We start from the raw sequence: 108,858 nt of genomic DNA on the forward strand, positions 1-108,858 counted from the left end.
TGCTCTTCGGCTGGTTTACTTTGTGGGTCGGTTTGCTATTGGAACCAGCACCCTGCTTGGCTTCGCTGCGCAACAGTGCGTCAGCTTCCGGATCTGCACGCAGAATGCGCTCAATCGCGGATTCGAACGGTAACGGTTTGCCTTCACCGTCAACCAGAACTGCACGTTCTTTCTGACCGGCTGGCTTATCAAAGCCCACAACACTACCGTCTTCACCCACTTCGAAATGAGAGCCGTAGATAACGCGAGCCTTAGCCGGAGTCATCAGAACTTTGTCACGCAGGAAGGCAGAGCCGCTGAAGGAAGCGCCAACCGTCATTTCGACCAGTTGAGCCTTCAGTGCGGCGTTCTCGCTCTCCAGAGCGGAGTAGCGTTCGTCGCGCTGTGCCAGTTCAGCTTGGTGCGCTTCGATCATCTGCTTTTTCACAGCATCGAACTCACCACGGCGTTCCAGTTCAGCCTGCTCCGCCTCCCGACGTGCGGTTTCTGCGGCTTGTTCAGCTTCGAGAAGCTGGCGAGCACGCGCCGGGTCAATATCACCGTACTGAGCCAGCTGATCGGCCAATGTGCGCTCTTTCTCCTTGCGCTTCATGTTCTCTTTCAGCAGGTCAGCACCGGCTTTCTTGGACTTACGCAGTTCTGCCAGCAACTCTTCCTGAGTCATACCGGCATACTCGTCGTCGTCACCCTTCGGTTGCTCTTTTTGCTCGCCCTGTTTGCCTGGGTCTTGATTGCCCTGCTCATTGTCTCCAGCAGGAGCACCGCCACCAGCGCCTCCGCGCTCATGCGCTTCAGCTACATCCATCAGGCCACGACGGGCCATAAGCATTTGCCACAGATTCATAGAAATTCCTTTTCGTTACTTATCACTCGGTCTCTTGAGTAGATGAGTCCCCATTCCCTCGGGGTTGATCTTGCCCGCTTTCTTGGGCTGCATCTTGATCATAAGTAAGTACTGACTTATTTTCAAGGGTGTTAAGATCATTTTTTGGAGGAAATTTCAAGAGATCTTTTTGAAATTCCTTTTGCATCGCCTCGGAAATGTTCGGGAAGACCTTCTCGATGAGCATTTCCATCTGATGACGACGAACAGAATCAGGCGCCTGAAGCAGCGACAGTTTCTCGGCAACGGCAAACTCGTCAGTCAGACCGCGAATGTCGAAACTTTCCGGGTACGCGATCAGAGAGTGGTCTTCATCCAGTTCGACACCCATCCACTTCGCTGCCAGCTGCATCATCTGGCGCTCTGCCCTTTCGAGACGTTCTGCTTTCGTCACCAGCAGACTGTTAACACGCTGGAAGTCGTACATCTTCGCTGCGCCCGAAGAGTTATCGATGCCCTGTGCGTTATCCTGCTTGGTTCGCTCACCTGCCACGCCAACGGAATGGTAGATCTCGTTAATCACCGTCTTAATCGTGGTGATAATCATCTGGGCCTGTTTCGGGTCCGGAGACAGGTAGAATGGCTGATTACCGCTCTCAGAGTCGAAGGTGAAGACGCGCTTTGTCCCCATTTCAAGCACTTTGGTGTGGTTTTCATCGCCCGGCAGCAATGACTGAACCGGGATCGCCAGCTGGCTGAATGTCTGATCCTGAATAATCGCGTCAAGGTTCGACAGGTAGTTGGCCACGGCGCGATCAAGATAGGCAATATCGTCAATCAACGACGGGCTGAAATACGGAGACTCGCTTTCACCAATGCAATCCACCGGGAACACCGGCACCACGCCCAAATTATGCTGGCCGCTATCCTCCAGAACGACTTTGGCCTGACGGCGACCGCTATTTCCGGAACCTTTCTTCACTTCTTCACGGAACAGATACCACTCGTTTTGCGTCCACAGACGGTAACGCTGGTATTCCTGCCCGGTTGACGTGAACGGATCTTCGTCGTCGCGCGCGATTTCAACAATCAGCGCCCACAACATATTGCCGTCTTCATCCCAGGCAACATCAAGCAGCTGCTGCGGCGAAATCCAGTAAGCGTAGGCACGCGCATCATTTTTCTTCTCGTCTGCAACAGACTCAACATCGACGTTCATCGTGCTATCCACGACAACCCAGATACGGCCATAAATGGATGATTGCAGATCGATAGCCGCCATAAACGCATCGATGGAGGCGTTCTGGCGCGTGGCTCGCTTCCAGAAATTGCGGATCTGCTCCGGTGCTTCATCAGTGTTGCGGTGAATGACCTCTTTGAAGAGGTATTTGTTGATGAGGTTTACCACTTCGCGCGTATGGTTGAAGCGATAAGCGCGTTCCAGGCGCTCTTTGAACTCCTGATCGCCCTCTTTGAAGTAACGGAAGATATTGTCGTTGAACCAGGCACGCCCGCCAGCGTAGGTGCTGGCGAGGAAGTCCCAATGTTCTTTTTTCTTCTCATATTCAGGGTGGCGTCGTGCCACAAGGTCTTTGATTTGCTTGTCAGTCAATTCCATTTGCTTTTCCTTTTCGTTTAGGTAAGTACTTACCTATCTAGATCCGCCAAGAATAACACGATTTTTCACCGGATACCTACGATGAACCGGATAACCCAACGCATCCGCACTGTGTTCGATGCCGCCAGTCTTATCCATATCGCGTGAGCCTGGCTTGTAGATCACCTTCTCCAGCGAGTCGATGAGGTGTTTGCACTTCGGATCGATGTACAACCGGGTTTCGCCCGAGGCACTCATCAACATGCGGTTCACTGCGTTAACACGGTCTGCGATCGGCGGGTGCTTCTTCGGATAATCGACTCGCAGGAAACCTTTTTCCTTGAAGATATCGACGTCCGATTCACCGCGTGCGTGCTGGCGATACGCACCTGCCGGGTCAGGGAAGATTGTGACCTGAGACTTCCAGCGCCAGAAACGACGCTCCAGCTCATCACACACTTCAGCCGTGTTGGAAGAGAACAGCACAACCTCGTCCACGGCCCACAGCTCACCATTTGGCTGCGGCTGCAGGATGACCGATGACATAGGGTCGATGTTGAAGTCCTGACCAACCCAGATCGGCAGTTTCGGATTGAACTGGAGTGGCTTCACATGCACATTGCGGTCGAACGGGTAGTAAACGCGTCCGGACATGTTTTCGAAGCTGGCCAGGTATTCCTGCGCGAACGATTTAGGGTCCATATCGTTCTTCGCCGCTTCGATTTCCGCGCTCGGTACGAACGGAGAATCGGCCGTAACGAACTGCCAGCTCTTCCACTGCCCTTTGCGTTGCAAATCTTTGTTCTGACCGATAGTCCACAGCTTGTGGAACTCGGAGAAGCCTTTTGGCGTACCGATGATCAGCGCACCGCCACGGGTGGAGGACAGTGTCGGACGCAGTACCTTGTACCAGGTGTCCGGCTTCATATCCTGAAATTCATCGAGCACCACGAAGTGCAGTGCCACACCACGAAGCGTATCGGGCTTATCCGCACCTTTCAGCGCGATTTCAGAGCCGTTCTTCAGCACGATGGTCATCGTGGTGTCGTTTTTCTTACGAACCCATTTACGAGGCAGAACTTCCTGCAGGTCATCCCACAAGATCTGGCGAGCCATCTGGTAAGTCGGTGCGACGTACCAGACACGTTGCTTTTTCTCTTTGGCTGCCGCGCGGATGATGGTGGAGATCGACAACCGGGATTTACCCCAGCGTCGACCCGCACACACCACTTTGAAACGATGTGGCGACTGGAAGACTTGCATCTGCCCAGAATGCAGCTGTACGAGACTCAGAGACGACGGGATGGCCATAGTTAGACGCTCCCATCACTTTCATCACCAGACGCGTCAGAATCGCCCTCTGCTTCGCTCAGTGCTTCCTCTTCGAGTGACTCAAGCAGATCGTCATCAATCAGATCCGGCTCATCATCTTCCTTACGCAGCTGCGCCACCTGGGAAGGCGTAAGTTCGCCAAATACCAGGTTCGGGATTTCGTCTTCTTCGTTCTCAGCGCGATCCATACCGAGCGCTTTCGAGGATATTTCGAAGCACTTAGCGAGTGTGCCGCTGGCACGCTGGATACTCTTCAGGTCATCTTCGATGGTTGCGAGTGGCTTGCCGTCCTTCTTGGCTGTGGCCACCTCATGCATCACCATCCGACCGAGTGCGAATGCCCAATCGTCGTAACGAGTCCGGCGCTCTTCGATTTTCTCTGCGCGCGCCTTCGCACGCAGCTCTGCGTCGGATTTGAGCGACTCGCGCACCATCTTCCCAACGGAGTCCGCGCCTTTCTCTAATCCACGCTTTTTGAAATGTCTGGAGAGCGTTTCACGACGAATGCCGTACTCTTCCTCCAGCTTGGAGAGTGTGTATTCGCCGGAAGTCCACTTTGCTTCGGCTTCTGCCCACTCAGCTGGCGTCAGGCGAGTTTTGCTCTCGTCTTTTTCTACAGTCATAGATCCCTCTAAAACACTCAGAGCGCATCCTTGCGCTCCTAAACAACTTGTTTAATTCTGTGCCTAACCAATTTGTTTTCTGGGTGTTTAAAACCGGGCTGGGGAGTATTCAGAACCTGCTTCCGTATATATTTAATAAGTCACTTAGTATTTATATATACGGAAGCAGGCTCTCAAACTGGCTCCCAGACCGACTTACATCACCAGTAATTTGGCTCTGGCACGACCTAAAGTGGTCAGTCCCAGCGTGCGACGGTGGTAGCCGGAATCACCGCGCTGGCGGCACATTCCTTTCTCCACCAGCCCCTTTTTCACCAGTGCGCGGATAGAGAACTGCATACTCTGTTTGGTCGTTTTGTACGGCAGCACTTCAAGCAGCTCGTCCAGATCGAGCAGATGCCCACGCTCATGGCCTAAATTGATGGTTTTGATGATGTCTTTTTGTTTGTCGGTCAACGTCATGGCAAATCCTTATGCCGGTAATGCAATTTCAAGAGGTTTATTCAAAGGCTGTTTGTCGAATGCCAGCAGTGGCAGCGTGTCCGGCAGCTGACGACCAAAGTCCGGGTTTCGGTACACGCCATACAGCGGAGACGTGAAGCTCAGGTTGTGAATGTCCTTGAGCAGCTTCACGATGCTGGCCTCGTCCACCAGACTGTCGGCAATGTCCTGAATCGTCGTGCCACGATTACGCCCGGCTTTGGCCAGGGAACTGTTCTTGTGGTAGTCAGCGACCAGATCACGCAGCGCACGACGACGGCGAGACTCACTCATGGCGAACAGCTCTTTGACGATCGCTTCGTTGTCGCCAGGGTCGGAACGGAAATGACGCTGGAAGACGCGCAACGCACTCTCATAGCTCTTCGGACGCTCCGGACGGATGAACTGGAACCCTGCTTTCATGGCGAACGGGTTGTATTTGCTCATCGACGACTGGATCTCGATGATTGGCCGGTCGTGCATCCTGCTAACCAGGTTAATCATTCGATAGGAGACACCGACGCCGCGGTACTGAGTGTCCACAACGGAACGGCTGATCACCGCAAAGTTGTTGTTCACGTACCGACCCCAATACTGGTTGGCCACGGTGGTATTGGTGGTTGGCTTCAGCTTAGGAAACATGCGATGGCGAGGCGCCAGCAGCAGTTTCGGGTAAGCCATAACCACGACGCCCACCAGCCGGTCGTCCAGTTCGCAGCGATAATACGTTGGCGCGAACGGCTTACCATCCGTCTTGTAGTGCAGCGACTTCAGCGCGTGCCAGTCTTCAACCGTGCCTTTGGTAACGGTCATACGCTCCAGAAAGTCCAGATGACGCGGGAACTCTTCCGGGCGGTAGCGTTTGATGATGATGTCTGTCATGTCGATCACCTGCGCTCGATATTGGCATTGATGAAGTCCAGGCGAAGCGATTCCATCGCCCCGACCATGACGTATGGACGCCCACCGTTATGCCAGCAATCCAGAACACTGCCGTCGTTGTTGATCATCAGCAGCGCCAGGCTCTGGCTTTTGCCTTCTCTGGCGTACTGGAGTGCTTCTTCCAGCAGGCGGATGACTTCAACGTTGTTGTTGTCAGCCTCTTTCGATGGCTTCAGCTCTACGATCTTCAAATCAGGCATATTCCACCTTCACGCGTTCTTTGTAGTGCTTGGTGATCTGCATATCCGGGCGCAGCGCGTTCTTCAGGTCTTCGTGGGTCGTCGCCACCATTACCGTCGCACCAACCTTACGGGCGGCACGCTGGAGATTCGACGCCACAACCTGGGCGGTTACACGGTCGAGAACAGCGCCAAATTCGTCGGCTGCCCAGACTTTGGCGCCTGACTCGATCAGCTTGGCGATCTTGAGACGGTATTTCTGGCCGTCAGACATCTCGGATGGCTTACGCACAAAGAGATAGGCGTCATTCAATCCGGCCATAGACAGCAGCCCCAGCGCTTCGCTGGTGGTTTTGCCCAACTGGTCGATGACGTTAACCTCATTGTCGAAGGCAAAGTCATCGATGGAGGCTACAGGAAGCCCTTCATCCTTCATCTGGCGTTGCAGCTCGCGCAGCACAACAGATTTGCCGGAACCGGATTGGCCGGTGATGTACACCACATCGCCCTGCTTCACTTCCAGCTCCAGATTGTCGTAAAGCGTCCACTCTTTTTCGTCCAGGCCAAGACCGAACGATTCGGCAATCTCCAGCGTGCGCGTGGTTTTGTTCACGCGGGTCTGAAACGATACGTTGATGGTGTATTTGCTCATGCAGCCAGCTCCCCAGAAGAAACTTTCTCCGCATACGCCACGAAAGCGTCTACCCCGCTCTCCCCCGTGATTTCTTCCATGTGGGCAAGCAAATCCCCAACCACAATGGCAGAGCCAGCAGGGAGCGTTTTAAAGCCCAATACGTCGATGACGCGGACTTCTTCAGAGGCCACTTCGCGACTGATCTCGGTGTGCTCTTCTTTCTGGCGTTCCGTCTCTTCGCCCAGATCGAGCACCAGAGAGCCGGTTTCCATCTCTTCGGTCATGCTGCCGACAAGCACGTTCAGCTCGCGCTCCTCAAAACCGAAGACCTCGACGTCACCCAACACCAGGGATTCCAGTTCCTGCTGCAATTTGATAGCGTCGTAGTCAATACTGGCCAGGCGGTTGTCTTCCAGACGCTTCGCCTTCACTTCTTCTTCGCTCAGATCGTCGCGAACGATGACCGGCACACGCTCCAGACCAGCCAGAAGTGCAGCCTCACGACGACCGTGGCCAGTAATGATGACGTCATGCTTGTCGACCGTGATCGGCTGGTCAAAACCGCGCTTTTTGATGGCGGCCGCCAGGTCGCGGATCTGCTGTTCGTCATGTTTTTTGGCGTTCATCTCATACGGGATGAGTTCTACCGGGTTTCGATAGACGATTTCAAAGTTTTTGGTCATTACATACGCTCCTTGTAGTAGTCGACCAGCCACACCAGGGCTTCCCCGGCGTTCTCCATTTCGTTACCGGTATTGATTCCCTGCTCTTTGATGATGGTTTTGATGGTGTCGGCGACGCGATCTGACGCATCAAACGTCACTTTGAAGCGCATCGTCTGGTGTTCAGCGCCGACTCGCTCGGTTTTCTCGCGTTTGTCCTCATCGACCGGCTCGTCATCGCCACGGGAGAGCGCTTCCAGCGCTTCAAGATCGATAACGGACGCTTTGGCGAGTGTTGCCGCCATTTCGTCGTCATACGGGGCGATATCGGACAACCGGTAGTCGATTTCAGACTGGATTTCTTCGATTAAGCGCTGCAAAGCGACCTGATCGTCTTCGCCGTAGCGCTCGTTATCGACCAGGGACATCTGTTTGGCCACCAGGTCGTTAATTTTGCCCACGGAGATGACGGGAACCGTTGAAATGCCCTGCTCCATCGCGGCACGCCAGCGGTGTTCGCCACCGAGGATCTCAAAAACGCCCCCGTCCAGCTCCCGCGCCAGAATTGGCTTAAAAAAGCCCAATTTTTCGATAGAGCCTTTCAGTTTTTCGAAGTTTTGCGCCCCAACGGAGTTGGTATTCCAGGGATTCGGACGCAGGTTCGCGACTTCCACCTGCAGAATCGTAATTTTCACATCCATAATTCTGATACAATCCATTGTATAAGTACTTACTTACTATAATAGCCAATTACCATACAAAAGGCACGAAGGAAAGAGGTTTATGACAGTTCGGATTGTATCGAATGCAGTCAATGCGCTGATTTCTGGCGCTGATGACAACGTGAAACGGCTCGTTCAGGAGATGTTGAGCTATGAAGTGGAGGCTGGTGACTGGAAAGGAACCAGCACGATGTTCAACTGGAGCAAAAACGCGTTCCCGGCTGGGTTTGCGAAGCCGGTAGCGACCAACCTTCTGAAAGCTGGCATCAAATGCGTGCATGTGCGCAAGGAAAAAGCCCCCGCGCTGGGCAAGCCGAACCCGGTAGTTAACCCATTCCCGTATAACCCGGACTATGCGTATCAGGATCAGACTGTGGAAACACTGGTGCGCGAAGGGATGATGATTGCCCAGATTGCGACGGGTGGCGGTAAATCGAACGTAGCGTGTAAGGCAGCTGCTCGCATTGGTCGTATGACGCTGTTTTTAACCACGCGCTCGGTTCTGATGTTCCAGATGGCAGAGAACTTCCAGAAATCCATCGATTACCGCGCGGAGAATGGCGAGCCGTGGCTGAAAGGTCAGAAAGTTGGGGTGATTGGATCTGGTGAGTTCCAGGTCTCGCGCCATATCAACGTTGCCACGGTGCAGACCCTGGCCAGTTTTCTCGAAGAGCCACCGCGCGACGCATCACCTGAGAAAAAACAGTACCACCTGAAGCGCCGGGAACTGGTTAAGCGCTTTCTGTCCAGCGTTTCTCTGCTGATTCTGGAAGAGGCACACGAATCATCTGGTTCAAACTTCTACGATATCCCCCGGTTGTGCATCAATGCCGATTACCGTCTGGCGCTGACAGCTACGCCGTTCATGAGGGACTCGACCGAGGCAAATATGCGTCTCATGGCCGTTGCCGGCCGCATTGAGATAAAGGTAACGGAGAAATATTTGATCGATCGAGGTATTTTAGCGAAACCATACTTTCTATATCATAAAATCGCGTACACTCCAGACGAGGTGCGGATTAGGGCCGAACTTGCTTCGAAACACCTGAACTTTCGGGTTGGAATGAGTACGGCTTACCAGAAAGCCTATCAGTTAGGCATCGTTTACAATCTGGGCCGCAACGAGGCTATTGTGCGCGAAGCGTTAATGTACAAAAGTCACGGTCTGAACTGTATGACGCTGGTTCGTTTGAAGCGTCATGGTCAGATTTTGATGGAAATGATGAAGGAAAGCGGCTTGAAGGTCGATTTCATCTACGGAGAATCAAACCAGACTACCCGACAAGCAAAGCTCAACAGTCTGGCGGCAGGCAAGATAGATGTTCTGATTGGTTCAACCATTCTGGATGTTGGTGTCGACGTTCCAAGCGTAGGGGCGGTGATTCTGGGTGGTGGCGGCAAAGCCGAAGTTGAGATGCGCCAACGTGTTGGTCGCGGTCTTCGAGCCAAAAAGAATCAGGCTAACGTGTGCTTTATTACCGACTTTATCGACGTGAGCAACAAATATCTCATGTCGCATTCATATGAGCGGAAGCACATTATCGACACGACGCCTGGGTTTGCCGAGGGCGTATTGCCGGTGGGTAGCACATTCGATTTCACTGTTTTGAATAGAGAGTAAGCATGAGCGAGAAACGCGCTATACACTGCCAGGTTCAGTTAACCGAAAAAGCAAACGACAAGCTGGAAACCTTTCAGAATCGACTGCGTGAACGCAATATTAAGCTGTCAAAGGCAGACATCATCAATCTGGTGCTGTCCAACATGACGATGGCTGATTTTGATAAGGCAGCTACGTCATTAGAGGCTTCTGCAAAGGCCCGTGAAAAGGTCATGAAGATTTACGAATCCTCTGGCATGACCAAAGAAGATCTGGCCGATATCCTTAAACGGCTGCCGTAAACTTCCACTTTTTCCCCTCCTTTTAAAATTCATCATGTGCTCGTCCAGACACAAAGGAGCACATGATGAATTATTTAACCGAACTACCATTCGTTGATATTTTTGATGCAAAAAACAACAACGCTTTTTTCTGGCGCGTGAACAACCCGCTGGATTACAAATGCGGAGAGAAAAATGCACAAGAGTTCGTGAGATTTGTTGAGAACTATCCCTTCATGAATAACAGCAATGTTCTGTATCGGATCGCATGTGATATGAGCGACTCAGGTCTTATTAAGTCAGAATCTGCAAGAGGCTTCTTTAATACGCTAGATACATTTTTGACACCGAAGAGCAGTGAAGTAACTAAAACGAGAAGCAGAGTACGCCGCACCGTCAGTAATGTAGCTTTAGACATAGGGGTAACAAGCTTGAAACTTCTGAACTTTCTTGCTCTCCTAGGTTGGGTAGACAATGCAACTGTACAACCAAACAATGAAGCAATCGAAGAAGGCGTGTTACGTAGAAACAGCAAATCGCCATTTGGTTTTATTTTCACCGACAAGGGAGAGCGATTGATTAAGAGTAAATACAAAGCACTGGACAAATAACAACCGATGTGCTGGGATTATAAATTCCAGCACATGATATTATTTATTCTTCTGGCGGGACTTCGAAGTCGTCAAGTTTATATTTTTCGTTTCGAAGCAACTTAATTTCTTCTTCTGTGATGCAGTTTTCAGAGTCCACTTGTTCAAATTGGCACTGTTTGACTGCTGCGGGATAACCGGTATATGAAAGCCCCTTAACAGGTTCAAGTTCGCCTTTATCGCTCTTCCTGAATTTGTAAAAATCGGGAGTATCATAATTAGTGACACTTACAAAGGCATGCTTATCGTCCTCTCTTGCGTACACTTCACGGACACGCTTCGGTTCCCCCAACTCTCTGCTTACATATGATGAATCACTTGCGGCATCAAACACCGCTTTTCCTAAAGGAGTTTTTTTCAAATCATCTCGTTTTTCGCTTGCTCTTCTGAATTCATCTTCTTTTTCTAAATAGCGTTTCACGCCATTGTCAATACATGCCAGACTTTGTCGTTCAAAAAGCAATCGCTCTTTTAATGAGCTAGTGGTATTATTAATTGCAACATTCGTTATCGGCTCACGTTCGCGAATATCAAAGATGTACGCATTAAATTCAGTCGCGCCTGTATAGGCGCTCAAGGCATTTTTTCCATTCACCTCGCCGCATACCATATATGAGTGACTATTGTCACCTAGCTGAAGCGCTCGCATATTGGTGAACCGGCCCGAATCTGGATCTAAAAGCGTAGAACGAACTTCCTTTTCAACAAGATTTATAGCTCGCTCCTCAGCAGAATCACAACCTGTTAACAATATAGATGCCGCCATTAGTCCCAATGCGTATTTTTTATTCACATCTCCCTCCATAAGCCTTATTTCATTATCAGCTTAACAATATCAACTCGGCAGAAAGTACAGTTGGTCTGTATACGTATCAGATAGATGTATATAATGACTAAAAAAGACATAAAAAGGTAGACTATGATTACATATGGAGTCCCTGCAGAGGTCTGGCCCAGAGACTATTCGAATGTGGAACATACCTTGATGTTCTGGAGAGCACGCTCTGTTCCTGTAAAGGTCACGATGGAAGATGGACAAGTGTTCAACATGTACATACAGGGAACACTACCATCACGCAACAAACTCGATCTTTCTCCCGCTCCAAGAAACAAAGAGCATCGAGTTCGTCTTCCTATTGAGAGAGTTAGCACCATTGAAACAATTATACCTCCAGAAGTAGAGGACGGCTTTACGGGCAGACTTACCATACATCCGGACTACGGGAACAACCAGCCATCTCGCCGCGACTTCTTCAGAATTTGTCGTCAGGCTCATGAAACGCAGAAGTCTATAAGGGTTTACATGGCGGATGGCCGTGAAATTGAGGGAGTGTCGTTAGGCGTTGACGCTTGTCAGGTGACGATGAGAATCGGAGAACGCGTAAGAATGATTGCTCTCTTCGATTGGGTCGAACGGATTTTACCGTTTTAAATCTATAAGGGTAATAACCGGCTAAGTCCGGTTATTATTTTATGTGTCACTTCCCATTATAATTATTTCCCCTAATCCCGATTCCGTTTTAAATATATAAGGGTAATTGACCGAATAGATAATTTATTTAGGCTACACCTTCGAGAAAATGCGTTTTATTTCTAAGACATTGATTTTTATTGAAGAAAAAATTTTTACGTTCCCTCGTAAAAAACTCTTGATTTTAATTTTTGAATATCGATAATTAGTCACATCGAAAGCGAACACGCCAACGATAGAAAGAAATATATTTTCTGATTTAATCTAAGGATTCATATCATGTCTAACATTGCCATCTCTAAAAAATCTATCATCGACGCTGCTGTTGTTATCGCTAATGAATTGCAAGTTGCAGCCAACAACGCTACTCAGACTTATAACAATCATTATCAGAATGGTACGCACACAAAAGCAGATAAAGCTAACATGCTTGCAGCGACTACCAAACTTGCATACTTCACCAACAACGTTTTAAACGCTGTTAATGATGAGAAATTAGCTGGTGTCTTTTACTACGCGATTAAAGCAAGCAAACAAGCGCCAGAAGTGTTTTTCCGCGAAGCTATGACCAATAGCTATTCACTCGAAAAATTGGTTTATCTGGTTAAATCTATCAAGTCTGGTAAATGCGTTTATTCAGTCGCTGATATGTCCGGATCTCGCGTATTCGCATTAATCGAAATGATTAATGATGAAATGGAGACATTCACAAATGGCGCTGTATTCGATTTAATGAATGAAGCTAAAAAAGCATGTGAGATTAAATTAGACGCTGGCTACACTCAAGCCAATCAGCTTATCAATTTGTGTGAACGTCTCGGACTGGTCGAGAAAATCAAAGGAATGGGCGCTGCTAAAAACGGATCGCAACAATATCGCTTTATCAAGAATGATTTTTATAACTATCTGGCTGATGCTTTCAAAGCGTAATTAGATGGATATAGCGCCCACTATGGGCGCTAGTTTTAAGGATAAAAATCATGATTAGTTATGACCAGATCCGCGCGGAATATCGCGCAAAATATCGCGCTTATAAACTTGAATTAATCGACGACTTAAAAGCGCAACGTGACAAATTAAATTTTACGTTTTCTGATTTGCTTAACAGTAAAAGAGACTGTAAGCGCAAGCGTGAATATTTGCGCTTGTCTGAAATGATCGGAAAACTGCAAAACAGCATTTAAACAAAAGCGCCCACTATGGGCGCTTTTTTCGTTTCAAGATCCGCACACCATAACGCGCCATTGTTGGCGCGTTTTTTATTGTCTGAAGTCAGCCAAAACAGACCCAAAATAAGCGCCATAAATGCGCCAATTTAACGCGTTTTTATGTGTGGTGGTATATGCCCATTAACCACAAAAAAAAACACGTTATAGCGCGTTTTACAGCGTTTTAGCGCGTGGATTATTTTGTCGTGTCGTGGGCGTGATCGTCTGGCGATAGCTGGCGACGTGATCCGCGCTATCCTTCGGGACGTGTCGGCAATGTTGGCGCTATCCGTGGGCGCTCGCGTATCATTGGCACGTTGGCGCGACGTGTACGCGCTTGCAGTGGTTTACCCACGGATTCACATAATCACATAGCGAAAGCTATCTGGATGGCTCAGGGGCTGAAACCCCACCAGCGCTACCCCAGCGCCCCTGCGACATTTTCTGGCAGGATTCTGGGCTTCTCCCGCTCTGTTTTCTACATAAAGGCAAACCCAGCCGTTTCCCGAAAATTCCCTGGCCGTTTCCCTTCGGTTCCCCGGAAAGCTCTCTGGCCGTTTCTAAAATTCCCTGCGGCAGCTGGTGGACGAAAAGAAAGGGGCGTTTCCAGCCCCTCCCCTCTTACTTGCCAGTCAGGATGTGAATACGGTTCTTTCCGTACACCTCTTTCACGTAGTCCCCGCACGAGACACTCCACGAGTCGATTCCTGCTTCGTAGGTGACGTTTTTGCACTTGATGGCATTGTTGGCGATACGCATCCCCTCCCCCACTGCTTCCTGTTCGCTGAAGTCGAACCCGGATTCTGTTTTAACCCATAGCGCGATCTGCGTGGCGAACTCGATGAGTTTTGACTGGCAGAAGCGACCGCTGCGTACCGGGAAGATGAATACGCCAAATCCCGAAGTGGAGACATACGCTTTTTCAAATACGCGTTTATGGCGACGGTTGCAGATAATGTCATTGGTGATCTGCTGTTTCTCTTTCCCGGACAGCTCGATGGTTACATTGTCACGCCAGGCGCCCAGCACGCTTTTCTCGTCATCAGAGAACGTCACAGAAATATGGCCATGCGCAGGGGTGTTAACAGTAGCGATAAAGTTCATGGTGATAATCCTTTAAACAACTTGTTTTCTTGTTGGTTTAATTATCGCTACGCGCATAAGGCGTCCAAGCGTTCTGTTCCGGCAGCTGGTGGCCGGCAGGGAGTCGGAGGGTTGTTCGGTAGCCTGGCGGTAAGAGGTGGGTGTTTTTAGCCTGCGGGGAACAGGATGGTCATTTAAGGCCACCAGCATGTGTGGCCTCGTTCTCTTAGTGGAGCAAACCGACGTCGATGGTATCGCCGGAGCCATCCACGCGGATCATCAGCATGGCGAAGGCATTTAATGGGTAGCCTGCGTGCCAGTCCGGGAAGCGGTCATCGCGCATGAAGTCGGCAATATCATAAACGCTGTCCTCAAAGCGGAAGAAGCGGGCATCATATTGTTCGTCATGTTCAACGTGATCCATTTCCTGCTGTTCTTCCGGCGACAGGTCGAGCCAGGATTCCAGCCATACGTTTTCAGCTTTAGGGGAGATAGTGAAATCGGTCATGTGCATATCCTCCATGCGTAAACATCTTGTTTTCTTGTTGGTGTAATTATCGCAATGTGGATAAGGCAAAAAACATTTTGTTATCGGGAATAAGAAAATGGCGCGGGGTACGCGCCATTGGAGGGATTAAGCGAATACGCTTTCCGGGATGTAGTTTTCAACCGGCTCGTTGGACACGATGCGCAGACCGTATTGTCCAAGCCAGGTGTTGATCGGGTTCAAGTGGGAGGTGTACAGCTCGTCTGCTTTCACCATCATCTTCTCAAACATCTCTTTGTTTACGCCGCGGAAATACGTTTCCAGTTTCAGCAGCATTGGTTCGGATGCGTTGCTGATGCTCTGGAAGCCTACGGTGTACACCCCATCCTCTTCTGTCCCGGTGCGGATCAGGGTGGTGGTGAGCACTTCAGTCCCGTTCGTGCTGTCACGCAGAATAGCGGTCAGTTTTGCAACTTTTCCGCCTGAGGTTGTTTCTGACGCATAGTACAAATCAAGAACCAGGTTTTCACGAATTACAGTCATTTTTGGTCTCCCTGTTGTTGACCTGATTATATTATTGTCATAGGTAAGCACTTACAATACAGGTAAGCAAAAAAGCCCCGAAGGATGGACGGGGCTGTCGTAGGGACGACTAATCGCTTTTGCACATGTCAGGCTGTCGCCAGGAGAGAGGCACGCTGGATTTCTTGCTGGGCTACTTTGTTCGCTTCCAGTAGCGCCTGTTCCAGCTCTCCTTCCGGCCAGATGATCTGTTTTGCCATCCACCCTCTTCCACTCTGGCGACGCACACTCATTACGTAACGCGTGCGGGAACCATTGTCGAACGAGACCAGCGTCTCTTTGAACAGGCGAATGGCAGTGCCGTTGGCGATGATATCGAGCAGGGTCAGCTGGCTCATTACGGTTGGTTTTTCTTTACGTGGCTGGCCCGCGCTCAGTTTGGTGATCATCGCGTTTTTCATAATTCACTCCGTAAACAACTTGTTTTCTTGTTGGTGTAAATAATACCAGCGAGAAAACGGCTACAAAGCATAGCGTTACGGTGCTGCGCTGCCCCGGAGGTTGCAAACAGCAAAAAGCCACCGTGCTGGTGGCCTCACGCTTAATCTTCGTCGTCCGGGAACTCGATGTGTACCGCGTCCACCAGCTCCCGCTTTTCATCTTCACTCAGCAGGTGCCAGATGTCCTTCCCTTTGGGTGATTCCCCTTCAGCCGGGACGAACGACCACAACTTGCGGTACAACTCCGGCCCCACAGCATCCAGGCACTCAGCCAGGGAATCCACGCTCCACACCTCAACCATCACAGGCATCTTAATCATCTCTTCACCCTCACTTCGTTTCTGACGTTGTGCAGTTCCACGCGACGGACATTGGGTTGTCCTCGATATGGAAATCAAACGTCCCTTCTCTGTATCCTTCAGAGATGAGCGTCGCCACGCGACCAGCAACATCCTGAGAGCGGATAACGTCATCGAGGGAGATCTCACACTCGGAGGACGCTTCCTCGCCACAGAGGGTGATGCTGATATTCAGATGCTTGTACATGTGTTTCTCCTTTGTCTAAACACGTTGTTTTCTTATTGGTGTTATTATCGCAATAAGACATAGGCGAAAAAGGATTTTATGTCGGGAAAGCCAGGCTGGGCAGTGAGCATCCGGGAACGACACGAGAGCCAGTATTTACGATATTCTGCTCTACGCGCGCCGCAGGGCTGGTGGGCAGAATTTTCTTCTTCCCGAAAACCTACTGAAATTGCTTGAGACCCGAGGATGGTCTGGCAGAATGGAGTTCAGCAGCTGCACAAGAGGGAACGACACTCCCCCGCGATTTTCAGGCGAGCGAAGAGTAAGGCGCACTCCCGAGGATTTCCCGCACCGCTCCCGCAGCCATCCCTCACTCTGTACCGGGATGTACCCGTTTCCCGACCGGCAGCCAGCCTTTTCCCGGTTCGTATAACGGCACTCCCACCGTTTCCCTGAAAACCTCCAGCCTTTTCCCTGCGGCGACGCTCCCGTTTCTGAAAAGGGACATGGCCTTTTCCCTGGATGGCCCGAAGGCTGACCGAATGGGTGGAGAGAGACATTACGGGGGATGAAAACTATGGCTTGAGTTTCTACGGAGAAAGTAGCGATACCCCTCTTCCCCTTCCCACTTATACCTCCAGTTAAATCTCTACGGATTTTCTCTCCTGTGGATATGCAAACCTTCCCCCCGATAACGCTCTATACGGCGAGTATTCCTTTGGGTGAAATGGGCGGTTTGTTCTCTCTGCCGGCGTATGTGGTTTTGTTCTTCTTGAGGTGGTTCTTCTTTGTGTTTTCGTCTGGGTTGTTCTCGTCGTATTGGTGAGTTTCCTTCTCCGTGTATTGAGTAATGGCAGGTGCGCTTTTCTCTCCGTTTACGTGAAATGGTGGAAGTGTGGGTAATGGCAGTAGGGCGCTTTAGTTGTTCTCCGCATATGAAGTAATGGCGTTCCTGCCATTCATGAATTTGCGTTCTCTTCCGGGGTAATGTGGGTAAGCGAGATGGCGACGGTTCCTGTTCTGGTCTGGGTTTGTCCGGGGTTTCGTTCTGGCTGTTCTTCTCCGTGTATTGGGTAATGGCGTGTAGGGGTTTGCGTGCGCGAGCTGCGCTCTCGGTAGCCTGGGAAGATTAGGTGGTTGGTCTGTAGCCTGGGGCAATGAGGTGGGTCTTTTCGGTAGCCTGACAGGAAGAGGTGGGTCTTTTCGGGATTGTGGGTAATGGCGTCGCTGGGTTTCCTGTGGATGTGGTTAACTTGTTTTCTTATGCTTGAAAACAACTTGTTTAGATACCCAATATAACGCAACTGGAGCGCTTCTGAGTGTGTCTGTTTTTGGGTGGTATCACGAGTCGTTTTTGATGTTTTGGTCGCAGGGAGATGGATTCTGGTGCGCAGGATTTAGGGTATAAGAGATGGCGTGCGAAAACGTCAACTTTTTAGACCAAATCAGGGGAAAGCGTTGACTTTTCGTTGATGTGTTATTTTTTTGTTTTCTTATGGGTGTAATTAGCTTAAATGCCTTGTCACGCCTAGGCTGGGGTAGGTTGGAAAGGTGGGGAAAGTGGCGATCAACGGACTCTTATAGAAATCTACATTGTTGATGTAGTAATTGCTCTGAATATCAATATAGTTGTCATACCCCCTCAACAACTGGAGTTGTTATGAGTACGAGCGTTTGGACGTGGAAAGGGAAGTACTTCGGCTACATCAGCAATAACAATCTATATACCTATAGAGGAAAGCATGTTGGCAAATTTTCCGGTGATAACGTCTTTGACAGATACGGAAAATATATTGGCGAGATAATGAGTAATAACAGACTAATCACCAGTCGCCACAAAAGAAATCTCAGAGGTTCGAGTTTTACACCTTCCAACGGAGGCTCACGGGGTAGATATGCAAATTATAGCGGTTACGCGATGTACGCAGGCTATGAGGACTTCCCCCTGCCAGAAGAGTTCGAATGACTAAAGATCGTGCGTCCACAATTTGGACGCACGATAATTACCAGTCCCAGGCAGGCAGCCCATCCACCAGCTCGGCGTCGCAATCGAAGTGAACCGCATCAAAGCCGGCATCCACTATGGTCTGTATGTTTGAGATCGTCTCTTCGGAAATACCATACTCACGCAACTCTTCTTTCCAGTCATTCCCTCGCACTCCAGCACGAACAATCCAGCCATACTGTGTACCGTGTACCCAATTTAACCCGCGATCAGTAAGTGGGTCGAAGCAGGCAATGGGTAGCCGTTCTGAATCCGCTGCCGTTACGTGGGCGGTGCTGATCACCGCCGTCTTATACGATTCGGTGATTTTCAGCATCATGCCTTCTCCTTTGGAAACAGAATGTCGGCCGTGTCAGAAATGACATCCCAATTCACGCCGACGCTGGCGTCATGGCACTCTTTGATTTTTCGCAAAACCTGAACGCACTGTTCGTCAGTCAGGTCTGGTCGCACTTCACCTACATCTTCCTTGTGCCACATCACCATCAGCAGCGGCTCGTCTTCTGGGTAGTTCTCCAGCTTTTCGATGATATCTTTTGCGGTTCCGAACATGATTAGCTCCTTAAACAACTTGTTTTCTTGTTGGTGTTATTATCTCAAATAACAAAAGGCAGAAAACAAGATGTTTAAGGGATGATTAGGTGAGTTTGAAGTCGTCTATGTCATCAACAAACTCCATATACCTGGCTTCGACACTAGACAGACTGATCAGATACGCAAGCCCGTAACTAAGTGAAGTGGGTTGCTCCAGCACAAATTCGAACCCATCATCATGCGTTTTGCCAAGCCAGAATCCCCCACCGTATTCTTTTTCACGTTGGAAGAAAACGAACTGTCCTGGTATCAGGTGTTTGAGTGCTTCGCCTCTATAGACGATCTCATATTTGGAATTCTTGCTACCCATTGTTCACCCTCAACACTGTATGTATAAACAGTAGTATTTTTTACGGTACTGGTCAACTTTACTGGTTAATTGAATAACAAGGTGGTGAAAACAATTTGTTTCGGAACTTGAGATTTTGCAAACCGCACATACATGAAAAGCGGCAATTTTTGAAACCTGATTTGACCCAAGTGAAAGGAGGAAACGATGAAGACCTATGATCGCAACCGTAACGCTATCACTACCGGCAGCCGAGTGATGGTGGCAACGAATGGTGCAACGGGAGTCATCAAGGAAATCTGCGGAGAAGGCAAATCAGAAGAACAATTACGCCGTTCTGACTGCGTGTCTATCGAAGGTGTGAAGGGTCTGTTCTGCCCAATGGATTTAGTTCGCCTGGGGTTCCATTAATTTCACCACCTATAAAACAAATTGTTTAAGGCCACAAATAGTGGCCTTATCTGGCTTACGGAATAGCGGTAATCAGATCGCAAATGCCTGTTTTAGTTAAATCACTATTCAGCTTCTGAAAATTGGCATTCAGCATCGCGGTGTGTATTCGAGTCTCAAGCTCAAAGAAAAGGTCGATCTTGCCCTCTTTTGCTGCGTACTTCTTCCAGACATTAACTTGGTCATCGGCAATGCGACTGGCGCAGGTGAATAAGAACGAACTCCCTCTGGGAAGGGATGTCGTGCTGTAGTATTCACCGTCAACTTCAATATACTTAGCTCGGAATGACTCCAGAGTTAGCTCATCACCGCTCTTAGCCTGCTTTGCGTCTGCCTTGCTTGTCTTTTCCTGAACTTCAGGCTGCTTCTGCACCGGCTTCGGTGTCTCATTGACCACCGCTGTGCTGGCCGAACCATCCAACCCCTTGAGTCCATTAATTTGGATAAGATAAGCCAGCTCAAGAGCCTTATCATCAGTGAGTCTTCCACGCATATTTATCCACTGACGTTGAACCGTCTTTAGGGTGTCTGCATTTTCTGGGTTAGCCTTGAGCGCGCTGGAATAGGTTGCGCTAAGTTGTTCGTCTAATTTTGACAGGCGTTCGTTGTCACAGATTTTGTGTTCGATTTCTGTCGAAGCCTTTTGGCAGTCAAAGCTGGCTGCAAAAGCAGCCGGCGATGCTACCAACAATGATGCCAGTAGGATATTTTTCATATTCACTCCATAAATATAAAAGCGCCTGACTATAACACTTAACCGACTGCTTCTCTCGCTTGATCGTCAAGCGCTTTCAGCCCATCACGTACCGCGTTCACGATACGTTCCAGGTATTGGTATCTGGGGTTTGGCACCGTTGGCCAACCGGCATACCACGGATCGTCACCAAACAGACTCAGCAGTTCGTTGCCGACACCGAAACAGCAGCAACTTTCTTTTACGTCATCAGCGTTTTCTGCCTCGTCCCACATATTGCGGGCCTGTTCTGCGTCGATTTCTTTCTCCCTGCGCAACTTTATGATTTCGGACTTTACGAAAAGCAGGTTTGCGTCGTTGTCATCGTCGACCGTACTCAGCAATTGAGGGTCGAGGCAACCAATCAAATAATCGTTGCTCACTCTCTTAATAAACGTCTGCACGTCATCACCGCCCATCGCGAACCAGGCAGCAGTCCATGCTTTCCCATAGCAGGTGATGGTGACTCTTCCCTTGCCCGGCTCGTAGTTTTCAATCATTACGCGTACCGGGTCGAGACGCTCCAGATCCGTCAGCACAAAGGAAAGAACATCTATTTTTTCGACCTTCATGCAGCCTCCCACGCGCCCCAGATCAGCGCTTTGTGTTTTTCATAACGTTTGGTGTGTACCGGTTGCAGACTGGCAATGCCTTTCGTCACCATCGCCCGGGCGTTTATCAGCAACGAATGCTCTATGCCTTTTTTCTCCAGGTACTCGACAACACCGGCATCGGCACCAATCTCCTTGCCGTCAAAGAGTACGGCCAGCATCAGCTCTTTCTCTGCGAGGTAGATGGCTGAGAACTCAGGGTCGCGACTCACGATAGAAGAGGTATTGTCCAGCAGGTCAGCCAGCTTGATCATGCGCGTCTGCATGTCGAGGCTTTGCTCCAGCTCCCGGACGTTGATGATGAAGCGCTGTATTCGATTGCCGTCTTCTGGTCTGGCAATGTTGGTCAGAGCCAGAACCATTTCGGCTACGTGCTCACCGAAGTGCCCACGAACCATCTCTATGGTGACATGGGTGTCTTCGACCACATCATGCAGCAGCGCCGCGATCTGCATCTCCACGGTTCCACCATGCCAGGCAACAATCTCGCGGACTGCAACCGGGTGGTTGATGTAGTCTTCACCGGTATATTTTCTTTTCTGGCCAACGCCGCCATGAGCGCCAGCGGCAAACATATGGGCTTTGGAAATACGGGACATTCTTAACTCCGTTGTTTTCTGGATGTAGTTATTTTCACAGATAAGAAAAGGTAGAAAACAAATTGTTAAAGGCCACAATAGTGGCCTTTATTTACTCAGCGATAAGCGATCCAATCATCGCCTGTAGCTCTCGTTCTTTTTCTTTGGCTACGCGTAGTAATTCGGCATTTACATGACGTTGCAGCTTATCCATTACACGGAACGACGGACGGCGCATGACGCTCTCGTCGATGGATTTGGTATTCAAGCTAATAAGATGCCCGAAGTGGTTGAAGCCAGCCCCGACGAACACTTCATATAGCTGGGCATCGCGCTCAAACAGAGCGATCCCATTTCGCACCTCAAGCAGCGTTCCTTCCTCAATAAGCGTATCCAGCGCCTTATCCCAGACCGGACAAAAGCGATAATTAAAACCTTCCAGTAATGCTGTAAAAAACAGCGAAACGGCATTACCCAACTTCATAGTTACTCTTCCTTGCTCCTTGCTCTGTTAGCCTGCACTTCCTTAGCCAGCTCGTAGGTAATTTTGCACGGCACAATCATCGCCCAGCCTTTTTCGTGGCTGTTAATCACCTGCTGAACATGGCCGTCTGTAATGGGCAGATCCGGCAACTGTTTAAAAACTTCCATCTGCTCACGGATATGCAGAAACCACCTTGCCAGCTCCATCTGCTCACCGCGGGTGAGGGGATTATCCAGCGGGGACTTAACAAAAGCGGAGACGCGCTCGACAGGCAGATCATTCATGCCGCGCACCTCTCTGCTTTATCCTGCAATTCGCGGACATACTCAACCAAAGAGCCGCCTGGTGGGATCTGGCATTCCTCAACTAACTGAAAGTAGATGTCTGCGGCCGCGCGTGTGTTCGAGCCTTTGTTTAGCTGCTCTTCGCGCAGCGCATCACGTTCGTTGATCAAACGAACACACTCGCCGTTACGCTGATCAACAACGGCCTCAAGTTCAGCGATACGTTCGCCTGGCGTCTTGCCCTCTTTGCGCTGGATGGTGACGGTAAACACGCCCATTTCAGGAACGTTGTACCCCAGCTCCAGGTAGTTTCTAGCGCCGCTGCGGACGAACTCACCTGCGAACATGGTGGCAAACATCGCAGAGGCCATTTCTCCTTTGAAAAGCGACTCCAGATCTAACGGAGTGCCGACAGACAGAGCCTCTTTTGCTGTGTCCATTGCGTCCATGAACCGGTCGAACTCATTGGCGCGTTTCTCAAGGTCTCTCCACTGCTGGCTCCAACGGCGTGCCAGATGTTCGATAAAAACCTGCGCCGATTCATCAAAGTTACCTTCGAACGTCACAAGCTCCTTGTCGATTTTGATGGTTCCGGCAGGCGTTCCTTCGTTCCCCTGTAGCACTAAATTAAATGGCAGCTTCGCCTGATTAACGCTGGCGAATGTAATTCTCGATTTTTCGCTCATGTGTTCACCTCTGATAAAGTGGCTCTATTCTTACATAAATTAGGTAAGTATTTACCTATCATTTTACGCGTTTGAAAACGTATACGCTTACAGTGATTCCGGTGTCTTCAAACTCGTCAGTAAACGACTTCCCTTTGGCATAAACGTAATTATCCAGCGCCATCCAGTTCAGAACTGGCGCATTACCAGGCAGTACTGCCACCAGTCGCCCGCCGACTTTCAGATGCTCCAGCGCGGCCAGCGTATGCTCTCTGTGACGGCCAAGAGAGTAGGGCGGGTTCATGACGATTTTGTCAAACTGATAGCCTGCGTTGTCCTCAGACCACTTCATGAAGTCGCAGCAGACCGTATTTGTGTACCCCTTGCCAAGCAGGATATCAGCGAAGAGAGGTGCGACTTCTATGCAGGTAACGTCTTCCGGATTAGCGTCGATGCAGGCCAGCAGATCTCCACGCCCGGCTTCAGGCTCCAGCAGCTTCTCACCTGGCTTCAGCTCGATGGCTCTGGCAACGTACTCAGCTATCAAACGTGGGGTAGGGTAGAACTGGTGTGATTTTGTATCCGGCATTAAGCCGGTGGCCACAATCGTATTGAGCGTATGGCCGATCTCATACGGGAACTGCCAGTGCTTTTTCTCCTGTACGCCGCCAATGAAGTTCAGTGTGCGCTCAAGCTCTTCCACTTGCGACTTCTGGAGGTTGGAATCAGAGAAGTACCAGACGCCTTTGTCTTTGTTGAATCGCCCGTCGCGCAGCGCGGTACGAACCGGCTCGGAGATCGTCTTCTGGATTAACCCGAACTCTTTTGGTGCCCGTGTTTTGGGTGCAGTACGGCATGGCGCCGGGATTGCTGCAGGCATACTGTAAGCCAGCACCTCATTCAGCTTCCAGGCCACGTCAGGATGTATTTCAAAGTGAACGTTGCCGTTCTTGAACATCTTCACGCGCATCAGGTTTCCGTCGACATTCATCCAGTCACCGGTCTGGCAGTCGTTTGCCCGGTACGCAGCAGATAGCATCTCAGTTGTGCGGTTGATGGTGATGAACTCTTTGTGCGCGAAGAAATGAAGCATGACGCGCAGGTCGTCGATGTAGTCCTCTTTTCGGTAGTTCACGCTGACGCTGTCCCGCCAGAACTCGGAAATGCAGTTGGCGATGATCAGACGCTCGCTAAAGCCGTTCGTCTTATTGGTCTTGTGGGCAGGACTCAGCGCCTTAAACAAGCCATACACGCGCTCAGAGAGATATTTGTGCCTGTCATTCAGCAGATTGAGCATCGTGGGGATGACCGTTTCTGCTTTGAACTCCGGCACACCAACGAACTCCTTAACCTTCATCTGGTAGCCGGTTCTGTCAGTCCTGATGGTCTCCTGCTTGCCCTCGATAAACTGCTCACGCCACTCGTCGCGGCGGGAAGCTGGCATGATCAGCAGAACGTTTGTCATATCCGTGACCTTCTTCCAGTACTCGGCCCAGATATTCTGTTTCACCCATTCAAGGTCGACCTTGTCCAGCCAGGCTCTGTTAAAGCGTGTGCGCTCGTCATCCGGCCGGTGGTTGAGTCGCAGCAGGCGGTTAATCATGTTGTGGCGTTCGTCGCCATAAACGAAGTCGTGAACCTGATGCATGAATGCGATCTCTTTCTCGCACTCGGCCACAATTTCGTGGATGACGTTCATTTCCTGCCGGTAGTCGATATCAGTGTTTGGGGTGATAGCGTCAATGATGGAAAGGGCTGTATTCATGATTGCACCATTAAACAAATTGTTTTCTTGTTGGTGTTATTTTCCCAAAGTTGAAAAGGCGTAAAAGCAGCATTCACAGGCGTTGCAGCTGATTTAAGGCGTAAAAAAGGGGGCTTTCGCCCCCTGTCGGCAGGTGAGATATTAGTGGTGTACGTGCTGCGTTTTGTGCGGCTGTTTGTTCAGGTCGTGGCGATGGGTCAGCTCGCGCATCATGTCTTCAAGACGGCTCTTGGTGTCGTCAAGCTGGTCGGCCATTGCCCCCAGCAGATGGCGAACGGCTATCGGATCGTCGCTGTTCAGCTCAGGCATTTTGAACCCAGCCTGGGAAGACATCAGTTTGAAGGCGGCCAGCAACATCGCCAGAGAAGACTTCAGCCCGGCGATTTCACGATCTTTGCTGGCGTTGGTTTCATCTGCCTTGACTGAATCCGGTGAGCACTTCGGCTTGATTACCATTTCCAGAGTTGCCTGAAGTTTGTCGGCGCGTTCTTTCTCTTCCAGATACGCTTCGCCGAAATGACGCGCCAGCATCACAATTTCAATCGGATCATCAATCATGCTTGAGAACTTGAGAACGCTGAAAAGGCGGTCGATAGGGGAGGCGTCGTCTTCGTGACCAACCACAAGACCCATGATCTCAACCAGTTCGGCCGCACCAACTTTTTTAATCACGTTTTCAACTTTGGCATTAGTTTTTTTGCATTTTTCGCACATGTGTTTTTTCCTTATGTTTTTAAACAAGTTGTTTTCTCGATGGCGTTATTGTGGCGTGACTGAAAAGGTGGGCAAACGCTACGTAAAGGCGGACGCCCACACTGACGGTTAATGAAGACGTTTGGATTCCTTCATTTCGCGTTCGACATGCTCACGACAAGGCTCATACTCAATGGCGCTGGCGGTAATTTTCCCGGCAGCAATTAGCTTCACGGCAGCAAAGCAAAGTCCTTTAAAGGTGAACTTGGCCTGGTTGCGTCCGTTTCCGATGACAACGTTTTTGCCATATCCGCGGTCAATGAAGATCTTGAGGAACTGGCGGTTAACAGTGGTGTATTTGCGCTTAACGTACACATCACCCAGCGAGTCCATCAGCGCACCCAGAACAGCCCCGGACGTTCCGAGAATGCGACCAGCTTCATTCAGCCCATAAAGCTCATCAGCAGTGCCGCAAATGGTGTCCATGAGAATGGCTTTTGGCCTTGCCACCGACAGCTTGCGCTCAAGATCAGCACGCTGTTCTTCAAGATCGGCTGCCAGTCGAAGTGCTTCTGAAAAGGTTTCCGGGATGCTGGGGTAGGCACCGTAAAGCGCCCCGCTTGAAACACTCATTTCCAGCTCATGCCAGCGCTCAATGACAGCAGCGCGGTACTTCAACGAGTAGCCGGTAATGAGAACATCGGTATGCTTTCGGTCGAGCATGTACTCGCCTTCCATTCCCCGGTAATCGATGTTGACAACAATGCCTTCAACAATTGTAAGTAACTGATTTTTCTCATAACGCAATTTTGCGTTATGGTAATCGTCGGCATACAGCTCATTCAGCACGCTACGGATGTCGCGAAGAATGTCGCTGTGTCGTTTACCGGTCAGCTTTGAGATTTCTTTTGAGGACATCAATGGTCTGTCCGGGAGCACACCGGGAATCGATAAAGTAGTCATCTCAAACATACATTCTCCATTCAGTGTAAAAAGGGCCGTCAGTGGCCCTTGTTGTTAACTCTCATTGGTTAATTGGCTAAACAATTTGTTTTAACAGTGCCGAAAATGGATTCGGCATCAAAAGAACCCGAGAATGCTGCCCACCGGAACAACGAAAATTCCCACGACACGCGCAAGTGTCATTCCGGCATCAAACTGAAGATCGCCACCGTTCACGAGTTTCACCAGATTCATGATCCAGCCACCAAGCAGAAAAATGGCGAGGCCAACAATCATCGCGGTGACTTTCTGGAAGCTCCATTTCATGCAATAGCCTCAGTCACAGTAGAAGGAAGATCCGGAGTTGCAGGTCGAGCTGGAATCGTGTCCAGCAGCATCCCATCCAGAGAGACAGGAGGTCGTTCTGGCAGGGGCGTCGTCTGCAAGGTTGTGGTGGAAGTAGTTGTGTCCGGTATCAACAGACTCTGACCGGCTGGCACGGCTACCGCTGCCAGGGTTGCTAAAATTACTCCGTAGGCCATTGGCTTCAGTCGATTTCGTTGAAAATTTTCCATGGGAACTGTCCTTGTGTGCCTGGGATTCACGCAACACACGAGAGGCGACGGAATCACGCACCTTCCCCATGCCTACTGTCGCACCCAGATTTGCTATGGCGGTAGCTTGCGCATCAATGCGCTTCTCCAGCTCAAACACTCGTTCTTCCAGTTCCGCAAGGCGTGCAGAAACACGACCGCTAAACAGCTCGGCCAGAACCAGGCGAATTGAACGGGGACGTTTATTGAAAGAAGTGAAAGGCGTTTGACGTGCCATTTGGATTCCATTCAGTGTCAGAAAGAGTTGCGGCTGGCCAAGCCAGCCGCCTTTTGGCGTTCCATCCTGGAACAGTACCTACCGGTACTTCGTCATCCTGACGAACGGTAAGATACCTGATTTAAAATGATAGGTAAATACTTACTTATCTTTTTGTGACAAAAATCCAATGTCACGCTTGTGAGGCATATCAGCTGCGGAGTAGGCGGCGATCTTCGCCAGGCGGTCACACATTTCGTTCTCGCGATGACCGGCATGACCTTTAACCCACTTCCAGCGGACATTGTGACGGCTGGCGGCCGAATCGAGACGTTTCCAGAGATCGACGTTTTTGACTGGCTTCTTCTCAGACGTGATCCATCCGTTACGCTTCCAGCCTTTCATCCAGAGCGTCATGCCGTTTTTTAAATACTGGCTGTCGGAATGCAGGATCACGTTGCAGGGGTACTTCAGACGCTCCAGCGCAATCAGGGCGCCCATCATCTCCATCCGATTGTTGGTCGTGCTGTGGAAGCCCTCAGAAAGCTCGCGCTCTTCGCCTCGATACTGGAGAACGATGCCGTAACCGCCCGGCCCGCCCGGATTTTTGAGGCAAGAGCCATCACTGAATACTTTTACGGTTTTGAGCTGGGGATTGAACTCGACTACGGGGGTTTTGAAGTTGGTACGGGATTGCTGGTGGGTTTGGTATCTGGCTTTGGACTTCGTGCGGCAGCCAGTATGTTGCCGGGCTGGGGTCTTGGTCGTCATTTTGGCTCCAGAATCGCGCGCCGCGACGATTTTTTTCCTCGCGCGTGTGCGCACGCGTGCGTGTGAATATTAAAAATTTTTAGAAAAGAAAAACTTACTTCCCAGAACAGGTTTTAATAAAACCTGAACTGAACGAACGAAGTGAGTGAAGTTCACCTCGAACGAAGTGAGAGGTTGTCTTTTCAGGTAATACTTTCCCAGGGAGGTGAGTACAAAATTTCCTCACCAACCTGGTCGTTACATAACCTGAAAAGTTATGACCTAAGTCTACTGCCAGCTTAGGCTTGGGAAGTTATGGATGACAGCACCCCAGAACCGAGATCTTCCCACACTTTATGAAGGGGAGTACTGGATTCAACCTCTCGAAACACTCCAGACTCGACAATCATAAAGTGACCCTTCTCTCTGCTCACTTTGGTTCCCCCTTCCCCAACCCCTAAACGGTGCCGGTTCTACGCTGGTAGTGAGCTTTTTTAAACCTGACGCCAGTGACGCTATCCCCCACCCATCAGGTCGAGCTGCCGGAATCAATCCGGAAAGCGGGTAGATTTTATCACTGGCGATCAGCGTTTTAAATGGTAAGTACTTACCGATTATTTTGATTGATTATTTTCTCGACCATGAAGCTGGACGTTCAGGGCAAACACCTCATTGATGAGTTCCCCTAACAGCTGCTCCACCAGCTCTTTGTGCTCGCCTGAATGAAGACATTTGAGCGACCATTCGTAGAGACTGAAAGCCTTATCGCGATCTTTCATCATGTCGCGCACTTTGGCCAGAAAATCGCTCTCAACGAGCGCTACGACGTTCGTCGGGTATACCATGATAGTTTTCCTTACTGTGGTTCATAAAATCGATTCTAAAGCGTCTGAAGAGGGGTTCCAGTGGGTTCTGGAGGTGTAAAACGGTCTGGGAGCTGTTTGGAAATCACGTCTTAAAAAGCCTGCGTCTGTATATATTAATAATTAGTACTTAGTTATTTATATATACGGAAGCAGGCTCTCAAACTAACTCCCAGACTGGTGTTTACGCTGCCTTTTTACGTGGTCTCTTCTTCCTGACAACATTGGCAGGATCATAACCACCCAGCTTTTTCATCACCGCCAGCGGTATCTTGCTGATGGTGTGCCCAGCTTCCTGACAGTAGCCACGGAAGATAAGCAACATGCTGCCACCAGGGTTGATGTTCACCTCCACCAGCCCAAGTTCAACATCTGGCTCAACGAACGCCACGCGGCCGCCAGACAAGATGACGGTTTCGTTGGCGCATTCAGCCGCACGCTCGTACCACTGCGTATCGAGGGATTGTGGTATCAACATGACCGTCGTCACTCCACGCGCCTGCTCGCGGATGGCTGCGTCTATCCAGGGGGTGATTTTGGAGTAGGGCGGGTTAAGGAACGCCACAGTGCCAGGTTCTCCCCAGCTGCACTTGAGCGCATCACGCTCAACACCGATAAAGTTCGGCAGGAGAGCGTTATCTTTGTTGCAGGCGACGTCCACATCGAACTTTACGCCTATGTAACGTTGGATGGCGACAAACAACCACTGCGGTGTGCGCCAAAGGTCGCGAAGAGAGGCATCACGCTCTCGCTTTTTGATTTTTTCGGCTGCGATCATTATTTTGCTCTGATAGGTAAATACTTACCTATTTTTTCATTTAATCCAACGGATAGCAAACAAAGAAGAACGCGCCAGATTCGCAAACGGGAAGCTCTCTGGCGCGTTTTATCGATGCTGGGTATGCAATTAGCTTACCCAGCGTCCTAAAGCTCTCAGGGGGCTTTAGATCGGGTAGGGGAACATCATCCAATGGAATACTCCGCTATGAATTTTTTGACGATCGGCGACTCTTTATTAAGGCTTAGATTTCCACCTTCCCTGGTGGCAATGCCAGTAGCTGGAAACACAGCCATCATCTGGCCAGCCTGAGTCGAAGCGGTGTTGAGCGGATATGGTTTCTCCGGGTTGCTCATTAGCGCCAGTTTAATGCTATTGCTGGTCGCCGTGTTCGCGTCAAGGATATGGCGCATTGCGATTACCGTGTAGACGCTGATTTCCGGCCCACCACTAAACCAGTTCAAAAGGTTTAAGATCTTGTCTTTCGCTTTGACTGGCGCCCCTTCGAATGCGGTAGTAAAGCTCTCACTTTCCAGACCGGCTGTCGCATAGAACGATTCGTCCTTACCTTCCAGCGTGAAGCGAGGTTTGGCAGGGGTACGCTCTGATTTTGCCTTCTGGCGTTTTGGCTGCTCTTCTTCAGGTTTAGGCTCTGACGCCACTGAAGGTAAAGGGGTTGGATCTGTACCGGTAGTCTCAGTACTTCGAGCGTCAAGTTCAGGCGCTGGCTCGTTCACCATCTCCGCAACAAGGTCACGCTCTGGTTCCTCGACCTTCACCGATTCGTGCTCAATCTCAAGCTCTTCCAGAACGCTACTCAGATCGCCGGTAGAGCTGGCATTCATGACTTCATCCGCCACCGCCTCGACTGGTTTTGCGATTGCATCATCCAGACCAGAGAGAAGATCGTCGATCTCGTCGACGCCGCTCATTTTCGCAGCTTTCTGCACTGGTTCGTCGAGAGATTGCAACATTGCAGTCAGTTCGTCCAGGTCATCGTTTTTAACAGTGTTTGTAACTGCGCTCATTTTTAACTCCTTATGTTTTCGTTGGTGCGTTTCCGCGTTTTGGTTGAGCGTATTCTGGCAAAACCTATCAGGCGGAAAAGTCATAATTACAGGCAGTTAGAAGAACTGAAGGCAAAGAAAAAGCGCCATCAGGCGCTTTCGAATGGGAGTTTGAAGAAGCCGTATTTCTCTCGGGCTTTGAAGAAACACTGCATCATCAGGTCAGTATCGTAGAGAGCGCTGTGGGCCTTCTCACGGTCGTAAGTGAACCCAAGTGAGAACGCCAGCTCTTCCAGGCGTGGGCGCTTCCCATCCTCGGTAGCCCACAAGCCATCCAGCATGGAGTCAACCAGAGGGATATCTGGCAATTTCACCCCATAGCTACCGAACTCGTGGCGAATGAACGGAAGGTCAAAAGCCTCTCCGTTATGGGCGACTAACGCGCTACATGCGCCCATGTACGCAGCAATCTTGCCTGCGTGGTCAGCCAGTAGCGGTTCCGTCGCCAGATCTTCCAGTGAAATGCCATGCACTGCCTGCGCCTTCGGATCGATACTGCGACGCGGGTTGAAGCGCATCTCAAGGCTGTCGATGTGCTTCTGGGTTTCCAGTTCATAACGGGTTATCGCGATTTCGATAATTTTGTGGCCGGATGTGAAGTCCAGCCCTGTGGACTCAATATCGACGCCACCGACAATCGTGGTCATTCGTACTCCTTACAGCTTCTTCGCGCCTTTCAGCAGTGCGCCACGCACAAACTGAGCAGCCTTTTTCAGTGCGTCCTCGCCACTTTCGCAGACGACCGGCTCGCGCCATTCGCCCGTTGATGTGTTGAGGATCTGGATTTGGTTGGTCTCCAGGCAAACGGACACGTACAGAACCGTACCGCCTGAGAGTTTGAGGTGCATAGGAAACAGAGGGAGCTTGGTGCCGCCATTGAACTGCGACATCGCCACATTGATGGCTTCGCCAACCTCTTCCCCAACAAGTCCTTGAACGGACTCAAACACTGCGCGGATAGCCAGACGTGCTTCACGTTCACTCATCAAAGAGCGGGATTGTTCGTCAGCAATGCGGATCAGTGCTTCAATCGCTTTACGATCTAATTCATCCGAGAGGGGAAGTTCGTCTATCATTCTGTTTTTCCTCGATTCATTTCGCGTGTCTTATTGTCACACTGCCCAACAGGGGAGCAACATTCAGTGGAAGGTCACTCGTCCTGTTATACGGCGCTCGATGTTTTCAGCGGCTCTGTCCAGCACTCGCAATACCGATCTGGCTCGCGCTTCAACCGTGCGGCACTTTTCAGAAATAACGAACACCTGCAGATCGCCGGTTTGGGGAAGCGTGTTGATTTTCGTCAGCTCACCGCACATAAGTGCATCGATGCGAGCAACATAGAGACGGTCAAGCGATCCTCGCTGGGGACGCGCGAGATCTTTGCTGGAAAGCTCAACGCCCGGGCGAAGACCCGCGATAGCATTGAAGTTGGAAATGGCCGCTTTGTGGCAAAACTGCTCAATGTCGAGAGCCAGCTCGATGCAGCGGTCTTCGTTGGTCTGGCCGACCAGGTCAAGCGTATAAGCCATGACATCGGCTGGCGTGCGGTCGATAACAAAACCTTCAACGCCGCGGGTGATCATCTCGATGTGTCTGGCAATCTCCATCTGAACCTGAAGACGTTCGTAAAGGGGCAAACGCTCGCCAACCTTCACCCCCAGACTGCTCATCAGCTTGCCAACGCCGGCATCCACATACGGAATGCCATAATGCGCATCGATGTACCTTGCCAGGGTTGTTTTTCCACTGCCCTGTGCGCCAGTGATTCCAATCCGGTAATCCATTACGACCTTCTGTATACGATCTGCAAAAAGCCAGGCTCATCCTCATTTGCACGTTGGGTATAAGCCGTTTCGACTGGTACGAACCCTAAAGAACGCATCATTGGCGCCGGGAAGAACGCATCCGCGCCCGGCACATCCACGCCAATATGCGACAGCCAGATCTCTTCTACGTGTGGCATAAAGAGCGAGTAAATCTGCCCGCCACCAATCACCCAGACCGGATCTGGCAGTCTCAAAACGTCATCGATGCCAGCGGGGTAGAACCCATTGGGGATATACCCACGAGAGCGCGTCAAAACGAGGTTATGGCGCTCTGGCAGCGGGCGCTTGAGACTTTCCATCGTCTTGCGTCCCATCACGACAGTGGCGTTTTTGGTGAGTTGTTTGAACAGTTTCAGATCGGTCGGGCAACGCCAGGGAAGTTCGTTGCCAATGCCGATTTCATAGTTGCGGCCGACAGCTGCAATCATCTTCATTGGCTTACCTCATAGATGGTTGGTCGCTGGTGAGAATCTGCCAGCGCAGAACGCAGACGCGGATCATGAACCAGTGCGGCGATAAGTAAGTCGCCTTTGTGCTCTGCCAGCGTGCGCTTGATATGGGTTTCAAAACTGACACCGCGCGGAACCAGATGGAGCCAGTCATAATCAATGCCGAAGTCCTTCAGCCAGCGTTTGGTTGGGCCTTCGAGCGCTTCCGGACGACTACTGATAAGCACCACTTCAGCACCGGAGCGAGCAAAACCACGCAACATGCGGCTGGTGGGAAAGATGAGTTCATCACCGGCAATGAGAGCGCCTGCATCCGCATCAGACACTGCTTTGCGATGGCTGGCTCTCGCCAGCACACCCTCAATTTCACACAACACATACATCCCTCTGGCCATATCACACCGCCACTGGAACCTTGATCCACGGAAGAGGGCTGTAGCCGCACACCTGCACACCTTCCCATTTGAAGTCGTCCAGTTCGGCCCATTCATGCGGAAAAATGACAACCGGGTCGGACTCTTTGGGCGGCTCGCGCTTCATCAGCTCCTCAACGCCTTCCATGTGGTTGTCGTAGAGATGAACGTCAAAGCCAAAATGCACGAATGCGCCAGCCATGTGGCCGGTGATCTTCGCGAGGAAGTGGGTGAGAATGCCGTAACCGGCGATGTTGAACGGCATACCAACAAAGGTATCGACGCTGCGCTGCACCAGGCATGAGTTCAGAATGCGTTTCGGGATGCCCAGCTCGTCCAGCATGTTCTCAGTAATGCCGCCATCTCTTTCCAGAAGACACAGCATCTGGGTGTAAATGGACTCGTGGCCGTGGCGGTTGTGCTGAATGCCAATGTCGGTGGCCATCGTCAGTCGGGTCTCAAAGTCCAGCTCGCGACTCCACAGTGAAAACACGAAATGGCATGGCGGCAACTTCATGTCTTCCAGTTCGCCAACATTCCAGGCATTCAGCAGGATGCGACGATCTGTCGGGTTGGTGCGAAGCGTGTGAACGATACGCTGTAGCTGGTCGATTTCACGGGACAACACAACGCGATCTTCACTTACGCCCAGATACCCCTCGACCTTGTACCCGCGCTCACGGAACGTGTCGATTTTACTCAAATACTCGCTATGGCTCACGATGCGGGTATCTTCCCACCGACGCCATTGTTTGCCATAGACCGGGCCTAAATCGCCATTTTCATCAGCCCAGGCATCCCAGATTTTGACGCCATTGTCTTTCAGGAACTGGATGTTGCCCGTTCCTTTGAGATACCACTCCAGCTCAACCAGTAACGGCTTCAGGTTGACGGCTTTTCCGGAGATAAGTGGAACAGAGCCGCCCGTTAGCATGTAGTAGGAAGGGACATATGAAACGCTTTTTGTGCCGGTTCCGGTGCGATCACCCGCGTGAACGCCAGTGTTGAGCACCGTTTCAACCACTTTGGCATACGAACCACTGGCAAACTGACCGTTCGTAAAGTCTCGATTCAGTAGGATAGACAAAATCAACCTCACACAAGATAAGTAAGTACATACATATTATTTTATACTAGTTTATCTGTCAGAAGTGTGTAAGGCTAGGAGGGGAGTAAAAAAAATGGTGGCTCTTAGGCCACCATTGCAATGAGCAATTAAGAACTTGGACAATAAAACACGCCCAGGCAATATATAATGATAAGTAGATACTTACAATTATTTTTTTACCATCTCGTAAAGAGATGAGGCTTTCGCCTTCTCAACAAAGCGAGTCAGATCCACATCGCTGTAGGTTGGGGATTTGAGGATCTTGCCATCAGAAACTCTGAAGCCAATCATCATGTCAGTCCCTTCAGCGTGGCGGAAGCCCAGATCTTCCTTGTCGTATTTGCAATTCTCTACCGCCACACGACGCTCTTCGGCGTCAGCCGGCCACAGCTTGGTCATGTTGGAACGATGGATTTCTGCCACCAGCTCAACAATATCGATACCGAGAAAATCAGCCAGGCGGTAGGTCATCATGCAGGCAACGTAGATTTTGTTCATCACGCGGCGCAGCTCCTGCACCAATTCGGAATCGCTAATCGGCTTCGCTTCGAGTTTGTCAGCCAGTGCATTCAGCATTAATGCAGCTTCTTTTGCTTCTTCAAACGGGATGGCCATGTCGTCAAAGACCGTGTTGCCTGGAACCATGATGGTGTGGATGAAGCGATCAACACTCTGCTCTTGGGTGTAGTAGCTCATGCCTGTAGAGATACCGCCTTTGATGGCCACCATTGTGCCGACGCCCACGTAAAGGAAGTCAGCCATCGCATCCAGCAGCGCCGTCATGTCCCCGTTTTTAGCTGCCGGGATGCCCTCGGTAACAGCTTCTTCGTGGATCAGCTTGGCACGCAGACGCAGTAGTGCCGGATCTGGAATGGCACGGCGTGGGTGCTGAAACAGTGTGTGGAACTGGTCAACCATCAGGTAGATGATTTCCGTTGCCTTGCCAAAACCGGGATTCAACTCGTAAGGCTCTGGCTTAAATCCCACGAGTTTGTCTGCGGCAAGTTTCAGATGATCGGTCAGTTTCGTAAATTTCATGTCTTCTTTCTTTCCTTTGGACTTCATTTGATACGTCAATTGTGACCCAGCAGCGCCAGGCCACAAAGTGGTTAAACTCGGCTTAAAGGTCTGCGAACTGGCTCAGGCCGGAGCGATCGACAGCGGAGTCAATCTGGCCAACGAGGTAGTTGCTTTGTTCAGCTTCCTGCGGAGCGATCTGCAGGGTGTCTGACAGCAGCCATTTGTTCATCCATACCAGTGGATCGTCTTTGATTTCCGGGAACAGCGGTCGCAGCCCAAGACGACGCATTGCCAGGTTGGTGCGGTATTTCACATAGCTTTTGAGGATGTCGGCATTCAAGCCAATCATTGAGCCGTCTTTAAACAGATAGTCAGCCCAGCGCATTTCCTGCCCGGCCACGTCCATCATGGTCTGATAGATGAAGCTCTCTTCTTCTGCGGCAATCATCTTCCACATCAGACCTTCACGACCGGTACGCATAAAGCGGATCATGCGTTCAGTACCTTCGCAATGCAGAGCCTCGTCGCGCGCGATGAAGCGCATGATCTTCGTGTTGCCCTCCAGCAGCTTCCGCTCACCAAAGGCGAACGTACACGCAAAGCTCACGTAGAAGCGAATCGCCTCCAGTGCATTCACCGACACCAGTGTTCGGAACAGCTGGCGCTGGAGAGGGTAGGGCTTGCCATCAAACTCGCTGACATAAAGCCGTTCAAATTCGTCTTCACCAAGATGCTGGCGAGCGCAGGTCATTTCGTACAGCCTGTCATATTCGCTTGAGATGCTTACAGCCCGGCTGATGATCTCTTCGTCCGTGACGATGCCGTCGAAAACGATGCTCGGGTCATCCACCATACCGCGGATAATGTGGGTATAGCTGCGGCTGTGAATCGTCTCAGAGAACGACCAGGTCTCAACCCATGTCTCCAGCTCAGGAATGGAGATCAGCGGCAGTAGTGTTGCGTTTGGACTGCGACCCTGAACGGAATCCAACAACGTCTGGTAACGCAGGTTGCTCAGGAAAATATGGCGTTCGTGCTCTTGCAGCTTGGTATTGAAGTCGATGCGGTCAGTGGTAATGTCGACTTCTTCAGGGCGCCAGAAGAACGAGAGTTGTTTCTCAATCAGCTTTTCGAAGTCACGGTACTTTTGCTGATCGTAGCGTGCTACGTTGACAGACTGGCCGAGGAACATAGGTTCCTTCGTTGCGTCGTTAGCGCCCAAACGGAAAGTAGAATAAGTCATGTGTTTCCCTCTGAATGTTATCGAGTGGCTTTAAACAAATTGTTATCTTATTGGTTTAAACAAGGTACTCAACTCAATGAAAAGGTGGGGATTTCTCCCCACGCTCATCAGATTTTGCACGCGCCATCGCACTCATCTTCTGGCTCAACAACCTCCGCAGCGGAAGGCTCTGACACCTGATCGTCGTCATCACGCTTACCAGCGCCATCACGCGTGTTGTGGTAATAAAGCGTCTTCACACCTTGCTGATACGCAAACAGCAGGTCTTCCAGCAGCTTCATCATTGGAACCTTATCGCCAGGGAAGCGAGTCGGGTCGTAGTTGGTGTTCGCAGAGATGGCCTGATCGAAGAACTTCTGAATAATGGCCACCTTAGTCAGATAGCCGCGGTTATCCGGCATATCCCACAGGTACTCGTACTGGTCTTTCAGTTGCGCGAAGTCCGGAACGACCATCTTCACGATGCCGTCTTTTGAAGACTTCACGGACACCGGGCCGCGGGGCGGCTCAATACCATTGGTGGAGTTGGTGATCTGGCTGGACGTCTCACACGGCATTTGCGCTGTAAGAGTGGAGTTACGCAGACCATGCTCACGGATACGGCCACGCAGCTCTTCCCACGGCATTTTCAGCTCGAAAGAGGTCTCCGGGTTGGTATCCAGCGTTTTGCGATAGTGGTCGACTGGCAGCTGGCCCTGTGCATATTTGGTGTGGGAGAACCAGTCACATGCACCTTTCGCTTCGGCCAGTCGGCAGCTCGCATCGAGCAGGTAGTACTGAATGGCTTCGAAGGTCTCATGCACCAGCTGGTTGCCCGCAGCGTCAGAGTAGTTAAAGCCGTTCTTCGCCAGATAGTAGGCAAAGTTGGTTACGCCAATGCCCAGGCTACGACGTGCTTTAGCCGGGATTTCTGCAGCAGCCATCGGGTAGTCCTGATAGTCGAGCAGAGAGTCCAGTGCCGCCACAGCGTAGAACGCCACGTCTTTCAGTGAGTCCAACGTGCGGATCGCGCCCAGGTTAAACGCAGACAGAGTGCAAAGCGCGATTTCCCCGTTCGGATCGTCAGTGAACGCCAGTGGCTTGGTCGGTAGCGTGATCTCCATGCAGAGATTGGACTGGTGTACCGGTGCAATTTCCGGAACGAATGCGCCGTGATCGTTCATGTGGTCGACGTTGGCAATGTAAACACGACCAGTAGAGGCACGCTCCTGCATCAGCGTAGAGAACAGGTCGACGGCCGGGATAGATTTCTTACGGATGCTCTCGTCGGCTTCGTACTTCAGGTACAGCTCTTCGAACTTGTCCTGATCAACAAAGAACGCGTCGTACAGGCCCGGCACATCGTGTGGGCTGAACAGCGTAATGTTTTCGTTGCGCACCAGGCGGCGATACATCAGACGGTTAATCATCACGCCATAGTCGAGATGACGAACGCGGTTCTCTTCAATGCCACGGTTGTTTTTCAGTACCAGCAGACTTTCAACTTCCAGATGCCAGATCGGATAGAACGCTGTAGCAGCGCCGCCGCGAACACCGCCCTGAGAGCAGGATTTCACCGCCGTCTGGAAGTGTTTCAGGAATGGAATAACGCCAGTGTGGGTGGCCTCGCCATTGCGGATCTCACTTCCCAGCGCACGCAGACGCCCAAAGCCAATACCAATGCCCGCGCGACGTGACACGTAGTCGATGATTGCGGAAGACGCAGCGCTAATCCCTTTCAGACTATCAGCAGATTCAATCAGCACGCAGCTGGAGAACTGGCGAGTAGGGGTGCGCACGCCGGCCATAATTGGCGTTGGCAGAGACAACTTGAATGTACTGGTCACATCGTAGAAGCCTTTAACCATCTCCAGACGCGTCTTACCGGCGCAGCCATCTTCCCAATTCTGGAACAGGCACATGCCGACCAGCATGTAGAGTTGCTGTGGCCCTTCGTAGATAGCGCCAGTTACACGGTTTTGAACGAGATACTTGCTCGCCAGCTGCACGGTTGCGGCATAGCCGAAGTATTCGTCGCGCTTAGGCTTGATGTACACGCCCAGCTCGGCAATTTCTTCCTGAGAGTAGTACTTGAGAAGGTCTTCATCGTAAACGCCACGGCTGACGTTGCTGACGATGTGATTGTAGAAATTCGGGTAGTCATACTGCCCGAAGGCGTCCTTGCGGATCTTGAACAGGCTCAGTCGCGCGGCAACCTGCGAGTAGTTCGGGGTTTCCGGAGAGATCAGATCGGCAGCGGACTTCACCAGCGCTTCATGCAGCTGGCAGGTGGTCATTCCGTCGAAAATGCTGGCAGCGGCGCCCATAGCGACAGCAGACGCGCTAACGTTGCGAATGTTTTCGACTCCCCACATCACAACGCGGTTGTATTTTTCCTCTGACAACGGCTCTGTGGAACCGTTACGTTTTACGATGCTTATCATGTATCACCCAATAAAAAAGGCCACTAAATATAGTGGCCTCATGTTAATAGATAAGCACTTACCTATCAATTACCGACTTATAAAATTCCTGCAAGAACATCGCGAACCTGACGGAATTGATCAGTTTGCATACCGGTGTAAATCGACGCGACAGCGTCCGCAAGGTGCTCGTTTTTATTCACCAGCACTTCCTTACCAGATTGCTTCCGGCGCAACCACGGGGCGTTTGGCTGCTTCTGCGTAGCCCACTGAATGATCTCTTCCTTCGACGTGGTCAGCTTATTCCCGACATAGTGCTTAATCTCGTTTGGCGTGACCTGTATCAGTGGCTTATCCACGCACGCCAGTACACCAATGCAGATGCCGTATGAGGTTTGTGCGCGACTGGACTGGCTACCAACCGGCAACTCGCAAAACACCATATGAGCCTGCTCGATTATGGGCTTGGCGGTACGCCAGATTTCGTTAGCGCGGCGCAGATCGTCGCTGTTTACGCGAACCGTCTTCTTGTTGCCACCTGCTTTGGTTTCCACCAATGTCAGGCCATGAATGTCCAGCTTATCCGTTTCCAGATCCAGCGTGCCAATCGCCAGGCCAAAGTTGCTCATTGAAGGGTCGACGCCGACCACACGAATGGTTTTACTCATTTTTGGTCTCCTTACCACGTAGCCCAGGTTGGGCATTCCATTAGTTTCTGTTCAAGTGTCTTCTCCGGCTCGCGAGTTGGCGGCTCCGGAATGTCGCTAACAACATGAATGCTATCGTTGGTTAGAACGCCTGCCGCAATGTCTGCATCAATCATACTCTGACCGATGAAATGTCGCATGATGTCGATCAGATGGCGCGCAGCCGTTTCATTCGCGCTGAATACATGGGGGAGAAGAACTTCAATAACCGCTACTTCACATCCCTCCTCGTAAAAGCAAAGTTTCGCCCGCTTTGAGATTGGCGCGTGCCGATCATAGTCAACAGAGAAGCTGGCGAAAGCAGCACCCGGCATTGCAACGTGATCCGCGCGTGCGTTAGCGTGTCGAATCAGATTAGTGAATGCGGTGCTGATGTGCGTCTCCATCGCATTGAAGAGCGCATTTTCTTGGATGTTCAGCGTTCCGGTTTCAGGAATCACAACGAACCCCGGCCCAGAATGTGGGAGATATCCACCTTCCGTAAATGGATTAATAAGGATCGGCGCAGTGCTTCCTGACGGCAGCATAGACAAACTCGGCATCAACGGAGTCGATGACAACAGACTGGTTAATACCGAGAACTGGTCGTCATTGATGTTTTCGTTTTTCCACAAAAGTGCAGGCGCAGCTGCTTTTGCCGTATGGTGGTTTATCAGCTTTATAGACTGCATCACGGCAAACATCTGCAAAAACTGCGTGCGGCTCAAGTTAAACGACATAGCTGCGACCCTCTTTGACTTCGACTGTGATGGTTTCCCGGAACCACGATTTCATCTCTTTGTGGGAGATGATCATCACTGTGCCGCGTTCACGCGCTTTGGCTTCCAGAATCCCCATGAGACGCTCCAGACCGGCAGTGTCGAGCGCGTCGTCAATTTCATCGCCGATAAACAGCTCGATATTCTTACTGGCGCGACTGGCAACCAGATCCTGCAAGGCAAGAGAGCACGCAATGCGTACCTTACGCTTCTCGCCACCAGACAACGTCTGGAAGGATTTGCTGGAGCCTGTTTTGGTTACGCTGATATTGAATTTGTCGCGATACTCGCCTTTCTTCGTTGTCTCCATTGTCGACCATTCGGCAACGATATTGCCGTCCGACAGCGTGTTGAGATACTCCGCAGTCCTGATGTTCAGGAAAGGCGTAACAGACGTCAGGATGTGTGAACGCACGCCTGCTGGGGAGTAAACCTGGCGAGCTTTCTCCAGCAACAGAGCCTGTTCCTGAATGCTTTTTAACTCTTTTTTAAGTACTGCATGATTAGATTTATTGGCAGCCAGGTTGTCTTCATGGCGCTTAATGACAGCCAGAAATGGGTTTACCTCTGCCATGATGCGATTCACGTCAGTACGCGCCCGCGCCACCATCGCTTCGACGGCCACAACTTCACGTTCTCGATGACGCAGCGCACTTAGCTCATTGGTCAGGCGTTCGATTCTGGCGATGATTTCTGAGACGTCGGGTGTGGCTGCGACCAGTGCAGACTCGATGCCGAGCGCTTTCTCAAGACGAGCTTTGTGTTGAGCCACTGCCGCTGCTGATGCCTGCGCCTGGCCGATCTCATTACGCGCTTGTTCAATGAAACTCTCCTTCACGGTGGACAAATCTTCTTCGCAGTAGGGCTTTCCGCACGTAACACAAGGTGCTCCGACCTTTGTGCTGACCTCTTCTGCTTTGGTTTTAAACGAGCGAGCACGGTTCATCGACTCGTTCTGTGCCGCTTCTGAAGTGCGGATGCTTGAGCGGATCTCCGTAATCGCACCGCGCACCTTCAGCAGTTTGGCGTCATGCTCTTCTTTGGAGGCCAGCTTGCTGCGTTCGCCAGCAATCGCGTTTTCCGTATCCCGGATCTGTTCCGGCAGCGAGCGAATTTCCATCACGACTTCAGACAGCGTTACCTCCGCGCCAGCCAAATCGACGCGGGCCTTGTCCAGACGTTCGCCGCGATCGCGTTCCCAACTATCAGAGGACGCTTTGGCCGCCTCAATCTCTGACTGCGCGGTCTCGATAAGCGTGAGACAGGCGTCCATTTTGGATTTGGTAACATCCATGCGTGCGGCAGCTGCATTAGCACGCTCGCGAGCAATGGCATAGGCTCGCGTTAACCGGTCGACGCCAGCGGCTTCTTCAACGATGGTTTTGAGGTTCTTGTCGGACATACCCGGCAGATCTGGCATTGCTTCCTGACTGGCGTAGATGGACGCCATGAACACCTCTTTCGATGCACCAATCAGGCGTTCAACGAACTCCTGCGTCAGTGTGTCTTTGCCTTTGGTCATATCACCGTCTTCGCCACGGACGATCAGCCGGTTCTTGAACTCTTTGTGTTTGCGGTGGCGAATGATGGCGTAACGCTTTCCTTCATCCTCAACAGTCACCATCACGCGACAGTTTTTCTCGTGGCCTGTAGAGAGCACGTCGTCACCTTTGACGCCATGCGCAGTTTCACCATACAGACACCACATCAGGCTGTTCATCAAAGTCGATTTGCCCGCGCCATTGCTGGCAGCGGAAGAGTCGCCACTGTTAACACCCTGAATGAGCACCAGACCGCGTTGGTCTAACTCAACTTCGGCGCTGGCTAACGCCATGAAGTTCTCAACCTGGAGCTTTAGAAATTTCATACAATGCCTCTAACTTTTTGATTCAAATGCTGGCCTTTTCGCAGTTGAAACTCCGTGTGGGCTGGGAAAGATCGGCGTTTCAGTACGCCTTGTTTGCTCAGTCTTCCCAGATAAAACGCCACAGGGTTTCCGTTGGGTGGGTAGGGCTTGTGGAACATCACCGTCTGGCCTCGTTCAAGTCTTTTCATCGTGGAGATGAAGTCCCGAAAGCTCCCAGAATGGCTCGTACTCACATTGCCTCCGCACTCTCCGCTTCGGTCAGGATCTCCTGACACAGCATGTCCAGCTTGCTCAGGTCGAAGCCGCCGTCAGTGTCGTGAACGATCTTGCAGTACGCCGCGACGGACTCGCCCAGGCTGTCTATTTTGCTGGTCTCCGCAGTACTGGCAGTGCCTTCCATCATCGATGCCTTGCGGATGAAGTTGCAGACGACACCCTTCGCGCCCATTGTTTTCAGGACGTTCTGGATTTTGATGCCTTCTTCATCGCTCTCCACAACGGCACGGAAGCGCACGTAGTTACCGCGAATTTGGTCGTCTTCCACATCGTCCTCAAGGTTGACGAACTTGGGTGCGGAGGTTTCGTGGTGGGTGAATGTGCCGTCAGGGTTGACGATCATGAAGCCAGCCAGCGAGCCAACATCGCCCCAATTCTGGTGCGTCAGCGCCCCGATGCTAACCACTCCAGGCAGCACTTCTTTGTGGTTGTGGTAGTGTCCGGACAGCAACAAACGGAAGCCGATATCTTTCAGTTCCTGTGCGTCGATGCCGACATCTGGCATGGTGGGGATCGCTTTGTTGATCGAGGTATGCACAACGACATCGTGATTGTCGCCATCCAGCCCGGAACGCAGTGTTTTGAGGTCGCTAATAAGCTCTGCGTGGTTGTTACGCCAGCTAATCAGGTGGACGGTTACGTCGCCCATTTTGATGGAGTGAGGACGTTTGCCGCAGACAATTTCCACACCGATTGAGCGCAGAGAGGCCGCTGCATTGGCGCTGTATACGGAATCGTTGGTTTCGAGGTCGTGGTTGCCGGCCAGCATAACCACTTCGATGCCCAACTCTTTGATGATCCACTCGTAAGTTTCAGTCACGAAATGCAGGACGGAAGGTGATATAGCACCACGAACATGGAAAGTATCACCAGCCACCAGCATGTACTTACAGCCCGCAGCTTTCATGGCTTTGGCTGCTTCTTTCGTGGCGTCCAGTTGGATCTCCAGTCGAGAGTTCAGCCCGTCAGCGTTTGTTGTCGCAAAAGCATCCCAACGATGATAATGGGGATCTGATATCACCCCGTATGGCAATGTCATGTGTCTTTTCCTTTGTGGTTATTTTGATACAGATGTTAAGCGTGTTTGAGAGGCGAACAACCCAGACAACACGGCACAGAAGAAAATCTACAGGCACACGATTATGACAAAATATATAAGTAAGTGAATACCTATTTTATGAAGCGGCATAGATTTCTAAATGTTACAAGCCACTCTATAATCGCAGTCACTCATTGATGACAACTAAACGAAAAAGGAGAACGGACGGTGAAACGCGTAATTATAGGGACGATGGCCATTGCTCTGATCGGATGCGTGCCAAAGCCGCCTCAAGATGAAAAGTCAGCTGGCGGGTACGTCAACATTTACTCAACTTCCAGTGTTGCTATTGCGCAAGATCGTGCTGATAAGCTTTGCGGTGGTAAAGCCTACCTGACAGACAACGAAAACTCACCAAATCGGTATTACTCGTACAAGCCAACATTTCCAAAAATTGAGTTTAATTGTGATATAGAAATGGCCGCTTATCTTGGAAACGAAGAGGCTAAAAAAATCAAAATGAAGCGCATAGAAGAAGCCTACAAGGAGATGTACAAGGCCCAATATGAGCTGAAAGAAGTGCGCCGTAAGAACGCTGATCCGAAGAAGCTGGAGTCCTACACAGAACGCGATCCTGACGGCACTATTCGCAGCTACAGCTTCTTGAACGGCAAGTCGTGCGAATCCATCGTATACCCAGACGGCACTGGCAAAACAACTTGCGATTAATTCTTCAGAAGCACCTCATATGGGGTGCTTTTTACTTTGGATCGCGAAACAGCATCTGCGTGCCTTTGGGTGACGTGTCGAAAAGGTGAAAACCTCTGCGTTTTAGCATGTCGGCCATTTGCGAGGATTTGACGTAGCACTTCGCCATCATCGGCTGGCTCGGGTTTGAATCGATCATGTCGGACACCAGCATTGACCCATAGCCTTTCCCGCGTAGCTCTTTGACGATACTGACGGCACGGAGTTCAAGTCGTGGCGCACCGGTTGGATCGAGTGCGGCACAGAACCAGATTAGCCCTGCTTTTTTGTCATCAGAACGGCGCAGCAGGATGTAGATATAATGCCCGGAGTATTGGCCCTGCTCGTTCGTCTGGATGGCCAGCCTGGTCTGCTTCTCAAAGGTTTTACCCCCCTTTGATGTGAGGATCTCTTCGTAGAAGTGACCCTTGCGTGCGCCGTCTTCGAACTCACCCATGATAAATGGCATGTCTGCCACAGTTGCTGCCCTTGAATAAAATTCACTCATGTATTAATCCCTAAAGCTCTAAGTGTCTTTCTAAGACACCATATTTTATGCCCCGGTAAAACCATGAGTTTACGTTTAAAACGTCTCAGGGGGCTTCTGACGCGCTACGCTGATGTCGATTACCCCAGCTTTTGGGCGAGGGTCGACAAGATTCAACTCTTCAGCGCTGTGATACTCCGTATCGAACTCCCGATCGACATGGCGAATGTAGATGGCCGTAAGAAGGCTGTCGTCGTTCAGGAAGTGTCCGTAGGATTTGCGGATCACTTCGCCAACCTTCTCGATCTTCTCTCCACCCATGCAGAGATGGTTAAACCGGCTGTGTTTCCGCAGCATCTCATCCACCGGGCCGGAGTAGACCTTATCGACTCTCCCGAACCGGATGATATTTCCAGTATCAGCCTCAACCAGACAAACGAGCTTGCCAGGTTCGACCCGGTCTCGCCATGTTACACCAGAGCGGAGTGTGTTGAAGTAGGGAGCGTCTAATCCGATGATCGGTTTACGAAATGCCAGCAGTGGCACGTAACGTATGCAGCTGTTCAGGTGGAAGTGCGCCCCGGCGTCGTGGAGTTTGAGCCGGGTTTCGTTAATCGGGCACTTCGACGCAATGCCGCACAGGTCGCAGAGCAACTTCTGTTTGTTCAGGCTAGTGTTCGATTCAATGGTGTAGGAGCCATCTTCAAGACGGCGAACCCAGCGCGTGCGTTTGAGATCCATAATTCTTATTCAAATAGTTTTGTCCGGGGCAACGATAACTGACAAGGCGCACCGATGTTTGCAAATGCCTGTTTTACTTATACCCATTATTCACAGGACCGATCCAATAATTAGATCCCCAGAGAGATCCTACAGAAGATCAAAAGAGATCCCCGATCGTCTCCAGCCGTTGCGGTTACTGGCCTGAGAGGGGTTTACTATCCACTATGGGGAGGAAAGTAACCTCTGTAGAGAGCATAATAACCGCTATGAAGAGCAAAACAACCTCTCTGGAGAGTGGTCGGTATCCACTGTAGTGAGTAGGATACATTGTCTTAACTGGATAACTCAGTGCCTGTTTTTCTACGTCAGGTGGCTGATATTCATAGAGATGTTGAAAGTTTTGCGTTCAGGCGTGTTTGTTTCGACCACACATTATCCCCAGAAGGGGAGTGATGGCTGGTTTTGCAATTACCTGATTTTTATACACAGGCCCGATCCAGTAATTCAGATCCCAAAGAGAACCAAAGAGACCCACAAAGACCCAAAAAGATCCCCGCACCCCGCAAACCGTTGTGCCACATGGCCTTAGAGGTGATCGATATCCACTATAGAGAGAAGATCAGCCACTATGAAGAGCAAGCCAACCACTGTAGAGAGTAGAAAAACCACTATAGGCGGTAGGATAACCGCTGTGATGAGTGCTACTATCCACTGTAATCAGCAAAGGCCACCAAAGCGGTCGAATAAAAAGAGACACTTGGAATGAGCGAAAACGGCAATAAAAACATAGCGATCGTTGAAGCATTCTCAGAAACAGACAAAAAGACCGGTGAAGTTGTTACGTTAGTTCCTAACACCAACAACACAGTTCAGCCTGTTGCTCTGATGCGTCTTGGTCTCTTCGTTCCGACGCTGAAATCGACCGCCAGGGGCAGAAAGGGGCAAATGGTCTCTATGGACGCCTCTGCTGAACTCAAACAGCTGTCTCTGGCCAAAGCCGAAGGGTACGAGGACATAAGGATCTCCGGCGTTCGTCTGGATATGGATAACGACTTCAAAACGTGGGTAGGCATCATCCACGCGTTCGCCAAGCACAAGGTTGTTGGCGACACCGTCACGTTACCGTTCGTCGAGTTCGTCAGGCTCTGTGGCATACCAACGGCCAGATCGTCCGCGAAGTTACGCAAGCGCCTGGACAGTTCTCTAACTCGTATTGCCACAAACACTATCTCATTCCGCAGTAAAGGCTCTGATGAGTATTACGTGACGCACCTTGTGCAGACAGCAAAGTACAGCACAAAGAACGACACGGTCTCGCTGCAGGCTGATCCTAAGATTTTCGAACTCTACCAGTTCGACAAAAAGGTTCTTTTGCAACTCCGGGCAATTAACGAACTCTCCAGAAAAGAATCCGCGCAGGCGCTCTACACCTTCATCGAAAGTTTGCCACCTGACCCGGCACCAATCTCGTTGGCTCGCTTACGCGCCAGACTTAACTTAACCAGCCGCACCATTACCCAGAACGCGACAGTCAGGAAGGCGATGGAGCAGCTGCGTGAGATCGGCTATCTCGATTACACCGAAGTGAAGCGCGGCAGCTCGGTCTACTTCATCATCCACTATAGGCGGCCGAAATTACGCCCAGCACTGCCACCAACTAAAGCTGCGCCTGAAGAACCAGAAGACATCTTGCCTGGTGATGATCAGGAGGACATTATCGATGTTGTTCCTGAAGAAAAAGAGGGTGAGATGGTCATGTTGAGCAAGGAAGAACTGGCGATTCTCGAAGAGCTACGCAAGGCAAAAGCTCGCAAATAACCCAACCACTGTAGAGAGTAGAAAGGCTCACTATCCACTGTAGTGAGCCTTTTGTTTATCTGAAATCCGCTATCCACTGTAGTGAGTAACAACAACCGAAGAGTAGCCACTGTAGGCAGTGGCGCTCAAATAGCGAAATAAATGTTAGTGGTTACAAACCTAGATGAAACAAGGGCTGCGAGGTTAGTGGTCACTGGGTATCTTGTTAGATCCACTCTCTATAGTGGTTATCGTTGTTCCCGTAGTTATTGGCTATCCACTGTGGAGAGCAGAATCGGTTGGCCGTATTTACTAACCACTGTAGTGAGTAGATATCCGCTGAAAACAGTGAAGGTTTACTCTCCATAGTGGATACCCGCTGGAGAACGCATTCCATCACTCTCTATAGTGGTTGTTTGCTGCGAATGAACGCCTGTTTACTCCCTACAGTGGATAGCGACGTCGACAATCTCCACTTTACTCACTACAGTGGATACCGGATGTCACGGCAGGCGTTTTACTCACTACAGTGGTTATGGGCCGGATACGCACGCGGTGAGCTGGCTACTAACCGCAGTGGTTAGGGTTATCAGTGGATTTTCTTCAGCAGACCCCAGAGTGTCCCGGCCTTCGTCGTGAGCTTACCTGTTTCCGGATCGTACATGCGCCATTCGCGACGCTGGTGGACAATGACACCGTCCTCACGTTCCAGTCGCTCCAGCACGCCGGGTTGCTTAAACCCTTTGGCACGCCAGTAGCCGCTTGTTTTTTCGATTTCCAGACCTGCCAGTGTAACCGCCATCAACCAACCTCCTTGCAGTCATCGAAAAGGTAGCTGGCGTTCTTCGCGTGAACGCCGTAGACATCACCTGATTTGTTGTAAACGAACTTATCTTCACCCACGCCAGACAGTTTGCCGTTACGTTTGGTGAGATAGGGGGAAGACAGGACGCGATCATCGCGAACAACATAAAACTGTTCGCCGCTGTCCACAACCATCGCGCCGTAGCTGGCTTTGACGACATTGCGGATCACGTCGTTTTTCACTTCGGCCACTGACATCTCACACTCATAGACGTGCGTGTCCGCGTAGATAGGGAGGGAGAGCAGCGCCAGAGCCAGGGCTAGTTTCTTCATGCCACGACTCCTTTGATAACGCCGAATGCTGAGTCGAATACCAGCACTACGGCCAGCGCATTAACCATCGCGCCATTAACAGGCGCCAGCGCTTTACGGATTGCTCCGGTGAAGATGCAATCGAGCACAAAAGCTATCGAGACAATAAGTAATAAAGTGTCTAATACAGTTTTCATGATAGGTAGATACTAACTTATATATTTTTTGCTGTAAATATCACTCAAAAGTGCTGATGCCTAAGATACGCTCAAGATGAGCCGCGTCTTCATCGCTTACCGGCATCGTGTCGTCGACGTACCAGCAACTACCGTTGTGCCAACAAACACCGTCATCATCGACATACACAGAATCCGCATCCATGCCAGTGTACTCAACGAGATTGCGCTCAATTGCCGCTTGAATTTCTTCATCGTTCAGCCCATCGCACTTGACCATGAATAGCGGGTAAACGTCATAGTCGATGCTGGCTGAAATTCGAACCAAAATCTTCAAGTGTCTTCTCCTTGTTGGTAAGTACTTATTTACATTAATGTGCGCCATGCGGCGCACAATCATTGTGTTCAGGCTGGTGGAAAGAACTTCTCCAGCGTGCGGTCGACAGCTTTATCGATGTGCATCAGATGCCAGACGACCATATCTTTACTTCCCATACCGCGGGTGTAGATCACGTCGAACTTACGCCAGGCGGCGTGAAACCAGTGCGGTGTATCATCAACCGGCAGATTCTCTCCAGCCTCCTTGAAGTACTTGAGAAGCATGGCCTGTTCAGCGGTGGGCGTCGGGCCAATCTCTTCCGCGTACATTCTGATGAAACGCTGCCAGTCGGCTTCATCTTCTGAAGGTTCCGGTGCGTTCATCTCTGCAATCGCCTCACGCAGCTGCGTCGCCCATTCTGGCTCCGGGAAGCCCTGGGCAATTTCGGTATCCACTACATCCAGCGCAGCGTTGGCCGCGTCATACAGTTTCTTCACGCTTTTCTCCTGCATTAAAAGGAACACGGTCATTGCCGCTCTGAAAGGGTTAGGGTTCTGGATCAGGTGTTGTGGCGTTGAGCTATCCACCTTTCTGTGGGCCGCTCTCCACTCGCCAGGCTGTCTGGCAGGGATTACGCCGATTCTGTGTCGATAAATAATGTCCCACGCATCTTCCGGATCGTTACACCAGTCGAAGGTTCCGGCTCCGTTCGGCCGATGGCAACCACCGCTGTGTAATCGCCTTCCTGTGAGCCTTTCCAGCCATATTGTGAGATAAGCGGTCGATGGCCGGTGGCTTCCGCGACCAGGCAGTTAATCTCAAAGTCCGTCATCTCGCTGTAATTTTTCATTCCCGATCTCCTTCTCATCCGTTGCCGAACAACTATGTGGCGTTGTCACTTTGTACTTCTACGGATGGTAATTCCGTATTAGTAACCAATTTGTTTTCTTGTTGGTGATAATACGGAAATAAAAAAGGCGTCCAAGTGGACGCCGTATCTTTGAAAAGGCTGTTACTTCAACGCGATAAACGGAGTATTGGCCCCTTCAGTCATGTACTGAGGCAACTGACCATTCCATTTGTTGATGGCTTCCAGCTCCATGACGTTCGGGTTCTGACGTAATGCTTCACCGCGCAACTTGATGGCATCAGCTTCTGCTTGAGCACGCTTGCGGATAGCGTCGGCTTCACCTTCGGCTTGTTCACGCAGCATGTTCGCTTCTGCCTTGCGCTGCTCAACTTCCTGCTGGCGCTGGAGCGTTTTCTGGTTCGCGGTCACTTTGGCATTGATAGATTCGATGACAGTGTCCGGGTAGTCTGGTTTGCCCACCCATGACAGGCTAATAACCTCAATACCTACCGGTGACATTTCTGCCTGAATGTCTTTCAGCGCATTGTCGAGCAAAGACGCCTTGCCACCGTCGATGAACGTGTCGGTAGTCATGCGGCTGGCCAGACGGTTCAGTGAGTCCGCAATCTTCTGGCGCAGATCAGTGTCGGTAATGTCATCAACACCTTTGCGATAGGTCTGGAATACGGTAGTTACTTTGTCGCGATTAACCAGATATGCCACACCAATTTTGTGGCCGATGGCTGTACCGTCGCTCATCTGGAATGTGAACGGCTCATCGTAGGTTTTCATCTGTTTGAAAGTGGGGAAGGTGTACAGCTCGGTATTCAGACCAGTCCACTGACGGCCAACGCCGACAACTTCACCGATACCTTTGTCTTCACCCAATTTGTTTACCTTAATGCCAACGTATCCCGGTTCCACGCGATCGCAGCCGGTCAGACCCATTGTGCAAATAGCAGCCAAAGCCACCGCCAGTAAACCTTTCTTCATTACTTACTTCTCCTTAATTTTATTGAGTGAGTTGATATACCTGCGGCCAGCTTTTAACAAGGCAACCGGGAAGACTACAGCGATGGCAAGTCCGATAAATAAGGCCAGATCGCTTTTAGCTGAGATAAGCGATGGAACCAGTAAACCGTAGATAAAGCAGACTGATATCACCGCTGAAACAGCCATGAGATAACCCTTGATCATGTGTTTCCTTTTGTCGTTTTGGTGTAGAAATGATAAGTAAGTACTTATATATTTTCAAGTATAAAAAAGGCGTCCAACGGACGCCCTGTGATTACGCTTCTTCTGTTTCGGCTGGGGTCGACTCTTTCGCTCGACGCTCGTCTATCGCCTGGAGTGCTGCGATGATTTCCGGAAGTGGCTTCTCGCGGTACATCTCGACGATCTGCGATTTGGTGTATTTCTTATCGCCAATTTCCACACGCCCGCTGGCGTTCTTGGGCAGGTATCCTTCCTCCAGCATGTACTCAACCAGCGATTCGATGACGTCCAGCCCGCGAGTCGGGTCGAAGTAGAATTTCCATGAGCATTTGCCAAACGGAGGCGCGACTTTGTTTTTAATGCACTCGGCGCCAACGTCCTGTCCGATCTTCTCTTTGCCATCCTTCATGACGGATGCGCCCAGACGGATACGCACCGACGCGTAGAACTTCGGAGAGTCACCACCCGGAGACGTAGTCGGATCGCCAAACATCACGCCAATTTTGGTACGCACCTGGTTCAAGAAGATGATGCACGCGTTGTACTTACGCGCCCAGAGCGCCAGAGTAGGGAAGTTCGCACTCGTCGCGCGCGCCAGCGCCGTGTTGTCGTTCATGTTCAGCTGATCTTTGTCCTTCGCAGTGCCTTCTGCCATCTTGTCGAACTTCTCAGCCTTCGAGTTCGGAACCATCGACGCCAGAGAGTCGGCAACGATGCAGATAGGGGCTGTTTCCGGGATAAGCTCTTCGTCGCGCACCAGCTTGAGGATTGTGCCGATCAGCTCGACGGAGTCTTCGAAGGTATCCGGCTGTTTGTAGACCCACTGACCGTCGTCTTCGTCGGCGTTCAAGCCATTCGCCACCGCAAGACCAACGTCGAAACTGTTTTCGTGGTCAAGGAACACGGCCAGACCATCCTGTTTTTGTGCTGACACCATTGCAGCCGTCGCCAAAAAGGTTTTACCAGCGCTTGGTGGCCCGAAGACTTCAACGATACGCCCACACGGAAAACCACCGTCATAACGACCTGAAATAGCTTTGTTCAGTGGCGGGAAACCGGAATCAATCCAGTGGGAGACCTTTTGGATCTCGTCATTACTGCCGATTTTCTTTTTCAGCGCCAGTGCCAATGCGGATTTGCCTTTTGCCATGATTAGGCTCCTTTTGATTCGTTGATTCGCTTCGAAGCAGCAGCTTCGTCAAACTTGATTGCGTCGTGATTCAGGTGTTTGGCGACGCGAGCGATGATCTTCACGACCTGCTCGCTGACCAGCGCGAACTCACGCTCAGTAGCAGAAATGCCAGCAGCGCCCAGAATGTTCGGCAGCGCCACCACAGCGTGCTCGCCGTGGCAGAAGACAATCTCTTTAGCCAGCATGGTTGGCGTAGTTGCCCCGCCATTAATGATGGATTTCAGCATCAGCAGTACCTCTCAAATGGCAGAACAAACACTTCCAGATCTTCCAGAAACGACCGGAAGTTCAGCTCGTAACACATCTGTTCGAAGGCATTCATGTCGCGTGCGCCTTTAATCGACTCGATTTCGCTGGGTGGGAATTTTGTGTCGATAAGGTTCATCAGCATCATGTTGCGCTTAAAGGCTTCGAGCATCCGGCAGCCCGTCTTCTCGTTGAAGGCATTCTTTGCCAGTTTGTTGAATGCCGTCTTATAGCGACCTTTGTTGATGACAATGGAGCCGTCGTTAATGCCGCGTACCATTGCGGCCACGCTTCCCCATTCATGAAGCAGCTCTTTCGCGCCACCATCACCAATGCCACCGACGCCTTTGATGTTGTCCGAGTTATCGCCCTGCAACGCTTTCGCTTCCAGAAACGCGCGTGGCGTCGGCAGACCAGTCAGCTCTGCGAACTGTTCGAAGTTCACCTGTTTGTGCTTGGCATCTTCACGCAGGCTTACCCAGCTCACGTTCTCGCGAACCAGCTGGAGCCAGTCGCCATCACCTGTCAGCAGGTAGATATGGTCAACGGTCGGCTGCGGTGCCAGGCGAGAGACCAGCATTCCAGCCAGGTCGTCCGCTTCTGCATCCTTTGCAATGAGTTGGTTAACGCCCAGCGCGGTCATCATTTTCAAGATGTACGGCTTCTGGAGAGCAAAGCCTTCTTTCATCTTCTTCATATCCGGGTCGTCATCGCGATTCGCTTTGTACTCCGGGTAGAAGTCGCGACGTTTGTCGCTGAATCCATCCCACAAGATCATTGGGCGGGCATGGAGAATTGAGGCGTAACGACGAACGTTCTTCACGAAGCCAAAAGCCGCCTGAACTTCCATCTCGCCGTTGTGTAATTTGTCGGATTGCTGGTGGTAATAGCCCAGGCTGTTACCGTCCACAAAGAGATAATTCACCGGTACACTCCTTCCAAAAAGTAAGGCGTCCGTAGACGCCTTACTGGTCACGTTATGGGATTACAGAGCGTCCAGTTCAGCCAGCAGGTCGTCGAGACCTTCGTCAGCTGGTGCAGATGCAGCGGCAGCAGATGCTGAAGCACTTGCAGCTGCGGCGGCTTCCGGAGCTTTAACTTCTTCCGGTTTAGTTTCCGGTTTGAACTCAGCTTCAGCGGCACGCAGGATCTCTTCATCAACCAGGCTGGTAGACTCTGGAGCCGGAGTGTGTGCTGTAGCGACAGCAGCTGCACCTTCCGTATGACCAGTGATAGAGCCAAAGCCTGGCAGTTCAGCAGCAGCTGATTTTGCAGCGGAAGAAATGGCCGGAGAGGACATTGTTGCTGCCGGAGCCGCGATACCAATCAGACGACCCATAGTGCGAGCCGTAGACAGCAGACGGGTTTCGTCAGCCTGGTTCGCGTATGCGATCAGATCGTGTTGGGTAGTCCAGAGCTTCTCAGGAATGTCGCCTTTGTAGACTTTACGTTTCGGGGATACGTCGTACTTGGTGTCACGACCGGAACCGGTACGCTTAATCAGGAACGCATAGCCTTCTTCTTTGCTCAGTGGATTGCCGATATCATCCGCAATATCTTCGGACATCACTTTGCAGATATCGTCGAAGACCGTAGACGGCAGCTCAATCAGCTGGCATTTCTCTGCGTCTGCAAAGTCTTCACGCGCAGACAGAACACCGTTGACCAGATAACGCGGTGTAGCACGCATACTGTTAATGCGCTCTTCCATCGCTTTGTTGCCCTTAAAGCGAGCACGACCTTCCATAACCATCTCACACAGCTGGCAAGCGTGGCCGTGGGTGTGCTGTTCGCAGATGTAGGCGGTGGTTACATCTTTGCCTTCCTCATTCTGATGCTTAACGTAGTGCATACCGAAAGTCTGGAAGAACACGCCATTCGGGTCGTCCTTGTTCGGAAAAATGCGCAGATAGTTATTGCCGTCTTTCAGACGGGTCAAATCAACGTTATTGCCACGTTTAGAAGCAATATCGCCACGGGTCTTGTTAAGCAGATCAAGTAATGACTTAGACATGTATTTCTCCTTGTTGTGATTGTGGCCATTGGCGCTATGCGCGTTGGGCGTTCGTTTATTCGTGGCTCTTTCGAGCGAGAAGAATAATAGATCAGTACTTACTTACGATCTAGCATAAATTAACGGGGGGAGTGGAAACGTTCGGCGCCCAAACGTTCAATCTCCACGATAGCCATTTTGGACGCCTGGACAATCATGTCGCGGCGGTGAGAGAAGGCGGCTACAGCGTGCTTGTACAGATCTGCAATGTGCCGGGCATCGTCGAGTTTCTGGCGCTTTGCGAGGTATTGCGGGTTGGTTCTTACCTTCGCCTCCAGTACGGATTCATTGAACTTAATGCCGTTCATACTCAGGTTCTTACGCTCATTGTCGTAGATTTTCGCCTCAATCGCATCGAGGGAGAGTTTTGCATCTGCGACTTCGCGTTCTGCCCGCGCCAGCTTAGAGCCGTACTCCATCAACAGGCGCGGTTGCTGACGCCAGACTTCCTCAAGATTGTCGCGGTCGAACTCCAGATCGGACATGATTTTTTCGTAGATATCTGCACTCATTTTGATAGGTTCCAGCTTATTTCTATATATCAATTTTATCATGAAAGAAATGAAGGATGGAGCTTATAGAAGGAAGAAGTTAGGGGGTAGGGTAGGTAAGTTGATGAAAACAGGGAGTGTTCTGATAATCTATAGCCGTTTTCTGCGGCCGTAGACGTCAGAAAATAGACAGTGTTGACACGCGCTCACACTATACCTATCATAATGACATCGGAGGAAAATGAAATCACATCCGAATAAGCATATTCAAGAGGCCATTGAATACGCGTTGAGTAAAGGCTGGGTTTGGGTTTCAGCAGGTAAGTCAGCACATTGCTTCTGCAAGCTGCGCTGCGGCGATAAATCAGGTGAACATACAAGTCACCACAGAAGTGTATGGTCGACTCCAGATGTACCGGAGCACCATGCCACGCAAATCAGGCAAGCGGTCGACCAGTGTGGCCGTATCAAAAGCCAGATGAGCAAAAAATAGTAGTTAGTGGCGGTCTTGGCCGCCATTTGTTCCAAAGGTACATTAATACTTCACTTTAGATAAAGAGGTTTTATGGCGCTTTATAACTTCACTCTGACTCTCTCAGGCGTAACCTATGAGACCGAAGGATTGGAAGATGCGCTGTACGAAAGCGGCTGTGGCGATGCGATTGTTTGCGCATATGGAAACTCCGTCTATGTTGAGTTCGACCGCGAAGCCGAATCGCTGGATGCAGCCATTGCATCAGCGGTCGACAATATCGAATCTGCCGGTATCGGCGCGATTGTAGAATCAGTCGACTCGGCCTTAGTTGGCCTGAGCGATGTAGCTGAAATGACGGGCATGTCCCGACAAGCAATTACCATGCTTAAAGATGGGCTTCGTGGTGGTGGCGACTTCCCTTGCCCTATCCAGAGAATCCAGGGACAGTCCCCGCTGTGGGATTGGGCTGATGTGGCGAACTGGCTTGAAGCCAATGGACGCCTTAAAGAAAACGCAGAGCTGGCACTCAATGCTCGCGTATTAAGTAAGTGGAATTTGGCCCTTCGCAATAGCGTCTCAAAAGACTTTGTTGAGATTGAACATATCGCTTCTTCACTTATCGCACGTCGACGTCATCACGCCGAATGCGCATGAAAAAACCCGCCAATCGGCGGGTTTTTGCTTTATGCGACTTTCTTACCAAAAATGTTGGATAACGTGACTCTGGTCTGGCGTTTCAGCCTGTACTGTCTCACATCGCCAATCTTGTTCACTTCCATAAACTCTTTGGCCACCTTCAGCACCAACCGATTGCGGAACACTTTGAACGCCTCCAGCTGTTCCTCTGGATTATCCGATTCGTAGATCTCCAACAGATACTGGCACGCCTTCGGATCTTGCGTTTTAAGCGCCAGCGCTCTGGCACATTTACGCAGACGACTGACTTTATCGGCACCATCCAGCCCGGCGAACGCCAGCGCCAGATCTAACGTGACCGGGCAGTCGATGATTTCCCAGAACTGCGACCGCATGGTGGCCGCAACAGCTTTATCCTGAAAATCCGCTGGGATAGCCGCCAGCGCTTGTGCAATCTTCTGTGCCTCGTTCATGGTGTTCTCTTTATTCATTTGCTAATAGTCTCCGCTACCTCTGCCAGAATTGCTTCCAGCTTTTCGCCTTCTTCTGGGCGAAAGTACAAAATGTTCGGGTTAAATCCGTAGAAAACGGTCACATCCAGCTCCGGCAGATACTCTTTGCGTCCAACCAGGTCGGATGGTTTGCTCTTGTTGTTGAAGAGTGACGTCGCCCGGCTGCCACACGTCAGCACATAGGTCGGACGCACCAGATTGATCTCTTCACGCATAAAGTCGGTGAACTGACCGATCTCGTCTTTGGTGTAGTCCTTCTCTTTGTCCTTCACCTTTTTGCACACGCCGGTGACGTAGAGATCGCCCATGCGCAGATCGCCTGCAGTAAGCAACTTCGCTTTAAAGTCGTCGTAGCCGTTCTCCATGAAGTAACCGGTACGCCCATCATTGCCGTTCGCGTTGTCCAGAATGACCATGATTTTCGGCTTAATGCCAATGCTTGGGCGGATCAGGTCGTCTCCCAGACCCATTTCAGCCGCCATGCGAGTCATCAGTACATTCACTTCAGCAGAGCGCTTAGGGTTCATCTCGAACGGTCGAGAGGCTTTTACAGCGTCGATCACCAGATTGCCCATCAACTCTGCCTGGTCGCGCAGTCGTTCCGGATCTGTCGCTGGCAGACTGCCAGGCTCAATCGATGCGAACGCACCTACTTTTTGCAGTGACTCGCGTACCCGGCTGTTGCACGCACGCTTCTCGACCGCTTCCTCAAATTGCTCAAGTGACTCGAATTTGCCGCCAACTTTCTCACGCGCTCTCATGATGGCCTGGCAACCATTCTCAGAGCAGCCTTTCACAGCAGAGAAGGGCGCATACAGAACCTGGCTGCCGTCTTCCAGCGTGCGGATCTCAATTCGGTTAGATGACACGTTAACGTCTGGTGGCAATACGCGAATGCCATAGGTCAGCGCATCCTTAACCAGCCCTTGGTGCTTATCCTCGCCCAGAATGGTGAGCGCAGCAGCGAAGAACTCAGCAGGGTAGTGTGTCTTTAACCACATAGACTGATAGCTGATTAAAGAATAAGCAACAGAGTGCGATTTGTTAAAGGCATAGCCACCGAACTTTTCAAAGGCGTCCCATATTTCCTGGGCCTTCTCAGCGCTAAGACCCTCCTGCTCGGAAATAACTTTGGCAATTTTCATTTTTTCCCCGTCGTTAACTTCAAATGCTTGCTTTTTTTAAGATATTTGCGATTTGTGTGTTAGATATGCCGAATTTTTCTCGCAGCTTTTCATAGGTTGCGCCAGCCTTGCGCAATGCAACCACCTCAGCTCTCGTTTCGGCATCCAGCTTTTTGGATGCTCTTGAAAGAGCGATCGGCCCGCCAACTCGTGCCCATTTCTTTCCGGTGACGATATGGTGAATGTAAAGCTCAGTTAAGCCATATTCGGCCGCCAACTCTTTGTTCAGCGCGCCTTTGGACTTTTTAATGCGAATAGCAATGACTACTTCGTTGGTCAGCTTGGCGTTATAGCGCCTCTCGCCAAACTCTACGGTATCGTGTGCAATGGCGTCAGCCATGTTGTCGACTTGAGTGCCATATGCGAGATTGCAGGGCGCATTGTTTGTTGGGTCTCCGTCAAGATGACGAATAAGCAAGCCTTCTGGCCGTTCTCCGTGGAACGCTGTCGCAACAAGATAATGAACTGTTCGGTCGCATTTGATTCCCTTAACGCTTAGTTTCACCCCCAGATGTCCAAAGGCATTGATTACACGAGGTTTAAGTATTTGACCTTTTTTTACCCATTTGACACCTTTGGGGCTTGTTTGGATAACATCCAACGAACGAATGCGCCCCAAACTGGATGCTTCATAATAACCTTCAAATTCAGGAATAGATTTCCAAACTTCTTCCACCGTCAAACTCCAAAATCAACAATATCAGCGTTGTCTCGTATCGCTTCGTCATAGGTTCTGCGCTTGCCGTCAGAGCACATCAGCTTGGCTTTTTTATGAACTTCTACTGTGCTTCCATTTTCAAGTGACAGTGTCACCCAGCCTGCTTGAGCGCGTTCTACAAAATCTCCGCCGATCGTTTTCATTTTTTCCATATTCTTTTTACCGATAGCGGAACGCAGAGCATCAGCCTCTGCCATAGAGAATCCAGCGAGTACACGAGAGCTTTTCATAATTTGCTCTTGGTAGAGCAAAACGCCGTTAGTTTCTTTGGTTGTTTCCTCAAGACGTGGGTGAATGGAATGTGGTGGCATGAAGCCTTTGGCCACAGAAACGTACTCATCCAACATGCCTGACTGGATGGGGCCGGGGCGGAAGAGCGCGGTGGTCGCGACAACCGTTTTAAAGCTCATTGGCTCGATACCGCTACCCAGATCTTTAAGCAGCTTGCGCATTGGGCCAGATTCCAGCTGGAAGACGCCCTGTGTGTAGCCAGCTGCGAAACCATCCAGAACTTTGCGGTCGTCGAGTGGAATGGCGTCGAGGTTGATGTCTTCCCCGGTACTCTCTTTGATGTAGCGTTTCGCGCTATCCAGCAGATCGAGCGTTGCCAGACCGAGAACGTCCAGCTTAATCAGCCCCATCGCCTCGCAGTAACGTTTATCGAACGCAATACAGCGAGCATTGCCACGCAGCTCGACGGGCGTGCGCTCTACCAATGGAACACCAGCGACGATCATCCCCGCAGCGTGACGACCAAAACCACGCATCAGGCTTTGCAGCTTACACGCCGCTTTGAACGCTTCCGGGTATTTCGTGGCGTATTTGTCCAGGCTGGCCAGTTGCTCGCGCAGCTCTTCCAGCGACAGGCTATCGTCCTCCAGATTCTTGAACTCTTTGGATACCGCCATATCCGCAGCGTCGACACCGTAAATACGCGCAGTGTCACGCAGCGCCGAAGCAGCGCCCAGATAGGTGAAGTTCGGAATACCGGCAACGTAATCTTCGCCATAGCGTTCATTCAGATACTCGATCACCTCATGACGACGTGCCTGGCTGAAGTCCAGATCCGCATCCGGCAAGTCGAGACGTTCAGGGTTAATGAAACGCTCAAACAGAAGACCGTGACGGATAGGATCAACGTTGGTTATGCCTATGCACCACGCCACCAGAGACCCGGCAGAGGAACCACGACCTGGCCCGACAGGAATGCCAGTTTCACGGCTGTGATTCATCAGGTCGCGCACCATCAGGAAGTAGCCACAGAAGCCCAGGCGGGTCAGCGTGTCCATTTCGTACTTCAGGCGATCAACATACACACGGTGCTCAGAAGCCGGTGGTGTGTAGCCAAATTCTTTGGTAGTAAGACGCTTGCGTAGCCCCGCGACAGCCAGCTTCATCAGCGTTGCAGGCTCGTCGTCTGCCATCTTGGGCAGTGCTGGTGGCAATTCATGCCAGCGCCATGTGCAGGCTTCAATAATGGTGTCCTGCGTTGTTGAGGCCATTGCAGCTGTTACCGGCACATCCATTCGAACGGAGAAGGCTTTCAGCGCTTCAAGGAGATGGCGGCGACCATTAACGGCGTTATCTCGCTGGTGGGGAATACGCAGACGATGCGGCTGGTCGATTTTGATGTTGTTCGTAACCATGTGCGCAATGTCTTTAATGTCAGCGTCGTCGACCGCTTCGTAATAAGCGGGATAGAACGCCACTGGCTCTATTTTCAGTGCGCTCGCCACTTTCATCGCCCGGACGTTAATCTGGTCGTAGAATGGGGTAGGGTGCGGATAAACCACGCTGTAGAAGTTATCGCGTCCTCCAGCTGTCACCAGCGTCCCGATAATCTTTGCGAAGTCCCGGCGCTGGAATACACTGCCAATGTCGGACGTCAGCAGGATGATGTTGCCTTTGGCATATGCGGCCGCCAGCTGGTCAAGTGCCAGACGCGGGACAAAGTAGAATTGCTCGCGCTTGTTCGCTAAGGTCATCAGTTCGCACACGTCGCGATAACCTTGCTCATTCTTTATCAGTGCCGTGAAGCAGTAGCTGCGATCACGCACCAATGATTCCATACATCCCCCTGACTCTTTCGCCAGGCGGGCGCGGTGCTCGTATGTCGGATCGTCGACCACATTCAGCTTAACACCACAAATAACCGCCATGTCGTCGCCAGCGGCACGCTGCAGGGGGATCACACTGGCAATGTTCATGCTGTCAGCGGAAATGACAGCGGTGTAGCCAGCGTCTCTCGCGATTCTCACCGCGTTTTCTGCTTTTAGAGCCGACTCTCCCAGGGAGAAGTCAGTTCTGACCATCAGAGCCTTCATGTGTTTTTACCTTTCTGGTTTTCTTGATTTTGTCATTGGGGAAGCCAACGAACTTCCCATACATCGAAATCGCAACCTCTTTGGCTGACTGGTGGCACTCGGGCCTATCCGGACACGCCAGACAAGCCCGGCCAGTTTCAGACGCTGCGATAAGAGAGCCGAAACATCCTTTACGCACGATTAACCGAAGATCTTCTGAACCACTTCACGCGCTGCCTGTGCAGACGTGGATGGAAGTTTATTGATAAACGACTTTTCGATGCCGGCAGAGAAATCACCGCGCATCATTCCGATTTTTGCGGACAGCAGCAGCTCGCGAGGGCCGATTGGCTGGCTGATCAGATGCTGTTCATAACCTTCACGGACAAGGTTCGCGAATTTCACCATCTTCTCGGCGTATTCGCGGATGACGCCAGCCTCAGCCAGCATGTTGACTTCAGCCTTAGTGCTCATGTACTTCACGTTCGATACAATGCCGAAGCGCGAGAAGTTCGCCGCGTTCTGGATGTTCGTTCCTTGATAGAGACCCGTTTCGTCGCCAGAGCCGTTAGTGTTGCCAGTGCCAATGAAGGCAAAGCGTTTATGCGGAGTGATACGGCGCCAGTCCGGAGTTGCCTCTTTGATGATCAGCGGTTCTCCTTCAAGAACTGGCTGGTACACACCCAGAATCTGCGGGAACGCGAAGTCATATTCATCAGCGAGGTACACCCAGCCATTTTTCATCGCCAGCGCCAGCAAACCAGGCTCGAAGTAGGTGGAACCATCGCGAGCGAGGATCTGGCCTGTAACGTGTGCCTCTTCCATAGACGCCGTATGCTGGGCGCGGATCAGTGGTCGATTCAGCAGGGCGCATAGCTGCGTAGGAAGAGAAGATTTACCGGTTCCTGCATGACCCCAGAGATAGCCTGGGATTCCGATTTCCAGCATCATGAAGATGTCTTTAATCAGGTCGAAGTCGCCATACACATAGTTCTTCTTCGCTTCCGGTACGAACTCCGGATATGGCGTGTTGACGTTGACTGTCACCTGTAGTGGTTTTCCGCGTGGCGTTCCCAGCTCTTTGATCGTTACGCCAAGCAGCTCGTGCGCGGCCACCAGTTCGGTCTTGTATTCGACCGTTCCTGCGTAGCCCGGATGTGCGCTAATCTCCGCTACTTTTCCTTCGCCTGAATGCTTTTCGGCACGCTTCTCATTGAGTTTGGCCAGTGCCGTGCGAGAGATCGTTGGTTCATCCGGAAACGCAGTGGTGTACATTTTCACCACCTCGTCCACGTCCAGACCTTTCGCTGACTCAGGAATGTTCTCGCAGCGGCCCATAGAGATATGGGATTTCAGGTAATGAAAGGATTTGCCACACCACTTGCAGACGATGGCTTCCGGCAAATGTTCTTCTTGCTGTAGTGCAGTAGCGGTCATGTGTTTTCCTTACTGTTTGTCGTTCGTGGGGTATATCTTATATAAATATATTAGGCTGTATAGTAAGTGATTACTTATTTTTACGGGTAAGGCAATTACCCAAGAATGATACGAGATAGCTCTGTGACGACTGACGGCCCTAACTCTTCTACGCTGTTTACCAGTGCGTAATTTTTGTAGTAACGCCGTGGTGCGTCGGTCAGAACGCCGATAGCCATCAAATCGATGTCACTCAACGTCTCAATTTCCTTGGTGACGGTTCGCAAATGCTGATGGAACCCATCGCCTGCAGCACATGGCGCCCCGTCGCTCATAACCAGCATGATCTTCTTGTCCTCCATTCGCCCTGCAAACAGAGTCGCCAGCTGCGCGACGCTCTCACCATCGACGTTATTGAGCAGGGGGAACGTCTCACACACGCAGCCCATGCGGGCGCGGATCTCTGGAGAGTTAGCTTTCTCATTCCAGTTTTTGATAATGGGCAGCATTAGCGCCTCGAAGCGAGTAAACCCGCGCTTCGACATGGTTTCATAATCTGGACTACCAAACGTGGTAAAGCCGGTGATGATGTTAGGCACATTGATACGATCCAGAGCATCCGCAATGGTGTAGGCGCTTGCGAGTGCCAACTGAATCTTCCTGCCGCCCATTGAGCCGGACAAGTCGATCACTTGCTGGACGCACGCGTTCACCGCTCTGTGGTCTTCTTTTTTGCGGAACACGCGGTCGTCGTTCATTGCCAGACGATACAGGTTCGCGCCATGTATCCGCCCACGTCTCTGGCCTGGGATAAACTGAACTCGGTTGCGGCTGGCGATAGCTCGCTCCAGGTCTTTGGCCAGAGTCGAAGAAACGCCTGCTGACAGATGTTTTTCGATTTTCAGTTCAAAGAGCTTTCTGCCTTCCGGAACCATGCGGTAGCGATCGACCGGTGAGTGCATCGGGATTGCGCCGAACGTCTTTCTGGTGCGCTTTACATGCTCTTCAGCCTCATCAATCAACCCGATAAAGTCGTATGAACGATCGTATGGGCGATACTCAGAAAGTGAGGTGCTCATAAGCTCTTTGCTGATGGTGGCCGACAGTGCGTCTTCGGTCATTTCGCCTGTTCCGTCTTCCATCTCGTCGAGCGCCTTGAGTGCGTCCTCCAGAGTCATTTCATCCGGAGCAGGAACAAAGCCTGACTCACTGTCTTCAGGCGCTTCCGCGGCATCCTCATTTTCTTTACCTTCGCCGTCTGTGTGATCGGCGGCGTCATCTTCCTCTTCGCCTTCTCCTTCCGACTCCCCGTGACTGGCATCGGAGTCTTCGCCGTCATCACCATCACCATCGCCAGCGGCGCCAGAGCCATAACCATCGGAGTCATCGGCGTCTTCGCGAATGCCATCACCAGGCGTTGGAGAGCCAGTGTCATCACTACCACCTTCGTCATCAGAATCACCTGATTCCATGCCGGCATCATCGGATTCTGGGGTGTCTCCTGATTCTTCTTCGCCTGCTTCTGTATATTTACTTTCTGTATCACTAATTTCTTTATCCTCTGTAGGTAAGTCCTTATCTACTGATTCAGGCAAATCAGAATCCCCAGACTCTTCCTCTTCTGAGGCATCATCTTCTTGCTCTTCCTTGTCGTCGTCTTCGCCTTTGGTACGCTTTGGTGCTGATTCACTATGAGTCGGTTCGTCACCGGCTTCTGGGGTTTCCTCTGACTCGTCCTCACTCTTCGACGGCTTCCTAGCAGACGATTTAAGCTCTGGTAATTTGCCCTCTGGCTTGTCTTTCATATCCTGCATGATTTGGGCGATAGCAGCTGCGACCTTCACGCAGTCTTCTGTGTTCGACATATTGCGAACGGCCACGTCGATACCATGCTCTTTGAGCAAGGCTACAGGCTTATCGATGAGGTGCCAGTGTGCTTCCATAAAGTCGATGAAAGGGCTTTGGCCATCCCAGGCGCGAACGACCGGGCAAAGGAAGAATTTCAGGAACAATTCACGCTGGTCGCCGTGGCAGATTGAAACCGCCTCTGACACTTTGCCCTTGAAGTATTTGTCGATCACCAGGTTCTGTGTGGCCAGCAAATTGCGACGAGTTCCGTTGAATACCTGTCCCATTCTGCGTTCAATAAAAACGTCTTCCAGCGCGTTCCAAAGCCCGGTAGACGGAGCCTTTCCTCTCTCGCGCATCTTCATTGCGACTTTCGGATCAGTAAAGAGGATATGGGCTACCTCATGGTCGAGAAAACCACGTACTGCGTTCATGAGGGTTGGTGACGCGTCGTCCGGTATAGATGGGATGTTTACCAGCACTGGTTCGCCGCGCCGGTTGTAGCGGACATATGCTTCATTGCCTCGCTCTGCAACAGGTATCTGTTTGCCTGATAGCATCGCTACAACTCGTTTTACGCAGTCGCGAAAGTCCTGTACCTCTTTCAGCACAGATCTGGTCATGGCTTTGGACATGAGAATTTCCTTGTTATTAAAACAATTTGTTTTCTGATGTGCGTAATTTATCACTGTACGAACAGGCAACTAAGCTGTTCGTACAGGCATCTATAGGCAGGAATGTGTTTTAAATGGTTCTCACGGCAAGGGAGCCGCAACCAGTATTGATGAGAGTGAAATGTTTATTTTTTAGCTCAAAAGTGAAAACCGTCGTATCAACCATCTCCACGGGAAGCTCTTCAGATTCTAGTTCTGTCAGGATCGTCGCGACGCCATCCAGTCCAATCGCATATGCGTGTCCAACCTCAAGGGCGGTCAATTTAGAAGTTATATTTTTCATTTCATATCATCCAACTGAACACATTTGAAAGTTCGGCAATACTACTACCTATTGTATCAATATGGAATGCACCTATATCAGATACGTCTTACTTTTTTCTGTAAGCGAATAGTGACAAATTGCCTAAAAACCATAGTATAATGGCGGTATGCCGGGGTTTTGTGCCTATCGAAATTAAATAGATAAGTCTTTACAACCCTGGCCTTTGCTGTAATATCAGTAAGCACTTACCAGAGATAAACAAAACACGCAAGGTTCACTACATGGCTACCAACGAAACAGAGATCAAACAAGGTCGCTACGCAGCTTACATTGACTCGTTAATCACAATCTCGCCTAAAAGTCAGGCTACCATTGCCAAAGAGGTTGGGTACAAGAACGCCAACAACCTCTCTCTCATCAAAAGCGGCAAAATCCCACTTCCAGTCGATAAGGTTCGAGCTTTAGCCGAAGCACTGGAGGCAGATCCGGTTCGACTGATGCTGATGGTTCTGGAAGAACGTCATCCTGAGCTGCTTGAGTTTTTTCGCGAAGAGGGCACTGCACCTCTCTCCGCTGATGAAAAACTCGTTCTAGAAGCGTTCCGTAACCGTTTTGACGGTCAACAGGGTGCGTCAGAAAAGGTGGTAGAGGCCATCAAGTCACTGTGAGAAATTTACACGAATAAGCTCCGTGGCTAGACGATCTCCCTTGAATTTGTGGTCTATCTCGTCTAAGTCTGTTTGATTAACGATAGATGCGATGTACGTTGAGAAGTTATTCAAGGCGTCTCGCATCTCATCCATATAATCGTGGCGATCATAGACGCGATCTATCCCTTCAAGACTGTGGTTCATAATCTTACGGGCCACCTCCTGATTAATCCCCAGAGCAGGGAAATAACTACGCGCTGTACGTCTCAGATCGCGTGGGGTGAATGACTCAACCTCCATCAACTCAGGTCGTTCCAGTATCCTTCTCAGTGCCTGGGCAATGGCCACCTTAGACATTGGCGTATCTACGCCCTTCTTCTTATTCGAAGGAACGAGCCACTGGCTGTCTTTCCCGTACTCGAACAACTCTTCCACGCATTGACGCATCAATGGGCTTAACGGCAGCGCGTGCTGTCTGGCCGATTTGTTTCGCGTACCTTGATTCCATACATCACGTTGAAGGTTGAACTCATCCTTTCTGGCCCGGAGCACTTCATCGGGTCGTCTGGCAGCGACAAGACAGAGCCTGGCCGCCCACTTTGTGCCTTCGCACACATTGAAGTAATCCCAGACGTTCCAGAATACCCAGACCTCGGCGTCCGTCAGCTTACGTTCGCGCGGCACTGGCTTTGCGCCACCGGCAACTCTATTGAGCGATATATCATTCAACGGTGATGTATCAATCAGCCCCTGAAAGGCGCACCAGCTCAGGAACTGTTTCATCAGGGAGAACACGCGTCTGCCCTGGACGATCTTGCCTTCCAGTATCAGTGGGTTCACCAGCTGGTTGACCAAGACCCTACTTATATCACTTACCTTTACATCAGAGATATGCGGCATTACATGTATCAAAACACAATGAACGGCTATTTCAGGTCGACGCCTCGTTATCAGTAAAGATAAGCGAGTGAATAACATGAAGGCGGAAGAAAACGACATGTCTCCGTCGAATTTGGCGGTCGACACTGCCGACAAACCGGAAGCGCGTTCGAGGTACTCGATGGCTTCCCGAGAGGTGTTTTCTGCTGCGCGTGCTTTATCAAAGGTGTTTTTCATCGTCCACTCACTGAGTGAAGCCCTTTTTACTGTATGTATAAACAGTATATTAGGCATAAGTTTTTGTATGATCAACCATAAAATAGCCTGTTTTGTACAATGATTCCATACTTAATAGGTATGGAATCATTTAAGGCTGGAAATTTAAATTCTGAGATTTTATTAGCGTGATTGTCACGGATTAGTGAGAGCTTGAAATGCGGCGGCGTATGCAGCGATATCGGCCATGATTTTTGGATCTTTCGCATACTGATGTGCATTGCCCGGGAAGATTGCTAATAGACTATACACATCTTGGAAATGTGCATGTTGACTGTAAACGAGTGCGCGGTCGCTTGTGCAATTGAATCTGTTGCGGCTGCTGGTTCGTTCTTGCTTCGTGAACAAGAGATGAACGTGATAAACGCGGGAGGACACGATAGCACCCGGAGCCGTATACGGGCCATCTTTGCCGAATACGGTTGGGTACATGCCTTGTTTAAGCGACGTGAAATCGTTGAGTAACGTGATCTTTAAATCAGGCTTTATATCGAAGGTCGGCTGTAAAAATTGGGCGTAACTGGCACTGTTCCATGTGACCTTCATCGATCAACCTCAATGGAATGAGAAGTTGGCGAAGACGTCCTCGTCGATGAGGCCAGTCTGCGATTCGATGATGTCTACGTCGGTAAAACACTGATTTAAAATCAATAGCAGATCAGAGATAGCCAAACGATACTCAGTTACAGAATCGCTCAGGCGTTTCAAGTAGGGATGAGGCTGCTCAGAGTCACGAATCAACTTGTTAACGAATCCCTCCAAACCACGAATGGTCAGGTCAACGTTCTTCAATTCTTCGTAACGGCTTTCACCGAAGCTGGTGCGAATCTTTTCCGCTTTCCATCCAGAGATGGCATGAGCCAGGCGAACGTGTTTCGCTGTCAATTCTGCGAGTTTGCTTTCGATCTCTGTCAGCTGTGCCGCATCGCTGTTCTCTTGAACAGGGATACCTGCGGTTCTCACATAGGCTTGTTCTTTGAATCCAGCAAATTTCGCAGAGTGCTTCACCGTGCCACGGAAGCGTCGATAGCCAAGCGGCTCAATAAAGGCACGCCCAGATTTAGCTTTAGGCTTTGCAGTTGAAAAGCGCGAGGCGTTAGAGGTCACAGTAGCAAGGGCATTGCTAATGACACTCATATCTTCCAGGCAATTTTCTAAACGCATAAAACCTCTTAACTACTCAATGGCTCGTAACTAAGTGTACGCTGTGTTGATGAAAGCGACAAATAATAAACGGCCCCAAAAGGAGCCGTATTGTATTACAGAGTGCTCGCAAAAGCAGCAAATTCTGTATAGCCGTCGATAGGTTCACCATTAACGAACACCTGCGGTATGGTTTCCACCGGTTTGCCAACCAGGTCGCTCAACTTCTCTTTGTCGATGCCGGCAGACACAATATCGATGTATTCGTAATCACCAAAGCCGTGGCCGTGCAGCTGCTTCGCCAGCTCGACCGCACGTTTGCAGTATGAGCAATTATCGCGTCCGTAGATAACGACCTTCATCACTTCACCCCGTGCAGCTGCTGCTTGAGAAGATAGCCTTCCAGGGGCCAGATTTTGGCAATTGCGTTCTGGCGTGCAATTTTACGCCCGATCTCCGGGTCAAAGTTCTCCGGGCTGGCGCACGCAGACTCGCCGGTTACGGTAAAGCCGTTCTCCAGCACAAGAACGCAGAATGTCAGCAGTTCGAGTGATTGCGGGGCCGGTTCAGGCTCTTCCTGCTTCAGCCACAACGGTGAGCTGCGATATCCGTCCGCGCCGGTAAAGTAAAACTCGCCTGAGATAACGGCTTCAATGCGTTCCGGGGTAACACGCGCGGCCGTTTTGCCTTTGGCCACAATCTCTTTTTCGATATCCATATCGGTCATTTTGGTTTCCTTACGTTAAAAACGAGCGATCCGGGCACGAAGAATCAGGTCATACGCCTTCATCGTGTCCAGCTGCTTAATGAGGATGATGCGGTCGACATACAGCAGGCGAGCAAACCCGTCGCCGGCAATGTACGCCTCCAGTTCTTTGATGCGGCCACACAGTTCTTCGTGTTCATCCATGACACGTTTCTGGTGTGGCAGGTACTCCTTGGTCATTGGCTTCCCCTTACTGATAGGCTTCCAGTGCGACTTTGCATAGCTCAGAACGCACGCAGTCTTCGGTCGCAAACTCAATAAGGCCAACATGGGAGGAAGGTTTAAAACGCTCCAGTGCATCTTCCAGACCAGACTTAACATTGCCTGGCAGGTCGCATTGCGTCACATCCCCGTTCACAATGACAGTTACGTTCTCGCCCATACGGGTAAGGAACATTTTCATTTGTGACGCTGTAACGTTTTGTGCCTCATCGAGAATGACTACAGCGTTCTCGAACGTTCGCCCACGCATGTAAGCGAAGGGGGCAATTTCTACTTTGGCCACCTCTGGCTTTAAGCAATATTCAAGGAATGAGCCACCCAAACGCTTCTGTAGCACGTCATAGACGGGCCGAAAGAACGGGGCGAACTTCTCGCTCATGTCACCCGGAAGGAAGCCCAGATCTTCTTCTGCTTGCAATACCGGACGCGTCACGATGATCTTCCCGACTTCCTTATCCAGCAGACGCTGCGCTGCGACGGCAGCTGCCAGGTAGGTCTTGCCGCAACCGGCTTCACCAGTGGCGAACGTCAGAGGTTTGGTATCGAGAGAGATAAGATAGTGGGCCTGGGCCTCGTTACGCGCTTCGATGGGAGAGTTGTCGCGTTTAGGTTTTGGTGGCAGAGCAGGGGCGGCAGCCAGTTCGTCAACGATGATTGTGTCAATTTCGTAACCGTGGATGCGTGGTTTCGACTTCAGAGCCTGACGAGCTGCGCGACGCGCCTGTTTACGTTTGTTTCCCATATTGAGTCCTTTCAAGTGAGTTACCGAAAGAACTATACTCACAAATAATAAGTAAGTCATTACCTACGAGTGCGGATTTAAATGTTATATCAGCGATGCAAGATCAATTTATCACTAATAAATATTGATAAAATAATACGCTAAGACCACAAAATTTCTGTTATCCGATCCAACCTATATTGCTTGTATAAGACACATGAGGGCATTTAATGCAGCGTCTAACAATTTATGCAGCTGTAGTTGCAACATTAACGGGGTGTAGCGGGCATTACGCCCCATCAGCAGAAAAGACAGCGGTAGACCAGTTGAAAACAATAAATGACAATAGTGAATTATGCTTGGAGTTAGCCAAAGTTAACAGCATACCCGCAAAATCTGGAGGCGTGGCCACGATGCAAAGAGAGGATTTTGACATTTATTATGCTCAGAAAACCTATCTAAAGCAACGCATTGCCGCACGCAGACTAGATTGCAGCAAACTTAATAATTCGCAGAAAGCAACACTCGTTGGAGAATTGAGTCCGGAACAGGCATTAGCGAGAGTCTCAACGACGTGCAACGCCATAGCACAGCGTTCACAGTTTGCCGATCCAAACGTTGTTTATGCAATGTGCAACCGCGGCTACAAAGCAACGGCCAAAAAGTGTAGCCATGATATGGCCCAGTTTACAGAGCAGTCTATGCACCTGACTGGTACGACACGAGCTGAATATCTCGAAATAGGAGGAGGATTCCGTGCAGGTTGTAATTTACATTTCAAAGGCTAAGTTCAGTTTGAGAATGCATTAACTGAATAATATTATCACAATTCATATTTACATTTTTTGCGTCATAAGGAATAACTGTGAACCAAGCTAGACATCATCACTACCTTTCTCAGTGCTATTTGCGAGGATTTACGAAAAATAGAGGTGTGAAATCAAAGCTTACTGCCTTTGATCTAAAAAATAAAAAAATCTTCGAATCTAACACTCGAAATGTAGGAGGGGTTAGAGATTTTAACAGAATTGATGCTGAAGATGTTGATCCTAATGTACTCGAAAGTACACTGGCTGAGTTTGAGGGTAGCGTTGCTACAGAACTTAATAATCTTAGTCAGGGTAAGCCATTCTCAGGAGAAACAAAGGATATTCTTCTCACTTTTATTTCATTACTCGCTGTAAGAACACCAGCTATGCGAGAACACTTACAATCTCAAATAACCCCGATAGTAGAAATGGTCGCGAAAATGACTGTTTTAAATCAAGAGAGATACGAGGATACTATCCGAGATTATGAAGAAAAATCTGCGAAATCTCTTCCCGTAGTTCCATTTGAGAAGATGAAAAATTTTGTCGAAAGTGGGCAATTCTCAATTTCGGTTAAGCGTGAATTTCTCATAGCGGCAGAAATGGAAATGTCTAAGGCTATTGATACTGCGCTCCGTAGCCGTAGCTGGCGATTATTCCGTTCTACAGATGAATCAGGCACCTTCATAACTTCAGATCACCCAGTAAGCTTGATGTGGACAGATGGCAGGCCAGGTTCACCAGGTTTTCTAGTTGAAGATACCTGTGTTCTTTTCCCCATATCGAAAGATATAGTGCTGTATGGGGATTTCGGTGACATAAGTGGTCAGTATCATGCAACTAAAAAATTAGCTGCTCATTTCAATACATGTGTCATCTATAATGCAGTCGAAAGGGTATTTTCTTCCGATCGGACGTTTAATTACATTGATGGGAATGGTGTAATCAAACAGGGGAAAAAACTTATGTGAAATTGGTAGGGGCAGTCATGCCCCTATGATTTTTTTGCGTTTTTCTTCTTCCAAACGTGAAGTTTTAATCTGTATTATCTGTTTATTTTCATTGTTGTTATCTCCATGCAAACAGCCTCACTCCTACTACTGGTGGTGCTACAGATAAATAGTTTATGACTTAGCCAAAATTAACAGATGCTTTTTGATAGTAGATAACTGCCGCCTCCAACTCGCGAACATATCTGTCAAACTCGCCTACAACATACATCAGAAACCGATCGTTCATGAGAATCTCGTCGAAAGTATTGACTGTTATACCAGCGTTTTCATTCATTGCTCGGTTTACTGCGCGAATCTCACGTGATTTCTTTAAGGTTGAATTTGCAAGGCTATGATAATTTTCGACAACACCGTCATTGTGGGCCATGATATTTCTGATTGCAGCAAGATGATCAATGCTTCTGATGCCTTTGCCACCTATAGATCCAGTAAGTCGCTTATGACAGTCTTCGACCAATTTGAATTTTTTGTCAGTCTCCTCTCCCGACAATTTATCCATGACATCAAGACATTCGACCATGTGGTGTTCAAATAGTCCATACATCGTCAAAAAAGCTGAACGACGAGTAAGTTGTGTAATCAGGTGTTTGTGTTTCGATTTTACTTCATCAGCACTATATCCAGAACTGGAGCCGCAGGTAAAATACGGTACCGTATACCGATAAACATTACCGTCATCATCCTCATGATAATCTTCAAACTCATCTTCCAATACCGCGCCCGGAAGTGCGGCATCATTGAGAGCACTTACAATGTTTGTCTCAGCTTGTTCAGCGAGCATATTCATGACTCTTATTGATGTCTTAGCCTCCCAAAGTTTTAAGCTGAAAAATAGCTTTGCCATCAGTAGAGTTCCCTAAAGTGTTTCGCAGATAGCTCAAATGTAACTCCAACAAAATATTTAGCAACGCAAAAGGGGCCGAAGCCCCTTTGATTTTTGCGCTAAAAAAGTGTTGCTACGATGCTAAGAAGCAATGGTTAAGAACGTCTGCCGTGTCTATCACAGCGCTGAACGGTCTGGCGACATTTGCGGAGTCTTTCCGTTCCGACGGTGGTGGCGAACTCCAAACCGTTCAGCGCTGTGTTGGCGATGGTGGGTGGATTCGAACCACCCACCAGTTGATCAACAGTCAACCGCTCTACCACTGAGCTACACCATCATTTTTCGCGGCGGTACTTGTTCATGGGCAACCAGGCAACCAAGGACTTTCCCGCAACTTGCACTTTCCGTTAGTGCCAGACGAGGCTTGTGGCTCGCTCACATAGAGCGAAGATCTTGAATCCTTCACGGCGGTTGATGGCCGCCAGATTTTTCGATCTTATCGGATGTATGGAATCATCCATGTTGTGAAACCAGGGGCTACATAGGCAACAATGATTTCACCAGAGGGTTAAAGAATCCTGCTTTCACAACGTTGAGGCCACTGAACCGATTTATGTTCGACCCAACATATTAATCAGTCGCTACAGCTCTGTGGAATCACCTGTATGATTAAAAGAAAACAGTGACCTCAACGTTGTGCGCTGGCTAACCATACCAGCCGGGTTACGTCGCCGCTTTTAACCCAAGATTAAACGACATAAGTAATGGAAATGACGTAACAGGATGGACGGTCAGCTGGCTGAAACCGGGATGATGGAATGGAATGAGGAAAACCAACCGCCCATCCTGTTACTTCATCGAATAGGGCATGGGTGGTGCAACATGCCCTATCCTGCGTTCTGCAATCACACTCGCTCAGTGTGTCCCATTTCGGTGACGAGGCTGGAAACTGACCTCGCTGGTGTTTGGCTTCTTAGGCTACTGCCAGGTACGTATCTTCGTTTGCAGTTATATTTATCGTTCAAACAGTCGCGTCTCAACGAAAACAAGTGAATCTTATATATACTAGATAAGTAAGTAAATACTTATTTCTCTATACATCGTTTAGTTGCTATTTTTTTGATCAAACTCACCTTCTGTTCCGGCGTTCTCGTGATGATGGCCGTAAAACGCTTCGCTTGGATAGTGATAGTTTCGTTCTCCTTCAGTTCGCCGTAGTGAGTCTCCAGCAGAGAACCCAGGCGCCAAAGACCGTCGTCTATGCGTTTATGGCTGGCAAATCTGATCAGCAGTAGCTTTACGATTAACTGACCAATGTAGAAGGCATATCCGAAGCCGGCCGCCACAAGGTAGGTTGCCAGCCACCAGTCGAAAGAGGTCAAATTGCTCATTTCCGCGCTCCCGTCTCGTGAACAACCCGATACAGACGCTTACCGATGCGAAGCGTTTTGGTTTTCAGTACCTGCCTGACCAGATCGCGACAGATACTGAAGCCGAGGGCCACGCCCCCAGCAAAAGATAACAGGATGTATGGAATCATCAGAACGCCCCCGCCTCAGTCAATTGCTGTAACAGTGAGTGTCCTTTTTCAGTGAGTTGATAGTTCTCCACACATCCTTTTGGCGAAACGTTAGCGACAAGATTCATACGTTCCAGTTTGGCGCGGGTCTTTGGCTTCCAGTTGGCGTAGAACTGTTTCCACTGGCTGATTTCACGCAGAGTTTCTTTCTCCCGTTTACTTAACATGATCATCCTTAATCTCCTTCAGTGTGTACGTGATATCTACAATGCGGTAAATGCGGCCGCGCCTCTGCATGACACCGGCTTTTACGTAATCGTTGATGCAGCTGGACATAACCAGACTGCCGATAACAATGCCGACGACCAAAAATACAATCATCCAGCCGAGCATCAGTCTTTATCTCCAATACGGTCTTCGGTATCTCGCAGACATTTCGGCCACTTCAGACGTGGGTGGCGTAAGCTACCGTCTGGCGTTTTCTCATGGCAGTGAACCTCGACGATGCGTCCACGATACTTCTCCTGATTGTTCCAGATTTCATCCAGGTACTTATGCTTGATACCGCTGGCACGAACGATGACGCCGTTCTCCAGACGAATCACTATCTTGCCCAGCGTATGTGCAAAGCCTGAGTCCGGGTCGCCTGGCTCGAAGTCGATGATTTCACCGTCTTCGGAATCCTCATCTTTCAGCTTCCACCAGCTGCGGGTACGCTTGAACTCGTAAACAGAATCCGGATCTTTGCCCATCTCCCCCTCTTCGTTCTCGTCCAGGCGCTTCATGAAGCGTTCGATAAAGTCTTCATGGCTATGGATGATGTAGAACGGATGCAGGTGAATATCTTGCGCGTAATCTTCCCCGCAAGTGTTGCGGAATAACGCCACCAGCATAGCCAGGCGCTCTTTCAGCTTCATGCCGGTCTTCAGGTACTCTTTGCTTTTTGCCTGAGCACGCCACTCCGGTAAGAAGAAATCGAAGATATGGTAAACGGCACCAATGGCTGTCACGTTCTTCTTGCGAAGCGCCGACACGGACTGGTTGAACGTACCTGCAGTACCCTCACCATCGAAAAAGATGTGCTTGAAACCGGAGAGTCTGCCTCGCTCAAGCATGGCTGGTTTAAGGTGATCGAGTGACGTAATCGGATTGCCGGTACGCGTCAAGAAGTTCACCTCTTCCTCGTCAACGATAACTTCGCAGATAACCCGGAGACCATCGAGTTTGAGGCTGCCGATCATTGGCCACTTGGCCTTTGGGTTTTGTTTAAATGGGTATTTGTCGCCTTTCTCCTTGTACGGAGACGCCAGCTGTACCTCAAACTTCGGAATTGGGTTTTCGAACACCTTGTTGCACAGGCTAATGCCGACGCCGGCTTTCGGATCTTTCAGCAGGAAGCGACGAAACACGTCCTGCCCGTCAGCGCACATTGAGGCAACGAGTGATTCGACAGCAGTAATGGCCGCGTTCCCGGTCAGTTCGCGCGCCGCCAGCTTCTCCAGCAGCTCGACTACCTTCTGATCGCTGGGTACGGAAGTATCGAGTGGCTCGGCCACTTTGTACTTCTTCACACCGAATCGAATGAATGGGTTGAGCATTAGCGAGACCATGCTCTGCTCAAATTCATCAAGGTTGGCCAGCGCCTCTTTCTTGGCGTTGGTTCCCATCGTTTTTATGGCATCCAGCTTGTGCTTTAGGGCGATCAGTTTTTCCATTAGTGTTTAACCTCCATCGGTCGCTCGGGAGTTTTCATGTGTTTTCTTTGGTTGCTTCTTCAATGAGTGCCGCGTACACGTCAGTGACGGGCGCCAGTGAATCGGTGGACGTGGTTTCGGGTTTGGCTGGTTCTGTTTTCTTCGTGCGTTTAACCAGACTGTTAATCGTCATGGTGTTGCGCTTCCGGGTAAGCGTTCTGGCGCGGTCGTTTTGCTCTTCCACTTCTTTGATAAGCGCAGCCATATCGATGAAGTAGAGCTGTTCGCCTTTGCGGATCTCTTCGACCATCATCTTCAGCGCCTGGCATTTGCCAGCAGCAATGGCCGCAGCGCAGGACTGGAACGATGTCGCCGGGAGACGCTTCTCTTTGTAGGCGAGGATGGTGTGCTGGCAGACTGTATAGCTGCAATGGGCCTCATGGCCGTTGATCTTCACTTCCGGACAGCGCAGCGAATAACCGTTGTTTCCGGAGATAGACGGGATTTTCGACAAATCTGTTCTTGTGGACATGCTTCTAACCGTAGTCGTGTACTTACTTATTAAGCGCAGTTTAAAAAAGCCCCACCAGGGGGCTAAATGGTTTTTCGAGGCTTACCAGGTCGCCCAGCCAGTCATTTTGTCCTGAGCGGCTTCGAACCGGTATGGCTCCAGTAAATCGTTGGCATGGTGGACGGCGTAGGATTTTGCCTCCTGTTTAATCATCGGCAGCTCGTTGGCCAGGCGTGCCACCTGCCCTGCAAAACTGGCGAGCACACCGTCACATGCCTGACCCGCGTCGACAATGATGCGCACCAGGTCTAAGTCGCTGCGGCACATATCGCAGATGATGCCGTATTCCACCTCACGAATGCGCTCAACGGCTTTTTTGGTATCGCCACTGACCACCAATTCCAGCAAACCAGGTGGTGTTGTCAGATCGGTAACGCGTTCAGTAACTTCAGGCAGTTCGACAATGCTCAGGAACGCCGCAATAGACGGATCATCCTCTACACCAGCCCTGCCTTTGATCGCGCGAAGAGTTGCGTCGACAATTTCCTCAAATCGTTCACCTTCATCACACACCGCCTGATTGGTGTAGACAACGCGGCCGTCGTACCATGCACCGGCACGTACTTCGACCGTTGCGTCCTTCATTTTGCGAGTGAACGCCACGAATGCCGCGCGTTTCTGTTTAACACCAGGCAGCTCTGGGGACTCTCCAAAACGAACCCATACCCGCATGTATTTCGAGCCTTCCCCAAGAGGTGCGGTGCTCACAGACGTGGCGATGTGCTCCAGCGCAGTTTGGATCGCCTCATCGATAATCTTCTGGCGCTCTTCTGTATCAATTTCTACGCCTGATTTGTCGATAATTTCGGTAACGGACTTCTGAATATCTGCTTTCATAAAGGTTCCTCAATTCCTTCGTCGAGCATATTCTTACAGAAAAATAAGTATGTATCTACTTATCATTAAAGGCGTGCAATTTATACAAGAGCTTTAATGCCGAGTACCTTGCTTTGTAGCTCCAACTGTCTGGAGTACGGCTTGGCACGATAATAGGCTTTTAGTATCTGCTCTGGCGTCGCGTCGCCGGGGTCGAGGCCTTCTTCGCCCAGACAGGCCACTTTGACATTCAGTCCGATGCTGGTGAGACGTTTGGCCGCTGACATGGTGTTGCGGATCGCTTGCTTTTCGCTGTCCCACATCATGATGACGTTGCGTAATCCACGCGCCTTGAGCGTCAGGAACGCGCCTAACTGATCTTCAGCGTCCTCATTCATATTTCCGGACAAGTGCATCCCGAACGTGCCAATTGGCTCTACATAATCCCGCAGCGTCTCTTCGTCGAAGATGGCTCGCTTCACGCCCATTACGTCAAATGCCCCTTCACACACAACGACCGTTTGTTTTCCGACTGCATTGTGGCCGTTGTAGAGAAACTTGCCAGACGCCGGCAGCTGCATGGGGAAGAGGTAACGGCGTTCTGCTGCACCGGTAATGTCACGCCCCTGGAAGGTCTTCATCACGCCATCCAGATCGTAAACCGGTATCAGGATGCGCATATCAAACACCTGCCCTTTGACCTGGTCTGTGTACGGATCGACGTATGCGTGCTTGCCTTCGACGCAGTAACGCAGATCAAAGTATTTGGCCAGCTCCGGGGAGATATGGCGCTCCACCAGATAATCAGGAAGACGACCGTCAATGGGGAGTTCGTAATGGCGCGGGAGAGCTACTGGCCCTTCGAGTTCAACCTTGCTGGCCAGCACGACCTCTTCCGTCTTCGGCGCCCATCCTTGTGAGATCAGCGCGTTCTGGACGTACTCTTCAAAATCGCGACGGGATTTGCCGCTGTAGTGCTTGAGGAAGACCAGCTTGTTGAACTGAATCTCTTCGGGATGATCACCAGCAAAGCATTTGCCGACGCCATTGGTCAGGTTGAAATAAACCTTCCAGTTTGAGCTGCCGCATACCGGACACTCCTTGATATTCACCTCACGTCCACGAGTACTGACGCCACCACGACGGTAGATGATTCCTTCCATATCGAGCCATTGTTCAAAATCCAGCTCGGTCAGTAATTCTTTCAAGTCGCTCACGTTCTTAACCCTACTTTTTGCAGGTAATATCTTGATAAGCCTCGGTATTTGAATACCATAAAGGCTCATGTGTTTTTTCTTTTGTGGCTTTGGCAAAAGAGAAAATTTGTTCTCTTATGGAGACCGGCGTGGAGAGCGTTTCTCCACGCCTTCTTTTTTTAGAGGACGTCCATAATGCGTTCGATGAATCGCATTTGTTCGAGGTTCTGCTTAACGCGGATGCTTACGCCGCCTTTCTGGTTACGTGAACCAGCGAAGTACAGACGCGCTTCGCCTTTCGCTTCTTCCTCTTCCGTTTTGTTGATCGTGATAACGAGGTCAGCGATACGCACCTTCTCGATGTTGTCCGCTGCGTGCATCATTGTAGCCACCTCTGAAGCACCACCTTCCCTGTTAGTCTGCGATGCAGTGATGCCGGCAACGTTGTGTTTGTCGTACAGCGCACGCAGGTCAGTGTAGATGCTGCGAATGTTGGCGCGGTCGTCGCGGAGGTCGTAGCTGGCACGCATCAGGTCAGCGTAGTCGACCACGACCATGTCGGGGATCATGCCATTGGCTTTCATGCTACCCAACATACGATCCAGATCTGCAGGCGACATGCTTCCGGACGGTCGTTCAACAATCCACAAGCTCCCCACGCCTTTCGTCGCGCCCAGCTCTGCCAGTTTGCGATGGACATCGTCGCGGCGTTCCACCAGCTTGGACATTTCGGTCTCAGACAGACGGGCGTCAAAGCGATCTGACAGAATGGATGTGTGAACTTCCAGCGACAGATACAGGACGTTGTAACCGGCAAGCGTGGCGTTGATGGAGAACTCACCCATCGCCGTCGATTTACCAGACTTCGCGAAGCCCATGAACAGCACCATTTCACGCTTTGCCCAGCCTTTCTGGTAAAGCAGCTTGTCGAGCAACGGTAGACCCGTTGTGATGCTGTTTGGCACGTAATCGTCGGATGCTTCATACTCACGCGCCTTGTAACGCTCTGCTGATTCAGAGAAATAATCGTAAATGCCGGTCGCTTCGTTAGAGCTGATTTGCTGGACTTTGGCCATGATTGCCATTGCGCCCTGGAAATCGCCCTTCTCTTTCATCTCAGCCGCTTTAATCAGCGCGTCGTCGAACGCTACGCTTTTGGCAAACGTCGCGACCTGGTCGACCATATACGCCGTGTCTGACAGCTTCTCAGCGAGAATCCGCTTAAACGCCTCAACGACGTCGGGGAACAGCTCTTCGCGGATCGTCTTATCGCGTTTGGCGCGTTTGAGCATGTCGAGGATGGCCGACGATGATGGTGCGCTCTTATACATTCTGTAGTAGCCCGACACCATGTTCACCAGAATGGCGTTGGCCGCATTGGAGAACTGGTTTGGAGCAACCAGATCACCGGCGCGAGTCAGAAACTCATGGTCGCGACAGAAGTAGGCTGCGAGTCGATTCTGGAAGTCGTCATCGAACTCTTCAGACAACCCTCGTCCTGTGTGGCAAAGTTCGGTCATATGCTTTCCTTTGGTGCTTAAACAATTTGTTTTCTAATACTAAAAAAGCCAAATAGGGGATCAACAGAATCGCCGTGCTTCTTCCAGTTCTTCCGGGAAGTGCGCGTAAATCACACGCTCAGGCACGATTTCCATCAACCAGACAGCGGAGAAGATGATGCGGACGCGTTTGTCTCGGGTAATGCCACGCAGACGCTCCAGAACCCACTCAAAATAGCGTTCTTGAATCGGGTCGTGTTGCATGTCGCCCAGATGCTTAAAACTCACCAGAGAGTCATCCAGACGGGTTACAGCGCGTTTGGCTAACTTCTGTTCGAATATCTCGATCAGCTCGGGCTGCCAGAGATGCTGGGGTCGCGGTAATTTATCCCACAGACGGCGTGCAGCTGCGGAGAGAACGGTAGAAATGAAGTAGTCATAAGAGCAGCAGTACTGGTCGGCAAACTGGCGAGCTTTCCAGAGAGACGTTTTGTTGGCCGTTGACTGCTCCTGATACGGCACACGTTTCAAACCGGTAGTGAATTGGGCCGTCTCATAGTGTTCGCGGCCATGCGACAGCATGATGTATGAGTACTGGCGCTTGTATACCTCAGTGAAGAGGCATGTGGCCATAAGCGGGTGCATGTCGCGGTAATCAAACCACTTTGTCTCGAACAGCTCCGCCTCATCCTTGCAGCGTGACAGCCCAATATTCTCGGCCACCCACTTGTCCATGACTGTGGTGTCCCACTCGGTCATGAAGTCGTACTGGTCGTTGTTAATAGTATTAAAGAAGATCTGGCTCATGTGCTCCGCCTGATAGGTAGCTACTTACTTATCATAATGGGCGAATCATAGCGACTGGTGACTGTTTTTGGAAGTGGAAACGGAAGGGAATGTGTCTGGGAAGTTGGCATAGAAAAAGACCTGCTTCCGTATAAATAATAATAAGTAACTTAGTATTTATATACAGAAGCAGGTTCTGAACTCAAAGCACCCACCAGATTCTGAGTACTGTCATGAAACACAAAAAAAGTGCATAATCCTTTCTAAACCTCAACAAAAGGCGACATGATGATATTGTACAAATACGTCCCAGAAGAAACTTTAAAACTGTTTTTTGATCATGACGCAACCAGCTTCAAATTTACTCCAGTTGGTCAGTTCAATGATCCTTTCGAAACATACGGTGTATCGTTTGCCTCTGAAGATAAAGACTCGCTAGCGCATTTGACGTTTCGCTCAAAGATCAATTCAGACCTAGCCAGTCTATGCTTATCAAGATCACCTTTAGAAGTCCTAATGTGGTCTCACTATGCTCAACACCACAGAGGTTATGTTGTTGGCATTGATACCGAATTAGCAGGGTTTAACGATGAGAATCTTTGTTTAATCACTGCGAATGAAGGGGGTATTGATTATCTCGATGAGCGAGACAAATCCAGAGTCATCATCTCCGATAAAAACTTTAAAAACAAGGATATAGTTAAAAAGGTCTTATTTAGAAAAAGCCAACATTGGAAATATGAGAAAGAAGTTCGAATTGTTATTGAAAGTGACAAATTGATACCTATCGGTGATGATGAAGAAGATAGGTTTTATATATACAAGGCACCAGGCACAAATATTATTAAAGAGATATTCATAGGAATCAGCAATGATGATTTTGAACTTACAGCACTCGAAAATGATAATTTAAGAAATGCCATTTTGGATAACAATATTAAAATCCAAAAATGTTGTTTCAAGAGGGGAACTTGGGACTTAGATAAAACTGATTATGATATGAGTCTGCTTACTGATTGGCCTAGCGCTGATTTTGGTATTCTTGCCGGTGTGATATCAGCATTCGAAAAAAACGAAATTTGAGATGAAGCGAACACAAGCGGTTTGTGTTCACTTCATCTAACTAGCCTTTCTTCATCAACTCACGCTTGATTTCATCGGTGCGCATCGTGACGTCGGCAGCGGTGATCGCCTCGTTCAGTTTCACGATGTCCTCGATTTCCTGCGGTGACTTCTCTGCCAGATGGAAAATGGCTGCACGAATCACGTCAGAACGGGTGAACTTCTCGAAACGAGGGATGAACTTCATCATCTCCAGCAGATCGAAGTACTCGTCTTCCAGCGACATTGTGCGGCTCTTAATCTTCTCTTTCCCACGAGTCGGACGCCCCTGCGGTCTGACTGGCTGGCGCATTGGGGTGCTGCTTTTTACCGGTTCTTCCGGATCTTTGCGCTTTGCAAGGTCTCCCATTCTCATGGACATTATTCTTCCTCCAGACTCATGATGTAATCTACAAACTCTTCGAACTCGGCTTCTGCCTTCTTATCGCGTTCGGCGCCAGTCATTTCAAAGATAGAACGACCTGCCTCTTCCGCATCGTCATAAACGTTACGGTTGTACAGGTTAACCGGCGCAGCCTCGATGCCAAATGTCTCGACAATTTCTTTCGCCGCCAGAATACGTGACGCCTGGGAAGGCAGTGACGGACACTGGTTCACTACCGCGCGGATCTTCACAGTCTCGTTCACGTTGCGAACGTTGTCGATAATCGGGTCGATATCACGCAGGGATTTCAAATCACGACGCTTAGGGCGAAGCGGGATAATGATGAAGTCTGCCAGCAGCATCGCTTGTCGCTGAATTTCGGAGTCAAAACCACCCGCATCAATGACGACGTAATCGTAGCGTCCCTTCAGCGATTTGATGTGTTTGACGATGTCGTCCTGAACGTATGCGAACGGGATTAGCTCAAGATCTTCGTTCTGGCGACGGTCTTCGCACCAGCTCGTTGTGGTGCGCTGAATATCAATGTCGGTGACGTGAGTCTTCTTTTTCTTTTTAACTTTGAGGCATACCGCAATTTGCTGGGCAACGGTAGATTTGCCTGGGCCGCCTTTTGTGCCGCCAACCACAATGATCCTGGTCATTGGTGAGTTCCCTTTGCGTGAATTATTGTCGTATGAAACAACTTGTTTTCTTATATGCGATATAGCCTAAATGCCTACGGCTACGGTGTAAAGGTGAAATGATAGGCAGTACGGGTGTTGGCTCACAGGACAAACAATCAGTTGAAAGTTTGTTCGATTGGCTTTATAGTTCTTGTACGGAAAGATGCCGTACAAAGAGTGGCGTAATCCGTCTACAAAACTAAATGCGAAAAACTGAAAACTGAAAACTGAAAACTGAAAAATCGACTATAGAGATGCCTCGCGAGTCAAGGCGTGGGGCTAGGAGTACAAGCATGTCAGCACTGAAAAAACAGCGCATCGATCTCAGATTAACCGACGACGACAAGAGCATGATCGAAGAAGCTGCGGCAATGACCAACCAGACAATTACTCAGTTTATGGTTGCCAGTGCCTCTGAACGTGCTGCGGAAGTGATAGAGCAACATCGTCGCCTGATTCTTAGCGAAGAGTCATGGAATATAGTGATGGATGCCATCAGTAACCCGCCTGCACCGAATGATAGGCTGAAACGAGCTGCCGAGCGTCTACAAAGCATGGAGTAAGACGTGGCCAACCTGACCATTGAGATGTTTTCAGAAGAGGCTGTATATGATTTCTCATGCTTCGACTGCGGAGAAACGTCTCTCAATGATTTTCTTAACAATCGCCTCGCCCAGCAACACAGCGGGCGTATATTACGCGGATATCTGCTTCTGACGAGAGATCCGATACCGAAAGTGATGGGGTTTTACACGTTGTCCGGGAGCTGCTTTGCAAGAAACACGCTTCCTTCCAACACTCAACAGCGTAAAGTCCCCTATTCCGACGCCCCAAGCGTTACGCTCGGTCGTCTGGCAATAGACAAAAGTATCCAGCGACAAGGGTATGGGGAAACGCTGGTGGCACATGCGATGAAAGTGGTATACCGGGCTTCCCTGGCCGTTGGGATCTACGCTTTGTTTGTTGACGCCAAAAATGAGAATGCGATGCGGTTTTATAAGCAGTTAGGCTTTACCCCTCTTACGGGTGATAACGCCAATTCGCTGTTCTATCCCACAAAAGGCATTGAGAAGTTGTTTGGTGGAAAATAAAGAAGCCCCTCGATTGAGGGGCTGTTTTAATTCAAGGCTTGTCTGTCCTGCCAGTTGCACAATCGCTCTCCCATCGTGTTATGGAAGAGGATCTCGCGTTCCGTCTCTTCGGTCATAAAGTCGTCGTTACTGACATAAATAGGGTTTGCTGCATCGCAGAACAGCACGCCGGAAGTCTGTGTCTTAATCACGCAGCCACTTATCATGCAGCTCGCGATGAACAGCAGAAGCATCTTTCCGCCGCACTTCATTAAGTGTCTCATTTTTGACGTCCACTGTGCTTTGAAGCCTTTTCCTGTCCTCCTGTCTGGCCTTCTCTTCGATTGCTTGCCGGGCCGCACGATCTCCCATCGTATAAGCACCGACAAGCACGAAAAGAACGGCAGCCAGAGTCATCAGAGCAAACTTCAGCTTTGAAAATAGGCTGCCGGTCATATCAGACCATCCCGTTCTGGTGTTTTCGCACCTGTGACCAGGCGATAAAGCCGGCCACCACAATGGTAGCAATACCGAAGATGATCCGAACCGTATCACCACTGGTGATGTGTCCCTGCGCCTTGTCCATTGCCGCAGAGACCTGTGGCATGACGTCGGCCAGCTGTGCCAGACCAATTCCCGCCGTAACGGTCGCACCGGCAGTTTCTTTGGTTACAGGAACAGCCTTCACGGTTTTCACCGGCTTAACGACACCAGCGCGACGCAGACCTTCCTCAATAACTTCTGCCGCATACCAGGTGTTCGGCGTTTTGAGCGGGCCACGGCCATTTTCATGACGGATAATCGCCTCCACCAGCGGACGCAGAGTGTCGTAGTCGTGCAGATCGATAATCATGTCCGGGGTCACGCCAACGGCTTTAGATACCTCGTTCACGTAAGCTACGGTGTTGTTTTCATGCGGAGGCGCCCAGCGTTCGATGACTTCGCGGATCGTATCGATGCTGGAGCCATCCTTCGCGCGGCGCTTGTCGTGGTAGGTAATGAGCGTTACTGCCAGCGCCCGAATCCCCCATACGGGATCTTTGAACGTGCAGAAACGCGGTTCGGCAGGGTTGTCAATTAACCCCTGCCACGGCGAACCTTTGTCGAGGTTGCCAGGGTTGTTATTACGAATGCCTCTCGGAGTTTTCATCCTTGATCTCCTGTTATTGCAGTCCATTCTTCACGCCATAAGCGGCCAGACCCAGCAGCAGCGCGGTAATCAGGAACGACGTTATCTTTGAGATAATGCCGCCAAAGAACCCGCTGGAGATGGCGTCTAGCCGATTAAGTAGTTTGTCCAGGTTGGAGTGCTGAATGCTGTGTTGCGAAGGCGTCATATCGCCAAAGTAGGTTTTGAGCTGGTCGTTGACCCCCTGGCCAATTTCCTCACGTAACTCCTTACCTAATTTGCCGACAACTTCACGCGCAACGATAGCGGCAATGCGCTCTACCTGCTCTGGCGTTACGCCTGCCATCTCGTTCGACATTATTTCCTCCATGAATCGTCAAATCGGGATGGCTGTTTTATACCACAAATTACCATTACATGGTAGGTAAGTACTTACACACAAGCACCATAAATTGCACCGACTTTAGTCCATGTAGGCGCGTTCCCCGTGACAGCCTTACCCGCCGACGTTAGAGAGCGTTTTGTGCCAGCCGGTCTCCTGGTCGATTTTGGCACGCAGGCCGAGCGCGCGGGCGGTCGCCCATGCAATATCGGTATCGTTCGCCGTGGTGTCCGATGCCAGAAAATCAGGGTGAATGACCATCAGCTCGCGCTGGCTGAAATTCTCACGGTAGGCGATGGCTTCGGAAATGGTCTTGCAGCCCCACGCGCTGATATAGCCAAACGCGCGCAGGCTCTGACAGGTCGCCGCGAGCGCGGTCGCCACTTCCAGAGAATCCAGCCCCGGCACGCCGAGAATGCGCGGCTTGACGCCGGTGACGGTTTTGGCGGTCAACAGCGCTTTAAGCCCGGTGTATTTGCCGTTTTCGTCGGTCGTGCCGATGATGTTGGAAATGGTTTCTTTCTGCGCCGCTTCCGGGTCGTCAGGGTCTTCAATACCTTCGGCAACGCGCACAACCACAACGACCGGCTTGCACTGGTCGGCAATGGCTTGCAGGGATTTTGACAGGGTGCCGAGCTTACCGGCTTTACCGATAGCGTTCTGCACGCTGGTAATCAGCACCGGCTCATTTAGCGGGAATGTGGAATCGTCAGCATCGCTGGCGGTGCAGACCATGCCGATGATAGCCGTCGAAACGGTGGAAATGGTGCGCGTGCCATCGTTAATCTCGATGACCTCGACGCCGTGATGATAGTCGCTCATCCGTTTAACTCCGTGGTTAAGGGGTGCAACTATTTTCTGTTGTGTGTGAGGTGTGAGAAACGAAAGGCCGTTGGGGGAGTGACAGCACAACGCGCAGTGACCGGTTGCCATGTGAGGAAAGCGTCATTGATCGTTATCAGCGATCAATCACAGTTAATTGATCGCTGATAACCATTATCAATGAATGGGTATTGTCGCTATCGTTTCGCCATTAACGAGGAAGCGATAATGACGATTTTACTCTGGATTGTTGGTGGTCTGGCTGCATGGTGGCTCTTTGGCTTTTGCTGGCTCAGACTGTTTGTCGGTGATGAAACAGACAAAGATTATGAAGAATGCCCCTATGATTAAACCCGCTCAGTGCGGGTTTTTTATTACTCTGTTAACGGCGATTCAGGCCATTCAATTTCGTCAGGCTCACTGGTATCAACCCGGTTAAGTAAAACCCGGTATTTCTTCCACGCCGACAGGCTCGCCATTTCGTCATCTGTCGCCATCGACAAATCGACCGCATCCTGCAAAGGGGCTATGGCCTGAGCTGCAACAGACAAGAGCTGCGCCTTTAATGCCTCAGCATTTTCGATAGCTTCCTCGCGGGTAGGCGGTTCGATGTCGACCCATTCCATACATTCTGATTCAACATTGTACTGAGGCGCTTTCCGGTCAGGTGAAACCATAAAAGCTTCATATTCGTCATCGGATATGATCATCAGATCAGCCGGTACTGAAATATCCTGAGCCTGATATGTCTTAACAGTTTCCTCAAGGTAAAAGCTTTTTTCTGTATTACTGAAATATTTCTTCATATCAATATCCCGACACGATAAGTGAAAATGTTCCGTTACAGTTTCGGGTCTGGATTTTCACCTGATTTTTATTGACCGGCGTGCACATATAATATGAGTCGGAGTTGTTGCCACCCGAACCATAAAAACTGACCCCTGTACCGAGAATGCCGTTAGGGAAAGATGTAGGCAGTGTCACGGTTACAGTGGCATTATTACCGACAGCAATATTTCTTACTGCCTGCATAAAGACAGCGCCGTTGCCGTGCGTGTAGTAAGCACTGTTATTACCTGTCGTCGTTTTACCGACCCCATAACGCGCTTCCGATTCTGCTTTGGTATAGGCCTGACCTGCCGGGGTATAATTGCCCTTTGGCTGATAGGTATTTTTTAAATAGGCATCAAGCCATTGATTGCCCCATTTTGAGCCAAATATATTTCCATCAGCAGCAAAGCGTGCGCTCCCTCCTCCTGCCAGTACTTCACCACTGGAATAAACAATACTTCCATTGATTCGCCCATTTACGACTAACTGAACACCGTTTGAGGGATGACGCTCAATGTAAGCTTTCCAGCCGGCATCATCTGCAAACTCTATCCTGTTGCCGCGACTCGCATCACCGCCCCAGTAAATTCGGCCGTTTCGGGGGTTGGCGCCAGTTTTCTCAGACGTGATACCACTACCGTTTTTAAAGGTGAGAGTGCTGCTTACTGATGCGCCTGCATTCATGTTGAAGAGCATATAACTCGTTATGCCACTGTTCAGGAATCGCATAACCTGCTTGCTGTTGGCATAAACATCCAGCACACCATCACCGTTCTGTTTGAAACCGGTGTCATTATCCCCCAGAGCAATAGAGTTCCCCCCAAGGCCGCTGACCACGCCCAGCCCAAGACCGCCGTTAACGACTGCACCATTACCCAGCGTCACTCTGCCGTTGGTGAGGTCGATATAAAGCGGGCGTAGTCCACTTATACCGCCATTTTCTCCCTGGTCTTTTGCTGTCGGAATTAGGTAAAAATTATTTTCTGAACGGCGAAAAATCATACCGTATGCCGCATCGTAAATGCGCAACGCATCAGCAGTGCGAATCTTAAGCCCCCCGGTCATTGTATCGCCGCCCTTATTCACTGCACCAATATCAGCCGCAGTAGGTTTGAGAGCAGTGTTGTAATCTCTGCGCCAGGCAGGGGCATACGCGCTACCGTGATTAATATAGGTGAACTGAGCACAGGCAATCCCACCACCGGTAGTCGTTGTAGGCGTAGTAACTCGGATGGTCATTGCGCCTTCGGTACCTAAAACCTCGATAACCGCACCAGCAAGACAGATATTACCGACACCTGTATCAGTGATAATTTTATTGTCGGCATATGACCAGGAACCCTTCATCATCCAGTACGGCACTTCGAAAGCACCACGCTCCTTCAGCCATGCGATAAATTCAGCGGTAGTCCAATTGCCAGCCCCTGTGCTGTAAGACGCGCTAAACGCTTGCGCGGCCCCAACATCTTTCGCTGTGGGTTTATGAGCAGTTGTGTAGACCTGCGCCCAACCAGACCAGTTCGCTCCCACTGTATCACGGCGAGAACGAATATAAACCGGCGCATGAGCGCCATCTGACCCACTCCAGCCAACAAGCAGCTCGCCCTCACCACTTGCTTGTGCGCCTTTCATATGCAGGATGTTGCCGTAGCTTGTCGGATAGCCATTGTTATAGGCTTCGTACATCTGAATGCCTGGCATTGCGCCCTGAACATTCCCCTCCAGTGCGCTAATGCGCCCACGAGACACCAGTGTCGGGATGGTAATGTTGGCAGAGCCATCGAACGTTACACTGTTAATTGTCCGTGGCGTTTGCAGTTTGGTTGCAGTGGCGGCATTACCAGTGGTGTTCTGATTACCCTGAATATTTACACCAGGCAGATTGATATCGGTAGAGCCATCAAAACTAACACCACCAATATGGCGAGCGGTTTGAAGTACGGTCGCAGTGCTGGCATTACCCACCAGCGAACCGGTAATGGAGCCATCCTGATCAGAAATGACGCGATGGTAGACAGTCCCTTCTACAGCGTCTTCAGGCAGCGTATCCACAACCTCAAGTACTTCCAGAGTTTCGACCACAGCACCGGCAGATTGCAGGTTGACGACCAGCTTCTGAGAGCCAGCACCGGCTTTGAGGTAAATGTCGTAATTATCGTCAGTCGTGTTAACGGTAGCTACAGTCAACACAGCCGAATCCATAGTGCGATAAGCGACCGCATTCAACGATTTCGGATCGCCTGCAGCAGTTCGCAGCACAATATCGGCCATTGCAGCAAGCCCTGGCTGCCCGGCTTCGTACCCTGCCCCGCCGATCACTTCGATGTATACGGTGCTGGTCGACTGTGGCATACGTGCCGTGGACACTTTCACCCACTTCGGCGCATCGGTAGCCATGTCCATTTCAGCCGAAGTCCCTTTCCATTTCACACTGGCAACACTGGCCTGGGCGTTCTGGGCGTACTCATAAGCCTTCGTTTCTGATTCTTTGGCATTCAGTTCAGAAGTTTTCGCCCCGGCAGCCGCATCGGTCGCCTCAGTTGCTTTCGTGGATGCCAGAGCAGCAGAGTCAGAGGCTTCTTTGGCTTTAGCTTCAGCCACTGCCATCGCTTCGGTCGCAGTCGTTGCGGAAGCAGCAGCCTCACCTGCGGATTTGGCAGCAGCTGTTGCAGATCCTTCAGCGGCGGTCTCAGCAGACTTCGCGTTGGTTTCAGAGGTTTTGGCGGCTGCGGCAGATGCCTCAGAAGCTGTCGCCTGTTCACTGGCAACGTTGGCCTTCTCTGTTGCAGTTGTGGCCGAATCGGCAGCCGCGGTAGCGGATTTGCTCGCAGCATCAGCACTGCCAGCTGCGGCAGCGGCACTTTCCACTGCGTGGGCTTCTGAGTTCTGGGCAGCCGCTTTTGATGCTTCGGCAGCCGTTGCGCTCTCCGATGCAGCTGTCTCGGACGCCTTTGCATTGGTCTCCGAAGTTTTTGCCTTCTGTTCGCTGGACGCAGCAGCATTTTTACTCGCTAAAGCGGCGTCAGCAGACTCACCTGCAGCGGTGGCGCTTTCTGAAGCGGCGTTCGCGCTGGATGCGGCAGCTGACTCGCTGGCAGCAGCAGCCTTCTGTGATGCGTCGGCGTTGGTTTCTGACGTTTTGGCAGCCGCAGCACTTGCCGCCGACTCACCGGCGCTCGAAGCAGCATGGGTTTCTGATTCCTTAGCCGCATTTTTTGAGGCCAGCGCATCAGCTGCACTGCCAGCGGCGGCCTGCTCTGAGGCAGAGGCATTGGTTTCAGAGGTTTTGGCAGCAGCAGCAGAGTCAGACGCAGCAGACGCTGAAGCAGAGGCTTCGGACGCGCTGGTCGCAGCCTGAGTTTCAGATGCTTTCGCCGCATCTTTGGATGCCGCGGCACTCGTGGCTGATTCTCCCGCTTCAGTCGCTTTGGTAGACGCTGTCGCGGCAGACGCAGCAGCTTCTACCTTGAAGCTCTCAGCATTGGTTTCAGACGTTTTGGCAGCGGAAGCGCTTGCACCGGCAGCGTTTTCTGATGCAGCAGCTGCGGCAGCACTCTGGCTTGCTTCGGTGGCTTTGGTAGACGCTGTATTGGCGCTTTCCGCAGCGGCCGCGGCACTGGCAGCAGCTTCCCTGGCCTTGTCGCCAGCGGCATTGATAACGTCGGCGTTATCCGTATACCATTTCTGGTTTGCGTTATGCTCATCGACGATTTGGGTGAGCGATTTAACCGTTACCTCAGTACCATCCTCGCGTTCGAGTGTCACTTCATCAATGGCAGTTAACCAGCTTCTCATTGTCTTCGAGTCGGCTGACATTCGGGTCATCAATGCTGTAAAGCGGGCGCTGAACTGGGTCAGATCGCCTTCATAGGTAGTGATGATCCGGCATGGGACCTCATTCTGGGTCTCACCAGTGTACTGCTCCATGAGTGTCAAGCGGGTGTCATTTAGCACGCGCTTAATTTCGTACAGCCTGTTATCGGGTCCGATGACAATCATACCCGGCAATACACCATTGGCTGTGACGTTCCAAAACGTACCAGTGCCCTCAAGTGTGTCACTTCCCTTTGTAAATGTGATAGTACCTTCCCTGTACCACATATTCGCTCCTTGAAAGTACGGGCATTCCCGCCCACATAAGTAAGTGCATACCTACCATTGTAATCAATGAATTGTCACCGAACCAGATATTTTATATAGCATTAGAATTCCGGTGAACTGGAGATATCCTCTATCGCCCCTGTTTGGAAACTGAACTGTCAGATTTTGGGTCGCGCCATACGACGAAGCCGGTATCCTTAATAACAAGTTATTCCATTTTTTTGTAGAATCGCCACTTGAACCATCGTTTCCTGTGTCATATTGGAAAACGATCGACTCATCACATCTAATTGTGACGTTCTGTCGCCAAAGGGTATGCGCAGCAGTTGTCCCTAAAAATAAAAAAACTCTTTCGAAAGGTGCACCATGTATGGTTGCAATTGGGTAACGCGTACCCGAGCTAGTGCCAGTTGTATTTCCCCAAACCTTATCGGTCAAATTGGATGATGCTGTAATAATGTCTCCATAGATGTTTTCAGCGAATAGCTTTTTAACAGTACATGTCTCATCAATTACGACATTACTCATCCTTCCCGTTGTTGCAATAATCTCCCCTCTGGCTTTGATGTTCTGAAATTCAGAAGAGCCATTTTTGTTTATATTCCATCCTCTGACACCGCTTTGAAAGTCGTTAGACTGAATGAACTGCCCTATTTTTGCATTATCGATAGTGCCATTTTGTATCCAAGCTCCGCTCATATATGCCACACCGTTTTCAATGACGAAAGGCGTTGTAACCTTTCCATTCACTGAGTTCACCAATCCAAAACGGTCGGCTTGAACAAGGAATTGAGACAGACCAGTGCTGTCGATCCCCAACGCAATGCCGGCAACATACTTCTGCCCACCGCTTGTCGATGTCTCCATCTTAAGCGTCCAGGCTGTAGAGACTTTTTTATTGGTGTCCGCAATAGCTGTCGCCTGTTGTTTAATCGTTGCAGAGTTACCGTCAACAGAGGCTTTTAGCGTATCGATACGTGATCCCAACGCCCCATCAGCATTTGCCCTGGCGTTCGCCTCGGACGTAACTGCTGCATTAATATCCTTGCCAGTCTGGGCTTTCAGGCTTGTGATCTGCCCGGCCAGCGCCGAATCGGCATCGGTACGAGCTTTAGTCTCAGTAGCAACCGCTGCTTTGATGTCCTGCGCAGTCTGAGCCTTTAACGTGCTGATCTGAGTTGCCAGTGCGCTATCTGCGTTAGTACGCGCTTTCGTTTCACTGGCAACTGCCGCCTTAATATCCTCACCCGTCTGGGCCTTGAGGCTGGTAATCTGTTTGGATAATGCCTCATCCCCCGAAGCTCGGGCGATCTGCTCTTCGGTAAGAGCCGCACTAATGTCACCTTCTACCTTCGCCTGCAGTGACTTAATCTGCCTGGACAGGGATTCATCCGCAGTGGCTCTGGCCTCCTGCTCAGAAACAATGGCCGCAGAAATATCATCATTGATCTGGGCTTCCAACTTGGTGATTTGTGTTGCGATCGCCTTATCAGCCTCTACGCGAGCCGTTGTCTCTTCCAGAATCGATGCCCGGATGTCCTCACCAATTTCTGCGCGGATCTCTTCCACTTTTGAGGCCATTGCAGACATATCGTCGGCAAACGTCTTCTGAGTGGTGGCGATCTTCGCGTTATTGACCATTTGCTTGTGCTGGTCTTCATCCTGACGCAGAGCGAGGTCAATATTGGTTTTGGCCAGAGCCTCGATATTGGTCGATACTTCCGCGCTGGCGCGTTCGACTTCGGCAACGGTCTTTTTCATCTCTTCGACGGCGGCAACGCTGTCATCGACGGAGGATTTCATTGCCTCAATCTGTTTGGCATTTGCCTTATCGCCTTCGACACGGGCTTCACGCTCTTCAGCAATCAGCGCGGAGGCATTGTCGAGCGCAGCGTGTGCCGCTTCCACAGCACCTGCAACGGCTTTGCTCTGCTCGGAAACGGTCTCCTGCAACTCAACCAGAGCCGCATTAGAGTCCTCAACCTGTTGCAGCGCGTCGTTGACCTTGTCCAGCGTGCCAGAGACTTCATTTTTGAGGTCGTTCTGGGCCTGTTCAAGCCGACCGCTGGTGTCTTCCAGTTTGCTGTCCAGATCGGCAACGGACTGATCAAGCTCTTTCAGGCTTTCTTCCATCTGTTTGTTGATGGCGTCGACCGCATCCTGAGAGGCTTTTGAGTCGATTTCCTCCAGCAGCTCCTGCCCCAGCTCAGAAGAAGTGATCTTCCCGGTAAGGAACGAGAGGACGTCTCGTGTCATCGCTTCCGTACCCAGATTGGAGTTCGGCGGACTTAACATGCCACGCTTGTTCACCGCGCGAACCCAATAGTACCAGGTCTCGCTATCCCCCAGACCGGCATGGGTGAACGTGGTGCTGGCAGCCTCTGCAATCAACTTTGCCGTTTCCAGATCGTTGGTCTGGGAGGCGTACACGTTGATGTGATCGAGGTCGATTGAGTCCGGGTTGACCCAATTCAGAATCACGTTGCGGTAGTCACCAACGGCCGTCAGAGAGGTAGGAGAGCCTGGCGGCGTCATCGTACCTTTCACCTGGTAAACGGTACTGATGATGTCCGTCTTCTTGCCGCTGAACGAAACCGCATAGAGCTGAATGTCGTATTGGCCATTCTCGGCAATATTGAGGATCTCGAACTGCTCTTCGGTAACGCGTGCGGACTGCCAGTTAGAGACGTTGTTCTCATCGGAACGACGCCAGCTGATCCAATATTCCGCAGACTTACCTTCCCAGGTGGCAACGAGCTTGATTGAGAGGTTGCCCGGACTGGAGATATACGTCCCTTCCGTCACCTGCAGGTTGGTCGGCTTCGAATAAGTCGGGTCGAGAACGGTGTTGTTCTCGGGGATCAGCGTCGCGCCGTTGTCGATGGCTTCGTACTTCGATGCGTTATTTTGGACAACGGTAACGTCAAACGTCCCCTGAGCCTCGCCCTGGGCAACGTTGATAACACGCACGCGCATTGGCTCCAGATCTGGCTCGGTAATCGTCCAGACGCCATTCATAACCGGCATATCACCGGAATTGAGCGCTTTGGAGAAGGTCACTTTGGTAATGTCTTCCCCGGTCTCAAGAATATCGCGCTCAACGATTTCTCCTTCCTGATTCAAGATCCGGATGTAGCTACCAGCCTTATTCAGCGTAACCGGTGCGTCGAGAGTGATGCTGTTCTTTGTGAACGCCACAATGCGGCCAGAGTTGCGTTTACCAGCACGGTATTTGTTCTGGATCAGCACCGTTTCGCCCGGCATCAGGAAGGAAGCATCCAGCCCTGCCGTAAAGCTGATAACGTCAGATTCCATGCGTGCGGTATACAGCAGCCACAGACCGACACGATGCGCCTGGCCACGGCTGGTACAGCCGAACGCAACCACTTCGGTTTTGCGCTCGCCATAACGACGCATCGCCTCCTGGTCTTCGACGTACTCGATGTTCTGCTTGTAGCCGTCTTCCTTGTTGTTGTAGGTCACAAGAGCCACTGACGGACGGTCTTTACGCGCAGATCCCTTGTAGCTGAACATGCCGTCTTTGACGTTCGCGTTGGTGAACATCATGACCGGATCTGACGGACTATCCTGCATGACGTTAACCATGCCGCCAGCCCAGAAGACCATACCGCGGAAGGCGCCAGCGATATCCTGAATCAGTCGGTACGCATCCTGACGGCTGGTGATCTGGGTGTTGATAGCGAAGCGCTTCTCTTTACCCCCGAAGCCATTGTCAATTTCTTCATCGCAGTAGCGGCCAATCTGGTAGATCTGCCCGAGATCAATCATGGACTCAGAAACGTACTGCCCCAGGCCATAACGAGCGTTGGTAAGCAGGTCGAAGAGAATCCAGGCAGGGTTGGAAGATGACAACAGCTTGAATGTGCCATCCCATACGCCGATATAGGTGTTTGTGTGTTCGTCGTAGTTGGACGGGACGCGGATCTTCAGACCACGCACCAGATACGAACGAGACGGCATCGAGCTGCCGAACTGCTCTGAGTTGACCTTGAGGCCGACCAGCGCGGAGTTCGGGTAGTTCATCGGTGTATCGACGATCTCACCGACAGAGTCCACCCACGTATCGTTAAAGATGTACTGAGTGTTGCTGTCATCGGTCAGACGAAGCACGCGAACCTTGTAGGCACGGCCTGGCTTGGGCAGTTTTAGTTCATAGCTGCGGTAGTAGACGCCCGTCTTTTTTGCCGTCAGCGTAATTTCGGAAGTGCTCTCCCCTTCTGCGATGGCGTCCTTGAAGGCATTATCGCCATTGGCAATCTGGAATTTGTACTTCACGGTCGTACCGTTGGTATCACCGGTCTTTTTGTCAATGCTACGCAGAGACGGGAACTTCAGAATGACGCGGACACGGTCTGCCTCATCGTTATCGATGGCAATCGTAACGTCGTGCATTCTTTTCAGCTGGATGTTGACTGACTTCGGCGTTTCAACGAAATCGAACCCGGACATCGGCGTCTGGTCTTGTGAACCATCGCGGAAGTCCCAGGTGATACCGCTAAAGTTTGGAGATCCGTCTTCGTTCAGGATTGGCAGGTCATCAACGAAGATCGACTTTGCGCCATCCACCAGCCCGCCAATGACACCCTCCCCGAGCAGGTCGAGGATGGACGCCATAGCACGCGAGTTTACGGTATCGTCAGCTTCAACCGGCGTGCGGCTGGAGCCACTGCTTTTCTTTCCGCCTGCACCTGCAATCAGGAGAGGCAGTCTCTTCTTCTTGAACTGTTCCATGTTCAAAAAATTCCCTTATTACTAAAGCTGGTCGATGGTGATCGAAGAACTCACGACCTGAGAGCCGACCAGAATTTCCTCACCATAAATGAGCTGAACGGGGTTGCCCTGGTTTGTAGTGTTTTGTGGCCCATCAAAGTAAAACGAGTTCGAATTATCTGCCTGTCTGACGCTGTCATTGGTTGCCTGGGGCGAAATTAGCTGAGAAATACCGCCCATCATCAGCGACAAGCCAAGAGGGACTAGAGCAGGCATAATAAAAGCAGATATGACCATCAACGCAGCCCCTACTACTGTTTGAAACCAGCCGAATGCAGAGCCACCGCTACCTCGGGGAACCGGCGTGATGCGGATTTTCGCGATGTTGTCGGACTGTCCCATCATTTGAAATTCGCTCTCATCAACCGACCACTTATGCCCCTGCTTATTGGTGATCTGGATGTGATACTTGTCGTAGGTCTTCATGTTGCGCTTCATCCAGGCTTTTAAGCCCGGACGATTGGCTTCGACCAAATCCAACGCCTGTTTGGTGTTGCGCACTTTTAAATGCCAGTGGCGGCCAAAATGCCTTGCCATCGGGCCACCAAGTTGCACATGAACTAACTCAGACACGTTTCATCTCCCTTGAGTAAGTCTCTGTGACGCAGGTGGTGCGTCGTGTGTTTCTGGTACATGCCACCGTAATAAGCGCGACAGCTCAGACGGTCGATCTGGTGGTGCAGAATCATTCCATCTCCTATGTACACCGCGCAGTGGTCAGGCATCTTTCCGTACTGAATGAAGAAGACGTCACCACGCTGGGGTTCCGTCCCCGGCGCCAGACGAACAAGTCCTTCATTGCGGTAGTTCTGATCGAGAATGTCGGTATCGCCCGTGTACCACGATGGAATATGCAGGTGCGGGTTCGGATTCAGCTCGACGTTGAACTCACGCTTCAGATAGTCGCGGCACAGCATCCAGCAGTCGAAGACACCAAACACATAGGGTCGTCCCAGATAAGGCATCTCAAAGCCGTCTGGGGTGATCACATTCATCTCACTGAAGTGAAATGGCGCATCGCCCTCGACGTTCTTGCGAACAGCCAGAATTAGCCACGGAACTTCCGTTGCCTCGCATCCGGCGCGGTCGGCGTCTGACGCTTCAGCTGATTCGTCAGTGTGGGAGTGCCAGATGGCAACCACGTCTCCTGTATCTTCCGCTGCGATAATGTCGTCAGCGTGCATAACAAACGTGTTTTTCGGGTTTTCCGACACGTTCCTGGCTTCCATGAAGCGATATTTGTCACCAGTGGTACGCACCAGAAAGCCACACGCTTCATTCGGGTAGCGTTTGATGGCTGTCAGATAGATTTCCTGCATAACGTCCGAACCAAGCTCCGGGAAAGCTCTATTACCCATAACGCGTTGCTCCAATGAACCCGCCAAAGTGGATTACGCCATTGGCAAAGTAGTTACGGCGTGCGTTGCATGAGTCGTAGCGTTTCGTGCAGTAATCCGCGCCTGACATGGTGGTTTGCTGGTTGTTTTTGTCAAAGTACGGGCCGGTGTAGCCGCATTCTGGGCCGCGGTATTTCCACGGGCAGGTGTTTTTGATGATCTGGCGGTAAGGCAGTTGCACACCCATCAGATCGAACACACTCGACAGCTCAAACTCGACAACCTCATGGGTTTCGAGAGTCTTCTGTTCGATGAACCACATCTCATCCGGGAAGTGCTGGTTTGGATCTGCGGTTGGATTCCCGTCTTTGAAGTTGGCCGCGTCGAGAAAACGCGCCAGCGTCATCTTGCGTATGATCCGGCAGCCAACCAGATCGTCGTTTGCCTGAACTTCAGCGGAGACAGTTCCGGCAAAGTTGGAGACCTGGATTTTTGGACGCGGCAAAGTACCCTGACCAGTCTTATCAAAGCCTGACGCCTTGATTGGCCACGGTTCGTAGGACACGCCTTGCCAAACGACTGGCTCCATCAGTTCGTTTGTACCGGCGTGGAAAAACAGCTTGCCCCCAGAGGTAGTGTTCGACATATCAAGTTCGAACAGCTCAATGAGCGCGGAGGGCGACAAGCTCTGAATATCAGCCTTAATACCCATCGTTTCTTCCTTGAAATAAAGAGGCGCTAACATCCTGTCAGCGCCTATAGATAATAGTAGATAAGTGCTTACTTATCTAGTGGGTTAAATTATCCTTCATAAATTTGTCGGAAGGTCGCAGTGAGAACGAGATAGCCCTGGTAACGCTTCACAGTATGGCTGTCGCACACCACAACCATCTTTTTGCCACGAGGGTTCGTCCAGTAGAACGACTCAACGGCCGCGCGTGCCGTCAAAAAGTCATCGACGGCATTGATAACGTCGTAAGAGCGCGTAAATGTCAGGCTCCACTCTTCTTTGATGCGATTGAGACCTTTGGCCTGGCGCTGTTCGTAATCGTCACCGAAATTCAGCACCGTCACGTTAGGCTTCACGCTCTTTTCCGACTCGTAGTCGGGATACCAGTTAAAAGTCAGTCTTTCCATCTCACATCCTTGTGAGACTGCCCCTTCCGGGGCAGCCGTGGTTAGTTACGTTGAGAGTTAGGGTTGAGCGAACCGCCTGGCCGCTTCTCCTGAGCGATGGTTTCAAGCGCGATCGCCTTCATGCGCTGCGCTGCCTGACTCCATGCGCCTTCGGAATTGCTGTTCTCCGAGACACTGCCGTCGCTGTTGACGTTGATCTCAATGCTGACAGGTGAGAAAACGCCGCCACCGCCGCCTTTAACACCCTCTGCGTTGAGCGTGACCGGGATGGAACGCCCATCCGGAAGCGGAACGTAGGCTTCGTTCATATCCCCTTCACCAAACAGAGCCAGCTGTGGAGAGTCAGCGATGCCACCTTTCTGGTACGCACGCAGCGGAACCACGCCGTCTTTCCCGAAAATGCCGCCTTTGGCGAACTTCGGAATTGCCGGGATGCCGCCAGTACCATCAGATGCCGATCCGGTGAGATTGTTGAACCCGGAGTTAGAGCCGGAGGAACCCGATCCGATGTTGTCGAAGCCGCCACCAGCCCAGGCAGACACCAGCCCGGAGGCAATGGTAGCGCCGAAGCTCAACCACTTATTGCCAGAGCCGGACATGTTTGCTCCCAACATGGCAAACGCGGCAGAAAGCGCCCCCGTGACAGAGCTAAGGTTCTGCATGGAGAAGATGGATGTCTTCACCGCTTTGGTTTCCGCGTCTTTGGCTTCAGTACTGGTGAACAGTCCATTCACCCAGCTGCCGATCGCGTTGGTTGCAGAGCCAATCGCGCTGGTCGTCTGCTGAGTGGTCTGCCCCAGACCGGAGACCGAGCTGGAGGTCTCTTTCGTCGCCTCACCCACGCTCTTATCGCCGTTGACCGCATTCATCCGGACGCCCTGGTTGGCAACCGCTGATGCGACACCAGAAAGCAGATTGCCGCTCTGAGAGCTGCCCGCTGCCGTCGTTCCCATCCCCAGCATGTTCATGAGAGGCAGGGTGATCTGCGTCTTCACAACCATGTTGGTGATGTCGCGGAGGATGGATTCTGCCAGGCTGGAGAAGTCCATTTTCCCCTTCATGACGAAGTCGGTCAGCGTATCCGTCATGTTGCTGAACAGGTTGCTCCAGCTGTTTTCCAACTGATCGGCCAGATTCTCGTAATCAAGCGCCAGCTTCTGTGTCGCCGTACCCGTCTCTTTGATGAGCGCGGTGTTGCCTGCCGCCACCAGTTGGTTAATCTGCTTGGTGTAAAGCGCCACGATTTTCGGATCAGAAGCCTGGTCACGCAGATCCATCAACGCTTTCAGGTTACGGTTGTAGGTGTCGTTGAAATCGACCACCTTCTCTTCACGAGACGGCTTGTAACCCGCGCTGATGATGGAATCGGATTCCGGCGCCCAGGTGGAGATCATTTGCTCGACGTTGCGACGATTGAACATCTCGCGATAGTCGTCGCTCGCGTTAGCCAGGTCAGCCAGGCGTGACTTGGCTTTGTCGATCATCTCCTGAGTGATGAACTCATTCGGTACGGCGTTGGCCAGTTCGGTCAGCGATTTGGTGGTATCGCGGAGAGACTGATCAAACGACACGGTCGCTTTTGAGCTTTCACCCATCTGCCCCATAAGCTGATCGGCTTTATCTAGGGCTTTCTGGTAGCCGGCCGCCAGCTTACGCTGCGCATTTTCTTCCTTCCTAGCGGCACGCTGAGAAGCATTGGCAGTACGCTGCCCGGCTTTTTCCGCTGCTGCGGCGTCCTGCTCACGCGCTTTGGTCAGTGCGGCGATCGCGGCAGCACGTTCCTCGTCGCTCATTTTCTCCAGAGAGCTGGCGCTGGAGGCTTTCTGCAGGTTCAACTGGGTTTTGAGCTGTTTCGGCCCGATGATCGGCTTGCCTTCGAAGTCCAGCATCGCCGTACCGTCTGGCAGTGTGCGCTGGTAGGTCGCGGAGTCCATCTGGTTCCGCATATACTGCGCCAGTGCTTTCTGAGCCGCTTTATCGGTCGTTCCCAGCCCCAGAACGGTTCCCTGGTTGGACATTACGCCCTTACCGGTTTTCGCCGCGTTATCACGTTCGAACTCCGCCTGTGTCAGCTCCTGAGCAACAGCTTCCAGATGCTCCTGATACCCACGGATGCTGCCTTGTAGCTTCTGAACCTGCTCGGTGTTCCCCTCTTTCTTCGCTTTCTCCAGCATGTCGCTGAAGTGGGCAATTTGCTTCTCGGTTGCGTTTTTGCGAGAAGACAGGTCGTCGACCAGCTTCTGCGCCGGTTCCAGATAGGACTTGTTCACCTTCTCGCGAAGCGGTGCGAGCAGCTTGTTCTTCTCGTCGTCCGAAAGCGATTTGTCGTCGTTGATTTTCTGGATCTTATCCAGAGCCTCCTGACGGGCTTTCACAAACGTCGCAGAGAAGACCTGGTTATCTGCCCGGATTTTCTCAATCTGGGATTCAGCGGCCTCTTTTGCCAGCCGTTTGGCCACCGCGCCATCACCCAGCGCCATCGTGCCTGTGGTTCTTTCGTACTCTTCCTGATTTTTCTTCAGGCGAGCCTCAACAACCTCTTTGGACTCCTTCACGGCGACAGGGCCAGCCGCTGTGGAGTAGTAGTTCACGCTTTCGCCGGTTTTAAGCGCCTGCTGGTCTCGCTGGATCTGCTTTTCAAGCTCGGCTGCACGCGCTGCCATCTGCGCACGCTTGGCCGCCGTCATCGCCTCCGGGATTTTGCGGATCTCATCCACGACTTTGGACGTTTCGCTGCGGAGCATGGTCATATACGTGATAAGACCGGCTACAGCCACGGTAGCTACGGTGAACGCTGCACCAATGGGGTTTGCTGCAATGAACGCAGTTAGCCCAGCAAACGCGCCCTGAAGCCCCGTAATCGCACCACGGATAGCGAAGATCAGCGATGGGATTGGAGCCAGCCCCATACGAGCCGCACGATTAAAGCGGGTGACAGCTGTCGCGCCCAGATTGAACGGAGCCTGGAGAACGGTCGACATCTTGGTAAATGTGTTAACCATTTGCCCGGCAGTGCCAATCACGCCTGCAATCCCGGCACGCATCAGCTTGAACGCCACCATTGCAGCAACGACTTTGCCCAGGCTGATAACCAGTTCCTGGTTTTTAGCCAGCCACTGCGCCAGTTCGCGTAAGCCGTCGATCGCCGTGGAGAGTCCGGAACCCAGCGAGTTAGCGAACGAAATGCCCTCTGCGCTATTCATGATGGAGGCCAGCTCTTTCATCCCCTTTGAGAGAGAATCCAGATAGCCCGCCTGACCGACACGATCGGCAAACAGCGTAAAGGAGGTTTGCAATTGCGCCAGCGCACCAGTGTAGGTTTGCATCATGTCTTTGGCGGCGTTTTCGTTCTCCGCACGCAGACCAACGAACATCAGCGATAGCGCCTGTTTCGCTTCCACAGTACCGGTGGAGACTGCTTTGGTCAGTTCCCCCATAGTGATACCGGCAGCGTCTGCCATCGCCTTCATCGCGTTAGGAACGGCTTCACCTAATTGCTGACGCAGTTCTTCCATCGACACGACGCCCTTACCGGACATCTGCTGGACAGCCACGGCAGCACGTTTAAGCAGCTCGCTATCGCCGCCGAAGCGTGCAACGGAGTCCACCAGTGCTTTCAGCGATCCGTCAGTAGGATCGAGACCTGCCGAGCGGAATTTAACGAAGGAATCGGTCAGCGCCTGCATCGCAAACGGGGCGTTTTGCGCCATATCCACGATGTACTGCATATCCTCTGCGGCTGCTTTGCCAGGGTTGGCCTTGTCCTTGTTCAGCCCGCGCAACATGACGCGCATACGCTCCATTTCGGAGGCGGCTTTGATGATTGGCTTCTGCCAGCCAAACAGGATGTCAGTTACCGTTCTTGCTGCATCACCAATCTCGCCCAGCAGGAAAATATTGCCGCGCAGACCAGAGAACACGCCATTTTCAGCACCGCGCCAGCCGTGGCCATTTGTGCCGCCACGTCGACCGCCACCGCCATTACCACCGCCCTCACCGTAGCCGCTGGTGCGCACACGTACCGGCTTGCTGATCAGTTGCTGGCGGCCAATCACGGCATCCATCTGATCGCGGACTTTCTTCAGCCCCTCGGCAGCCTGGCTCGTTGTGACACCCCAATTACTGAGACGCTTCGTCGTGGTGTTAAGGCGCGTATTCATGCCACTCACGGAGGAAGAGGCTTCTTTTACTTCCGTACCGAAGCGGCTGGCGCTCTTGCCAGCGAACGTTGCCCAATCGGAAAACTCATTGAGTTCAGACTGAACCTTGCGCAGCGATGTGGTGAGTTTATTAACGGATGAGGTGGTTGTGTCGACGCGCTCAATCAGGGTTTTGAGACCTGAGTTGAGGCTGGTAATGTTGCCTCGCGTCTTGCGCGAAACATCAGACACAAGCTCGAAGCCGGCAGCTACATCCTGTAGTTTGTCTGCCGTGGCATCGAGCTTGGACTCCAGAACGCCGATGATGCGGGAGACCGAACCCAACGAGCGTTCCAGATTGTTAATTTTCTGAGCGGGCTTTGTGGCCTGCTCCCCGAATCTGGTAAGTAGCTTACCCGCCCGGTCGATTGACGCTGTAAACTGCTTGTCTTCCAGCGACAGGATAAACTCTACGTTTTGTGACATTCCCTTGTCATCCTCTGCCAAAAATTTGCATCAGTTGCTCTTTGGCGTCAGGGTCTGCCTTATCCTTGCGTGGATCGTAGACTTTATCGGTTACGACTGGTCTTCCAATCCTGAGTTGCAAACCCTCCATGAACGCCTTCACGCCCTCGCCATCTGCCTGGGCAGCGCGAGCGACTTGCAGGTTGCGGACATCCTCTTCCGCGCGCAGACGGTCGATGTTGCGACTGAGCATCCAGAACATCGTTAGAGGGACGCCCAGCAGCTCTAATGGCGACACGGCGTAGTGAGCAACTACACGACTGAAATAGAATCCGAGATCTATCGATACGGTCTTTACCCCGGATTCATCGCGGGAAATTACTTTGCCCCTTCACCAGCCGCTTTTTCGTTCTCTTCATCAATCACTTCCATGGCGAAGGTGAAGATCTGCTGGAGTTGCGGAACGGTCAGTTTTTCCAGTACAGCGTCCGGCACGGATGGGATGACCTTGCGAACCAGGTCGGCGTAAGCAGTAACCTGCTCAACAGGCGACATGTTCTGGAGGTCTTTGCCTTCCATCTGCTTGATGGAGACGAACAGGCCAACAGTCATTTCAACGATGGGGTATTCCTGACCGCCGAACTTGATGCTTTTCTTCGGAGGCAGAATGGAGTCGAGATCGAGTAATTTGGTCATTGGTTAAAGTCCTTTTAAAAGAGAGGCTCTTCCTGAGCCTCTGCTTAGTTACGTCGCGATTATTGGGCAGAATTAACCGTTACTGCTTTGGTCGCTTTCTTGCCGCCGCTATTGCTGGTAAAGGAGATATTTGCCGAACCTTCAGCTACTCCGCGAACCAGACCAGTCTGGTCAACGGTTGCTTTCTCCTGATTGTCGGATTCCCACACACCGGTTTTGTCACCGGCATCTGCAGGGGTGATCTGGGCAGTCAACTGCACGGTCTCACCGGCTTTAACTTCCGGAGATTCCGGAGAGATAGAGACGGTTTTAACCGGCTTTGGGCCGCTCATTTTCCCCAGCACGCCGTCGTCATCCGGGTAAGCGGTGAACTGAACGGAGAACACGCGAACATCATCAGACTGGTAGGTCATGGTGAAGTTACCTGCGGTCGCAGCTTTCGGGATGGTCAGAACGTAGTCGGTGGTATCCTGCGGGGTCAGAACCAGCTCTTTGGCTACGTCGATCAGGTTGACGCCCTGTGCGGAAGTGATGGTCACAGCGTTATCTTCTTCGCTCAGGGTAGATCCCGGCATCAGATCGACCATATTCTGCAACACAGACTCGGCCAGCGGCGCAGTGATAGTGATGTTACGACCCTGCACCAGCTCGGAGATGGTGGTCTGCCCCAGCTGGTCTACGGTGACTTTCAGAGTTTCGGTCGCAACTTCAACCTGAACACCGCCTTTGGTGTAACCCAGATCAACGCCACCAAACGACACTTTGCAGGCGCCAAGTTTGATGTTTTTTACATGGGTATTGGACATTGTTGGAAAACTCCTTTTTCCGTTAAATCAGCACCTTCATGGTGTCAATCGTAAGTATATACTTACTTATTTTATTAATTCAACAAATAGCCCGCAAATTCAATCGGGATACCCGCTTCAATCAACGAACCTTCGTTTTTGGGATAAGTAATCGGCATCGACATTGGCCGAACCAACCGGAAGTAAACGCCCTCTGACACGGTTTCTTCGACCGGGAACATGTCCATGATCTTATTAGCTTTCGCCACCGCCTTTGTGATCGTCGCATTACGCACGATGACGGTGAAAGAGTCGTGATAGAAGCCTTTTAACTCATGGTCAATGGTGATCCCCGTATTGGGAGTAACCAACAGAACACCGGACTTCACATTGGCTGGCATGTAGTGACAGAAAATGTCAGTGCCGACTGTACCGATCTTCGCCTTCTGCATCAGGCTCGCAAATGCTTCAATAAACACATCAACCTCTCGTAAAACCTGCTTTCCTTGCCGCTTCTGCTATCGTCTGAGTGAACTGCTTCTCACTGATCTGCACGGCTCTCTCAAGGAACAAAGGCCCAACTCGTGGCTTCACACCAGCGACTGGCGGGTTGGTGACGCTCTTCATGCGGGAGAGATAGCCTAGACGATACTTGCCCAACTCCATGTACTCCGCATAATCGCCAACCTCAACGCCCGGATGCCCTTCGCGTGGTTTGGCTCCAGATACCGATAACTCAATACGCAGCCCGGTATAGCCTTCTTTGACCACTCTCGCGAAGATCGCGCTTTCGAGTGAGCCGGTCTCCAGCGGGGCCATTGCCCGCGCCAGACGCTCAACCAGACGCGCCAGCTTCTCCATGTCACGGATGAGATAACGCTTAAAGGCTTTCTGGCTGTTATTGAGTCTGTCGCCAGCACGCTTAAACTGATGTGCGTCGTACTTCAGACCCATATGTTTGCCCCTACTTCCAGATGCCCAGGGCGCCCACGCAGTCCCCAGCGACGATGCACGCTGGATACCTTCAGCTTTTGCCCCTCCATAATGAGAACGTCATCAAGCTGCACTGCGGCCTCAAGTGGGATCACCAGAACAGCATCGAACAATTCCAGATTCGCTTTACCGCGACTGCCTGAGCTGTCCGCACGTACCGATGACTTCTCGTTACTTTGCTCAAACTTAACGACGCCGACGTTCGTCTTCCTGACGAACTGCAATTGCGCTTCACCGTAGACGTTCTTCGAACCCAGACGGTAAATCGCTATCTCTGCTTGCCATGAAATGTTCATGCACTCTCCCTGTGGTTGGCAGCCGCACTCATTACCAGGCGAAGGCGCGATTGCTCGTCTTGAGCCTTTCGACCAGAAGTAAATAATGCGACTGGCGTTACGCACGGCGAACAATCATGCGGTTATTGATGTAACTGACCAGCAGTCGCCAGGTACTGCGAGCCACATGCACATTTGCCGCTTTGCCGGTGCGGTACATATTGGTAGTTTCACCAATGGACTCAGACAGAATGCCGTCCTCGCGGGCTGCCGCTACGTCATTACCGTTAGCGATTTCGCAGGCTTCATTAACCACGGCCAGCATTAATGCCTGTATGAAGTAGTCCGGGAACTCGTCGAATTTCTCCGGCGTCATCTGCTCCCAATCGATCAGATCGTGACGATATGCCCCGTCAGCACCCCACGGAATGTCATAGACGTTCAGCATGTTTTGCGGGCGGTCGTAACGGTCGAAGTCGATACGCAGGACTTTGCGGATTGAGAACGGCAGCGTTTTGACGCGTCTGGTGGCCTCAATGAGACGTTTGCGCATCAGCCCTTCGCCATCAGCTAACAGGGTGTCGCCGTTCAGCATATCGATAGCTTGCATCTGGGCGTCTGCGACCGTTGCGAATGACTGGCCTGGAATTGACAGCTCGAAGCTATTCAGCAGAACGTACATCTTGCGCTCTTCATGCGTCAGCCCGGATGCCACCGCTTTGACAATGACGTGTCGCAGATCGCGCTCTTTATCTGAAAGCAGGTTGTGTTCGGCCGACACGACAACCGGAATGGACATCTGCCCCTCAGTAATATCGAGAGGTTCGTTATCGACGATGATCGCACCAGCGCCATCTCTGACGGTATACGTGGCCGACTCAATATCCAGAACGTTAAATGCAAACGACAGGGAAACTGCTTCCCCGCTACGGTACGTGTCGATCTGCGCCATTACTCACCGCCCTGTGCTTTCAGGATGCCTTCGATCATTTCAACGATGCCTTTGGCTTTCACCCCAATCTGGTTGCCGATCTGACGCAGACCCGCAATACCTTCGCAGTCCGCAATCGACTCCAGCTCTTCACGAGTAAAGCGCTGTACCGGTTTGGTTTCCGCTTCAGCTGTACCACGTTTCATTGGCACAATATCCGGGGCCGCCGTCTCAACAATGTCGTCCGCAGTCAAATCATTGCGACTGCTGTATGCGGCAGAAGGAGATACATTTTTGCCTTCAACGGTAGTGGCACGCATGGAGGCACAAATCCGCTGCTGATCGATGAATGGCAGTTCGGCAACCGAGATGCCGTCGACAAACTGGATACCGCAGAGAATGCCCGTGTACCCCAAAAACTGAGGCTCCAATAAACGAATTTTTGCTGGTTTCATTCTTCTTCTCACTTAATGGGCGGCTATGCCGCCCATGTGTTGGTTACGCAGCCGGTGCTGCGGTCACTTCAACGGTCGCAGTCGCTTTGTGGCTGCCGTCTTCCGTGGTGACTTCGATAGTGGCAGTACCAACTGCTACGCCAGCTACGTTACCGTTCTGGTCAACGGTCGCTTTGTCGCTATTTTTGGAAGTCCAGGTGACTCTTTTATTGGTTGCGTTTGACGGCTGTACATCAACACGCAACTTGACCGATTTCCCCTTCTCAACGGAGGTAGAGTCTGGCGTAACGGTAACGGACTCCACGCTGACAGGCTTAACGGTCACTTCGACTGACGCAGAAAGCTGAGTCTGCTTATCGGTGGCGGTGATCTTCACTTTGCCCGGAGTCACGCCAGTAACCAGACCCGTACCGCTGACTGTGGCGACCTGGTCATTGGCCGACGTCCAGGTGAATGAATCTGCGCTTTTGCTCATAGTGATACCTGCACTAAGTTGAACGGTTTTGCCCACCAATACGGACGGCGCAACCGGTGTAATGGTGACAGATTGAGTGAACGGAATTGCCCGGAAGCAAGCCGCAAGATGGTTCTGCTGGCGCTCGCTCAGAGGCTCGTTGGAGATGGAATTGGTGAATCCGGCACGGCACATATGCCCCGTGAAATCCGCAAACGCCTCTTCCGTGATCTTCATCTTTTGTTCTGGCATTTCTCGCTCCTACAAAAAGGGTGGGCGTATAGCCCACCCCTAAATGGTAGATAATTACTTACCTACTATACTGATCAAATTTTTACGTTGGTCAGTGCGGCGATAGCCTTGTCGTGCTTGTTCGCCAGAGAGCAGTACCACTTAACGCGGGTACGGGTTGCGTCTTTGTTCTGAACAGTACCGATGTTCTCAACAACGATACCGGCGTTTTCACCGCCATACAGACCAGTCACACCGTTCTCTTCGGACAGGTGCAGGCAGTAAATGCTTGCTTTGCCCGCGTCAGCCGGGATGAAGTCGTTCACGATGAACGGTACACCGTTGTGGCACAGCATCGGACGACCGAAGTTTTCCATCATGATTTCAGACGGGCCGATGTTTACGGTGCGCAGCAGCGCGCGGTAAGCACGCAGGTGCTCGGAACGCATCATGATGCAGTCTGCGCCCAGATCTTTCACCGCGTCGACCAGCTCGTCGAACATGGAGAAGGTCATGGAAGCGCCTTCGATATCGATCTTCTGATCGTCGTGCATCAGCTTCGGAATACCGTCGAACGCTTTGGTGTTGGTGCTGGAGTCGCCCAGAATCAGGTTGCGGCGGAATGCGCGAGCCAGACCTTTCACCTTCTGACGAACCTGGATTGCCAGCTGGTTGTTGGTGTCGGACATAGTGGTCGCCAGGAATTTGTCGACGTCTACGTCGCCTGCCAGGATACGCAGCTTCGCAACATGTTCGGTGAAGGTTGCAGCGCCTTCAGCGATGGTGTCGTTCACATCAATGAAGGTTGCTTCGCTCAGGGTAGCTTCGCGGTTGTAGAGGTATGCCTTAGAATTAATCTTCATGAAAGGCAGAACAGCGAACAGGTCATCGCGATCGATGATGGTCTCGATCACACCCTGCTCAAGTTCGTTGTTAGACAGCTTTTCAGCTTCATCACGCAGTAATGGCATCTTTCATTTCCCTATGATTTAAGATGTTACTTGAGTCCGATTTTCCCCAGACCGGAGGTCAACTTATCCATAGTCGAC

General features: G+C 51.0%; 131 protein-coding genes, 1 tRNA gene and 4 pseudogenes. 19 read left to right on the forward strand and 117 right to left on the reverse strand.

The window, feature by feature from the left end:
- The 10 genes and pseudogenes from ACOTWU_RS19135 to ACOTWU_RS19180 form a co-directional block, all read right to left on the reverse strand.
- Window positions 1–844 (reverse strand): DUF6651 domain-containing protein (locus tag ACOTWU_RS19135; protein WP_421625791.1); only part of this gene is annotated, 844 nt, incomplete at its 3' end.
- A gap of 22 nt (window positions 845–866) precedes the next feature.
- Window positions 867–2,441: a hypothetical protein gene (locus ACOTWU_RS19140; RefSeq protein ID WP_058672000.1), complete on the reverse strand. Its 1,575-nt coding sequence runs from the start codon at window positions 2,439–2,441 to the stop codon at window positions 867–869.
- 33 nt (window positions 2,442–2,474) lie between these two features.
- A complete protein-coding gene (locus ACOTWU_RS19145) occupies window positions 2,475–3,731 on the reverse strand; it encodes a phage terminase large subunit (RefSeq protein WP_002211787.1) in 1,257 nt (418 codons plus the stop codon).
- Window positions 3,732–3,733: 2 nt separating this feature from the next.
- Entirely contained in the window at window positions 3,734–4,375 is a 642-nt protein-coding gene (locus ACOTWU_RS19150; protein WP_048228593.1) for a hypothetical protein, read from the reverse strand.
- A 195-nt stretch (window positions 4,376–4,570) separates the two neighbouring features.
- On the reverse strand, window positions 4,571–4,837 hold the full coding sequence (locus ACOTWU_RS19155; RefSeq protein ID WP_000176291.1) for a hypothetical protein: 267 nt from the start codon (window positions 4,835–4,837) through the stop codon (window positions 4,571–4,573).
- Window positions 4,838–4,846: 9 nt separating this feature from the next.
- Window positions 4,847–5,737, reverse strand: a complete 891-nt coding sequence (locus ACOTWU_RS19160; protein ID WP_002211789.1) for a hypothetical protein — start codon at window positions 5,735–5,737, stop codon at window positions 4,847–4,849.
- Window positions 5,738–5,742: 5 nt separating this feature from the next.
- Window positions 5,743–5,997, reverse strand: coding sequence for a hypothetical protein (locus tag ACOTWU_RS19165; RefSeq protein WP_001113021.1), 255 nt, complete (start codon window positions 5,995–5,997; stop codon window positions 5,743–5,745).
- A complete protein-coding gene (locus ACOTWU_RS19170) occupies window positions 5,990–6,628 on the reverse strand; it encodes an ATP-binding cassette domain-containing protein (protein WP_045339217.1) in 639 nt (212 codons plus the stop codon). The genes ACOTWU_RS19165 and ACOTWU_RS19170 overlap by 8 nt, the downstream gene beginning before the upstream one ends.
- Window positions 6,625–7,293, reverse strand: a complete 669-nt coding sequence (locus ACOTWU_RS19175) for a ParB/Srx family N-terminal domain-containing protein (protein ID WP_042863541.1) — start codon at window positions 7,291–7,293, stop codon at window positions 6,625–6,627. The genes ACOTWU_RS19170 and ACOTWU_RS19175 overlap by 4 nt, the downstream gene beginning before the upstream one ends.
- Window positions 7,293–7,996: pseudogene (locus ACOTWU_RS19180) on the reverse strand (ParB/RepB/Spo0J family partition protein). Before ACOTWU_RS19180 ends, ACOTWU_RS19175 begins: the two are co-directional and overlap by 1 nt.
- 59 nt (window positions 7,997–8,055) lie before the next feature.
- Here ACOTWU_RS19180 and ACOTWU_RS19185 point away from each other — a divergent pair.
- The 3 genes from ACOTWU_RS19185 (at window position 8,056) to ACOTWU_RS19195 (ending at window position 10,486) form a co-directional block, all read left to right on the forward strand.
- The gene (locus ACOTWU_RS19185) at window positions 8,056–9,615 is read left to right on the forward strand and encodes a DEAD/DEAH box helicase (RefSeq protein WP_252000960.1); all 1,560 of its coding nucleotides are present in this window, start codon (window positions 8,056–8,058) and stop codon (window positions 9,613–9,615) included.
- A 2-nt stretch (window positions 9,616–9,617) separates the two neighbouring features.
- Window positions 9,618–9,896: a hypothetical protein gene (locus tag ACOTWU_RS19190; RefSeq protein WP_039264874.1), complete on the forward strand. Its 279-nt coding sequence runs from the start codon at window positions 9,618–9,620 to the stop codon at window positions 9,894–9,896.
- Window positions 9,897–9,958: 62 nt separating this feature from the next.
- Complete coding sequence (locus ACOTWU_RS19195; protein WP_126527278.1) at window positions 9,959–10,486, forward strand: hypothetical protein; 528 nt, start codon at window positions 9,959–9,961, stop codon at window positions 10,484–10,486.
- Window positions 10,487–10,529: 43 nt separating this feature from the next.
- Here the strand turns inward: ACOTWU_RS19195 and ACOTWU_RS19200 are convergent, their stop codons facing one another.
- Window positions 10,530–11,318 carry a hypothetical protein gene (locus tag ACOTWU_RS19200; RefSeq protein ID WP_126527277.1) on the reverse strand — a complete coding sequence of 263 codons (789 nt, stop codon included), beginning with the start codon at window positions 11,316–11,318 and terminating at the stop codon, window positions 10,530–10,532.
- A gap of 126 nt (window positions 11,319–11,444) precedes the next feature.
- Between ACOTWU_RS19200 and ACOTWU_RS19205 the strand changes: the two genes are divergently transcribed.
- The 3 genes from ACOTWU_RS19205 (at window position 11,445) to ACOTWU_RS19215 (ending at window position 13,180) form a co-directional block, all read left to right on the forward strand.
- Window positions 11,445–11,957, forward strand: coding sequence for a transcriptional regulator (locus ACOTWU_RS19205; RefSeq protein ID WP_048228561.1), 513 nt, complete (start codon window positions 11,445–11,447; stop codon window positions 11,955–11,957).
- A gap of 318 nt (window positions 11,958–12,275) precedes the next feature.
- The gene (locus ACOTWU_RS19210; RefSeq protein WP_048228562.1) at window positions 12,276–12,926 is read left to right on the forward strand and encodes a hypothetical protein; all 651 of its coding nucleotides are present in this window, start codon (window positions 12,276–12,278) and stop codon (window positions 12,924–12,926) included.
- A 50-nt stretch (window positions 12,927–12,976) separates the two neighbouring features.
- Window positions 12,977–13,180: a hypothetical protein gene (locus ACOTWU_RS19215; protein WP_016051712.1), complete on the forward strand. Its 204-nt coding sequence runs from the start codon at window positions 12,977–12,979 to the stop codon at window positions 13,178–13,180.
- A gap of 645 nt (window positions 13,181–13,825) precedes the next feature.
- Here ACOTWU_RS19215 and ACOTWU_RS19220 read toward each other — a convergent pair.
- From ACOTWU_RS19220 to ACOTWU_RS19245, 6 genes are all read right to left on the reverse strand, one after another.
- Complete coding sequence (locus tag ACOTWU_RS19220; protein ID WP_042863538.1) at window positions 13,826–14,308, reverse strand: hypothetical protein; 483 nt, start codon at window positions 14,306–14,308, stop codon at window positions 13,826–13,828.
- A gap of 205 nt (window positions 14,309–14,513) precedes the next feature.
- Window positions 14,514–14,795 (reverse strand): hypothetical protein, encoded by a 282-nt coding sequence (locus ACOTWU_RS19225; RefSeq protein ID WP_042863537.1) that lies wholly within the window; start codon window positions 14,793–14,795, stop codon window positions 14,514–14,516.
- 126 nt (window positions 14,796–14,921) lie between these two features.
- The gene (locus ACOTWU_RS19230) at window positions 14,922–15,317 is read right to left on the reverse strand and encodes a hypothetical protein (RefSeq protein ID WP_048228564.1); all 396 of its coding nucleotides are present in this window, start codon (window positions 15,315–15,317) and stop codon (window positions 14,922–14,924) included.
- Between the two features lie 128 nt (window positions 15,318–15,445).
- Window positions 15,446–15,757, reverse strand: a complete 312-nt coding sequence (locus ACOTWU_RS19235; protein WP_006812530.1) for a hypothetical protein — start codon at window positions 15,755–15,757, stop codon at window positions 15,446–15,448.
- Window positions 15,758–15,897: 140 nt separating this feature from the next.
- Window positions 15,898–16,113 (reverse strand): hypothetical protein, encoded by a 216-nt coding sequence (locus tag ACOTWU_RS19240; RefSeq protein WP_162269381.1) that lies wholly within the window; start codon window positions 16,111–16,113, stop codon window positions 15,898–15,900.
- Between the two features lie 13 nt (window positions 16,114–16,126).
- The gene (locus tag ACOTWU_RS19245) at window positions 16,127–16,342 is read right to left on the reverse strand and encodes a hypothetical protein (RefSeq protein WP_016051704.1); all 216 of its coding nucleotides are present in this window, start codon (window positions 16,340–16,342) and stop codon (window positions 16,127–16,129) included.
- 1,639 nt (window positions 16,343–17,981) lie between these two features.
- On the opposite strand from ACOTWU_RS19245, the gene ACOTWU_RS19250 reads away from it, so the two are divergent.
- Window positions 17,982–18,287: a 4-fold beta flower protein gene (locus ACOTWU_RS19250; RefSeq protein WP_023316000.1), complete on the forward strand. Its 306-nt coding sequence runs from the start codon at window positions 17,982–17,984 to the stop codon at window positions 18,285–18,287.
- 37 nt (window positions 18,288–18,324) lie between these two features.
- Here ACOTWU_RS19250 and ACOTWU_RS19255 read toward each other — a convergent pair whose 3' ends face one another.
- The 3 genes from ACOTWU_RS19255 to ACOTWU_RS19265 all read right to left on the reverse strand — a co-directional run bounded on the left by ACOTWU_RS19255 (window position 18,325) and on the right by ACOTWU_RS19265 (window position 19,230).
- Entirely contained in the window at window positions 18,325–18,642 is a 318-nt protein-coding gene (locus ACOTWU_RS19255) for a hypothetical protein (protein WP_063162178.1), read from the reverse strand.
- Complete coding sequence (locus tag ACOTWU_RS19260) at window positions 18,642–18,878, reverse strand: DUF1380 domain-containing protein (RefSeq protein WP_042863533.1); 237 nt, start codon at window positions 18,876–18,878, stop codon at window positions 18,642–18,644. The genes ACOTWU_RS19255 and ACOTWU_RS19260 overlap by 1 nt, the downstream gene beginning before the upstream one ends.
- An 85-nt stretch (window positions 18,879–18,963) precedes the next feature.
- A complete protein-coding gene (locus ACOTWU_RS19265; protein WP_042863532.1) occupies window positions 18,964–19,230 on the reverse strand; it encodes a hypothetical protein in 267 nt (88 codons plus the stop codon).
- A 186-nt stretch (window positions 19,231–19,416) separates the two neighbouring features.
- Here ACOTWU_RS19265 and ydfZ point away from each other — a divergent pair, with 186 nt between their 5' ends.
- A complete protein-coding gene (ydfZ, locus tag ACOTWU_RS19270; protein WP_045339198.1) occupies window positions 19,417–19,620 on the forward strand; it encodes a putative selenium delivery protein YdfZ in 204 nt (67 codons plus the stop codon).
- A gap of 55 nt (window positions 19,621–19,675) precedes the next feature.
- Here ydfZ and ACOTWU_RS19275 read toward each other — a convergent pair whose 3' ends face one another.
- The 29 genes from ACOTWU_RS19275 to ACOTWU_RS19415 all read right to left on the reverse strand — a co-directional run bounded on the left by ACOTWU_RS19275 (window position 19,676) and on the right by ACOTWU_RS19415 (window position 43,790).
- Window positions 19,676–20,374: a lysozyme inhibitor LprI family protein gene (locus tag ACOTWU_RS19275; RefSeq protein ID WP_045339196.1), complete on the reverse strand. Its 699-nt coding sequence runs from the start codon at window positions 20,372–20,374 to the stop codon at window positions 19,676–19,678.
- 38 nt (window positions 20,375–20,412) lie between these two features.
- On the reverse strand, window positions 20,413–20,964 hold the full coding sequence (locus tag ACOTWU_RS19280) for a hypothetical protein (protein ID WP_042863530.1): 552 nt from the start codon (window positions 20,962–20,964) through the stop codon (window positions 20,413–20,415).
- Window positions 20,961–21,602: an HD domain-containing protein gene (locus tag ACOTWU_RS19285; RefSeq protein WP_042863529.1), complete on the reverse strand. Its 642-nt coding sequence runs from the start codon at window positions 21,600–21,602 to the stop codon at window positions 20,961–20,963. The genes ACOTWU_RS19280 and ACOTWU_RS19285 overlap by 4 nt, the downstream gene beginning before the upstream one ends.
- 91 nt (window positions 21,603–21,693) lie before the next feature.
- A complete protein-coding gene (locus ACOTWU_RS19290; protein ID WP_042863528.1) occupies window positions 21,694–22,065 on the reverse strand; it encodes a hypothetical protein in 372 nt (123 codons plus the stop codon).
- 2 nt (window positions 22,066–22,067) lie between these two features.
- Complete coding sequence (locus ACOTWU_RS19295; protein WP_042863527.1) at window positions 22,068–22,349, reverse strand: hypothetical protein; 282 nt, start codon at window positions 22,347–22,349, stop codon at window positions 22,068–22,070.
- On the reverse strand, window positions 22,346–23,035 hold the full coding sequence (locus ACOTWU_RS19300; protein WP_058672520.1) for a hypothetical protein: 690 nt from the start codon (window positions 23,033–23,035) through the stop codon (window positions 22,346–22,348). Before ACOTWU_RS19300 ends, ACOTWU_RS19295 begins: the two co-directional genes overlap by 4 nt.
- 58 nt (window positions 23,036–23,093) lie before the next feature.
- Window positions 23,094–24,779, reverse strand: coding sequence for a DUF4942 domain-containing protein (locus tag ACOTWU_RS19305; protein WP_042863525.1), 1,686 nt, complete (start codon window positions 24,777–24,779; stop codon window positions 23,094–23,096).
- Between the two features lie 141 nt (window positions 24,780–24,920).
- Window positions 24,921–25,493 carry a hypothetical protein gene (locus tag ACOTWU_RS19310; protein WP_022649922.1) on the reverse strand — a complete coding sequence of 191 codons (573 nt, stop codon included), beginning with the start codon at window positions 25,491–25,493 and terminating at the stop codon, window positions 24,921–24,923.
- Between the two features lie 108 nt (window positions 25,494–25,601).
- Window positions 25,602–26,444, reverse strand: coding sequence for a Rha family transcriptional regulator (locus ACOTWU_RS19315; protein WP_000462606.1), 843 nt, complete (start codon window positions 26,442–26,444; stop codon window positions 25,602–25,604).
- Window positions 26,445–26,552: 108 nt separating this feature from the next.
- Window positions 26,553–26,741, reverse strand: coding sequence for a hypothetical protein (locus tag ACOTWU_RS19320; protein ID WP_000872126.1), 189 nt, complete (start codon window positions 26,739–26,741; stop codon window positions 26,553–26,555).
- A gap of 9 nt (window positions 26,742–26,750) precedes the next feature.
- Window positions 26,751–27,245, reverse strand: coding sequence for a hypothetical protein (locus ACOTWU_RS19325; RefSeq protein ID WP_045339190.1), 495 nt, complete (start codon window positions 27,243–27,245; stop codon window positions 26,751–26,753).
- A 141-nt stretch (window positions 27,246–27,386) separates the two neighbouring features.
- Window positions 27,387–27,995 carry a ribonuclease HI gene (gene rnhA / locus ACOTWU_RS19330; RefSeq protein WP_039264856.1) on the reverse strand — a complete coding sequence of 203 codons (609 nt, stop codon included), beginning with the start codon at window positions 27,993–27,995 and terminating at the stop codon, window positions 27,387–27,389.
- A gap of 593 nt (window positions 27,996–28,588) precedes the next feature.
- The gene (locus ACOTWU_RS19335) at window positions 28,589–28,819 is read right to left on the reverse strand and encodes a hypothetical protein (RefSeq protein WP_000262979.1); all 231 of its coding nucleotides are present in this window, start codon (window positions 28,817–28,819) and stop codon (window positions 28,589–28,591) included.
- A gap of 202 nt (window positions 28,820–29,021) precedes the next feature.
- Window positions 29,022–29,615: a phage N-6-adenine-methyltransferase gene (locus tag ACOTWU_RS19340; RefSeq protein ID WP_004109976.1), complete on the reverse strand. Its 594-nt coding sequence runs from the start codon at window positions 29,613–29,615 to the stop codon at window positions 29,022–29,024.
- A gap of 185 nt (window positions 29,616–29,800) precedes the next feature.
- On the reverse strand, window positions 29,801–30,643 hold the full coding sequence (locus ACOTWU_RS19345) for a hypothetical protein (protein ID WP_042863523.1): 843 nt from the start codon (window positions 30,641–30,643) through the stop codon (window positions 29,801–29,803).
- 128 nt (window positions 30,644–30,771) lie between these two features.
- Complete coding sequence (locus ACOTWU_RS19350) at window positions 30,772–31,329, reverse strand: 3'-5' exonuclease (RefSeq protein WP_000208226.1); 558 nt, start codon at window positions 31,327–31,329, stop codon at window positions 30,772–30,774.
- Window positions 31,330–31,338: 9 nt separating this feature from the next.
- Complete coding sequence (locus ACOTWU_RS19355; protein ID WP_042863522.1) at window positions 31,339–31,758, reverse strand: hypothetical protein; 420 nt, start codon at window positions 31,756–31,758, stop codon at window positions 31,339–31,341.
- Window positions 31,759–31,821: 63 nt separating this feature from the next.
- Window positions 31,822–32,466 (reverse strand): AAA family ATPase, encoded by a 645-nt coding sequence (locus ACOTWU_RS19360; RefSeq protein WP_000386471.1) that lies wholly within the window; start codon window positions 32,464–32,466, stop codon window positions 31,822–31,824.
- Complete coding sequence (gene dfrA51, locus ACOTWU_RS19365) at window positions 32,466–32,942, reverse strand: trimethoprim-resistant dihydrofolate reductase DfrA51 (RefSeq protein WP_000781812.1); 477 nt, start codon at window positions 32,940–32,942, stop codon at window positions 32,466–32,468. Before dfrA51 ends, ACOTWU_RS19360 begins: the two co-directional genes overlap by 1 nt.
- Window positions 32,939–33,334: a hypothetical protein gene (locus tag ACOTWU_RS19370; RefSeq protein WP_160859100.1), complete on the reverse strand. Its 396-nt coding sequence runs from the start codon at window positions 33,332–33,334 to the stop codon at window positions 32,939–32,941. Before ACOTWU_RS19370 ends, dfrA51 begins: the two co-directional genes overlap by 4 nt.
- Before the next feature lie 19 nt (window positions 33,335–33,353).
- Window positions 33,354–34,457: a thymidylate synthase gene (locus ACOTWU_RS19375; RefSeq protein WP_022649915.1), complete on the reverse strand. Its 1,104-nt coding sequence runs from the start codon at window positions 34,455–34,457 to the stop codon at window positions 33,354–33,356.
- A gap of 189 nt (window positions 34,458–34,646) precedes the next feature.
- Window positions 34,647–35,516: a phosphoribosyl-ATP pyrophosphohydrolase gene (locus ACOTWU_RS19380; protein WP_042863521.1), complete on the reverse strand. Its 870-nt coding sequence runs from the start codon at window positions 35,514–35,516 to the stop codon at window positions 34,647–34,649.
- Between the two features lie 82 nt (window positions 35,517–35,598).
- Window positions 35,599–36,741: a class Ia ribonucleoside-diphosphate reductase subunit beta gene (nrdB, locus tag ACOTWU_RS19385; RefSeq protein ID WP_002231164.1), complete on the reverse strand. Its 1,143-nt coding sequence runs from the start codon at window positions 36,739–36,741 to the stop codon at window positions 35,599–35,601.
- Between the two features lie 107 nt (window positions 36,742–36,848).
- On the reverse strand, window positions 36,849–39,164 hold the full coding sequence (nrdA, locus tag ACOTWU_RS19390) for a class 1a ribonucleoside-diphosphate reductase subunit alpha (protein WP_042863520.1): 2,316 nt from the start codon (window positions 39,162–39,164) through the stop codon (window positions 36,849–36,851).
- A 77-nt stretch (window positions 39,165–39,241) separates the two neighbouring features.
- On the reverse strand, window positions 39,242–39,811 hold the full coding sequence (locus ACOTWU_RS19395; protein ID WP_002214145.1) for a hypothetical protein: 570 nt from the start codon (window positions 39,809–39,811) through the stop codon (window positions 39,242–39,244).
- A gap of 11 nt (window positions 39,812–39,822) precedes the next feature.
- Complete coding sequence (locus tag ACOTWU_RS19400; protein ID WP_045339176.1) at window positions 39,823–40,569, reverse strand: hypothetical protein; 747 nt, start codon at window positions 40,567–40,569, stop codon at window positions 39,823–39,825.
- Window positions 40,559–42,475, reverse strand: a complete 1,917-nt coding sequence (locus ACOTWU_RS19405; protein WP_023180910.1) for an AAA family ATPase — start codon at window positions 42,473–42,475, stop codon at window positions 40,559–40,561. Before ACOTWU_RS19405 ends, ACOTWU_RS19400 begins: the two co-directional genes overlap by 11 nt.
- A complete protein-coding gene (locus ACOTWU_RS19410) occupies window positions 42,472–42,708 on the reverse strand; it encodes a hypothetical protein (RefSeq protein WP_000107766.1) in 237 nt (78 codons plus the stop codon). Before ACOTWU_RS19410 ends, ACOTWU_RS19405 begins: the two co-directional genes overlap by 4 nt.
- Window positions 42,705–43,790, reverse strand: coding sequence for a metallophosphoesterase family protein (locus tag ACOTWU_RS19415; RefSeq protein ID WP_042863519.1), 1,086 nt, complete (start codon window positions 43,788–43,790; stop codon window positions 42,705–42,707). Before ACOTWU_RS19415 ends, ACOTWU_RS19410 begins: the two co-directional genes overlap by 4 nt.
- A gap of 228 nt (window positions 43,791–44,018) precedes the next feature.
- Here ACOTWU_RS19415 and ACOTWU_RS19420 point away from each other — a divergent pair, with 228 nt between their 5' ends.
- Window positions 44,019–44,519, forward strand: a complete 501-nt coding sequence (locus tag ACOTWU_RS19420; protein ID WP_042863518.1) for a hypothetical protein — start codon at window positions 44,019–44,021, stop codon at window positions 44,517–44,519.
- Window positions 44,520–44,550: 31 nt separating this feature from the next.
- Here the strand turns inward: ACOTWU_RS19420 and ACOTWU_RS19425 are convergent, their stop codons facing one another.
- Both ACOTWU_RS19425 and ACOTWU_RS19430 read right to left on the reverse strand, forming a co-directional pair.
- Window positions 44,551–45,006, reverse strand: a complete 456-nt coding sequence (locus ACOTWU_RS19425; protein ID WP_223831801.1) for a GNAT family N-acetyltransferase — start codon at window positions 45,004–45,006, stop codon at window positions 44,551–44,553.
- Window positions 45,007–45,120: 114 nt separating this feature from the next.
- Window positions 45,121–45,765: a hypothetical protein gene (locus ACOTWU_RS19430; RefSeq protein ID WP_022649908.1), complete on the reverse strand. Its 645-nt coding sequence runs from the start codon at window positions 45,763–45,765 to the stop codon at window positions 45,121–45,123.
- A 744-nt stretch (window positions 45,766–46,509) separates the two neighbouring features.
- Here ACOTWU_RS19430 and repA point away from each other — a divergent pair.
- Window positions 46,510–47,565: a replication protein RepA gene (repA, locus tag ACOTWU_RS19435; protein WP_001293470.1), complete on the forward strand. Its 1,056-nt coding sequence runs from the start codon at window positions 46,510–46,512 to the stop codon at window positions 47,563–47,565.
- A gap of 568 nt (window positions 47,566–48,133) precedes the next feature.
- Here repA and ACOTWU_RS19440 read toward each other — a convergent pair.
- From ACOTWU_RS19440 to ACOTWU_RS19505, 14 genes and pseudogenes are all read right to left on the reverse strand, one after another.
- Complete coding sequence (locus ACOTWU_RS19440; RefSeq protein WP_006812558.1) at window positions 48,134–48,346, reverse strand: hypothetical protein; 213 nt, start codon at window positions 48,344–48,346, stop codon at window positions 48,134–48,136.
- On the reverse strand, window positions 48,346–48,681 hold the full coding sequence (locus tag ACOTWU_RS19445) for a hypothetical protein (RefSeq protein ID WP_042863516.1): 336 nt from the start codon (window positions 48,679–48,681) through the stop codon (window positions 48,346–48,348). The genes ACOTWU_RS19440 and ACOTWU_RS19445 overlap by 1 nt, the downstream gene beginning before the upstream one ends.
- Window positions 48,678–48,857 carry a hypothetical protein gene (locus ACOTWU_RS19450; RefSeq protein WP_004110036.1) on the reverse strand — a complete coding sequence of 60 codons (180 nt, stop codon included), beginning with the start codon at window positions 48,855–48,857 and terminating at the stop codon, window positions 48,678–48,680. The genes ACOTWU_RS19445 and ACOTWU_RS19450 overlap by 4 nt, the downstream gene beginning before the upstream one ends.
- 40 nt (window positions 48,858–48,897) lie before the next feature.
- Window positions 48,898–49,173, reverse strand: a complete 276-nt coding sequence (locus tag ACOTWU_RS19455) for a hypothetical protein (protein WP_042863515.1) — start codon at window positions 49,171–49,173, stop codon at window positions 48,898–48,900.
- A gap of 68 nt (window positions 49,174–49,241) precedes the next feature.
- Complete coding sequence (locus tag ACOTWU_RS19460) at window positions 49,242–49,652, reverse strand: DUF7238 family protein (protein ID WP_004110040.1); 411 nt, start codon at window positions 49,650–49,652, stop codon at window positions 49,242–49,244.
- 69 nt (window positions 49,653–49,721) lie between these two features.
- A pseudogene (locus ACOTWU_RS19465) lies at window positions 49,722–49,814 on the reverse strand (hypothetical protein); the annotation flags it as partial.
- Window positions 49,787–50,005, reverse strand: coding sequence for a phage protein NinX family protein (locus tag ACOTWU_RS19470; protein ID WP_042863513.1), 219 nt, complete (start codon window positions 50,003–50,005; stop codon window positions 49,787–49,789). The gene ACOTWU_RS19470 and the pseudogene ACOTWU_RS19465, both read right to left, overlap by 28 nt.
- Before the next feature lie 162 nt (window positions 50,006–50,167).
- Window positions 50,168–50,998 (reverse strand): SPFH domain-containing protein, encoded by an 831-nt coding sequence (locus tag ACOTWU_RS19475; protein WP_004110049.1) that lies wholly within the window; start codon window positions 50,996–50,998, stop codon window positions 50,168–50,170.
- A gap of 3 nt (window positions 50,999–51,001) precedes the next feature.
- Complete coding sequence (locus ACOTWU_RS19480; protein WP_032655925.1) at window positions 51,002–51,202, reverse strand: hypothetical protein; 201 nt, start codon at window positions 51,200–51,202, stop codon at window positions 51,002–51,004.
- 91 nt (window positions 51,203–51,293) lie between these two features.
- Window positions 51,294–52,370: a recombinase RecA gene (locus ACOTWU_RS19485; protein ID WP_032655928.1), complete on the reverse strand. Its 1,077-nt coding sequence runs from the start codon at window positions 52,368–52,370 to the stop codon at window positions 51,294–51,296.
- A 2-nt stretch (window positions 52,371–52,372) separates the two neighbouring features.
- Complete coding sequence (locus ACOTWU_RS19490; protein WP_000920226.1) at window positions 52,373–52,639, reverse strand: hypothetical protein; 267 nt, start codon at window positions 52,637–52,639, stop codon at window positions 52,373–52,375.
- The gene (locus tag ACOTWU_RS19495) at window positions 52,639–53,583 is read right to left on the reverse strand and encodes a 5'-3' exonuclease H3TH domain-containing protein (RefSeq protein WP_023315974.1); all 945 of its coding nucleotides are present in this window, start codon (window positions 53,581–53,583) and stop codon (window positions 52,639–52,641) included. Before ACOTWU_RS19495 ends, ACOTWU_RS19490 begins: the two co-directional genes overlap by 1 nt.
- 60 nt (window positions 53,584–53,643) lie before the next feature.
- Window positions 53,644–54,672 carry a hypothetical protein gene (locus tag ACOTWU_RS19500; RefSeq protein WP_004110098.1) on the reverse strand — a complete coding sequence of 343 codons (1,029 nt, stop codon included), beginning with the start codon at window positions 54,670–54,672 and terminating at the stop codon, window positions 53,644–53,646.
- Between the two features lie 119 nt (window positions 54,673–54,791).
- Window positions 54,792–55,223, reverse strand: coding sequence for a hypothetical protein (locus ACOTWU_RS19505; protein WP_004110100.1), 432 nt, complete (start codon window positions 55,221–55,223; stop codon window positions 54,792–54,794).
- Between the two features lie 220 nt (window positions 55,224–55,443).
- On the opposite strand from ACOTWU_RS19505, the gene ACOTWU_RS19510 reads away from it, so the two are divergent.
- Window positions 55,444–55,695, forward strand: a complete 252-nt coding sequence (locus ACOTWU_RS19510; RefSeq protein WP_074173756.1) for a hypothetical protein — start codon at window positions 55,444–55,446, stop codon at window positions 55,693–55,695.
- A 72-nt stretch (window positions 55,696–55,767) separates the two neighbouring features.
- A complete protein-coding gene (locus ACOTWU_RS19515; protein WP_063922848.1) occupies window positions 55,768–56,331 on the forward strand; it encodes a helix-turn-helix transcriptional regulator in 564 nt (187 codons plus the stop codon).
- A gap of 29 nt (window positions 56,332–56,360) precedes the next feature.
- Here the strand turns inward: ACOTWU_RS19515 and ACOTWU_RS19520 are convergent, their stop codons facing one another.
- From ACOTWU_RS19520 to ACOTWU_RS19550, 7 genes and pseudogenes are all read right to left on the reverse strand, one after another.
- The gene (locus ACOTWU_RS19520) at window positions 56,361–56,804 is read right to left on the reverse strand and encodes a hypothetical protein (RefSeq protein ID WP_002213143.1); all 444 of its coding nucleotides are present in this window, start codon (window positions 56,802–56,804) and stop codon (window positions 56,361–56,363) included.
- Window positions 56,801–57,940, reverse strand: a pseudogene (locus ACOTWU_RS19525) (DNA polymerase III subunit alpha); the annotation flags it as partial. The pseudogene ACOTWU_RS19525 and the gene ACOTWU_RS19520, both read right to left, overlap by 4 nt.
- Window positions 57,941–57,989: 49 nt before the next feature.
- Complete coding sequence (locus tag ACOTWU_RS19530) at window positions 57,990–58,685, reverse strand: NUMOD4 motif-containing HNH endonuclease (RefSeq protein ID WP_023315970.1); 696 nt, start codon at window positions 58,683–58,685, stop codon at window positions 57,990–57,992.
- Window positions 58,686–58,687: 2 nt separating this feature from the next.
- Window positions 58,688–61,051, reverse strand: a complete 2,364-nt coding sequence (gene dnaE / locus ACOTWU_RS19535; RefSeq protein WP_400217777.1) for a DNA polymerase III subunit alpha — start codon at window positions 61,049–61,051, stop codon at window positions 58,688–58,690.
- Window positions 61,052–61,231: 180 nt separating this feature from the next.
- A complete protein-coding gene (locus ACOTWU_RS19540; protein WP_042863512.1) occupies window positions 61,232–62,467 on the reverse strand; it encodes an AAA family ATPase in 1,236 nt (411 codons plus the stop codon).
- A 95-nt stretch (window positions 62,468–62,562) separates the two neighbouring features.
- Window positions 62,563–64,929: a cobaltochelatase CobT-related protein gene (locus ACOTWU_RS19545; protein ID WP_042863511.1), complete on the reverse strand. Its 2,367-nt coding sequence runs from the start codon at window positions 64,927–64,929 to the stop codon at window positions 62,563–62,565.
- A gap of 109 nt (window positions 64,930–65,038) precedes the next feature.
- The gene (locus ACOTWU_RS19550; protein WP_004110118.1) at window positions 65,039–65,251 is read right to left on the reverse strand and encodes a hypothetical protein; all 213 of its coding nucleotides are present in this window, start codon (window positions 65,249–65,251) and stop codon (window positions 65,039–65,041) included.
- Window positions 65,252–65,514: 263 nt separating this feature from the next.
- On the opposite strand from ACOTWU_RS19550, the gene ACOTWU_RS19555 reads away from it, so the two are divergent.
- On the forward strand, window positions 65,515–65,901 hold the full coding sequence (locus ACOTWU_RS19555; RefSeq protein WP_004110129.1) for a transcriptional regulator: 387 nt from the start codon (window positions 65,515–65,517) through the stop codon (window positions 65,899–65,901).
- Here ACOTWU_RS19555 and ACOTWU_RS19560 read toward each other — a convergent pair.
- The 7 genes from ACOTWU_RS19560 to phoH form a co-directional block, all read right to left on the reverse strand.
- Window positions 65,893–66,999: a tyrosine-type recombinase/integrase gene (locus ACOTWU_RS19560; protein WP_023315967.1), complete on the reverse strand. Its 1,107-nt coding sequence runs from the start codon at window positions 66,997–66,999 to the stop codon at window positions 65,893–65,895. The genes ACOTWU_RS19555 and ACOTWU_RS19560 overlap by 9 nt on opposite strands.
- Before the next feature lie 174 nt (window positions 67,000–67,173).
- On the reverse strand, window positions 67,174–67,584 hold the full coding sequence (locus tag ACOTWU_RS19565; protein ID WP_048228574.1) for a type II toxin-antitoxin system YafO family toxin: 411 nt from the start codon (window positions 67,582–67,584) through the stop codon (window positions 67,174–67,176).
- 9 nt (window positions 67,585–67,593) lie between these two features.
- The gene (locus tag ACOTWU_RS19570) at window positions 67,594–68,202 is read right to left on the reverse strand and encodes a hypothetical protein (protein WP_165591053.1); all 609 of its coding nucleotides are present in this window, start codon (window positions 68,200–68,202) and stop codon (window positions 67,594–67,596) included.
- A 95-nt stretch (window positions 68,203–68,297) separates the two neighbouring features.
- Complete coding sequence (locus ACOTWU_RS19575) at window positions 68,298–68,543, reverse strand: GrxA family glutaredoxin (RefSeq protein ID WP_048228576.1); 246 nt, start codon at window positions 68,541–68,543, stop codon at window positions 68,298–68,300.
- On the reverse strand, window positions 68,543–68,908 hold the full coding sequence (locus tag ACOTWU_RS19580) for a Gp49 family protein (protein ID WP_048228578.1): 366 nt from the start codon (window positions 68,906–68,908) through the stop codon (window positions 68,543–68,545). The genes ACOTWU_RS19575 and ACOTWU_RS19580 overlap by 1 nt, the downstream gene beginning before the upstream one ends.
- Window positions 68,909–68,923: 15 nt before the next feature.
- Window positions 68,924–69,127, reverse strand: coding sequence for a crAss001_48 related protein (locus ACOTWU_RS19585; protein WP_048228580.1), 204 nt, complete (start codon window positions 69,125–69,127; stop codon window positions 68,924–68,926).
- A gap of 10 nt (window positions 69,128–69,137) precedes the next feature.
- Window positions 69,138–69,911 (reverse strand): phosphate starvation-inducible protein PhoH, encoded by a 774-nt coding sequence (gene phoH / locus ACOTWU_RS19590; RefSeq protein WP_045339937.1) that lies wholly within the window; start codon window positions 69,909–69,911, stop codon window positions 69,138–69,140.
- A 209-nt stretch (window positions 69,912–70,120) separates the two neighbouring features.
- Here phoH and ACOTWU_RS19595 point away from each other — a divergent pair, with 209 nt between their 5' ends.
- Both ACOTWU_RS19595 and ACOTWU_RS19600 read left to right on the forward strand, forming a co-directional pair.
- Window positions 70,121–70,678 carry a hypothetical protein gene (locus ACOTWU_RS19595; RefSeq protein WP_048228581.1) on the forward strand — a complete coding sequence of 186 codons (558 nt, stop codon included), beginning with the start codon at window positions 70,121–70,123 and terminating at the stop codon, window positions 70,676–70,678.
- A 77-nt stretch (window positions 70,679–70,755) separates the two neighbouring features.
- Window positions 70,756–71,670: a DUF4238 domain-containing protein gene (locus tag ACOTWU_RS19600; protein ID WP_048228582.1), complete on the forward strand. Its 915-nt coding sequence runs from the start codon at window positions 70,756–70,758 to the stop codon at window positions 71,668–71,670.
- A 160-nt stretch (window positions 71,671–71,830) separates the two neighbouring features.
- Here the strand turns inward: ACOTWU_RS19600 and ACOTWU_RS19605 are convergent, their stop codons facing one another.
- From ACOTWU_RS19605 to ACOTWU_RS19660, 12 genes are all read right to left on the reverse strand, one after another.
- The gene (locus tag ACOTWU_RS19605) at window positions 71,831–72,556 is read right to left on the reverse strand and encodes a hypothetical protein (RefSeq protein ID WP_048228583.1); all 726 of its coding nucleotides are present in this window, start codon (window positions 72,554–72,556) and stop codon (window positions 71,831–71,833) included.
- A 241-nt stretch (window positions 72,557–72,797) separates the two neighbouring features.
- A tRNA-Asn gene (locus tag ACOTWU_RS19610) sits at window positions 72,798–72,872 on the reverse strand.
- 748 nt (window positions 72,873–73,620) lie between these two features.
- A complete protein-coding gene (locus tag ACOTWU_RS19615) occupies window positions 73,621–73,926 on the reverse strand; it encodes a hypothetical protein (RefSeq protein WP_048228584.1) in 306 nt (101 codons plus the stop codon).
- Entirely contained in the window at window positions 73,923–74,075 is a 153-nt protein-coding gene (locus ACOTWU_RS19620) for a hypothetical protein (protein ID WP_060453981.1), read from the reverse strand. The genes ACOTWU_RS19615 and ACOTWU_RS19620 overlap by 4 nt, the downstream gene beginning before the upstream one ends.
- A complete protein-coding gene (locus tag ACOTWU_RS19625) occupies window positions 74,075–74,287 on the reverse strand; it encodes a hypothetical protein (protein ID WP_022649968.1) in 213 nt (70 codons plus the stop codon). The genes ACOTWU_RS19620 and ACOTWU_RS19625 overlap by 1 nt, the downstream gene beginning before the upstream one ends.
- A complete protein-coding gene (locus ACOTWU_RS19630; protein WP_172687143.1) occupies window positions 74,271–74,435 on the reverse strand; it encodes a hypothetical protein in 165 nt (54 codons plus the stop codon). Before ACOTWU_RS19630 ends, ACOTWU_RS19625 begins: the two co-directional genes overlap by 17 nt.
- Before the next feature lie 11 nt (window positions 74,436–74,446).
- Window positions 74,447–75,769, reverse strand: a complete 1,323-nt coding sequence (locus tag ACOTWU_RS19635; protein ID WP_022649967.1) for a hypothetical protein — start codon at window positions 75,767–75,769, stop codon at window positions 74,447–74,449.
- A 34-nt stretch (window positions 75,770–75,803) separates the two neighbouring features.
- The gene (locus ACOTWU_RS19640) at window positions 75,804–76,280 is read right to left on the reverse strand and encodes a hypothetical protein (protein WP_006812579.1); all 477 of its coding nucleotides are present in this window, start codon (window positions 76,278–76,280) and stop codon (window positions 75,804–75,806) included.
- 81 nt (window positions 76,281–76,361) lie between these two features.
- Window positions 76,362–77,156, reverse strand: coding sequence for a hypothetical protein (locus ACOTWU_RS19645; RefSeq protein ID WP_006812580.1), 795 nt, complete (start codon window positions 77,154–77,156; stop codon window positions 76,362–76,364).
- An 80-nt stretch (window positions 77,157–77,236) separates the two neighbouring features.
- On the reverse strand, window positions 77,237–78,352 hold the full coding sequence (locus tag ACOTWU_RS19650; protein ID WP_022649964.1) for a hypothetical protein: 1,116 nt from the start codon (window positions 78,350–78,352) through the stop codon (window positions 77,237–77,239).
- 158 nt (window positions 78,353–78,510) lie between these two features.
- Window positions 78,511–79,851: a DnaB-like helicase C-terminal domain-containing protein gene (locus ACOTWU_RS19655; RefSeq protein ID WP_129319009.1), complete on the reverse strand. Its 1,341-nt coding sequence runs from the start codon at window positions 79,849–79,851 to the stop codon at window positions 78,511–78,513.
- Window positions 79,852–79,911: 60 nt separating this feature from the next.
- Window positions 79,912–80,637: a hypothetical protein gene (locus ACOTWU_RS19660; RefSeq protein ID WP_048228586.1), complete on the reverse strand. Its 726-nt coding sequence runs from the start codon at window positions 80,635–80,637 to the stop codon at window positions 79,912–79,914.
- A gap of 264 nt (window positions 80,638–80,901) precedes the next feature.
- Here ACOTWU_RS19660 and ACOTWU_RS19665 point away from each other — a divergent pair, with 264 nt between their 5' ends.
- The gene (locus ACOTWU_RS19665) at window positions 80,902–81,699 is read left to right on the forward strand and encodes a DUF2971 domain-containing protein (protein WP_080395882.1); all 798 of its coding nucleotides are present in this window, start codon (window positions 80,902–80,904) and stop codon (window positions 81,697–81,699) included.
- 40 nt (window positions 81,700–81,739) lie between these two features.
- Here ACOTWU_RS19665 and ACOTWU_RS19670 read toward each other — a convergent pair whose 3' ends face one another.
- Window positions 81,740–82,093: a hypothetical protein gene (locus ACOTWU_RS19670; protein WP_160859104.1), complete on the reverse strand. Its 354-nt coding sequence runs from the start codon at window positions 82,091–82,093 to the stop codon at window positions 81,740–81,742.
- Window positions 82,094–82,098: 5 nt separating this feature from the next.
- Window positions 82,099–82,764, reverse strand: coding sequence for an AAA family ATPase (locus tag ACOTWU_RS19675; RefSeq protein WP_023315962.1), 666 nt, complete (start codon window positions 82,762–82,764; stop codon window positions 82,099–82,101).
- Window positions 82,765–83,078: 314 nt separating this feature from the next.
- Between ACOTWU_RS19675 and ACOTWU_RS19680 the strand changes: the two genes are divergently transcribed.
- On the forward strand, window positions 83,079–83,348 hold the full coding sequence (locus ACOTWU_RS19680) for a DUF1778 domain-containing protein (RefSeq protein ID WP_006812497.1): 270 nt from the start codon (window positions 83,079–83,081) through the stop codon (window positions 83,346–83,348).
- Between the two features lie 3 nt (window positions 83,349–83,351).
- Complete coding sequence (locus tag ACOTWU_RS19685; RefSeq protein WP_006812498.1) at window positions 83,352–83,876, forward strand: GNAT family N-acetyltransferase; 525 nt, start codon at window positions 83,352–83,354, stop codon at window positions 83,874–83,876.
- 26 nt (window positions 83,877–83,902) lie between these two features.
- Here the strand turns inward: ACOTWU_RS19685 and ACOTWU_RS19690 are convergent, their stop codons facing one another.
- The 6 genes and pseudogenes from ACOTWU_RS19690 to ACOTWU_RS19715 all read right to left on the reverse strand — a co-directional run.
- Window positions 83,903–84,067, reverse strand: a complete 165-nt coding sequence (locus ACOTWU_RS19690) for a hypothetical protein (RefSeq protein ID WP_006812499.1) — start codon at window positions 84,065–84,067, stop codon at window positions 83,903–83,905.
- A complete protein-coding gene (locus ACOTWU_RS19695; protein ID WP_042863552.1) occupies window positions 84,060–84,311 on the reverse strand; it encodes a hypothetical protein in 252 nt (83 codons plus the stop codon). The genes ACOTWU_RS19690 and ACOTWU_RS19695 overlap by 8 nt, the downstream gene beginning before the upstream one ends.
- Window position 84,312: 1 nt before the next feature.
- Window positions 84,313–85,005, reverse strand: a complete 693-nt coding sequence (locus ACOTWU_RS19700) for a membrane protein (RefSeq protein ID WP_006812500.1) — start codon at window positions 85,003–85,005, stop codon at window positions 84,313–84,315.
- A 13-nt stretch (window positions 85,006–85,018) separates the two neighbouring features.
- Window positions 85,019–85,342 carry a hypothetical protein gene (locus ACOTWU_RS19705; RefSeq protein WP_042863551.1) on the reverse strand — a complete coding sequence of 108 codons (324 nt, stop codon included), beginning with the start codon at window positions 85,340–85,342 and terminating at the stop codon, window positions 85,019–85,021.
- A gap of 74 nt (window positions 85,343–85,416) precedes the next feature.
- On the reverse strand, window positions 85,417–85,539 hold the full coding sequence (locus ACOTWU_RS19710) for a hypothetical protein (protein WP_198421939.1): 123 nt from the start codon (window positions 85,537–85,539) through the stop codon (window positions 85,417–85,419).
- A pseudogene (locus ACOTWU_RS19715) lies at window positions 85,487–86,188 on the reverse strand (phage tail sheath subtilisin-like domain-containing protein); the annotation flags it as partial. The pseudogene ACOTWU_RS19715 and the gene ACOTWU_RS19710, both read right to left, overlap by 53 nt.
- 228 nt (window positions 86,189–86,416) lie before the next feature.
- On the opposite strand from ACOTWU_RS19715, the gene ACOTWU_RS19720 reads away from it, so the two are divergent.
- Window positions 86,417–86,539: a hypothetical protein gene (locus tag ACOTWU_RS19720; protein WP_255354520.1), complete on the forward strand. Its 123-nt coding sequence runs from the start codon at window positions 86,417–86,419 to the stop codon at window positions 86,537–86,539.
- Between the two features lie 23 nt (window positions 86,540–86,562).
- On the opposite strand, the gene ACOTWU_RS19725 is transcribed toward ACOTWU_RS19720, so the two are convergent.
- From ACOTWU_RS19725 to ACOTWU_RS19810, 18 genes are all read right to left on the reverse strand, one after another.
- Window positions 86,563–86,994 (reverse strand): tail fiber assembly protein, encoded by a 432-nt coding sequence (locus tag ACOTWU_RS19725; protein WP_042863549.1) that lies wholly within the window; start codon window positions 86,992–86,994, stop codon window positions 86,563–86,565.
- A 1-nt stretch (window position 86,995) separates the two neighbouring features.
- Complete coding sequence (locus ACOTWU_RS19730) at window positions 86,996–91,120, reverse strand: hypothetical protein (RefSeq protein WP_048228588.1); 4,125 nt, start codon at window positions 91,118–91,120, stop codon at window positions 86,996–86,998.
- Between the two features lie 63 nt (window positions 91,121–91,183).
- Window positions 91,184–95,872, reverse strand: a complete 4,689-nt coding sequence (locus ACOTWU_RS19735; RefSeq protein ID WP_226861475.1) for a phage tail tip fiber protein — start codon at window positions 95,870–95,872, stop codon at window positions 91,184–91,186.
- A gap of 21 nt (window positions 95,873–95,893) precedes the next feature.
- Window positions 95,894–96,484 (reverse strand): tail assembly protein, encoded by a 591-nt coding sequence (locus ACOTWU_RS19740; RefSeq protein ID WP_045339244.1) that lies wholly within the window; start codon window positions 96,482–96,484, stop codon window positions 95,894–95,896.
- Complete coding sequence (locus ACOTWU_RS19745; RefSeq protein WP_045339242.1) at window positions 96,472–97,269, reverse strand: C40 family peptidase; 798 nt, start codon at window positions 97,267–97,269, stop codon at window positions 96,472–96,474. Before ACOTWU_RS19745 ends, ACOTWU_RS19740 begins: the two co-directional genes overlap by 13 nt.
- Window positions 97,262–97,960 (reverse strand): phage minor tail protein L, encoded by a 699-nt coding sequence (locus ACOTWU_RS19750; RefSeq protein ID WP_016051624.1) that lies wholly within the window; start codon window positions 97,958–97,960, stop codon window positions 97,262–97,264. The genes ACOTWU_RS19745 and ACOTWU_RS19750 overlap by 8 nt, the downstream gene beginning before the upstream one ends.
- A gap of 89 nt (window positions 97,961–98,049) precedes the next feature.
- Entirely contained in the window at window positions 98,050–98,385 is a 336-nt protein-coding gene (locus ACOTWU_RS19755) for a phage tail protein (protein WP_048228591.1), read from the reverse strand.
- 41 nt (window positions 98,386–98,426) lie between these two features.
- Window positions 98,427–103,010, reverse strand: coding sequence for a tape measure protein (locus ACOTWU_RS19760; protein ID WP_252000937.1), 4,584 nt, complete (start codon window positions 103,008–103,010; stop codon window positions 98,427–98,429).
- Window positions 103,011–103,017: 7 nt separating this feature from the next.
- Complete coding sequence (locus tag ACOTWU_RS19765; protein WP_000952684.1) at window positions 103,018–103,242, reverse strand: hypothetical protein; 225 nt, start codon at window positions 103,240–103,242, stop codon at window positions 103,018–103,020.
- Between the two features lie 125 nt (window positions 103,243–103,367).
- Window positions 103,368–103,685 carry a hypothetical protein gene (locus ACOTWU_RS19770; RefSeq protein WP_000163862.1) on the reverse strand — a complete coding sequence of 106 codons (318 nt, stop codon included), beginning with the start codon at window positions 103,683–103,685 and terminating at the stop codon, window positions 103,368–103,370.
- Window positions 103,686–103,744: 59 nt separating this feature from the next.
- A complete protein-coding gene (locus ACOTWU_RS19775) occupies window positions 103,745–104,491 on the reverse strand; it encodes an Ig-like domain-containing protein (protein ID WP_045339234.1) in 747 nt (248 codons plus the stop codon).
- Between the two features lie 74 nt (window positions 104,492–104,565).
- The gene (locus ACOTWU_RS19780) at window positions 104,566–104,949 is read right to left on the reverse strand and encodes a minor capsid protein (RefSeq protein WP_000469441.1); all 384 of its coding nucleotides are present in this window, start codon (window positions 104,947–104,949) and stop codon (window positions 104,566–104,568) included.
- A 1-nt stretch (window position 104,950) separates the two neighbouring features.
- Window positions 104,951–105,424 carry a hypothetical protein gene (locus ACOTWU_RS19785; protein WP_000523626.1) on the reverse strand — a complete coding sequence of 158 codons (474 nt, stop codon included), beginning with the start codon at window positions 105,422–105,424 and terminating at the stop codon, window positions 104,951–104,953.
- Window positions 105,415–105,759: a hypothetical protein gene (locus tag ACOTWU_RS19790; protein ID WP_252000935.1), complete on the reverse strand. Its 345-nt coding sequence runs from the start codon at window positions 105,757–105,759 to the stop codon at window positions 105,415–105,417. Before ACOTWU_RS19790 ends, ACOTWU_RS19785 begins: the two co-directional genes overlap by 10 nt.
- Before the next feature lie 97 nt (window positions 105,760–105,856).
- Window positions 105,857–106,690 (reverse strand): hypothetical protein, encoded by an 834-nt coding sequence (locus ACOTWU_RS19795; protein WP_252000932.1) that lies wholly within the window; start codon window positions 106,688–106,690, stop codon window positions 105,857–105,859.
- The gene (locus ACOTWU_RS19800) at window positions 106,690–107,124 is read right to left on the reverse strand and encodes a hypothetical protein (RefSeq protein WP_054625181.1); all 435 of its coding nucleotides are present in this window, start codon (window positions 107,122–107,124) and stop codon (window positions 106,690–106,692) included. Before ACOTWU_RS19800 ends, ACOTWU_RS19795 begins: the two co-directional genes overlap by 1 nt.
- A 43-nt stretch (window positions 107,125–107,167) precedes the next feature.
- Complete coding sequence (locus tag ACOTWU_RS19805; RefSeq protein ID WP_072186378.1) at window positions 107,168–107,830, reverse strand: Ig-like domain-containing protein; 663 nt, start codon at window positions 107,828–107,830, stop codon at window positions 107,168–107,170.
- Between the two features lie 74 nt (window positions 107,831–107,904).
- Window positions 107,905–108,780 (reverse strand): major capsid protein, encoded by an 876-nt coding sequence (locus ACOTWU_RS19810; RefSeq protein ID WP_252000929.1) that lies wholly within the window; start codon window positions 108,778–108,780, stop codon window positions 107,905–107,907.
- Window positions 108,781–108,858 lie beyond the last annotated feature (78 nt).

It is taken from the genome of Enterobacter cloacae complex sp. GYL001, from assembly GCF_049237125.1.
In the GTDB taxonomy this organism is placed as follows: Bacteria; Pseudomonadota; Gammaproteobacteria; order Enterobacterales; family Enterobacteriaceae; genus Enterobacter; species Enterobacter hormaechei_C.

What these genes read in the sequence shown, in the direction of transcription:
- ACOTWU_RS19140 (WP_058672000.1), bottom strand. Translation starts at nt 2,441, where the DNA reads ATGGAATTGACTGACAAGCAAATCAAAGACCTTGTGGCACGACGCCAC.
- ACOTWU_RS19145 (WP_002211787.1), bottom strand. Translation starts at nt 3,731, where the DNA reads ATGGCCATCCCGTCGTCTCTGAGTCTCGTACAGCTGCATTCTGGGCAG.
- ACOTWU_RS19150 (WP_048228593.1), bottom strand. Translation starts at nt 4,375, where the DNA reads ATGACTGTAGAAAAAGACGAGAGCAAAACTCGCCTGACGCCAGCTGAG.
- ACOTWU_RS19155 (WP_000176291.1), bottom strand. Translation starts at nt 4,837, where the DNA reads ATGACGTTGACCGACAAACAAAAAGACATCATCAAAACCATCAATTTA.
- ACOTWU_RS19160 (WP_002211789.1), bottom strand. Translation starts at nt 5,737, where the DNA reads ATGACAGACATCATCATCAAACGCTACCGCCCGGAAGAGTTCCCGCGT.
- ACOTWU_RS19165 (WP_001113021.1), bottom strand. Translation starts at nt 5,997, where the DNA reads ATGCCTGATTTGAAGATCGTAGAGCTGAAGCCATCGAAAGAGGCTGAC.
- ACOTWU_RS19170 (WP_045339217.1), bottom strand. Translation starts at nt 6,628, where the DNA reads ATGAGCAAATACACCATCAACGTATCGTTTCAGACCCGCGTGAACAAA.
- ACOTWU_RS19175 (WP_042863541.1), bottom strand. Translation starts at nt 7,293, where the DNA reads ATGACCAAAAACTTTGAAATCGTCTATCGAAACCCGGTAGAACTCATC.
- ACOTWU_RS19185 (WP_252000960.1), top strand. Translation starts at nt 8,056, where the DNA reads ATGACAGTTCGGATTGTATCGAATGCAGTCAATGCGCTGATTTCTGGC.
- ACOTWU_RS19190 (WP_039264874.1), top strand. Translation starts at nt 9,618, where the DNA reads ATGAGCGAGAAACGCGCTATACACTGCCAGGTTCAGTTAACCGAAAAA.
- ACOTWU_RS19195 (WP_126527278.1), top strand. Translation starts at nt 9,959, where the DNA reads ATGATGAATTATTTAACCGAACTACCATTCGTTGATATTTTTGATGCA.
- ACOTWU_RS19205 (WP_048228561.1), top strand. Translation starts at nt 11,445, where the DNA reads ATGATTACATATGGAGTCCCTGCAGAGGTCTGGCCCAGAGACTATTCG.
- ACOTWU_RS19210 (WP_048228562.1), top strand. Translation starts at nt 12,276, where the DNA reads ATGTCTAACATTGCCATCTCTAAAAAATCTATCATCGACGCTGCTGTT.
- ACOTWU_RS19215 (WP_016051712.1), top strand. Translation starts at nt 12,977, where the DNA reads ATGATTAGTTATGACCAGATCCGCGCGGAATATCGCGCAAAATATCGC.
- ACOTWU_RS19220 (WP_042863538.1), bottom strand. Translation starts at nt 14,308, where the DNA reads ATGAACTTTATCGCTACTGTTAACACCCCTGCGCATGGCCATATTTCT.
- ACOTWU_RS19225 (WP_042863537.1), bottom strand. Translation starts at nt 14,795, where the DNA reads ATGACCGATTTCACTATCTCCCCTAAAGCTGAAAACGTATGGCTGGAA.
- ACOTWU_RS19230 (WP_048228564.1), bottom strand. Translation starts at nt 15,317, where the DNA reads ATGACTGTAATTCGTGAAAACCTGGTTCTTGATTTGTACTATGCGTCA.
- ACOTWU_RS19235 (WP_006812530.1), bottom strand. Translation starts at nt 15,757, where the DNA reads ATGAAAAACGCGATGATCACCAAACTGAGCGCGGGCCAGCCACGTAAA.
- ACOTWU_RS19245 (WP_016051704.1), bottom strand. Translation starts at nt 16,342, where the DNA reads ATGTACAAGCATCTGAATATCAGCATCACCCTCTGTGGCGAGGAAGCG.
- ACOTWU_RS19250 (WP_023316000.1), top strand. Translation starts at nt 17,982, where the DNA reads ATGAGTACGAGCGTTTGGACGTGGAAAGGGAAGTACTTCGGCTACATC.
- ACOTWU_RS19255 (WP_063162178.1), bottom strand. Translation starts at nt 18,642, where the DNA reads ATGCTGAAAATCACCGAATCGTATAAGACGGCGGTGATCAGCACCGCC.
- ACOTWU_RS19260 (WP_042863533.1), bottom strand. Translation starts at nt 18,878, where the DNA reads ATGTTCGGAACCGCAAAAGATATCATCGAAAAGCTGGAGAACTACCCA.
- ACOTWU_RS19265 (WP_042863532.1), bottom strand. Translation starts at nt 19,230, where the DNA reads ATGGGTAGCAAGAATTCCAAATATGAGATCGTCTATAGAGGCGAAGCA.
- ydfZ (WP_045339198.1), top strand. Translation starts at nt 19,417, where the DNA reads ATGAAGACCTATGATCGCAACCGTAACGCTATCACTACCGGCAGCCGA.
- ACOTWU_RS19275 (WP_045339196.1), bottom strand. Translation starts at nt 20,374, where the DNA reads ATGAAAAATATCCTACTGGCATCATTGTTGGTAGCATCGCCGGCTGCT.
- ACOTWU_RS19280 (WP_042863530.1), bottom strand. Translation starts at nt 20,964, where the DNA reads ATGAAGGTCGAAAAAATAGATGTTCTTTCCTTTGTGCTGACGGATCTG.
- ACOTWU_RS19285 (WP_042863529.1), bottom strand. Translation starts at nt 21,602, where the DNA reads ATGTCCCGTATTTCCAAAGCCCATATGTTTGCCGCTGGCGCTCATGGC.
- ACOTWU_RS19290 (WP_042863528.1), bottom strand. Translation starts at nt 22,065, where the DNA reads ATGAAGTTGGGTAATGCCGTTTCGCTGTTTTTTACAGCATTACTGGAA.
- ACOTWU_RS19295 (WP_042863527.1), bottom strand. Translation starts at nt 22,349, where the DNA reads ATGAATGATCTGCCTGTCGAGCGCGTCTCCGCTTTTGTTAAGTCCCCG.
- ACOTWU_RS19300 (WP_058672520.1), bottom strand. Translation starts at nt 23,035, where the DNA reads ATGAGCGAAAAATCGAGAATTACATTCGCCAGCGTTAATCAGGCGAAG.
- ACOTWU_RS19305 (WP_042863525.1), bottom strand. Translation starts at nt 24,779, where the DNA reads ATGAATACAGCCCTTTCCATCATTGACGCTATCACCCCAAACACTGAT.
- ACOTWU_RS19310 (WP_022649922.1), bottom strand. Translation starts at nt 25,493, where the DNA reads ATGTGCGAAAAATGCAAAAAAACTAATGCCAAAGTTGAAAACGTGATT.
- ACOTWU_RS19315 (WP_000462606.1), bottom strand. Translation starts at nt 26,444, where the DNA reads ATGTTTGAGATGACTACTTTATCGATTCCCGGTGTGCTCCCGGACAGA.
- ACOTWU_RS19320 (WP_000872126.1), bottom strand. Translation starts at nt 26,741, where the DNA reads ATGAAATGGAGCTTCCAGAAAGTCACCGCGATGATTGTTGGCCTCGCC.
- ACOTWU_RS19325 (WP_045339190.1), bottom strand. Translation starts at nt 27,245, where the DNA reads ATGGCACGTCAAACGCCTTTCACTTCTTTCAATAAACGTCCCCGTTCA.
- rnhA (WP_039264856.1), bottom strand. Translation starts at nt 27,995, where the DNA reads ATGACGACCAAGACCCCAGCCCGGCAACATACTGGCTGCCGCACGAAG.
- ACOTWU_RS19335 (WP_000262979.1), bottom strand. Translation starts at nt 28,819, where the DNA reads ATGGTATACCCGACGAACGTCGTAGCGCTCGTTGAGAGCGATTTTCTG.
- ACOTWU_RS19340 (WP_004109976.1), bottom strand. Translation starts at nt 29,615, where the DNA reads ATGATCGCAGCCGAAAAAATCAAAAAGCGAGAGCGTGATGCCTCTCTT.
- ACOTWU_RS19345 (WP_042863523.1), bottom strand. Translation starts at nt 30,643, where the DNA reads ATGAGCGCAGTTACAAACACTGTTAAAAACGATGACCTGGACGAACTG.
- ACOTWU_RS19350 (WP_000208226.1), bottom strand. Translation starts at nt 31,329, where the DNA reads ATGACCACGATTGTCGGTGGCGTCGATATTGAGTCCACAGGGCTGGAC.
- ACOTWU_RS19355 (WP_042863522.1), bottom strand. Translation starts at nt 31,758, where the DNA reads ATGATAGACGAACTTCCCCTCTCGGATGAATTAGATCGTAAAGCGATT.
- ACOTWU_RS19360 (WP_000386471.1), bottom strand. Translation starts at nt 32,466, where the DNA reads ATGGATTACCGGATTGGAATCACTGGCGCACAGGGCAGTGGAAAAACA.
- dfrA51 (WP_000781812.1), bottom strand. Translation starts at nt 32,942, where the DNA reads ATGAAGATGATTGCAGCTGTCGGCCGCAACTATGAAATCGGCATTGGC.
- ACOTWU_RS19380 (WP_042863521.1), bottom strand. Translation starts at nt 35,516, where the DNA reads ATGAAATTTACGAAACTGACCGATCATCTGAAACTTGCCGCAGACAAA.
- nrdB (WP_002231164.1), bottom strand. Translation starts at nt 36,741, where the DNA reads ATGACTTATTCTACTTTCCGTTTGGGCGCTAACGACGCAACGAAGGAA.
- nrdA (WP_042863520.1), bottom strand. Translation starts at nt 39,164, where the DNA reads ATGATAAGCATCGTAAAACGTAACGGTTCCACAGAGCCGTTGTCAGAG.
- ACOTWU_RS19395 (WP_002214145.1), bottom strand. Translation starts at nt 39,811, where the DNA reads ATGAGTAAAACCATTCGTGTGGTCGGCGTCGACCCTTCAATGAGCAAC.
- ACOTWU_RS19400 (WP_045339176.1), bottom strand. Translation starts at nt 40,569, where the DNA reads ATGTCGTTTAACTTGAGCCGCACGCAGTTTTTGCAGATGTTTGCCGTG.
- ACOTWU_RS19405 (WP_023180910.1), bottom strand. Translation starts at nt 42,475, where the DNA reads ATGAAATTTCTAAAGCTCCAGGTTGAGAACTTCATGGCGTTAGCCAGC.
- ACOTWU_RS19415 (WP_042863519.1), bottom strand. Translation starts at nt 43,790, where the DNA reads ATGACATTGCCATACGGGGTGATATCAGATCCCCATTATCATCGTTGG.
- ACOTWU_RS19425 (WP_223831801.1), bottom strand. Translation starts at nt 45,006, where the DNA reads ATGCCATTTATCATGGGTGAGTTCGAAGACGGCGCACGCAAGGGTCAC.
- ACOTWU_RS19430 (WP_022649908.1), bottom strand. Translation starts at nt 45,765, where the DNA reads ATGGATCTCAAACGCACGCGCTGGGTTCGCCGTCTTGAAGATGGCTCC.
- repA (WP_001293470.1), top strand. Translation starts at nt 46,510, where the DNA reads ATGAGCGAAAACGGCAATAAAAACATAGCGATCGTTGAAGCATTCTCA.
- ACOTWU_RS19440 (WP_006812558.1), bottom strand. Translation starts at nt 48,346, where the DNA reads ATGGCGGTTACACTGGCAGGTCTGGAAATCGAAAAAACAAGCGGCTAC.
- ACOTWU_RS19445 (WP_042863516.1), bottom strand. Translation starts at nt 48,681, where the DNA reads ATGAAGAAACTAGCCCTGGCTCTGGCGCTGCTCTCCCTCCCTATCTAC.
- ACOTWU_RS19450 (WP_004110036.1), bottom strand. Translation starts at nt 48,857, where the DNA reads ATGAAAACTGTATTAGACACTTTATTACTTATTGTCTCGATAGCTTTT.
- ACOTWU_RS19470 (WP_042863513.1), bottom strand. Translation starts at nt 50,005, where the DNA reads ATGAAAAATTACAGCGAGATGACGGACTTTGAGATTAACTGCCTGGTC.
- ACOTWU_RS19475 (WP_004110049.1), bottom strand. Translation starts at nt 50,998, where the DNA reads ATGAAGAAAGGTTTACTGGCGGTGGCTTTGGCTGCTATTTGCACAATG.
- ACOTWU_RS19480 (WP_032655925.1), bottom strand. Translation starts at nt 51,202, where the DNA reads ATGATCAAGGGTTATCTCATGGCTGTTTCAGCGGTGATATCAGTCTGC.
- ACOTWU_RS19485 (WP_032655928.1), bottom strand. Translation starts at nt 52,370, where the DNA reads ATGGCAAAAGGCAAATCCGCATTGGCACTGGCGCTGAAAAAGAAAATC.
- ACOTWU_RS19490 (WP_000920226.1), bottom strand. Translation starts at nt 52,639, where the DNA reads ATGCTGAAATCCATCATTAATGGCGGGGCAACTACGCCAACCATGCTG.
- ACOTWU_RS19500 (WP_004110098.1), bottom strand. Translation starts at nt 54,672, where the DNA reads ATGTCTAAGTCATTACTTGATCTGCTTAACAAGACCCGTGGCGATATT.
- ACOTWU_RS19505 (WP_004110100.1), bottom strand. Translation starts at nt 55,223, where the DNA reads ATGAGTGCAGATATCTACGAAAAAATCATGTCCGATCTGGAGTTCGAC.
- ACOTWU_RS19510 (WP_074173756.1), top strand. Translation starts at nt 55,444, where the DNA reads ATGAAATCACATCCGAATAAGCATATTCAAGAGGCCATTGAATACGCG.
- ACOTWU_RS19515 (WP_063922848.1), top strand. Translation starts at nt 55,768, where the DNA reads ATGGCGCTTTATAACTTCACTCTGACTCTCTCAGGCGTAACCTATGAG.
- ACOTWU_RS19520 (WP_002213143.1), bottom strand. Translation starts at nt 56,804, where the DNA reads ATGAATAAAGAGAACACCATGAACGAGGCACAGAAGATTGCACAAGCG.
- dnaE (WP_400217777.1), bottom strand. Translation starts at nt 61,051, where the DNA reads ATGAAGGCTCTGATGGTCAGAACTGACTTCTCCCTGGGAGAGTCGGCT.
- ACOTWU_RS19540 (WP_042863512.1), bottom strand. Translation starts at nt 62,467, where the DNA reads ATGACCGCTACTGCACTACAGCAAGAAGAACATTTGCCGGAAGCCATC.
- ACOTWU_RS19545 (WP_042863511.1), bottom strand. Translation starts at nt 64,929, where the DNA reads ATGTCCAAAGCCATGACCAGATCTGTGCTGAAAGAGGTACAGGACTTT.
- ACOTWU_RS19550 (WP_004110118.1), bottom strand. Translation starts at nt 65,251, where the DNA reads ATGAAAAATATAACTTCTAAATTGACCGCCCTTGAGGTTGGACACGCA.
- ACOTWU_RS19555 (WP_004110129.1), top strand. Translation starts at nt 65,515, where the DNA reads ATGGCTACCAACGAAACAGAGATCAAACAAGGTCGCTACGCAGCTTAC.
- ACOTWU_RS19560 (WP_023315967.1), bottom strand. Translation starts at nt 66,999, where the DNA reads ATGAAAAACACCTTTGATAAAGCACGCGCAGCAGAAAACACCTCTCGG.
- ACOTWU_RS19565 (WP_048228574.1), bottom strand. Translation starts at nt 67,584, where the DNA reads ATGAAGGTCACATGGAACAGTGCCAGTTACGCCCAATTTTTACAGCCG.
- ACOTWU_RS19570 (WP_165591053.1), bottom strand. Translation starts at nt 68,202, where the DNA reads ATGCGTTTAGAAAATTGCCTGGAAGATATGAGTGTCATTAGCAATGCC.
- ACOTWU_RS19575 (WP_048228576.1), bottom strand. Translation starts at nt 68,543, where the DNA reads ATGAAGGTCGTTATCTACGGACGCGATAATTGCTCATACTGCAAACGT.
- ACOTWU_RS19580 (WP_048228578.1), bottom strand. Translation starts at nt 68,908, where the DNA reads ATGACCGATATGGATATCGAAAAAGAGATTGTGGCCAAAGGCAAAACG.
- ACOTWU_RS19585 (WP_048228580.1), bottom strand. Translation starts at nt 69,127, where the DNA reads ATGACCAAGGAGTACCTGCCACACCAGAAACGTGTCATGGATGAACAC.
- phoH (WP_045339937.1), bottom strand. Translation starts at nt 69,911, where the DNA reads ATGGGAAACAAACGTAAACAGGCGCGTCGCGCAGCTCGTCAGGCTCTG.
- ACOTWU_RS19595 (WP_048228581.1), top strand. Translation starts at nt 70,121, where the DNA reads ATGCAGCGTCTAACAATTTATGCAGCTGTAGTTGCAACATTAACGGGG.
- ACOTWU_RS19605 (WP_048228583.1), bottom strand. Translation starts at nt 72,556, where the DNA reads ATGGCAAAGCTATTTTTCAGCTTAAAACTTTGGGAGGCTAAGACATCA.
- ACOTWU_RS19615 (WP_048228584.1), bottom strand. Translation starts at nt 73,926, where the DNA reads ATGAGCAATTTGACCTCTTTCGACTGGTGGCTGGCAACCTACCTTGTG.
- ACOTWU_RS19620 (WP_060453981.1), bottom strand. Translation starts at nt 74,075, where the DNA reads ATGATTCCATACATCCTGTTATCTTTTGCTGGGGGCGTGGCCCTCGGC.
- ACOTWU_RS19625 (WP_022649968.1), bottom strand. Translation starts at nt 74,287, where the DNA reads ATGATCATGTTAAGTAAACGGGAGAAAGAAACTCTGCGTGAAATCAGC.
- ACOTWU_RS19630 (WP_172687143.1), bottom strand. Translation starts at nt 74,435, where the DNA reads ATGATTGTATTTTTGGTCGTCGGCATTGTTATCGGCAGTCTGGTTATG.
- ACOTWU_RS19635 (WP_022649967.1), bottom strand. Translation starts at nt 75,769, where the DNA reads ATGGAAAAACTGATCGCCCTAAAGCACAAGCTGGATGCCATAAAAACG.
- ACOTWU_RS19640 (WP_006812579.1), bottom strand. Translation starts at nt 76,280, where the DNA reads ATGTCCACAAGAACAGATTTGTCGAAAATCCCGTCTATCTCCGGAAAC.
- ACOTWU_RS19645 (WP_006812580.1), bottom strand. Translation starts at nt 77,156, where the DNA reads ATGAAAGCAGATATTCAGAAGTCCGTTACCGAAATTATCGACAAATCA.
- ACOTWU_RS19655 (WP_129319009.1), bottom strand. Translation starts at nt 79,851, where the DNA reads ATGACCGAACTTTGCCACACAGGACGAGGGTTGTCTGAAGAGTTCGAT.
- ACOTWU_RS19660 (WP_048228586.1), bottom strand. Translation starts at nt 80,637, where the DNA reads ATGAGCCAGATCTTCTTTAATACTATTAACAACGACCAGTACGACTTC.
- ACOTWU_RS19665 (WP_080395882.1), top strand. Translation starts at nt 80,902, where the DNA reads ATGATGATATTGTACAAATACGTCCCAGAAGAAACTTTAAAACTGTTT.
- ACOTWU_RS19670 (WP_160859104.1), bottom strand. Translation starts at nt 82,093, where the DNA reads ATGAGAATGGGAGACCTTGCAAAGCGCAAAGATCCGGAAGAACCGGTA.
- ACOTWU_RS19675 (WP_023315962.1), bottom strand. Translation starts at nt 82,764, where the DNA reads ATGACCAGGATCATTGTGGTTGGCGGCACAAAAGGCGGCCCAGGCAAA.
- ACOTWU_RS19680 (WP_006812497.1), top strand. Translation starts at nt 83,079, where the DNA reads ATGTCAGCACTGAAAAAACAGCGCATCGATCTCAGATTAACCGACGAC.
- ACOTWU_RS19695 (WP_042863552.1), bottom strand. Translation starts at nt 84,311, where the DNA reads ATGACCGGCAGCCTATTTTCAAAGCTGAAGTTTGCTCTGATGACTCTG.
- ACOTWU_RS19700 (WP_006812500.1), bottom strand. Translation starts at nt 85,005, where the DNA reads ATGAAAACTCCGAGAGGCATTCGTAATAACAACCCTGGCAACCTCGAC.
- ACOTWU_RS19705 (WP_042863551.1), bottom strand. Translation starts at nt 85,342, where the DNA reads ATGTCGAACGAGATGGCAGGCGTAACGCCAGAGCAGGTAGAGCGCATT.
- ACOTWU_RS19720 (WP_255354520.1), top strand. Translation starts at nt 86,417, where the DNA reads ATGACGATTTTACTCTGGATTGTTGGTGGTCTGGCTGCATGGTGGCTC.
- ACOTWU_RS19725 (WP_042863549.1), bottom strand. Translation starts at nt 86,994, where the DNA reads ATGAAGAAATATTTCAGTAATACAGAAAAAAGCTTTTACCTTGAGGAA.
- ACOTWU_RS19730 (WP_048228588.1), bottom strand. Translation starts at nt 91,120, where the DNA reads ATGTGGTACAGGGAAGGTACTATCACATTTACAAAGGGAAGTGACACA.
- ACOTWU_RS19735 (WP_226861475.1), bottom strand. Translation starts at nt 95,872, where the DNA reads ATGGAACAGTTCAAGAAGAAGAGACTGCCTCTCCTGATTGCAGGTGCA.
- ACOTWU_RS19745 (WP_045339242.1), bottom strand. Translation starts at nt 97,269, where the DNA reads ATGGGTAATAGAGCTTTCCCGGAGCTTGGTTCGGACGTTATGCAGGAA.
- ACOTWU_RS19750 (WP_016051624.1), bottom strand. Translation starts at nt 97,960, where the DNA reads ATGGGTATTAAGGCTGATATTCAGAGCTTGTCGCCCTCCGCGCTCATT.
- ACOTWU_RS19755 (WP_048228591.1), bottom strand. Translation starts at nt 98,385, where the DNA reads ATGGAAAGACTGACTTTTAACTGGTATCCCGACTACGAGTCGGAAAAG.
- ACOTWU_RS19760 (WP_252000937.1), bottom strand. Translation starts at nt 103,010, where the DNA reads ATGTCACAAAACGTAGAGTTTATCCTGTCGCTGGAAGACAAGCAGTTT.
- ACOTWU_RS19765 (WP_000952684.1), bottom strand. Translation starts at nt 103,242, where the DNA reads ATGCTCAGTCGCAACATCGACCGTCTGCGCGCGGAAGAGGATGTCCGC.
- ACOTWU_RS19770 (WP_000163862.1), bottom strand. Translation starts at nt 103,685, where the DNA reads ATGACCAAATTACTCGATCTCGACTCCATTCTGCCTCCGAAGAAAAGC.
- ACOTWU_RS19775 (WP_045339234.1), bottom strand. Translation starts at nt 104,491, where the DNA reads ATGTCCAATACCCATGTAAAAAACATCAAACTTGGCGCCTGCAAAGTG.
- ACOTWU_RS19785 (WP_000523626.1), bottom strand. Translation starts at nt 105,424, where the DNA reads ATGGGTCTGAAGTACGACGCACATCAGTTTAAGCGTGCTGGCGACAGA.
- ACOTWU_RS19790 (WP_252000935.1), bottom strand. Translation starts at nt 105,759, where the DNA reads ATGAACATTTCATGGCAAGCAGAGATAGCGATTTACCGTCTGGGTTCG.
- ACOTWU_RS19795 (WP_252000932.1), bottom strand. Translation starts at nt 106,690, where the DNA reads ATGGCGCAGATCGACACGTACCGTAGCGGGGAAGCAGTTTCCCTGTCG.
- ACOTWU_RS19800 (WP_054625181.1), bottom strand. Translation starts at nt 107,124, where the DNA reads ATGAAACCAGCAAAAATTCGTTTATTGGAGCCTCAGTTTTTGGGGTAC.
- ACOTWU_RS19805 (WP_072186378.1), bottom strand. Translation starts at nt 107,830, where the DNA reads ATGCCAGAACAAAAGATGAAGATCACGGAAGAGGCGTTTGCGGATTTC.
- ACOTWU_RS19810 (WP_252000929.1), bottom strand. Translation starts at nt 108,780, where the DNA reads ATGCCATTACTGCGTGATGAAGCTGAAAAGCTGTCTAACAACGAACTT.